Consider the following 88,828-nt stretch of genomic DNA (forward strand, 5'->3'; position numbering starts at 1 on the left):
CTGGGGACCCCCGTCACCGAGGGCAGCCCCGATCAGTGGCGGGCGGCCGGCGGTGACCTGCCGCTGTGGGAGACCCCGGAGGGCATCGGGGTCAAGCCGCTCTACACCGGCCGCGACCTGGAGGGCCTGGACTTCCTCGGCACCTACCCGGGCATCGCGCCGTACCTGCGCGGCCCCTACCCGACGATGTACGTCAACCAGCCCTGGACCATCCGCCAGTACGCGGGCTTCTCCACCGCCGAGGAGTCCAACGCGTTCTACCGGCGCAACCTGGCGGCCGGCCAGAAGGGCCTCTCGGTCGCCTTCGACCTGCCCACCCACCGGGGCTACGACAGCGACCACCCGCGGGTGACCGGCGACGTCGGCATGGCGGGCGTGGCCATCGACTCGATCTACGACATGCGCCAGCTCTTCGACGGCATCCCGCTGGACCGGATGACCGTGTCGATGACGATGAACGGCGCGGTGCTGCCCGTGCTGGCGCTGTACATCGTGGCGGCGGAGGAACAGGGCGTACCGCCCGAGAAGCTGGCCGGGACCATCCAGAACGACATCCTCAAGGAGTTCATGGTCCGCAACACCTACATCTATCCGCCGAAGCCGTCGATGCGGATCATCTCCGACATCTTCGCCTTCACCTCCCAGCGGATGCCCCGCTACAACTCGATCTCCATCTCCGGTTACCACATCCAGGAGGCCGGAGCCACGGCCGACCTGGAGCTGGCGTACACGCTCGCGGACGGCGTCGAGTACATCCGGGCGGGCCGGGAGGCGGGCCTGGACGTGGACGCGTTCGCGCCCCGGCTCTCCTTCTTCTGGGCGATCGGCATGAACTTCTTCATGGAGATCGCGAAGCTCAGGGCGGCCCGGCTGCTCTGGGCCAAGCTGGTCGACCAGTTCGAGCCGAAGAACACCAAGTCCCTCTCCCTGCGCACCCATTCGCAGACCTCGGGCTGGTCGCTGACCGCGCAGGACGTCTTCAACAACGTCACGCGTACGGCCGTGGAGGCGATGGCGGCGACCCAGGGCCACACCCAGTCGCTGCACACCAACGCCCTCGACGAGGCCCTGGCGCTGCCGACGGACTTCTCCGCGCGCATCGCCCGCAACACCCAGCTGCTCATCCAGCAGGAGTCGGGCACGACGAGGGTCATCGACCCGTGGGGCGGCAGCGCCTACGTGGAGCGGCTGACGTACGACCTCGCCCGCAAGGCCTGGGCGCACATCCAGGAGGTCGAGGCGGCGGGCGGCATGGCCAAGGCGATCGACGCCGGCATCCCCAAGCTGCGCATCGAGGAGGCGGCGGCCCGCACCCAGGCCCGGATCGACTCCGGACGGCAGCCGGTGATCGGTGTCAACAAGTACCGGGTCGAGAGCGACGAGGCCATCGAGGTCCTCAAGGTCGACAACTCCTCCGTCCGCGCCCAGCAGATCGAGAAGCTGCGGCGGCTGCGGGACGAGCGGGACGAGACGGCCTGCCGGGACGCGCTGGACGCGCTGACCCGGGCGGCGGACGGCGACGGCAACCTGCTGGAGCTGGCCGTGCGCGCGGCCCGCGCCAAGGCCACCGTCGGTGAGATCTCGGACGCCCTGGAGAAGGTGTACGGCCGGCACGCGAGCCAGATCCGTACGATCTCCGGTGTGTACCGCAACGAAGCAGGCGAGTCCCCGAACGTGGACCGCACCCGGGCCCTGGTCGACGCGTTCGACGAGGCCGAGGGGCGCCGCCCGCGCATCCTGGTCGCCAAGATGGGCCAGGACGGTCACGACCGGGGCCAGAAGGTGATCGCCACCGCCTTCGCCGACCTCGGCTTCGACGTCGACGTCGGCCCGCTGTTCCAGACCCCGGAGGAGGTCGCCCGCCAGGCGGTGGAGGCGGACGTCCACGTGGTCGGCGTGTCCTCGCTCGCGGCCGGCCACCTCACCCTCGTACCGGCACTGCGCGAGCAGCTCGCCGAGGAGGGCCGGGAGGACATCATGATCGTGGTCGGCGGTGTCATCCCGCCACAGGACGTGCCGACCCTCCTGGAGATGGGCGCCACGGCCGTGTTCCCGCCCGGGACGGTGATCCCGGACGCGGCCTACGACCTGGTCCAGCGGCTGTCGGCGGAACTCGGGCACGCCCTGTGATCGATGTCGACGCCTATGTGAAGGGTGTGCTCGACGGGAAGCGCGCGGTCATCGCCCGCGCCATCACCCTCGTCGAGTCCACCCGTCCACAGCACCGGGCGCTGGCACAGGAGTTGCTCACCGAGCTGCTTCCGCACAGCGGCCGGGCGCGGCGGATCGGCGTCAGCGGGGTGCCGGGCGTGGGCAAGTCGACGTTCATCGACGCGTTCGGCACGTTGCTGACGGGCTTGGGGCACCGGGTGGCCGTGCTCGCCGTGGACCCGTCGTCCACCCGGACCGGCGGCTCGATCCTCGGCGACAAGACCCGGATGGAGCGGCTGGCCGTCGACCCGAACGCCTTCGTCCGGCCCTCCCCGAGCGCGGGCACACTGGGCGGGGTCGCGAAGGCGACCCGGGAGTCGATGGTGGTCATGGAGGCCGCCGGGTACGACGTGATCCTGGTCGAGACCGTCGGCGTCGGGCAGTCCGAGACCGCGGTCGCCGACATGGTCGACTCCTTCCTGCTGCTCAGCCTGGCCCGCACCGGCGACCAGCTCCAGGGCATCAAGAAGGGCGTCCTGGAACTCGCCGACGTGATCGCCGTCAACAAGGCGGACGGCCCGCACGAGCGCGACGCCCGGTCGGCCGCCCGGGAGTTGGCGAGCGCGCTGCGGCTGATGCACGGCAAGGACGTGTTCTGGACTCCCCCGGTGCTGAGTTGCAGCGCGCGGGAGTCGACGGGCCTGGAGCTGGTCTGGGAACGGCTTGAGCAGCACCGGGCGTTGCTGGACTCCACCGGGCGGCTCACGGACAAGCGCCGTGAGCAGCAGGTGGGCTGGACCTGGTCGATGGTGCGGGACGAGCTGCTCGGGCGGCTGTCCGCCCACCCCGCGGTGCGCGCGGCCGCCCCCGACCTCGAACAGCAGGTCAGGGACGGCTCGTTGACGGCGACCCTGGCCGCCGAACGCATCCTGCGAGCGTTCGAAGGGCCTTCCGAAGGGCCTCTCGCGGGGTCTTCCGAAGGGCCTCAGGCCAGCTGATCCTGGAGCGCCTCGCGGGCCCGGGCCACCCGGGAGCGGACCGTGCCGACGGGACAGTCGCTGACCTCGGCGGCCTCCGCGTACGGCAACCCGACGAGCTGGGTGAGGACGAACGCCTCACGCCGTTCGTCGGGCAGCGCCGCGAGGAGGTCGAGCAGGACGACCCCCTCCTCGAAGCCCGGCAGCCCGTACGGCTGGGCGCGCTCGACGGCGAGCTGCCAGTCGGGGACGTCCGCCGGGCGCGGCCGGGCGGCGGCGTACCGGTGGCTGTCCACGACGGCCCGGCGGGCGATCGACAGCAGCCAGGAACGGGCCGAACCGTGTCCCTCGAAGCGGTGCAGGCTGCCCAGCGCGCGCAGGAACGTGTCCTGCGCGAGGTCGTCGACCGCCTGCGGGTCGGCGCAGAGATGGGCGACGTACCGCAGGACGTCGCGGTGCAGGGCCCGTACGAACGCGTCCACGGCGGCCGTGTCCCCGGACCGGGCGGCGAGGGCCCAGGCCGTGATCGACTCGTCGCGTTTCTCGTCCGGCGCAGGGCGTGCGGGCAGGACGGAAGTGATCACTCGGTGTCCTTGTGAGAAAGGTGAAGGGGGCGACGGCCCGGTGGCGCTCGCGGTGCTTGAGCGGGCGTACGGCCGTCGTGTTCGTCCGGGGCGCGCAGGGGCGGTCCCGGAACACCGGCTGTCGTCAGATGACAGCCGTCCGCACGGGCGGACCCCGGGAAGTGATCGCGTGGACGAGAAGAAGGAGCCGTGGTGCCCGGTCCGAGCGGCGGCGGTGCGGCCGGGGGCGCGGCCGCCCGGGGGCGACGGGCAGGGCGAGCAGCAGCCGCAGCGGGGCGGTGAGCGGTGCGGTGAGCCGGGCGGCCGCGGCCCGGCTGATGCGGAAGGCCGCGCGTTCGCCGTGTCCGAGCCAGAGTCCGCACAGCAGGGCGGCGAGGAGGTGGGCGGCGAGCATGCCGGTGGAGGCGGTGCCGCCGGTGCCGAGGCCGAGGTACTCGGCGGGGCTTATGTGGGCGGGGCCCATGTGCATGGCGGACATGTCGCCGGCCATGTCCATATGCATGGCGCCCATGGAGGTGGTGCCCACGGAGGTGGTGCTGGTGGTCCACACCTGGGCGGCCGAGAAGCCGGAGTGCAGGGCGGTCTGGGCGCCGACCGCGGCGGACGCGACGAGCGCGAGGCCGCGTTCGCGTGCCGACAGGGTCCAGCCGAGGGCAGTGGTGACCGCGGTGCCGGCGGCCAGCGCCCAGGCGGGGACCGGGCTGCCGGACATCAGGACGTGGCCGACGGCGGCGAGCAGCACGCAGACGGCCGCGAACACCGCGGACCGTACTGTGCGTGCGCACCAACCTGCCGTCATGGCGCATCATCCTCGCATCCGGCGAGGTCTCCTTCGGGGAGTGGTACGGGGATCCACAGGTGGTGTGCTCAACTCATAGGCGGGGTGGGGGGGTTCATAGCTCGGGTGGAACGGTCGGCGGTCGGGTGCGGGTTCGGTGGGGGCTGGTCGCGCAGTTCCCCGCGCCCCTGGCGGGGCGCTCCTCAGCCGTTTCTCTTCAGCCCCGTCCATGGTCCCTCCGGAACCGCTGGGTGGACCTTCTCACCCGTCACGTCGACGACGATCGTGCGGTCGTCGTCGAGGTCCGCTCGGACGCGGCGTAGGTGTCCGGTCCGGTCGATCCAGTACGTGAGGGGCGAGGGGCCGGACGGTTGGGTTGTCGGCGGGGGGCCGGAGAAGACGTCGTAGATCCGGCCGTTGATCCGGTCTTCGCGCAGATGGCGTGGCGCCGAGCGGGCGAGCAGCCGTGCGCTGTCCGGGCGGGCGGCGGCCAGGCTGAGGGTCAGGCGGAGGGCGGTGTCCAGCGAGGCGGGGCCGTAGGCGCGGCGGATCCAGGCCGCCGGGCTGACGCGGGCCGCGTCCCGTACCGCTTCCGCCAGGGACGCGGGTTTCGCGAGGGGGCCCGCGCTGCCGTCGATCCTGGGGCGGGCGATGGAGAGTCCGGTGCCGTCCCAGGCCAGCAGCCCCCGCTCGGCCGCGTCGCCCGTGTCGAACCAGCCCACCGCCCGGTGCCGGTGCTCGTCGACCACCGCGCGGACCACGGCCGTTCCGCCGGGCAGCGGCGCCCGTACCGTCACCTCGGCCGGGCTGTCCCGGTAGGCGCGGAACCGGGTGAGGGCCATGCGCCGGGCCTCGTCCGCCGAGAGCGGGCGGGGGGTGTCGCCGCCGGTCACGGTGAACGGGAGCGCCCCGCACACCGCCGTCACGACGGCGAGGGCCGCCCAGGTCCAGGGGGATCGCATCGGTGTCCGCATGATCACGTACCTACACGCGGACGGGCCGCGCCCGGTCGACACCGGTGCGCGGCCCGCGCTGCGTCACCCTTGCGGGGTGCGCCGTTTACTCCGTGCCGAGGGACAGCACGGCCGCGCGGATCACGTCCGCGACCTCCTGCGGGTGGGCGAGCATGACCAGGTGCGAGGAGTCGACCTCGACGGTCGTCATACCGGCCCGCTCGTAGCCGTAGCGCTCGACGTCCGGGTTGATGGTGCGGTCCGCGGACGACACCAGGCCCCAGGACGGCTTGGTCTTCCAGGCGGCGACCGGGGCCGCCTCGGCGAAGGCCGCACCCGCCAGGGGACGCTGGGAGACGGCCAGCACCCTGGCGAGGTCCGGGTCCACGTCGGCGGCGAAGATCTCCGGGAACCGGTCGGGGTCGACCGTCACGTCGGTGCCGGGCTCGTCGGAGCCCTCGACCGGGAACGGCGTGTACACGAGGGCCGAGGCCAGCTCGGAGTCCGGGAAGCGGCCCTGCAGCTCGCCGAGGCTCTCGCCCTCCTCCAGGGCGTAGCCGGCCAGGTAGACCAGGGCCTGGACGTTGGCCTCGGCGCCCGCGACGGTGATGACGGCACCGCCGTAGGAGTGGCCGACCAGGACGACGGGGCCGGGCACGGCGCGGACCACCGAGGCGAGGTAGGCGGCGTCTCCGGTGAGGCTGCGGTTGGGCACCGCGGGGACCAGCACCTTGAGGCCGTCGGCCTGCAGTTCCGGGACGACCCGGGCGAAGCTGGAGGCGTCCGCGAAGGCGCCGTGCACCAGGACGACGGTGGGCGTGGAGTCGGTCATGGGGATTCCTTGTCGGCGGAGCCGCGCTGCGGGTCAGGCGGTGTGCAGGGCCGTGTGCAGGGTGCGGACGGCGAGCGAGATGGCGGCCTCGGCGGCGTGGGTCCCGCGCAGGGCGTTGAGCATCACGAAGTCGTGGATGATGCCCTGGAAGCGGACGGCGGTGACGGGCACGCCGGCCTCGCGGAGCTTGTTGGCGTAGGCCTCGCCCTCGTCGCGCAGGACGTCGGCCTCGGCGACGACGACCAGGGCCGGGGGCAGGTCCTTGAGCTGCTCGGTGGTGGCGCGCAGCGGGCTGGCGGTGATCTGGGCGCGCTCGGCCTCGTCGGTCGTGTACTGGTCCCAGAACCAGAACATGCCGTCGCGGCGCAGGAAGTAGCCCTCGGCGAACTGGTGGTAGGAGTTGGTGTCGAAGCTCGCGTCGGTGACCGGGTAGAACAGCACCTGCTGGAGCAGCGGTACACCGCCGCGCTCCTTGGCCATCAGGGTCAGCGCGATCGTCATGTTGCCGCCGACCGAGTCACCGGCCACCGCGATCCGGCCGGCGTCCAGGCCCTTGGTCGCGCCCTGCTCCACGATCCACTGCGCGACGGTCCAGTTCTGCTCGATGGCGACCGGGTAGCGGACCTCGGGCGAGAGGTCGTACTCGGGGAAGACGACGGCCGCCTCGGCGCCGACGGCGAGTTCGCGGACCAGGCGGTCGTGGGTGTGGGCGTTGCCGAAGACCCAGCCGGCGCCGTGGATGTAGATGATCACGGGGAGGGGGCCGGTGGCACCGGCGGGCTTCACGATCCGCGCCCGGACGGTGCCGGTGGGGCCGCCGGAGACCGTGATCCACTCCTCGTCGACGGCCGGCTTGGCGATCTCGCCGGACTGCACCTCGTCCACCGCCTTGCGACCGTCCGCCGGGGCCAGGTCGAAGAGGTACGGCGGGTTCGCGGTGGCCTCGACGAACGCCTGGGCTGCGGGTTCGAGCACCGGCGTGACGGGCGTGAAGGCTTCGGACATACGAGTCTCCTGGGAATGCGTCGGGCACACCGGTCGTTCCGGCGCCCCGCGCGTCACGGTAGGAGCCGTGCGGGGCGGGCAGTTGTCCCGGAGCGCACAGTCGGCACCCCGGCAGCGCACAGGCGGGTGCGGCGGTCATCCGGTCATCTCCTGTCGAGATGACTGACATCCCGAACCATCGCCGCCTCGGGGGAAGCATCGTGGGCGGCGGAGCGCTGGTGCAGGGTGAGAGCCACACCTCCTGTGAAGAAGGTCCTTGTGTCCCAGTCGTCGCCAGAAGTCCGCTCCCCCCGCCGGAAGGCAGCCGCCGAGCCCGCGCACGGGGTGCCGGGCTGGCTGATCGCGCTGTTCGCCGTCGCCTCCGGCATGACGGTCGCCAACCTGTACTACGCCCAGCCGCTGCTCTCCGAGCTGCGCGGTGTCTTCCACATCGGCGAGGCCACCGCGGGCACGCTGATCACGCTCACCCAGGTCGGCTATGTGATCGGCATGATCTTCCTGGTCCCGCTGGGCGACCGGCTGGAGAAGCGGAGCCTGATCACCGCGCTGCTGACGGTGACCACGCTCGCCCTGGTGGCGGCCGGTCTCGCGACCGGGTTCCCGATGCTGCTGGCCGCCTCGCTGATCAGCGGTGCGACGTCGGTGGTGGCGCAGATACTCGTGCCGTTCGCGGCGAGCCTGGCGCCCGACCACGCCCGGGGCCGGGTGGTGGGCCGGGTGATGAGCGGTCTGCTCACCGGCATCCTGCTGTCCCGCACGCTCAGCAGCCTGGTCTCCAGCGTCGCCGGCTGGCGGGTCGTCTACCTCGGCTCGGCCGTGCTGATGGCCCTGCTGGCGGTGGCCCTGCGGGCGGCGCTGCCCCGGCACGCGCCGACCACGTCCGTGCCGTACCACCAGGTGCTGCGCTCCACGGTGGCGCTGGTGCGCACCCACCCCGCGCTGCTGCGCCGGGGTCTCTACCAGGCGGCGATGTTCGGTGCGTTCAGCGCCTTCTGGACCACCGTCTCGTATGTGCTGACCGGGCCGCGTTTCCACTACTCCGCCGTCGGTGTCGGTGTCTTCGCCCTGGTCGGGGCGGCCGGTGCGGCCGTCGCCCCGATGGCCGGGCGCTGGGCCGACCAGGGGCTGACCCGGCCGATGACCGGGGCCGCGTTCGCTCTCGCCGCGCTGGCCTTCGCCGCGGCGGGCTTCGGGCAGCACAGCGTCGTGCTGATCGCCCTCGCGGCCGTCGCCCTCGACATGGCCGTGCAGACCAGCCTGATCCTCGGCCAGCACACCGTCTACCAGCTGGACCCGCTCGCCCGGGCCCGTCTGAACAGCGCCTTCATCGCGATCTTCTTCATCGGCGGCGCCGTCGGCTCCCAGGCCGGCTCGGTCGCCTACCGCGCCGACGGCTGGACCGCCGTCAGCCTGTTCGGGGCCGCTCTGCCGGTGCTGGCCCTCCTGTACTGGCTCACCGAACGCCGTCGGGGCGGAGACGGCGAGGCGCGGTCGGCGTAATGGCCCGTGTCGTGCGCCGGGGGGCGCTGAGGGTGTCCCGTCGGTCTCGTCGACACTCCCCCGGTCCGGCGCCGGGGAACGCCGGCGCCTGCCTAGGATGCAGCGGTGATCGCCGCCCGGCCGAGGCGGGCGCGGGGTCGGTGGGAGCGGGCGATGGACCTACGGCAGATGGAAGTCGTCGTCGCGGTGGCGGACGCGGGTGGGTTCACGGCGGCGGCGCGGCAGCTGCACGTCGTCCAGTCCGCGGTCTCCGGAGCGGTCCGCACGCTGGAACGCGAGCTGGGCACCGCGCTGTTCGTCCGGACCACCCACCGGGTCGGGCTCACCCCGGCCGGTGAGGCGTTCGTGCCGGCGGCGCGGCAGGCGTTGCGCGCGGCCGAGCTGGCCCGCGAGGCGGTCGACGCGGCCAAGGGCGAGCTGCGCGGCCGGGTGACGGTCGGCACGATGCAGGGGGCCATGGCGAACCTGCCGCGCGCGCTGGCCTCGCTGCGGGCCGAACACCCGCGGGTGGTGGTCCGGTTGCGGCAGGCCGCGGTCGTCGACATCCGGCAGGCGCTGCGCGAGGGCACGGTGGATCTGGCGGTGGTGGCGCTGGACCGCCGGCAGCAGCGCGGGCTGGTCACCAAGCTGCTGTCACGGGAGGAGATGGTCCTGGTGACCTCGCCCCGGCGGAGCCTCATCCCGCGCGGCCCGGAGGGCACGGTCGACCTGGCCGACATCGCGGAGCTGCCGCAGGTGGAGTTCACCCCGGGCTGGGCGATCCGCGACGCGGCGGACCGCTCGTTCCGCGCGGCCGGCGTCGAGCGTGCCACGACCTTCGAGGTCAACGACATCGTGGCCGCGTCGGAACTGGTCCGCAACGACCTCGGCGTCTGCATCATGCCGCCGACCATCGCCGGCCGTTTCCCGGACCTGACGACCTACCGGTTCGGCCGGCACGCGCCGAACTGGAAGGTGATGGTGGTACGGCCGCCGGGCGAGCCCCCGGCGGCGGTCGCGGCGCTGTTGCGCCACATCGTCTGACCGCCGCCGGGGGCTCGCCGAGGCGCTCCCGCCGACGCGTCAGTAGGTGTCGGAGTCCGGGATCACATGCATCGCGGCCTCCTCCGCCGAGGCCCCGGCGCCGTCCAGGCCCCGGTCGGAGGCGACCAGGTCGGAGTCGGTGACCTCGTGCGCGCCCTCGTCCGGTGCGAGCAGCCGTCCGGCGCGGTCGTCGCCCACCTCGTCGTCGAGGAGTTCGCCGTCCGTGTCCCAGGTGTCGCCGAGGTCGTCGCCCTCCGGGACGGCGAGGTCCGGCACCTCCTCGGCGAGCCGCTCGTCCAGGGTCTCCCCGCGCTGTGCCTCGGCCGCGGTGACGCCGGTGTGCTCCACGGCCCAGGGCCGCTCCGGCGGCGAGTACCCCTCGTCCAGTGCCTCCTCGCCGGCCCGGTAGTCCAGGGTGTCGGAGGCGTCCAGCAGACCCGCGTCGTCCTGCACCTCCGAACCGTCCGGCTGGTAGACCTCGTCACCCATCGCCTCGTCGGTCATGCGCGCTCCATCGTCACTCGGGCCATCGGTTCGATCCGGCCGTCAACCGGAAAGCGTAGGAGGTCATGGCCGGTCGGACGGTGCGATCGGCGAAGCGGGCCCGAGGGCGCCGGGGAGGGTGCCAGTCGGCGGGGGCCGGTGGGCGGAGGGCGTGGCTCACGGCGCGGCCTGGGGGCGCCGGTGGAGTCGGGCGGCGGGGTCTGGCGGGGCCACCGGTGCTGTCGTGGTCCCGGCAGATCCCGCCGTCCTGCGCCACTGGGCCGGTGACATGCCGTAGGTCTCGCGGAAGGCGCGGCTGAAGTGGGAGGGGCTGGTGAACCCCCAGCGGGCGGCCACCGTGGCGATGGACCGGTGGGCGGCGGGCCGGGCGAGTTCCTGGTGGGCCGCCTCCAGCCGGCGGGCGCGCAGCCAGGCGCCCACGGTGGTGCCCTGGCGCTGGAAGAGGCGGTGGAGATAGCGCGGCGAGATGGCGTGCTGGTCGGCGATGTCCTGCGGGGTGAGTCCGGGCTCGCCCAGCCGGGAGCCGAGCGACGCGGTGATCCGCTCCCACAGGGCCGGCTCGGGCTGCCGGCCGCTCTGTTCGAGGGCCACGGTGGCCAGGATCTCCGCCGCGGTCCGGGCGAGTTGTTCGCGCCGCTCCCGCCCGGCCCGGGCGACCTCGTCGACGAGTCCGTCGAGGAGCGGCAGCAGCAGGGCCGCCGCGCCCCCCGCGGTCTCGTCCACCACCGTGGCGGTGAGGGCGGGCAGGTGCCGCTCCTCCAGGCGCAGCAGGGCCCGGGGCACCATGAGGACCCGGGCCCGCTGCGGCTCGGGCAGCACGAGGCGGAACGGGCGCCGGGCATCGTGGAACGCCAGGTCACCGGGGTGCAGTTCGGCGCTGCGGCCGTCCTGGAGCAGCAGGGCGGTGCCCTCCAGCTGGCGGCGGACCAGGATGTGGCCGCGGGGGTCGGCGGCGACCGCGGCGGCGCCGCGCAGGATCGTCCCGGGGCCGAACTCCTCGGTGGCGATCTGCAGGGCGCCGAGGCGTTCGGCGGTCAGGGTGCCGGTCCACGGGCGGTCGGGCGCGACGCTGACCTCGACGTCCACGAAGGTCCGGGACAGGGCGCGCCGCCAGGCGGTGAGGCGCTCGCCGGGCGCCGGTTCCGGGGCGGCGCAGGACACGGTCGTCAGCACGGCGGCCCGTCCGCCCGCGTCCGGTCCAGCCATTCCGTCGGTGACAGGCCGAAGGAGCCGCGGAAGGCCTTGCCGAACCCGGCGGAACCGGTGAAGCCCCAGCGCCGGGCGGTCTGGCCCAGGTCGACGGAGCCCGGTGGCCGCGCGGCGAGTTCCCTGCGGCAGGCGCGCAGGCGCTGCTCGCGGATCCACCGGCAGACGGTGCTGTCCTCGGCCGCGAACAGCCGGTGCAGATAGCGCACCGAGATGCCGTGCGCACCGGCGATGACGGCCGGGGTCAGCGCGGGGTCCGACAGCTGCCAGCGGATGTACGTCTTGATCCGCAGCAGCAGGACGCCGTCGGCGCCCGGCAGTTCGGCGGGCTCCTCGCCCAGCTGGTCGGCCGCCGTGGCCGCGACCAGGTCGATGACGTTCTCGGCCAGCCGCTCGGCCGTCGGGGTCGCGTACGACTCGGAGGTGTCCGCCAGCCGCTCCAGCAACGGCGCCAGCAGGGCGGGGAGCCCGCCGCCCGGGCGCACGGCCCGCGCGGTGAGCCGTCCCAGGTCGGCCTCCTCGATCTCCAGCAGCCGGCGCGGGACCGCGAAGATCTTCAGCCGGAAGCGTTCCGGGAAGGCGGTGCGGAAGGGGCGTACGGTCTCGAAGAAGCCGATGTCGCCCGTCCTCAACTCGGTGGTGCGGCCGTCCTGTTCGACCCGGGCCCGGCCGGTGCTCTGGACGGCCACGAAGATCTGCCGGCCGTCGCCGCGGGCGATGAAGCGCGGTGCCCGGTGGACCTCGCCGGGGTCGCACTCGACCGTGGTGATCTGCAGGCTGCCGAGGTGGTCGGTCCGCATGGTGGCGTCGTAGGTACGGCCCTCGGTGGCGATGTCCATCCCCACCAGGGTGTCGAGCACGGCGTCGTGCCAGTAGTCCAGGCTCTCCCCGGGCGGCACCGAGCGGGTGGTCAGCACGCGGGGCCGGGGCCGGGGAGTGCCGGGTTCGCGGGCCACGCGCGGCGGGATCCGCTCGGTCCCGGTGTCCCGGCCCGGCGCGGTGGCCTCATCGGGCCGGGAAGGCGCGGCGGCCTCGCCGGCGATCGTGGACCGCTGCGGTGGGTGGACCGTCATTCAGTGTGCTCCCCGTGGCGTTCTGCCTGGCCAGCGCCATTGTCTCGGAGAAGGGGGCGGGCCGCTTCTGTCATATGACCGGTCACCCTCCCGGCGGTCGTGCCGGTGGCCGCTGGCAGGATGGGCGGGCAGAGGATCGACGACGAAGGACCGTTCATGCACGCCGGCACCGACCATCCCTCCGCTCCGGGCATCCTGGGCCGGGCCACGGAGCTGGACCGCCTCGACCGGCTGCTCGGGGCGGTGGACGGCGGCGGACCGCAGGTGCTGGTGCTGACCGGGGAGCCGGGCGCCGGCAAGACCACCCTCGTCGAGTGGGCGGCCGAGCGGGGCCGGGCCCGGGGTCTCGGCCTCCTGCGGGTGCGCGGCAGCGAGGGCGAGTCGGGCCTCGGTCTGTCGGGGGTGCATCAGCTGCTGCATCCGCTGCTGCCCGGCGACGGTCTGCCCGGCGAGGGTCTGCCCGCGGCGCAGCGGGAGGCGCTGGACCGCGCCTTCGGCTCCGGGTCCGCGCACCACGAACCGCGACTCGACCAGCTCTCCCTGTGCGTGGGCGTACTGGGCCTCGTCACCCAGGCCGCCGCGCACAGGCCCCTGCTCCTGCTGGTCGACGACGCCCAGTGGCTGGACCTCGGCTCGGTGGACGTGCTGGCCTTCCTCGCCCGGCGGCTGGAGGGCAGACCGGTGGTGCTGTTGCTGGCCGCCCGCGAGGAGGGCGTACCGGCCCGCTTCGACCGCGACTTCCCCCAGGTGACCGTCGGCCCGCTGAGCCGCAGCGCGGCCGGACAGCTGCTGGACGCCCAGCCGGACCCGCCCCGCGGCAAGGCACGCACGGAGATCCTGCAGCAGGCGGCCGGCAATCCCCTCGCCCTGATCGAGCTCCCCCGCGCCCTGGCCCGGGGCCTGGCCCCGGGGAGCACCAGAACCCCCGAAGGCACCGGAGCTCCCGGAACCCCCGAGGCCGCCGCAGGTGCCGTCCTGCCGCTCACGGCGCGTCTGGAGGGGCTGTTCGCCGCCGATCTGGCCGGGTTGCCCGCGGCCACCCGGGAGGCGCTGCTCCTGGTGGCCGCGGCGGGCACGGCGGACCTGGCCGAACTCGTCCGGGCCGCTCCGGCGCTGGACGTCGTGCGGGCGCTGGACCCCGCCGAGCGGGCCGGTCTGGTCCGGGTGGTGGACGGCCGGGTGCTGCCGCGCCACCCGCTGGTCCGCTCGGCCGTGTACCACGCCGCTTCCTTCCTCGAACGCCGGCAGGCCCATCTCGCCCTGGCCGCCGCGCTGGCCGGCGAGCCGGACCGCCGGGCCTGGCAGCTGGCCGCCGCGGCGACCGGTCAGGACGCCGAGGTCGCGGACGCCCTGGCGGAGAGCGCGGAACGGGCCCGGGGCCGGGGCGGTTACGCGGCCGCCGCGACCGCGCTGGAACGCGCCGCCGAGCTGACCCCGGCGCCGGAGCCGCGCGCCCGGCGGCTGCTGACGGCCGCGCAGTCGGCCATGTTCGCCGGTCATCCGCAGTGGGTCGGCGAGATGAGCGGCCGGGTGGGCGCACTGACCGACGATCCCCGGCTGCGTGCCGAGGCCTCGCTGCTGGGCGGCTGGGCCCTCGGGGTCACGCTCCGCCACGAGGACGCGCTGGCCCTGCTGCTGGGCGTCGCCGAGGGCTGCGCCGGTCCGGCCCCGGAGCTGGCGATGGGTGCCCTGAGCACCGCGGCGACGTCCGTCTACAACTCGGGTGCGCCGTACCACCGCGCGGAACTGCGCCGGATCGGCGGCCTGATCGACGAGGACGGCGACCCCGCGGGCTGCGCCTGGGCCCGCGCGGTCATCGACCCCCATCACGAACGGCCGTTTCTCCTGGGGCACTTGAAGGAGGGGCTGGCCGCCCTGGACCGGGAGGAGTCGCTCGGGAACCTCACGGCGCTGGGCGGCACGACCTGGATCCTGGACGAGACCGAGCAGGCCGTGCGGATCCTCGGCCGGACCATCGACCTCCTGCGGCGGGCCGGCAGCGCGGGCACCAACGCGACCGTGACCCAGGCGCTCGCCCTGGCGCTGTTCGAGAACGGCTCCTGGACGGCGGCCGAGGAGGCGGCGGACGAGGCGTTCTGGATGGCGACGGAGGCGGGTGCCGACAACGTGACCGTGGGCGCCCGCCTGCTGCGGGCCACGCTGTGCGCGCTCCGGGGCGACCACGCGGCCGCGCGGACCCGGGCGATGGACGCGGTACGCGGTGTGGACCTGCGCAGGTCGCTGAGTCTCCAGGTCCGGCACCGGCACGCCGTGGGCATGGCCGCGTTCGCCGCCGGTGACCACACCGACGCCTACGAGCAGCTGCGCGCCGCCTTCACCCGCGATGTCCGGCCCGCCCCCGTTCACTACCACGCGTCCCTGTACTACCTCGGCGACCTGGCCGCGGCGGCGGTCCGCGCCGGGCGGGCGGACGACGCGCGCACGGTGGTCGACGCCGTCGGGCACGGTCTGGACTCCGACCCCTCGCCGCGCCTGGCCGCCGTACTCCACCGGGCCACCGCGCTGCTGACCGGCACCGGCACGGGTACGGACTCGGGCACGGACGACGACGCCGAGAGCAGCTTCCGGGCCGCCCTCGCCGACCCCGCCACCGACTGCTGGCCCTTCGAGAAGGCCCTCACCCGGCTGGACTTCGGCGAGTGGCTGCGCCGGCGCCGCCGCAGCGCGGAGGCCCGCCCGTACCTCAGCGAGGCGCTGGAGTGCTTCCAGCGCCTCGACGCCCGGCCCTGGGCCGAGCGCACGGCGGCGGAGCTGCGCGCGGCGGGGGCCACGACGGCCGCCGCACCGGCCGGCGAACTCACCTCCCAGGAACGCCAGATAGCCGAACTGGCCGCCCAGGGTCTGACCAACCGCGACATCGCGGCCCGCCTGCACCTCTCCCCCCGTACCGTCGGCTACCACCTGCACAAGGTCTTCCCCAAGCTCGGCGTCCGCGCCAGGGCCCAGCTCCGCGACGCCCTCTCCCGGGACGGGCAGCGGGGGCCGGCTTCCGGGGCGTGAGCGGGCGAAGCGTCAGGCCGGCTCGGCGGAGAGCGTCTTCATGGTGACGTAGCTGGTCACCGTGGCCCGGCTGGGCCGTCGTCCAGCCGGCCACGGCCGAGGAGGTGCTCGCTCCGACTTCGAGCTGCGTACGTTCGCGCCCCGCTGCGGGGTGCCCGAGGACCCCGCGTGCGGCAGCATGAACGCCTCCGTCGGGCAGTGGCTCACCGCCTCCGGCCGTGCGCCCGCCGCCTACCGCGTCTCCCAGGGCACGCGCCTGGGGCGGGCCGCGACCGTCGGGATCGGCGCCGATCCCGACGGTACGGTCTGGGTCACGGGCGAGGCGGTCGTGCTGGTCCGCGGGACCCTCACCCTGTGACCCGGCGCACCGGCGGGGTCCGGATGCACGTCGGCCGGACGGGTGACAGACTGAAGCCGAGTCTGCGGGCCTTTGCCCAGGTCAGCCGGGTTCCGCAGCGGCGGGCCCGGCGTCCGCGGAAGGATCGCGCGACACGCGGAGGTGAGCATGCGTGGCGACCGGAGACCCAGCCCCGCCCCGGAACCGGGGGAACGGTGTTCGGGCGGCGGTGACCTCCTGTGAGCGCGGCCGGCGGGGAGGCCCGTCCGGCGCGCGGAGGGCTGGCGGGGCAGACGGTCGTGGTGGTGGGAGGCAGCGCGGGGATCGGTCTGGAGACCGCCCGCCACGTGCGCGCGGCCGGCGGCGAGGTGGTGCTCACGGCTCGCGACGCCGACCGTCTGCGGCAGGCGGCGGAGGAACTGGACCCCGTAAGCACCGCGTCGTTCGACGCCCTGGACACCGAGCGCCTGGAGCGGTTTCTGCACGAGCTGCCGACGCGGGTCGACCATGTGCTGGTCACGGCGGGCAGCCCGTCGTACACCCCGCTCGACGAGCTCGACCTGACCGATGCCGGGCGCGACTTCGGCGGGCGGCTGGCGATGGTGCTGGCGACGGCGCGGGCGAGCCGGGAGAAGGTCAGGGCCGGAGGGACGCTGCTGTTCATCGGCGGCACCGGCGGCCGGCGGCCCGCTCCCGGGATGGCGGTGACGGGCGCCCTCACCGCGGCGCTGCCCGCGCTGATCGCCAACCTGGCGCTGGAGGTCGCCCCGGTCCGGGTCAACCTCATCGCCGCGGGGTTCGTGGACACCCCGCTGTCGGCCTCGCTGCTCGGCGACCGGCTGGAGGCGCGCCGGGAGCAGCTGAGGCAGACGCTGCCCATCGGCCGGGTGGTCGGTCCGGCGGACATCGCCGCCCTGGCACTGCACATCATGGCGAACGACGCCCTCACCGGCGCCACCTACGACATCGACGGCGGCCAGCAGCTCGTCGCGCGTTGATGCCGCCCCGGGGCGCGCGGCGTTCCGATCCGGTCCGCGGGCCGGCGCGCCTTGGAGACGGGAGACAGAGATGGACATGAAACTCGAGGTAGTCGTGGTGCCGGTGTCCGACGTCGACCGGGCCAAGGACTTCTACACGGCGCTGGGCTGGCGGCTGGACGCCGACCTCGCCCCCGAGGACGGCTTCCGGGTGGTGCAGGTGACCCCGCCGGGTTCACCGGCGTCGGTCATCTTCGGCACGTCCGTCACCGAGCAGGCGGCGGGCTCGGCCCGGGGCCTGCACCTGATCGTCGACGACATCGAGGCCGCCCACGACGAGTTGGCGAAGCACGGCGCCGAACCGAGCGAGGTGTTCCACGACGCCGGCGGGATCTTCCACCACGAGGGCACCGACGCCCGGGTGCCCGGACCCGAGCCGCAGCACGGCAGCTACGGCTCCTTCCTGTCGTTCAGCGACCCGGACGGCAACGGCTGGGTCCTTCAGGAGGTCACCACCCGGCTCCCGGGGCGGCTGGATCCCGCCGTCACCGGGTTCGCCTCGGCCGACGACCTGGCGAGCGCCCTCCGGCGGGCCGCGGCGGCACACGGTGAGCACGAGGCACGCACCGGCGCGGAGGACCCGGACTGGCCGGACTGGTACGCGCGCTACCTGGTCAGCGAGCAGGCCGGAACGGAACCGCCCTCGTGAGCCGGAGGAGCTGCCGGAGGAGCTGCCGGAGGAGCTGCCGGGGGAGCTGAGGAGGGGCACCTGGCGGGCGCCGGCGCCGGCACTTCCGGCACTTCCGGCCCTTCGGCGGGCAGGCCATCTGTGCTACCCATGAGATGTGCGGTGCGGGATCTCGGGGTCCGGCCGCATGGACTCGGGAACGTCGTCCGGCCGGTGCCGGAGTCAGCGAGCTGCGTGAGCCGCATGGATCCCAAACCCTCCCCTTCGTCCTCTCCCCCGTCTCCCTCCTCCTCGCCGTTCGACATGGTCAGCGGCGCCCTGGCGAGCTACCTGCCGAGGAGCGGGGCGGCGGGCGCGGAGCACGCGCGGCGGCCCGCGAGTGCGGACGGGGAGGGTGACGGCCGGGAGAGCGACAGGCAAGAGAGCGAAGGGCGGGAGAGCGAAGGGCGGGAGAGCAATCGGGAGGAGAGCGATCGGGAGGAGAGCGACGGCCGGGAGCAGATCCTCGGGGCGGTCAATCTCGACCGGGAGCTGCGGATCACCCGCTGCAATCTGGACGCCGCGCCGTTCGCGGGGGTGAGTGCTCCTGTGGGGTCCGCCTTCACCGATCTGCTGCCGCCCGGTGACGTGCCGACGGTGACCCAGCGGCTGCGGCGGGTTCTCGACACGCGGGAGGCGCATGTCGCCCGGGTCCAGCGGCTGCGCCGGGACGACGGGACGGAGCTGGTGGTCTCGATGAGCATCCTGCCGGCCGCCTCGCCGCAGGAGGGGCTGACGGTCTCCCTGATCGCCATGGCCAAGCGGCTGCACCTGTACGCCTCCGCCACCGCGATCGGGACCTCGCTGGACGTCGGGGAGACCGCGCAGTCCCTGGCCCAGTCGCTGCTGGCCTGGGGGGACGTGGCCGCCGTCGACCTCGACTACGCCGTGTGGACGGGCGAGGCGGTCACCGAACAGGCGCATGAGCGGATCCGGCTGCGGCGGGCGGCCCTGGCGCCGGACCGGGCCTGGCCCGAGGGGTATCTGACGCCCGGGGACAACCTTCCCCGGGAGGCGAGCGGGCTGCTGGCCGGCGCGGTCATGCGGGACGACGTGCCGCAGGCCATCGTCATCCCCGACCGGGGGACGATCGAGCGGGCGCTGGAGGATCCGCAGCTGGTGCGTGCCCTGGTGCCGGGCGAGCGGCCGGTGAGCGTCGCCTGCATCCCGCTGGTCGTGGAGGGGCCGCACGGCACACCGGGGCCGATCGTGCTGGGCGTGACGGAGGTCTGGCGGCGGCCGGAGCACCCCTTCCGCGACGGTGAGCTGCTCGATCTGCAGGAACTGGTGGCGAAGACCGCCCGGCACGTGGACCTGGCCCGCCAGCACCAGCGCGAGCACGCCCAGGTCCTGGCGCTGCAGCGCCGGCTGCTGCCCCGGGCCGGCAGCGACACCATCGAGGTGGCCAGCGTCTACCAGCCCACCACGCCCGACAGCGCGGGCGTCGGCGGTGACTGGGTGAACAGCTTTCCGCTGCCGGGGGACCGTACCGCGCTGGTGGTCGGTGATGTGGTGGGGCACGGTCTGGGGGCGGCGGCGGCCATGGGGCAGCTGAGCATGGAGGCCCGCGCGCTGCTCTCGGCGGGGCTGGGTCCCGGGGAGGTGCTGGCGCGGCTGGACGAGACGGTCACCCTGCTGGACGACACGGACGCGGGCCTGGCGGCCGGGTACAGCGCGCTGGGCTCGACCTGCTGCATCGCGGTCTACGATCCGGTCGACCACCGGGTGGTGCTCTCCAACGCCGGCCATCTGCCACCGGTCCTCGTCCGTCCCGACGGGTCCGCCAAGACCATCGCGACGCAGCCGCATCCGGCGCTGGGCGCGGAGTTCGTCGTACGGGAGCCGTTCGAGGTGCACCAGTTCGCGGCGCCGCCCGGCTCGCTGCTCGTCCTGTACACCGACGGCCTGGTGGAGGATCCGGCGGCCTCGATCGACGACGGCATCGGCCGGCTGACGGACGTGGTGCGCGAGGTGCATCCCTGGGACGACCTGCAGCAGGCCGCGCGCCGCGTGGTCGCGCGGCTCGCCCCGCAGGGCCGGCTGCGTGACGACGTGACCCTGTTGCTGGCCCGGATGGCCGGGCGCCGCGGCCGGGACACCGCCGCCTGGCGGCTGCCCGCCCGCGAGGACACCGCCGCCCGCGCCCGCGCCCTGGCCGCTCCGCTGCTGCGGCAGTGGCAGCTCGGCGGACCGGCCCGGGACAGCGTGCTGCTGGTGCTCAGTGAACTGGTCACCAACGCCGTCCGGTTCGGCACCGGGCCGGTCACGGTACGGCTGGTGAGCGCGGGCGACCGGCTGTCGTGCGAGGTCGGCGACACCGGCAGCGGCCGGCCGCGGCTGCGCCGCGGTGAGCTGCTCGACGACGGCGGGCGGGGGCTGCACGTCGTCCACAAGCTGACCACCCGCTGGGGGGTGCGCTGGACCGACACCGGCAAGGCCGTCTGGGCGGAGCTGGAGGTGTGACGCCCGTGCGGTGAGCGCGGCGGGGGGCTCCGGCTACAGCCACTCCCCCTCGACGGCCGTGGCGGTCAGCCCCGGCGCGGCCGCGTACAGGACCGTACGGCTGCCCGACTTCTGGCCGGCGTCGTACGCGCGCCGCAGGATGTCGAGGACGGCGGCACCGCCGCGGTTGCCCGTGGTGTAGCTGTCCCGGCTGTAGTCCAGCAGTCCCGCCGGCCACTCGTCGGGCATGGTCTGTTCCATGTACTCCAGCACCCGTGTGCCACCGGGATGGGCGAGCAGCAGATCGGGGTGCCAGGGGTGCCGGTCGTCCTGGTGGCGCAGGCGCAGCCACTCCCACATCGCGGCGACCGTCTCCTGCACGGCACGCGGTCCGCGGCGGTCCATCACGAAGTGCGTGCCGTCGGCCCGGGTCTCCAGCCGGTGCAGGTCGGTGGTGCCGGGCAGGGTGTGGTGCCAGACCGCGTCCAGCCGCAGGACCGACTCCGTCCTGGGGCGCCCGGTGACGACCACGGCGACGGCGGTGTCCGCGAACAGCAGCCGGACGATGAGCGATTCCAGGGTGTCGTCGCCGGGCTGGTAGGTGGTGCTCAGCGCCTCCGATATCACGACCAGCACCGCCCGGTCGGGATCGGCGGCGACCAGGTCGGCCGCCAGCGCCAGCGACCGGGTGCCGGCGATGCAGGCCCACTGGGTGGCCGGCAGCAGCAGCACGTCGTTGCGCAAGGGAAGGCGGTTGAGCAGGGACAGGTCCAGGCCCGGCAGGGCCGGGGTGGTGGAGTGACTGGTTATCAGACAGTCGATGTCGGCGGCCGTCAGTCCGGCGCTGTCCAGTGCCCCGCGCGCCGCGCGCTCCCCGTACGCCTGCACGGCCGCCCAGGCCGGCGCGGTCCGCTCCTGCACGGTCTGCGGCGCCGGTATCGCCTCCAGTTCGGCGATCACGCGGTTCACCTCGCCGTCGGTGAACCCGCCGCGGAGCAGCGCCGCACGGGCCTGACCTGCGCCGGGGGTGCGCAGGCCGCTCCCGCTGCCGGGTGCGACGGCCGTCTCCAGCGGCAGCATCCACCCGCGCGAGACGATCCCGGTGCTCTCGGCGATGCCGTCGATCCGTGACACCCACGGCGCCTGTGCGTGCCTGCCGCGCACCTCCTCCAGGATCCGGCCGGTCGTCACGTCATGTTCGCCGTGTATCACGACGGGAGGAGACAAGTAGGCACCCATAACACGCAGCTTTCTCGGCAGACCCGTGGATGGCATCCACTGTCTGAAACCTGCCTGATTCAGGCCACCGGGGTCAAGGCACCGTCATTGCAATCTACTTCACATTCGCCAACTCTCAGGCTTCCCCGACACACGTGCCACACCTGTACGCTGACACACTTTCAGGACAGGGCATTGACGCATAAACACCACGGAAAGGTACTAAAGCGGACCTAGTCGGGCAGATGGAGCCGGAGGCCGGGGCCTCTCACACCAGACGCCTGATCTCTCCGCGCACGCGGTAGAAGCCGCCCGAGGAGGAGTGCAGCGCGTCCACCACATAGCGTGCGCCGGGCTGGCGTATCGCACGCGGGAACTGGACGTTCCAGCCCGGCTCGTAGCCGTCGGAGACCACCCGCACGCGCACCCGGCCGCTCTGCTCGAAGCACTCCACGACGACCCCGCCGCCCGCCTCGGGCACGGCGCTGACCGTGGCGACGGAGGCGGCGGTGGTCAGCGGCGCGTACGTCGGCAGGGCGGCCGCCAGCTTGATGTCCGCGGCGACCGGGACGGTGCCCGACTGGGCGGCGTTGATCGCGGCCTCGCTCGCGTCGACGCAGGCGAGCGAGCCGTCGGTGGAGACGAGGTAGAGCCGTTCGTCGTGGTACTGCATGGAGAGCGCCGAGCCGCCGCCCGTGCCGAGCTTCCACAGCCGGGTGCCGTCGGCGGTGAAGCAGTAGACGGAGGAGGCGGAGTCCCCCGCGAAGACGTACCGGCCACCGGGGGACGTGGCGCACGAGTACACCGCGGCGTCGCACTGGTACGAGGCCTCGACGGCCCCCGAGGACTTGGCGAGCCGCTGGACGACCCGCCGCCCCGTCCCGGCGTAGACCGCGTCCTGCTCCTGCCAGCCGAAGAGCACGTTGCCGCTGGTCGCGGTGTGCCAGAGCTGCCTGGTGCCGTCGGCCGCGTACGCCGTCACACCGCTGCTGTGCCCGTGGTACACGGCCCGCTCGTCGGCGCGCACCATCCACCCCTGCTCCCCGGACGAGTTGCGCGACCACTGGAGCTCGTCCTCGTGGTCGATGACCGTCAGGCCGCCGTTGCGGTCGGAGACGTTCAGCACGCCCGCGTGGATGTCCAGCCAGAAGATGTCGACCTCGGCCGCGATCTCGTAGGCGGCGAACGGCACCTTCGCCGAGAGGTCGTACACCCGGCCGTCGTCACAGCCCGCGTAGATCCAGAAGTCGTCCGCCACCAGGCATTTCACACCGTCGGGCAGGGAGTAGTGGGCCAGCACCTCGCCGTCGTGGCTCAGGTTGTAGACGCTGCCCTGCTGGTTGCCGACCCAGCAGCGGTCCTCGTCCACATGGATGCCGAACGCGGAGGCACCCGTGCGGAACCGCCACAGCACCGGGGCGGTCGCCCGGGCCGTGGACGGGGCGGAGGTCACCTGACGGCGGGTCACGGGACGGGCCGCGCGCTGCCCCCGCACGGCGGGCGCGTACCCCTTGCGGACCTTCTCGGCGATCTTCTTCGCCGCCGCTGCCTGCGCCTTCTCGACGGTGGCGAAGGACGAGGTCTGGCGCTGCCCGTCCACGCCGATCCGTCCGTACCGTACGGAGACGACCAGGCCCTCCACGGTCACCTCGTAGAACTTGTGGGCACCGCCGCTCTCCTGGGACAGCTCCAGATACGTCGTGCTCCCCGACTGTCGTGCCTGCGCAGCGGACACCGCACACCCCTCCCCAAGGCCTGGCCGGCCGGTGCGGCCGATCTCCAGTGATCCCAAACTAATGGCCACCACTGACAGCGACCGCCCGGCGGACTCGGGGAGCCGGTCGTTCGCCGGTCAGTCGTTCCCGGCGGAGGCGACCGTGCCGGTGCTCGACCAGCTGGCGAGGAGGGCGAGCGCCTCCCACTCCCGCGAGTCCGGTTCGGGGGTGTAGAAGTTGAGCCGGAGGCCGGGGTCGGACGGCAGGTCCATCGCCTCGTAGGGCAGGGCGAGATCGCCGACCAGCGGATGGTGCAGGTTCTTCACACCGGAGCGGTGGAACTTCACGTCGTGGCGTGCCCACCGGCGGGCGAAGTCGTCGCTCCTCGTCGTCAGCTCTCCGATCAGGTCGGTCAGCGCCTTGTCGTGCGGCGCCCGGCCCGTCTCGGTCCGCAGGAAGGCCACCGAATCGTCGGCGCCCTTGTCCCAGTCGGCCCAGAAATCCCTGCTGGCGGGGTCCAGGAACATGAAGCGAGCGCTGTTGACCGGCCCGCGCCGGGCGAACAGCGGCGAGTCGAAGACGGGTGCGTACAGGGCCCGCCCCAGCGCGTTGGCGGCCAGCAGGTCGAAGCGGGCGTTGCGTACGTACGCCGGCACGCCGGTCATGGAGTCGAGCAGCCGCAGGATCGTGGGCCGCACCCGGGACGCGGTCACCGCGGACCGGCGGACCGACGGGGTCGCCGCCCGGGCGAGGTCGTAGAGGTGCGTGCGTTCGGCCTCGTCGAGCCGCAGCGCGTGGGCGAGGGATTCGAGCACCGAGTCGGAGGCGCCGCTGAGATTCCCGCGCTCCAGCCGGATGTAGTAGTCCACGCTCATGCCCGCCAGCAGGGCGACCTCTTCCCGGCGCAGACCCGCGACCCGGCGGTTGCCGCCGCCGTGGACCGGCAGCCCGGCCTGCTCCGGCGTGATGCGCGCCCGCCGGGTGCTCAGGAACTCGCGCACCTCGGCGGCCTGGTTCTTCTTGTCGCTGTCGGGCACGGGGGCTCCTCCTGATGGGGCGGCGTGGATCTGTACCGATCTCTGCCGGCCACTTCACGGTAGGTCCGTCGGCGAGCGCCTGCGAGGTACTGCCGTTACCTGGAAGAGCAGTGACTCCCACCCGCGCGCCGGGGCGCGGTTCTCTGGAGGAGGCCCGGGCCCGCGAGTCCGGAACCGGCCCGAACACGACACCGAACCGAAGGAACACCGTGCGCGCAGCACTCATGTACGAAGCCGGCGACGTCCGCGTCGGGCAGGTCGCCGATCCGTCCCTCAAGGAGGCCACCGACGCGGTGGTCCGCGTCACCACGGCCTGTGTGTGCGGCAGCGACCTGCACCCGTACCGGTCCATGCCCGGCTCCGACGGCCCCGTTCGCATGGGACACGAGTTCATCGGCGTGGTCGAGGAGACCGGCGGCGACGTCCGGACGGTGCGCAAGGGCGACCTCGTCGTCGCTCCGTTCGCCTACTCGGACGGCACCTGCGCCTACTGCCGGGCCGGGCTGCAGACCTCCTGCGAGCACGGCGGATTCTGGGCCCGCGACGGCGTCGACGGCGGTCAGGGCGAGGCGGTCCGCGTGCCGCTGGCCGACGGCACCCTGGTCCGGCTGCCGGTGGGCGCCGACGACGCGCTCGTCCCGTCCCTGCTCACCCTGTCCGACGTGCTCGGCACCGGCCACCACGCCGCCGTCCGCGGCGGGGTGCGGCCCGGCAGCACCGTCACGGTGATCGGGGACGGCGCCGTCGGCCTGCTCGCCGTGCTCGCCGCCCGGCGGCTCGGCGCCGAGCAGATCGTCCTCATGGGCCGGCACCGGGCCCGTACCGACCTCGGCCGGGCGTTCGGCGCGACCGACGTGGTCGCCGAGCGCGGCGGCGAAGGCATCGAGAAAGTGCGCGAGCTCACCGGCGGCGGCAGCCCGATCGTCCTCGAAGCGGTCGGCCACCGGCCCGCCTACGAGCAGGCGTACGGCGTGGTCGGCCCCGGCGGCACCATCAGCCGGGTGGGCGTCCCCCAGTACGAGGAGGCCCCGGTCGGTTTCGGCAGCCTCTTCGGTCCCAACATCACCCTGACCGGAGGCCCCGCCCCGGCCCGCGCCTACATCGACGAGCTGCTCCCCGACATCCTGGAGGGCCGTATCGAGCCGGGCCGGGTCTTCGACCGCACGGTCGGACTCGACGAGGTCGCCGAGGGATACCGGGCCATGGACGCGCGCGAGGCCCTCAAGGCGCTGGTACGACCGTGAACGGGCCGCGTGTGATCAGCACGGTGAACTCCCCGGCCGCGACGGAGCGGCCGGACGGTGCGCCGGTCCACGCGACGGTGATCCTCGCGATCATCTGCGTCAGCTACTTCATGGTCATCCTCGACAACTCGATCGTCTTCACCGGGCTGCCGCGGATCCGCTCCGACATGGGGTTCTCCGAGACCGGTCTGTCCTGGATCACCAATGCCTACGTCCTGGTCTTCGGCGGACTGCTGCTGTTGGGGGCCCGGGCAGGTGACCTGTTCGGACACCGCAGGGTGTTCCTGTTCTCGCTGGCCGTCTTCTCACTGACCTCGCTCCTGGTGGGCGCCGCGCAGACCCCGTGGTGGCTGATCGGCGCACGCGCCCTCCAGGGCGTCGGAGCCGCCGTGCTGGCCCCCTCCGCCCTGTCCCTGCTCACGCGCGGCTTCGCCGAGGGCAGGGCCCGTGACCGGGCGATGGCCGCCTACAGCGCCGTCGCCGGTCTCGGTGCCGCTCTCGGCCTGGTCGTCGGAGGGCTGGTCGCCGACCTCGTCTCATGGCGGGCCGGGTTCTTCCTGAACGTCCCGATCGGCGTCCTGATGATGGCTCCGGCGGCGCGGTTCCTGCCCGAGACCGAGCGCCGGCGAGGCCGCTTCGACGTGGCCGGGGCGCTGCTGGCGACGCTGGGCTCGACCGCGCTGGTCCTCGGCATCGTGGACGCGGCCGACTTCGGCTGGACCGCTCCCGCCACCCTGGTGCCGCTGGTGGCCGGCGTGGTGATGCTGGGTTCGTTCGTCGGGGTGGAGCGGCGGGCCGCGCAGCCGATCGTGCCGCTGCGGCTGTTCGCGAGCCGGGAGCGCAGCGGCGCGTACGTCACCCGGATGCTCTACATGGGCGCGATGATGGGCTTCTTCTTCTTCACCGCGCAGTTCGTGCAGAGCGTCTACCACTGGACGCCGCTGCAGGCCGGGCTCGCCTTCCTGCCGATGACGCTGGTCAACTTCGTACTCGCCGTGCAGGTGCCGCGGCTGCTGGAGAGGGCCGGCCGGCCCCTGGTGCTCCTGACCGGAGTCGTCCTGACCGCGGCGGGCATGGCCTGGCTCAGCCGCCTCGGCCTGCACACCCCCTTCCTGACGGGCGTGGCGCTGCCGATGGTGCTCATCGGCGCCGGCCAGGGCCTGACGCTGGCCCCGCTGACCTCCAGCGGCGTCGGCGGCATCGCCCCGGAGGACGCGGGGGCCGGCTCGGGCCTGGTCAACACCGTGCACCAGATCGGCAGCGCGCTGAGCCTGAGCATCCTGACCACCACCGTCGCCGCCGTCTCCACCGGCCACGCGCCCGCCGACATCGCGGCCCGTTCGGGAACGGCCCTGACCGGCTCCGCCGTGCTGCTCGCACTGGCGGTCCTGACCGTCCTCGTCCTCATCGTGCCCGCCCGGGCCACCCGCCACGAAAGGTCCCTGTGATGCAGACCCTCACCCTCAACAACGGCGTCGAGATGCCCGCGCTCGGGCTCGGTGTCTTCCAGACACCGCCCGACGAGACCATGGCCGCCGTCAGGTCCGCGCTCGACCTCGGCTACCGGCACATCGACACGGCCGCCGCCTACGGCAACGAACGCGAGGTGGGCCGGGCCGTACGCGACTCCGGCGTGCCCCGCGACGAGATCTTCCTCGAGACCAAGATCTGGATCAGCGACTACGGCTACGACGAGACCCTGCACGGCTTCGACAAGAGTGCCGCCAAGCTCGGTGTGGACCGGATCGACCTGCTGATCCTGCACCAGGCCCTGCCGTCCGACTTCGGGCGGACGCTCGCCGCGTACCGCGCCCTGGAGAAGCTGCTGGCCGACGGCAGGGTCCGCGCCATCGGCGTCAGCAACTTCATGGTCGGCCACCTGACCGCGCTGCTCGACGACGCCTCCGTCGTCCCCGCGGTCAACCAGCTGGAGATCCACCCCTACTTCCAGCAGCGGGCCGTGCTCGACCTCGACGCCGAACACGGCATCCTCGACCAGGCCTGGTCCCCCATCGGCGGGATCACCTTCTACCCGGGTTACGGCGAGGACCGCAGGAGCGTCCTCCAGGACCCCGCCGTCACCCGGATCGCCGAGGCGCACGGCAAGAGCCCGGCCCAGGTGCTGCTGCGCTGGGGTCTCCAGCAGGGCCGCTCGGTCATCCCCAAGTCGACCCGGCGCGCACGCATCGCGGAGAACATCGACGTCTTCGACTTCGAGCTCACCGCCGAGCAGCTCACCGCCCTCGACGCGCTGGAGACCGGCCGCCGCGGCGGCCCCGAACCCGAGAACGTCACCCTCGCGACCTACGGCCGCGCCATCCCCGAAGCCTGACCGGGCCGACGGGGCGACCTTCGCCGAAATGGAGGAGAAACCATGACGCACTGGAACGACGCGGACCTGGCCGAGGCCGGCGCCGCGGAGGAACTGGACCTGGAGTCCGAGCGCGCGGACGGCACCCTGCGCGCCCCCGTGACCATGTGGGTCGTCCGCTCCGGTGGCCAGCTCTACGTCCGCTCGGTCAAGGGCACCGCCGGCCCCTGGTACCGGGGCGTCCGGTCCCGTCACCAGGGCCGTGTCACCGCGGGCGGTGTACGCCGGGACGTGGCCTTCCGCCCGGCCGATCCCGGCGAGTACCCGGCCGTGGACGCCGCCTACCGCGAGAAGTACGGCCGGTACACGGCCGTCGTCGAACACGTCCTGACCGACACCGCCCGCGCCTCCACCCTCCGCCTCGAACCCCGCTGACTTCCCCCGCGGCTAGTGGACGTCCGTGCCTACCGGCCACGCCCGGTACTGGCGCTTGCCGTAGACGAGCGGCTGCCGATCCGCGAACGGGGTGACGCGCAGGACGCTGCCGAAGACCACGAGGTGGTCCCCGCTGCGGTGCTCGTCACTGACCTGGCAGTCCGCGACGGCGTGTGCGTCGTGGAGGAGATGGGGGCCCGCCGTGTACGGGTCGTCGGCGTCGTACTCCCAGCGCACGCGGTCGAACCGGTCGGGCGCGCCCGACGCGAACAGTTCGGCGACCGGCCGGGCGGCGCCGTGCAGCAGGTTCACCGCGAACCGGCCGGTGTCCAGGACCGAGCGCAGGGTGGGACTGCCGCCGCGGAGGCAGACCAGCAGGACGGGCGGGTCCAGCGTGACACTGCACACCGAGGAGATCGTCATCCCGCGGGGTGTGCCGTCGGGTTCGGTCGTGGTGAGGACGGCGACCCCGGTGGGGAAGCCGCTCATCATGGCGCGCTGGCCCTCGGCGACGGACGCCGGGGCCGCCGGCCGTGCGGATTCGTTGAGGCGGGTGAGTTCGGTCACGGGGGGTGGCTCCCTGGGGCGACGGACGCGGCGCCGCGACGGCCGGAGGGGCCGCCGCGGCGCCCGCGGGGTCAGCGGCGCATGTGCGTGAAGTACTCGTACTGCGTCGGAAGCCGGCCGATGAGAGCGGCGGCCTGGTCGTGCACCGACTGGAACTCCTTGAGCGCCGCGCCGCCGTCGGCGAGCGCGAGCGCCGGGGACGGCTTGAGGTCGATGCCGCCCATCCCGAGCAGGATGCACATGTAGGAGTACGGCGGCAGCCCGTGGTAGTAGGGGAAGACCGACTCGGAGTCCGGCAGCTGGTACTTCCAGTGCTCGATCCGCTCGGCCAGACCGTCGGGCAGCTCCCGGGTCTTGGTGTCCTTCCAGTACTGCGTGTCGTCGCGCGCGGCGGCCGCGTAGTGCAGGGCGAGGAACTCGCGGACGCCGTCCATCACATGGGCGACGGAGCTGTTGTAGCTGTCGCGCTGCACCGGGTTCCAGTCGGCCCCGGGGAAGTTCTTGACCAGCTGCTCGGCCGCGTGATGGATGAAGAAGATGCCGGTCGACTCCAACGGCTCGACGAAGCCGCTGGTCAGGCCGATGCCCACACAGTTGTTGACCCAGGAGCGGCTGCTGCGGCCGATGCGCATCTTGATGTGGTTGGCCTCGGCGTCGGCCGCGCCCGGACCCACGAACTCGCGCAGGGTGCGCTCGGCCTCGTCGGCGGACAGGTAGTCGCTCGCGTACACGTACCCGGTGCCGATACGGCCGTACAGCGGGATGGTCCAGATCCATCCCGCGTCCTGCGCGGTGGCGGTGGTACAGGGCCGGATGCCCCGCGCCTCCATGTCCTGCGGCACCTGGAGGGCGACGGCGCTGTCGTTGGGCAGGGTGTTCTGGAAGGAGACGAAGGGCTCTTCCAGGGCCTTGTTGAGCAGCAGTCCGCGGAAACCGGTGCAGTCGATGAACAGGTCGCCGGTCAGTTCGCCGTGCTCGGCGGTGACCACGCTGCTGATCCAGCCGCGCTCGTCGAGCTTGACGTCCTTGACGTCGTCGACGATGTGCTTCGCACCGCGCTCCACCGTGTAGGTGGTGAGGAACTTCGCCAGCAGCGCGGCCTCGAAGTGGTAGGCGTACGGGAACTGGGTCTTGCCCTGGTGCTCCGACATCGTCAGGCCCTGGGGCTCGTCGCCGTGCTCGTCGTACGGCTGCGACAGCATGGCGCCGCCGAGGTGCCGGGGGCTGCGCTCGGCGTCGCAGATGTTCGCCATCACGAAGCAGTCCGCGTCGAACCGGTCGGTGCGGCCGTTCTTGAGCCACCAGTCCGTCAGCGGGAAGCCGTCGACGGACCGCATCTGCTCGAACGGGTGGTAGAAGTGATGACCCGGCTTGCGCCAGTTCTCGAAACGCACCGCGAGCTTGTATGTGGCGTTGCACGCCGGCATCCAGTCCGATTCCTTGAGTCCGAGAAACTCGAAGAAATGCCGGATGTCGCTGAACGTGGCTTCGCCGACGCCGATGGTGCCGACCTTTCCGGATTCGACGAGGGTGAGGTCGATCCGGTCACCGAAGGCTGCCTTGAGGTACGACGCGGTCATCCAGCCGGCGGTACCACCACCCACGATCACTACTCTATTCAGCACCGAAATACTCCAATTCTGCGACGAGATGGATTCCGATGGGCTGCAACGCCATAAGAGCGAGCGTAGGTTTGACAAGGCTTCGTCCACCACGTTGTTAAGTGGTGGACGAAATACGCTGGTGGAAAAGGTGAGGCAGTCGGGGTTCAGTTCAATCGCGGCTGCCGATGGCCGACGAGAGCCGGGTGCGCAGCGCCAGCCGGGCGGTCAGCAGTGTCGTACCGACCGTCAGGACGAGTGCCGCGGCGAGGACCGCCAGCAGGATCGACGGCGGACCGGCGGGCGTCGACCGGGCGAGCACGGCCTGGCTCAGCGGAACCAGGGTCGCGACGGCGACCAGCATGCCGAGCCCCAGGCCGGCCAGCGCGGTCAGCAGTGCCTCCACCGTCATCATCCGCATCACCTGGCCCCGGGTCGCGCCGACGAGTCGCTGGAGGGTGAACTCCCGTCGTCGTTCGCCGGTCGCCATCACCAGCGAGTTCACCAGGGCGATGGCCGCGTATCCGACGACCAGGGCGACCAGGAGGTAGGCCACCCAGGTCTGGGTGTCGTTCTGCTCGGCCGAGGCGCTGACCAGGTCGGCGCGGTCGGCCGCGCGCAGCCCGGGCAAGGGTGCGGTGGAGCCGGTGAGTTCGGTGGCGAGCCGCGCGGTGTCGGAGCCGGCGTCGGCCGCGACCAGGATCTGCGGCACCGTGCCGTCGGTGGTGTGCGCGGCCACGGTGGCGGCCGGCATCAGGGCCGCGCCGTATCCGCGCTGGTCGCCGACGGTCGCCACCAGGCGGGGCTCGACCTTCGTGCCGTCGCCCAACCGCATGGGGATCCGCTCGCCGATGCGGTGTCCCCCGGCGGAGGACTCGGGCAGGGCCACGGTGTCCCCGGTCAGATCGGAGAGGCTGCCGCTCACCGCGCGGATCGCCGTGGTGCGCCCGATGCCGGTCGCGGACACTCCGGTGATCTGCACGGGGGTGCCCTTCGGTTTGCGGCCCTTGCCGTCGTACGCCGCCAGCGCGGCCTTGGACGGCTCCAGGAAGCCGGAGCTCGGCACATAGGCGGAGGCCGCCGCCACGCCGGGCTCCTTGTCGAGACGGGCGGCCAGGGACGCGGGCACCCCGCCGGTCACCGACGTGAGCACCAGGTCGGCGCGGAGGTTCTCCTCGAAGGCCTGCTGGGCGCCCTGGTTCTGGGTCGTCTGGAGGTAGATCAGGGCGGTGGCCATGCCGGTGGCGAGCATGACCGGCATGACCGCGCCGGCCAGCCGGGTCGCCCGGGCCTTGGCGTTGAGGACGGCCAGCTGCCCGGAGAGGCCGGTGACAGCGCGCAGCGGCCAGCGCAGCAGGGCCGTCATCAGCCGGGTCAGGACGGGACCCAGCAGACCGAAGCCGGCCGCCCACAGCATCGCGGCCGGGGTGGCCGTGCTGCCCGCCGTGGCGCCGTCGACGTTCATCGTGACCAGGGCGAGCGCGGTGCCGCCCGCCAGACAGAGCACGGCGAAGACCGCCCGGATCCAGTTGAGCCCGCGACGCTGCAGCGTGGCCTCGGCCAACGCCTCGGTCGGGCGGGTGCGGGCGGCGGCGCGGGCCGCGATCCAGGCGGCGCCCAGTGCGGTCAGCAGCGCCGCCCCGGCGCCGGCCACCATCGGGATCCATCCGCTGCGGTAGATCATCACGTCGGGCACCACGTCCGCGTCCACGAACCGGCCCAGCAGCCAGTGCCCGAGACGTGGTCCGGGCACGCAGGCCAGCGCGGTGGCGAGGACGGCGACGGTGAACGTCTCGGCGAGCACCATGCGGCGGACCTGGCCGGGTGTCGAGCCGATCGCGCGCAGCAGGGCCATCTGCCGCTGCCGCTGCTGCAGGGACAGTCCGAGTGTGCTGGCCACCACGAACACCGTGACCATCGCGGCCAGTCCGCCGAACACGGCCGACATGGAGACCAGGTTCTTGCCGTGGATCACCACGTCGGGGAACTCCGCACGGCCCCGCTGGTCGCCGGTCAGCACGGAGACCGGGTCGCCCGCGAACGCGTCGGCGAGCGCGGCCCGCACCCGGCTGTCGTCCGTGCCGGGGCGGGTGAGGACGCCGATGGAGTCGACCTTGCCCTGCTGCGGGGCCAGCCGTGCCGCGTCGGTGTCCGCGAGGAACAGCGTCCCGGCGGCACCGGGACCGCTGACCAGCCCGGTCACCCGGTACGTGGCCAGGGTGCCGTGCACGCCGAGGGTGACCTGGTCGCCCGCCTTGGCACCGGCCCGGGCGGCGAGCCGCGAGTCGAGCGCGATCTGGCCGGCGGCGCTCGGCGCGCTGCCCTGGACCAGGCGGTACGGTCCGAGCCGGACGGAGTCCCAGCCGTGGCCCGTGACGGTGACGCCGCCCTTGCCGCCGGCCGGGACGACCACGGCCGGGACGGAGATGTCCGGCACGGCCGCCCGGACACCGGACACCGCCTCGGCCTTGGACACCGCGGACGCGTCGAGCCGGACCCGCTCCCGGAAGACCTTGTTGGAACCGGGGTAGCCCTGGTCCCCGGTGAGGACGATCGGGGCGGCCTGGAGCCGCTGCGGCGCGGCCAGTTCGCGCACTCCGGTCTCCAGCAGCCCGCCGCAGGCGATCACGATGGCGGCGCCGAAGAACAGCGCGATGAAGGAGGCGACGAAGCCCCCCTTGTAGAACTTCAGGGAGCGCAGCGCGAGGCCGATCACTGGGCCGCTCCGTACTGCCGGTCGTGCGTGGTCCGTTCCTCGGCCCAGGCACCGAGGTGGGTCATGCGCTCGGCGACCACGTCGGCGGTCGGACGCTCCAGTGCGTCGACGATCCTGCCGTCGGCGAGGAAGAGGGTGCGGTCCGCGTGCGCGGCGGCCACGGGGTCGTGCGTGACCATCACGATGGTCTGCCCGGACCACTGGACGGCCTCGCGCAGCAGTCCGAGGACCTCGCGGGCGGTCCGGGTGTCCAGGGCTCCGGTCGGCTCGTCGCCGAAGACCACGGCGGGCCGGGTGACGAGCGCGCGGGCGATGGCCACCCGCTGCTGCTGGCCGCCGGAGAGTTCGCCGGGGCGGTGCTTCTGACGTGAAGCGAGGCCGACGCGTTCGATGACCTCGTCGACCTCGGCGGCTTTGGGGCGGCGTCCCGCCAGGCGTAAGGGCAGGGTGACGTTGTCCCGTACGTTCAGCGCGGGCATCAGGTTGAACGCCTGGAAGACGAAGCCGACGCGCTCGCGTCGCAGCTTGGTCAGCTCCTTCTCCTTGAGCGGGGACAGGTCCACGCCGTCGAGCCGGACCGAGCCGGACGTCGGCCGGTCCAGCCCGGCGGCGCAGTGCAGGAAGGTGCTCTTGCCCGATCCGGACGGGCCCATCACCGCGGTGAAGGTCCCCCTCCGCAGACTGATGGTGACTCCGTCGAGAGCGGTCACCTTGTTCTTGCCGCCGCCGTAGACCTTGTGCACGGAGTCCAGGTGGATGACCGTGTCAGAAGGCCCGGCCGGTGTTCGGTTCATGGGATTCCCCGTTTTCTGTCGGTTCTGTGGGGGTGTCGGCGCGAAGGCCACCAGCGACGACGGAGAGCGGACCAGGGCGGTCGAGCACGCCCTTGGCTTCCGCGAGCGGGTCGCCGGGCGGGCGGAGCACCGCCTGGGCGACGGTCAGGTGCAGCCGCGCGGTGGCCAGGAGAAGCCGGGCGGTGAAGGGAAGCAGGACGAGCGCGACGAGCGCGAGGGTCAGTGCCCCGGGGAGGGTGTGGACCCACGCGAGCGGGCCGTCCGCGTCGGAGAGCCCGCCGGGGATGTCCGTCGCCCGGTACCACAGGGGGAGCGTGAGACAGCCGAGGGACACCAGCCAGACGACCAGCGCGAAGAGGTCCAGGACCAGCAGCGGAGGGAAGAGGAGGATGAGGTAGGCGCAGTCGCGGGCGATCGCGGGATCCCCGCAGCGGATCCTGAGGCGGGCGGCCAGGCCGGGCTCGGTGACCTCGCTGTACCGGTACGGTATCGGCCGGTCGACGAGGGTGGCGCGGCCCCGCTCGACCTGCGCGCAGCCCCGGATCACCCATACCGAGCCGACGATCAGCGGCACGGTCACCGTGAACTGGCTGAACACCACGCCGCCCAGGAAGGCGGCCGTCGCCACGGCGAACAGGGCACCTCCGACCAGGGGATAGCTGGCGAGGTAGGCGGCGGCGAGCCAGGGGGCGGCGGACAGCGGAAGTCTGACCAGGGAGGCCGGCGGGCGCAGGCGCCCGGGTACCGCCCGGCTCACTCGATCCTCCGCAGCATGTCGTCGATCGAACTCACCCGGGCCTTCAGCTCGGCCAGTTCGGCCTGCAAGGCCTCCTGCCGGGCGACTGCCTCTTCGGCGAGCTTGCGGTACGAGGCCATGGCCACGGCGTCGGCGCGGTGGCGCTGCAGTCTGAAGTGCGAGACCACCGCCGCCGTGATACCTCCGACGACGATCAGGACGATGGCGATGGCGACAACAGCGCCGGTCATGTCAGGGTCCCCCTCATAACGTTCTAACCTTCCTCATCGGCAGGCCCGTCCGCCGCAGGTGACTGCGGCTCGTCCGCGCGCAGGGTCTCCAGAATCGTCTGCAGGTTGATGTGCAGATCGAACGGCACCAGCTCGAAGTACTTCAGGGCCTTGCCGTCGTCGGAGAGTTCGAGGTGGCCGGCGACCAGGCCGGCCTTCTCCAGACGCTCCAGATGCATGTACAGCAGGGGGCGGGACATGCCCAGCTGCCGGGCCAGTTCACTGACGTACATTCGGCCGTCGGCGAGGCCCGCGATGGCCCGGAGCCGCTGGACATGACCGACGGCGGACAGGAAGGCCAGAAGCTCCTCGCTGTTCAACACCCCACCTCCCGCCACCCCGAACCGCATGTGTAAGGCAAATCTTACACGTGGCAGAAACGCAGTCAATCAAGGGCCGGGGACACCACGCACGCCAGCAGAAGGCCGTCCCGTGCCAGCCATCGCCCGGTGAACTCCCGCGGTGCGGGCTCCTGTTGCGAGGGGGCCGGGGACAGGACACGCGCGTGCAGGGTGCCGTCGGGCGCGGGTGAGATCACCGCCCCGTCGAAGCCGAGCCAGCTGTGGGTCGCGGGGAACCATGCCTTGTACACGGCCTCCTTGGCGCAGAACAGCAGCCGGTCCCAGTGCACTTCGGGGTGGTGCCGGGCGAGCCGGGCGACCTCCGCCGCCTCCCGCGGCAGCGCGATGTACTCCAGTACGCGGTCCGGCAGGGGCCCGTGGGGCTCCGCGTCGATGCCGAGGGTGCGCACCTCGGACCGGCGCGCGGTGGCGGCGGCGCGGTATCCGGCGCAGTGGGTCATGCTGCCGACGACGCCCGCGGGCCAGCGCGGGGCCCCGCGCACGCCCGCCACCAGCGGCGCCGGCGCCAGGCCCAGCCCCTCCAGGGCCCGGCGGGCGCAGTGGCGTACCGTCGTGTACTCCCGGCGGCGCGCCTCGCCGACCTCGCCCAGCGCGGTCCGCTCCTCGGGGAACAGCCACGCGTCCGGCTCGTCCCCGAAGGACTCGGCGCTCATGACGGCCGCGGGAAGTATCTCGTCGATCATGTGAGCCGCCTGCGGCCGGTCCGCTAGCGGGACGGTGTGGAGCGCTCGGGCGCCCCCTTCGCGGACACCTCGTCCGGCTCGGGCCGGTGCGGCGCGGGTGCGGGCTCGACGCCGTCCGGACCGATCAGCCGGAGCAGCGGCCTCGTCAGGATCGTCGTGACCAGCGCGACAAGGGTGAGGATGCTGAGCAGGCGCTGGTCGATGACGCCCGCCTGGTAGCCGATCTGCAGGATGACGAGTTCGGTCAGGCCGCGGGCGTTGAGCAGCACTCCGAGGGTGAGGGCCGGCCGTGGGCGCATACCGGTGAGGACGGCGCTCAGCGCGGGGCCGCACACCTTGGTGACGACGGCCAGGAACAGCAGGGTGGCCATGGCCAGCACGGAGGAACGGTCGAAGCGCAGCGATCCGAGATCGATGGTGAGACCGAATCCGAAGAAGAAGAACGGCAGCAGCACGGTCTTGGACATGCTCGACAGCCGGTCCGCCACCCGCGTCATACGGGCGTTGCCGGCGGGCCAGGCCAGTCCGGCCAGCAGGGCCCCGATCAGCTGGTGCACGCCGACGACCGAGGTGAGGGTGGCCGTCGCGGCGATACCGCCCGCCAGCAGGAGCATCAGCGTGGCGTCGCCCTCGGCGCCCTCGGCGCCCTCGCCGGCCGCCTGCCGGGACCGGGCCCAGTGCGCCAGCCCCCGGCGCAGCGGGCCGAGGAAGACGAGGGTCAGGGCGGCGGCGAACAGGCCGTTCCAGAGCACTCCCATGGGGCTGCTGCCGTGCACGACCGCCAGGATCGCGGTGAGCACCAGCCACACCACGCCGTCCCCGAACGCGGAGGCGAACAGACTCAGCTGCCCCTGATGTGTGCGGGTGAGCCGCAGATCGGTGAGGATGCGGGCCAGCACGGGCAGCGCGGTGACGCTCAGCGCGCACCCCACGAACAGGACGAAGGCCATCGGATGGCCCGCCGGTCCCGCGAAGTCCTCGACCAGGGGCACGGCCGCCGCGGTGCCGGCCGCGAACGGGATCAGCAGCGAGGCCTGACTCACCATCAGCACCTGCGGTCCGACACCCCGCAACGTCATGCCGTTCAGTTCCCGGCCCACCCCGAACATGAAGAAGACCAGGCCGATCTGGGCCAGCCCGTCGAGCATCGGCAGGTTGTCCGCCGGGAACAGCCAGTCCTTGGCGTCGGGTGCGAACCGTCCCAGCAAGGTCGGCCCCATGGCCAGCCCCGCGCAGATCTCGCCGATCACCCGTGGCTGCGCCAGCCGGTCGGCCAGCCATCCGCCCGCGAGGACGGCGAGCAGGATGGCCGCGACCGCGAGGAAGAAATGACCGCTCCTGTCCAGCCGGGTCGCCTCGTGCACCGCCACCCCGGCCGACGACTTCGACGCGGCGACCGCGACCGCGGCCCACACGATCACCGCCAGTGGCAGCACGATCATCGCGATCATGGCAGCCCGTTGCCCGTTCCTGACCCGCACCTGTGTCCCCCAGTGGTCGCGCTTCGTCGCGTCGGTGCCGGCCGGATGACCGGCACCCGCCGTCCGGCTGCCGAACCGGTCTACCGGCTCGGTGTCTCACCCCGCTCGGCGCACACCTCCCGCACCAGCTCGTAGGGCGGCGAGTCCGCGAGGTAGAAGTGCCCGCCCGGCACCATCAACTGCCGGAACGGCCCCTCGGTCACCTGCGCCCACTGCGCCGCCTGTTCCGCCGTCACCCGGGGGTCGCTCATTCCCGCCACCGCCGTGACAGGACAGTCGAGCAGCGCGCCCGCGCGGTGTTCGTAGCCGCCCAGCATCCGGAAGTCGGCCTGGACGTACGGCAGGATCAGCTCACGGAACATCGGGTGGTCCAGCAGCTCGGTGTCGGTGCCGCCCAGTTCCTGGAGCGCGGCGATGACGGTCTCCTCGTTCTTCCCGGCCGCCCGGGCGTCCCGCCGTACCAGATGGCCGGCGCGGGCACCCGACACGAACAGGTGCGCCGGCCGGGACCCCGCGGCCTCCAGTGCCCTGGCCGTCTCGTACGCCACCACCGCGCCCATGCTGTGCCCGAAGAGCACGGTGGGCCGGTCCGTCAGCGGCCTGACGGCCTCGGCGATCTCGCCCGCCATCGCCACCAGGTCGGTGGCGGCCGGTTCCCCGAACCGGTCGGCCCGGCCCGGGTAGCAGACCGCGTGCACCTCGAACTCGGGCAGCCCCTTGCGCCAGTCCCGGAAGAAGTACGACGACCCGCCCGCGTACGGGAAGCAGATCAGCCGTGTCGCGGCGAACGGCCGGGGTTCGATGCATTCCGTCCAGGACATCAGGAGCCTCCTGCTCGCCGCCCGCGGGCCGCGTTCCGCGCCGCCGCCGATCCGGCCCCATTAGACCAACCGGCCACTGACAACCGGCTGACAACTCGCCCTGTCTGTCCCGGCAGCACATGGCGACGCGGTCCCGGGACGGGCGGCCGGCCGGCGCATCAGACCCCGGCCGAGGACGGCACGGGCCTGCGGCCGTGCGGGTGGCCCCAGGGGACGGTCATGCCGTCCAGCAGGGCCAGCCCGAGCGGGGTCACCGAGTGCAGCACGGTGTTGCGCACCCGCCGGGTGGTGATCAGCCCGGACTCGCGCAGCACGGAGGCGTGCTGGCTGGCGCAGGGCGCCGAGACGCCGAGCCGGTCGGCGAGCTGGCTGGTGGTGCGGGAGGCGCGCAGCTCGCGCAGGGCCGCCGCCCTGGTCTGGCCGACCAGGGCGGCCAGTGCCTGGGACGGGAGGCTGGTGTCGTCCCACAGCAGGGCGGACTGCTCGGCGGTCGGCGGCGCGGAGAAGACCAGGACGGCCTGGCCGCGCTGCTCGTCGGCGCCGTAGAGCCGGGCGGGGCGGTGGGCGAGGAACACGGACGGGCTGAGCACCAGGCCCTTCCCGTCGAGGCGTACATCGTTGTCAGGGCCGTCGGGCAGTTCCAGTACCTGGCCGTTCCAGAGCGCCCGCCGTCCCAGTCCGGCGAGCAGCTGTTCGACACCGCCGGCCATGACCATCCGCCCGCGGGCGTCGCACTCCGCCTCGTAGTGGGCCAGCAGCCGGCTCCAGTAGGGGGCCACCGCGGCCCGCCAGAAATCGCCCGGGGTCAGCGCGGACGCCGGCTCGGTGCCCGATTTGGCGCGGAGCCTCGCGTAGACCTGGCGTTGCCATCGCGCGTAGATGGTGCCGACGCCCCGCGTGAACAGCTCCCGGGCCAGTCTCGACTCCGTTTCCGGTCCGGCGGTGGACTGCAGTCGTGTCCGCGCCAGGTCGGCTGTCGTGAAATGAATCCGCTGCAAGGCAATACCCCCGTGTTGTGCACGACATTCAGCCAGGTGTGCGGTCGTGTGCGACCGAATCAGTGCGACTGTCCGGTGAGCCGGACGAACGCGTCGTCGAGTGTGGGGCGACGCACGGCGAAATCCAGGACGGTCACTCCGGCCTTCTCCAGTGCCGTCGCGGCGGCGGCGATCCCGCCCAGGCCGGCATCGAGCGGGAGGGAGATGACACCCTCGTCCCGGCCCACCACCGCGTCGTCGAACGCGCTGGTCCGCAGGGCCGCCAGGGCGTCGGCGACGGCGCCGTGGCCCGCCACCCGGATCTCCAGCCGATCCGGTCCGACGGATCGCTTCAGCTCGTCCGGGGTGCCCTCGGCGACGACACGTCCGCTGTCGACGACGGCGACACGGTCCGCGAGGAAGTCCGCCTCTTCCAGGTACTGGGTGGTCAGCAGGACCGTCATGCCGTCGGTCACCAGATCGCGCACGGCGGTCCACAGCGACATGCGGCTCACCGGGTCGAGGCCGGTGGTCGGCTCGTCGAGGAAGAGCACCGAGGGCGACGCGACCAGACAGGCCGCGAGGTCGAGCCGGCGCCGCATGCCGCCGGAGTAGGTCTGGACGGGCCGGTCGGCGGCGCCGGTCAGGTCGAACTGCTCCAGCAGCTGCCCGGCCCGGTGCCGGGCGCCGCGCCGGCCGAGGTGCAGCAGCACGCCGATGAGGGTGAGGTTCTCGCGGCCGGTGAGCAGCCCGTCCACGGCCGCGTACTGGCCGGCCAGGCCGATCCGGCGGCGGACCTCCGCGGGGCGGCGGACGACATCGAAGCCGGCCACCTCGGCATGGCCGCCGTCCGGTTCGAGCAGGGTGCCGAGGACCCGGACGGTGGTCGTCTTGCCCGCTCCGTTGGGGCCGAGGAGGCCGAGGACGGAGCCCTCCACGACGTCGAGGTCGACGCCGTCGAGTGCCTGATGGCTCTTGAATCGCTTGCGCAGGCCTTCGGCCCGGATCGCGGTCTTCACGGGTCTCGGCGGTGTCCGCGACGCCGGCTCAGGCGCCGAGACCCGCAGCGGGCTCGCGGACGCTTCTGGGCCGCAGGTCGGTCCAGTGCTCCTCCACATGGGCCAGGGCGGCCGCTCGGGTGCCCTCCCCCAGCGACACCGTCCACCCGTCGGGCACCGTGGCGAAGGCGGGCCACAGGCTGAACTGGCCCTCGTCGTTGACGAGTACGAGGAACGTGCCGTCCTGGTCGTCGAAGGGGTTCGTCACTTCGCGCTCTCCCAATCTGAGGAATTCGGGAAACTTCGGGGAACAGGGCCGTGGCGGGCCCCGATACGAACATCGTGTCGAGGCCCGCTGACACGGCACTGACCGCCACCTGAAACCGCGCGTCAGGCGGGAGTTGCCGCTTGGCGGGCGGCCACGAAACGCACGACGTGGTTCACCGTGCGGAAGTTCTCGATGTCGAGGTCGGCGGGGTGCACCGCGATGCCGAAGGTCCGCTCGACCCACATCACCAGCTGCACGGCGAACAGTGAACTGACGCTGCCCGTGGCGAAGATGTCGTGGTCGTCCCCGAGCTCGGTGTCCCGGACGTGCTCGCCGATGAAGCTGCGCACGGTCTTGGCGATGTCGTCTGTCATCAGGCCCTTGCCTTCTTTCCGGTGGTGACCGGCTCGTACGAATAGAAACCGTGACCGCTCTTGCGGCCCAGGCGGCCCGCGGCGACGAGCTTGCGCAGCAGCGGTGCCGGAGCGAACTTGGGGTCGTTGAAGTTGTCCAGCAGGACCTCCAGCGAGTACATGACGGTGTCCAGGCCGATCAGGTCCGCGGTCTCCAGCGGACCCATCTGGTGGCCGAGGCACTGCCGGAAGAGCCGGTCGATGTCGCCGGCCTGCGCCACGTTGTCCTGCAGCAGGAGGATCGCCTCGTTGACGCTGAGCATGGCGACGCGGTTCGTGACGAAGCCCGAGGAGTCCTCGACCACCACGATGTCCTGGCCGACGGCGCGGAACAGCCCGCGGGTGAGCTCGATCGTCTCCGGCGAGGTGTGGAAGCCGCGGATCACCTCGACGAGCTTCTTCAGCGGCACGGGGTTCATCAGGTGGGTGCCGACGACCCGGTCCGCGCGGCCGGTGACCGAGGCCATCCGGGTGATGGGGATGGCCGAGGTGTTCACGCCGAACACGCAGTGCTCCGGCGCGACCGCGTCCATCTCGCGGTACAGCCGCTCCTTGATGTCCCAGTTCTCCGTCACGTTCTCCACGACGAAGTCGGCGTCCGCGAGCCCGTCCAGATCGGTGCGGAACTCGATCCGGGAGAGCACCTCCTCGGGGGTGCTCCTGGCCAGCTCGCGGTCGAGCAACGCGTACAGCCGGGCGTTCTCCCCGATCAGGCCGCGGGCCCGGGCCAGGGCGGCGTCCGTGGTGTCCACGAGGACCACCGAGAGGCCCGCCGCGGCGAAGGCGTGGGCACCGCCGACGCCCATCGTGCCGGCGCCCAGGACGGCCACGCGCCGGATCTGGCTGGTATCAGTCATCGCTTTCCCTTGCCCGGTCGAGGTGTGGTGCGGCACCGCTCGGCAAGCGGGGCCGGCCAGTCGGCGACATCCCATCCGTACTGGCAGAGCACGGCGTAGGTGAACCGCTCCAGGCCGAAACCGACGCAGGCGGAGTACACCGTGGCGCCGTCGGGTCCCTTGATGCCGAAGGCGTCGCCGAAGTGCTTCTCATGCAGGTTGAAGGAGCCGATCGAGATGCTGTCCCCGGCGCCGACGTCCAGATGGAGTTCGTGTTTGAGTTCCAGCAGACGCTGCGAGGAGACCTGGGCCGCGGTCGCCGCCCCGGCGAAGAAGGGGTCGCTCGCCACCTCGACGCGGCCGGCCAGGTCGAGCTGTTCGACCAGTTCGACGGCGCGCCGGCGGAACCGGTCGCGGGCCTCGCGGACGAACCCGGCCGTGCCGAGGAAGACCGTCTCGCGGATGGTGAAGTCGGACAGCCGCTCCAGGGTCCGGTGGTAGCGGGACTCGTGCCGGAAGGAGCCGCCCTTGGCGGTCACCACCGTGTTCTCGTCGGGAAGGGTGTCCCCGGCGAACTGGTCGAAGGTGTGGTAGCACATCGTGGGCGGCAGGCACCTGTCCACCGGGGCGCAGCGGTGCAGCACCCGGTCCCCGATGGTGTCCCGCGCCCCGACCTCCTCGGCGAAGGCCCGGTAGGTGTCGACGTCCCCGTCGAGCCGGGCGGCGAACATCATGTGCTGCGGGAAGGAGGACAGGTATCCGCTGCGGTGCAGCGCGGTGACCGGCAGCAGCGTCGGGTAGCGGTACTCCCGGGCCCCGAACTCCTCGCGGATGATGTCCCGCAGGAGTCCGTCGAGCGCGTCGAGCGCGGCCAGTGCCGGGGCGCCGAGCGCCACCTGCCCGGGCCCGATCTCGTGCACCACGCCCTCGGCCAGCAGCCGCTCGAAGGTGTCGCCGGCCGGGGTGCGGTCCGTGGTGGAGCGCCACAGCACCTTGGGCGGGGTGGGCAGTTGGGGGCGTACCTCGGTGTCGACGACGTGCCGGAGCTTCTTGCCCAGGGCCTCCGCGTCGACCGGATGCCCGGTGGTCACCTCGATCTCGGCGACCGCGTCGCCGTCGCCGTCGCCGGGCACGAGCCGGAAGCCGGTGATGGCCTCCGAGATGTAGTAGACGCGCCGGCTGAGTTCGTCGAGGTGGGCCCCCGAGACCGGTTCGTCGAGGGTGAGTCGGTAGGAGTGCATGTCGGCCTCTCGTCCTTACGCCGTCGTCGGCAGGCCCATGAGGCCGGCGATGATGGACCGCTGGATGTCCGAGGTGCCGCCGTAGATCGTGCCCGCGAGCACGTCCCGCACCTCCCGCTCGACACCGAGTTCCTCGGTGTAACCGCGGGCGCCGTGGATCTGCATGGCGTCGAGCGCGGTGGCCTTCAGGCTCTCGCTGACGTAGAGCTTCAGCATGGACGCCTCCTGCATGGCGAGGCGGCCCTCGGAGCGCAGCCAGCCCACCTTGTAGAGCATCAGCCGGGCCAGCTCCAGACGGACCCGCATGTCGGCGATCCGGTGGGAGACGGACTGGAACGCTCCGATGGGGCGGCCGAACTGGCGGCGGCCGGCGGCGTACGCGGCACAGCGGTCCGTGAGCCGGCTCAGCACGCCGACCTGGCTGGCGAACATGAAGCCGCGCTCCCACTCCATGGTGGAGGTGAACAGCTGGTACCCGGCTCCCTCCGCGCCCAGCCGCTGGTCCTCCCCGACCACGCAGCCGTCGAAGGTGATCTCGCCCATCAGGGTGGAGCGCAGGCCCGCCTTGGGGATGTCGCGGGCGGTGAGTCCGGGGGTGTCCGCCGGGACGACGAAGGCGGACAGGGCGCGCTGGGGCGCGACGTCGTCGCCGCCGGTGCGGGCGAACACGATGAACAGGTCCGCGCGCGGGCCGTTGCTGATGAACTTCTTCGTGCCGTTCAGCACATAGCCGTCGCCGTCACGGACGGCGGTGGTGGTGAGGGAGAGCATGTCGGAGCCGGTCTCCGGCTCCGACAGGGCGTGCGCGCCGACCAGCGAGCCGTCGCAGAGCGAGGGCAGCCAGCGGCGGCGCTGCTCCTCGGTGCCGTGGTCGGCGATGTAGACGGCGCAGGCGAAGAGGTGGTTGTTGATCGCGAAGACCAGGCCGTTGTCGACGCAGCCTTCGCCGAGCGCCTCGTAGGCCATGATCGCGGTCAGCGGGTCGAGACCGCCGCCGCCGTACTCCTTCCTGATCGGCCAGCCCAGCACGCCGAAGTCGGCGCAGGCCTTCCAGCCGCTCTCGTCGAAGGTGGCCTCGCGGTCGTGCTCGGCCGCGTGGGCGCCGAGGCTGTCCCGGGCGAACCGGACGACCTTCTCGCGCAGCGCCCGCTGCTGTGGCGTGGGTGCGAAATCCATCAGTCTTCTCCGTGGTCGGGGAGCGAGGTCCGAAGCGGTGGGCGGCTCACACCTCCCACAGGGTCACCGCCCATGCGGCCACCTGGCTGTTGTTGAGGACGAGCACCAGGTCGCCCTGGTCCAGCTCGCCGCCGGCCAGCAGGGCGTCCATGTTCAGCACCACGTCGGCGGCGCCCAGATGGCCGTACTCGGCGAGGTGCCGGCCGCACACGGGGTGGATGGGCAGGCCGAGCAGCGAGGTGTAGAAGTCGTAGGCGGAGGCGGTGACGTTCTGCATCAGCGTGGCTTTGACCCGGTCCCGGTCCGCGCCGGCGTCCGCGAGCACCTGGTCCACCATCGCGCCGAGCCGGCGCGAGCTGAGCGTGGCGAGCTGGAAGCGGTAGCGCGACAGGTCCTGGCACACCTCGCGCCACTCGTACCAGGGGGTCTCCTTGTACTCGACGCGGAACAGGTCGTGGAAGCTGCCGTCCGCCTGCTCGCGGTGGGCCCGCAGCACCGGCCGCCCGCCGCGGACCATGGTCATGGCGAACGCGCCGTCGCCGACGACGGTGACGGGGAACCGGATCCGGTCGACGCCGGTGGGGCGGCTGGCGTGGGTGATGACGATCTGCTCGCGGCGCGGGTCCGCGACCAGCAGGTCCCTGGCGAGGGCCCAGGCGGTGCTGGATCCGGTGCAGCCCAGCCCCTCGACGGTGAGGGGGTACGCGGTGTTCAGCTTCGCCTCGCTCTGCACCCGGCAGACGTCCGAGCCCAGCAGGACGTCCGGTGCCCGCGGCGCCACCAGCAACAGGACGTCCGGGTCCCCCGGATGAGCCTCGAACAGTTCCCGGCAGGCCCGCGCGGCGAGCGGCGCCTGCTCGGTCTCGTCGAAGACCCCGACGGTCCGCACTCCGCTGCCCCGGGCGAAGTCCGCCGACGCGGTGTCCAGCATCGCGAACTCGGGGAGGTCCTCGACGGCCACCCTGCTGTCGGGCAGCAGGCAGTGGATCGCGCCGATGCCGATGTCCGTACCGCTGTTCATACGGCGCTCCCTTCGGCCGCCCGCTCGGCGGTCAGGGAGACCGGCAGGCCGCTGTAGCCGTTGACGAAGTTGGAGAAGAGCCGTTCGGGCGGGCCCTGGAGGCTGATGCCGGCCACCTGGGCGCGCAGCGCGTCGAGCATCGCGTTCACATGGACGCGACCGAGGAAGGCGCCGAGGCAGAAGTGCGGGCCGTGGCCGAAGGCGACGTGCTTGTTGGGGGTGCGGGCCAGGTCGAAGACGTCCGGGTCGGTGAAGACCGTCTCGTCGAGGTTGGCCGAGCTGTTCCACAGGCTGACCACGTCACCGGCCCGGACGGTCCGGTCGCGCAGCGGTACGTCCACCAGGGCGCGGCGGCCGAAGTGCATGGCGGGGGTGGTCCAGCGCAGCACCTCCTCGGTGGCGCTGTCGACACTCACCACGCCGGACTTCAGCGCGTGCCACTGCTCGGGGTGTTCGGCCAGGGCTATCAGACCGCCCACCGAGGACATCCGGCTGGACTCGTCGCCGCCCAGGATCAGGCTGTAGCAGTTGAAGACGATCTCGTCCTCGGTCAGCGGTTCGCCGTCGACGGTGGCCGTGGCGAGGGCGCTGATCACGTCGTCGCCGGGATGGCGCCGGCGCTTGGCGGCCAGCTCGGAGAAGTACATGAGGATCTCGTTGCGGGCGAGCCACTCCTCCATCTCGCTGTCGTCGGCGCTGTGCCGGGAGAGCGTGCGGGTGTTCCAGGCGACGAGTTGCTCACGGTCCTCCTGGGGGACGTCCATGAGGTCGCCGATGGTGTTGATGGGGATGTGGTCGGCCACGTCGGTGACGAAGTCCAGCTCACCGTGGGCGAGTGCCTCGGCGACGAGGGCCCGGGTGCGCCGGTGCACGCCCTCGACCACGGGCTCCAGCACCCGGGGCGAGAAGGACTTGAGCATCAGATTGCGGATCTCGCGGTGCCGCACGCCGTCGGTGACGGCGAGCATCTTGCGGGAGGCGGAGTCCTCGCCCTGGAGCAGGGTCGCCAGGACGTTGCCCCGCTCGGAGGTGAACTGCTTGTTGTCGCGGTAGAGGGTGACGACGTCGTCGTAGGTGGAGATCACCCAGAATCCGGGGCCGTGTCCGGTGGCCCGGTGCCAGAAGACGGGCTGCTCGGTGCGGAACCTGCGCCACATGTCCGGCAGGTCCACGTCGAGGAAGGTCTGCGGATCGGTGAGGTCCACCGTGGCCAGGTCGTCCACGGTCTGCCGGGGTGGGGTGGTCATGTGCTGTCTCTCCAGGGGTCAGGCGCCCGCGGTGCGGTAGCGGCGGAGGCTCACCAGTGAGCAGAGGGCGAGAAGCAGGCCCAGGGACACCGCGGCCACCGCCCAGGGGTGGTCGGCGGGGAAGGTGCCGCCGGTGCTCGCGGGGTTGCCCCAGAGCCGGCGGCAGCAGGCGATCACGGCGCTCACCGGATTCCACTCCGCGACCGGCCGGATCAGGGACGGGATGTTCCGCGCGGCCAGGAACGCGGTGGACAGGAAGGGCAGCACGATCACCACGAAGGGGGTGATCACGCTGATCGTCTCCACGTTGCGCAGGGTCAGCGCGAACAGCACGCCCAGCCAGAGCATCACGTAGATGAAGGCGCCGATCAGGGCGAAGCCGGCGAGCACGGACCACGGCCCGGTGTGCGGGCGCCAGCCGAGCAGCAGTCCGGCGCCGGTGACGACGGCCAGCCCCAGCAGGCCCACCAGGAGGTCGGCGAGGGTGTGTCCGAAGAGCACCGCGGAGCGGCTGATCGGCAGCGAGCGGAAGCGGTCGGTCATGCCGCCGTGCAGGTCCAGCGCCACGGAGACGGCGGTGGGCCCCACGCAGGCGAGGGCCACCTGGACGGCTCCGCCGGCGAAGACGTACTCCCCGTAGGTGCCTCCGTCCGGCAGGGTGATGGAGTCCCGGAACAGGTAGCCGAGCATCACCATGCTCACCAGCGGGCTGAGCGCCACGCCCAGCACCCGGGCGGGTGCCCGCCGCAGGTGCCGCAGGCGGCGGCCGGTCACGGCGGAGATCTCGGTGACCAGCGCCGCCAGGGGAGCGGGCCGGGTGGCGGCGGCCGTCATGACCGCCGCCCGTCGTTCTCGGCGTTCTCGGCGTTCTCGGCGTTCTCGGCGTGCTCGGCGTGCTCGGCGTGCCAGCGGGCCAGTTCGGCGGTGACGGCCGGGCCGATCTCCTGGAGCGGTCCGTGGCTCATCATCTCGTCGTGGGTGCAGGCCAGGTGGTGGACGTCCATCGGCCCGTCGAAGACCGGCTTCCACAGCCCCACCTTGTCGGCGCGCTCACCGTCGGAGAGCGGCGACTCGGAGACGAAGAGCTGCATCTTCCCCTCGTAACTCCCAGGGGCGTAGCGGGACTTCAGGGTCTGGTGATGGCTCATCAGGTCGACCATCGCCGCCATCCGCCGCTCCCCCATCCGCGCCAGCGGGCTGTCGTCGCGGCGCAGGGTCTCGAAGATGTCCTGGACGGTCAGGTCCCGGTCGCCGAACTCGGAGCGATGGTGTCCGATGCCCTCCAGCAGCCAGGCGTAGAGCGACTGTTCCTCGCGGTCGTCCGGCACCCCGGTGCGCGGATAGGCGTCGAGGACGGAGAGGACGCCGACCTCCTCGCCGGCGGCCCGCAGCTGGACGGCCATCTCGTAGCCGATGATGCCGCCGAAGGACCAGCCGAGCAGGTGGTACGGGCCCTCGGGCCGGACCTCCTTGATCATGCGGATGTAGTCGGCGGCGATCTCCTCGATCGACCCGGGCAGCGGCGCGAAGTCCACCACACAGGGCGCCTGGATGCCGTAGATCGGGTGCTCGGCACCGATGTGCCGGGCGAGCGGCAGATACGGCAGGCTGAAGCCGACGCCGCTGTGCACGCAGAACACCGGCGGCAGGCCGCCGGTCGGCCTGATGCACAGCATCGCGCTGAACGGATCGGCCATGTCGGGCTCCGCCGGGGCGGCCAGCGCCTGCGTCATCAGCTCCGCGCCGCTGCGGTGCGCCGGCCCGGTGGCGGCCTCGACCGGACCGCCCCGGCAGACCTCGGCGAGTTCGGCCACGCTCTGGTGCACGAACACATCGGCGACGGTGACGTCGAGCCCGGCCTTGCGGGCGCCGCTGACCAGCAGCAGCGACTTCATGCTGTCCATGCCCGCGTCGAAGACGCTCTGCTCGACCCCGATCCGGTCCAGCCCCAGCACCTCGGTGACGATGTCGTGCAGCACCGACTCGGTCGCGTCGCGCGGTGCGGTCCCCGCCGTGTCCCGGGCGGCTTCCGGGGCGGGCAGCGCGGCCCGGTCCACCCGGCCGTCCGCGGTGAGCGGCAGGGCGTCGAGCGCCACGAACGCGGACGGCACCATGTACGCGGCGAGCGCCGAACCCGCGGCCCCGGCAAGGGCGGCGGTGTCCACCACGGCCCCGTCGGCGGGCACGACGTACGCCACCAGCCGGACGTCGCCCGGACGGTCCGCACGGGCCACCACCGCGACCCGGTCCACCGCCGGCTGCGCCGCCAGCACCTCCTCGATCTCGCGGAGTCCGACCCGGAAGCCGCGCACCCGCACCTGGTCGTCCGAGCGGCCCACATGCCTCAGCTCGCCGTCCGTGTCCCACTTCACCAGGTCGCCGGTGCGGAACATCCGGGCGCCGGGCGGGCCGTAGGGGCAGGGCACGAAGCGTTCGGCGGTCGCCGCGGGGCTGCCGGCGTAGCCGCGGGCCAGTCCGTCGCCGGCTAGGTACAGCTCACCGGGCACTCCGGGACCGACCGGTCCCAGCCAGGGGTCCAGGACGTACGCCCGTACGTTGCCGATGGGCCGGCCCAGCGGCAGGACGCCGGTGCCGGTCTCCGCGCCGGGCTCGACGGTCCGGGAGAGCGCGCCGACCGTGGCCTCCGTCGGGCCGAACTCGGTCACCACCCGCACCCGCGGGTGGGCCGCGCGCCACTCGTCCAGCCGCTCGGCCCGCACGGGCTCGTCGGCGAGGACCAGTTCGCCGCTCGGCGAGCAGCTCGCGGGCAGCGCGCCCAGCAGCGCGAGGTGGCTCGGGGTGCCCTTGAGGAACGCGGCTCCGCCGCGCGCCGTGGCGTCGTCCTCGGCGAGCTCGGCCGGCCGCACCGTGCCGCCGGTGAGCAGCGGCAGGAACAGCCCCGTGACCGAGACGTCGAAGGACAGCGGGGTGGCCAGCAGCGCGTCGTCGCCGGCGCGGTGGTAGGTCTCCCCGGCCCACGTCAGGTAGTTGACCACCGCGCGGTGTTCGACGACGACGCCCCTGGGCCGGCCGCCCGCGCCGGCGGTGTGGACGACGTAGGCGGGATGGGCCGGGCGCAGCGGGTCCGGACGGTCGGTGTCGGTGACCGCCGCCGTCGACGCGGCCTTCACCGCCGGCCCGTCGACCACCACCGGGGTCGTCCCGGTGGCCAGCATCCGCCGGGCGAGGGCACCGGTGGTGACCACTCGGAGCGGCGCGGCCCCGGCGAACAGCCGCTTGATCCGCTCGACGGGTTCGTCGGCCTCGACGGGCAGGTAGGCCGCGCCGGACTTCAGGACCCCGAGCACCGCGACGACCGCCTCCGGCGACCGGGGCAGGGCGAGCGCCACCACCTTCTCCGGGCCGGCGCCGGCCTCGATCAGGTGCCGGGCCAGCTGGTTGGAGCGGGCGTCGAGCTCCGCGTAGGTGAGGGAGCCCGACTCGGCCCGCACCGCGACGGCGTCCGGGGTGCGTGCGGTCTGCGCGGCGAGCAGCTCGGGCAGGGTGGTGTCGGGCACCTCCCGGGCGGTGTCGTTCCACCCGGTGAGCACCTGGGCGCGTTCGTCCTCGCCGAGCACGTCGAGCCGGCTCAGCCGGACGTGCGGGTCGGCGGCCACCGCGCGCAGCAGCCGTACGAAGCCGGCCACGAGGCGCTCGGCGGTGGCCCGGGTGAACAGGTCGGAGCTGTAGCCGAGCAGGCCCCGCATGGAGCCGTCCTCGGGCCACTCCAGCAGCTGCAGGGCGAGGTCGACCTTGATCCGGCCGGACTCGACGAAGGTGGGGCGCACCGTCAGACCGGGCAGCACCAGCGGTGCGTCCTCGTTGTTCTGCAGCGTCAGCAGGACCTGGAACAGCGGGTGCCTGGCCAGCGAGCGCGGCGGGTTGAGCGCGTCCACGATCTGCTCGAAGGGCACGTCCTGGTGGGAGTACGCGGCCAGATCGGTCTCCCGGACCCGGGCCAGCAGTTCGGTGAAGGACGGATCGCCCGCGGTGTCGGTGCGCAGCACCAGGGAGTTGACGAAGAAGCCGACCAGGTCGCCGAGCGCGTCGTCGGTGCGGCCGGCCACCGAGGTGCCGACCGGGATGTCGGTCCCGGCGCCGAGCTTGGTGAGCAGGGCGGCGAAGGAGGCCTGGAGCACCATGAACTCGGTGGCGCCGGCCTGCCGGGCGATGGCCACCAGGGCGGCGTAGAGCTCGGCGTCGAGGGCGAACATGACCTCGCCGCCGGAGTTGCCGCTCACCGCCGGCCGCGGGAGGTCGGCGGGCAGGGCCAGTTCGTCGGGCAGCCCGGCCAGGGTCCGCTTCCAGTACGCCAGCTGCCGGGAGAGATGGCTTTCGGGGTCGTCCGCGGAGCCGAGCAGTCGCCGTTCCCAGACCGCGTAGTCCGTGTACTGCACCGGGAGCGGCGCCCAGTCGGGGGCCCCGCCGGCGCACCGCGCCCGGTAGGCGGCGGACAGGTCGGCCAGCAGCGGTGCCATCGACCAGCCGTCGAAGGCGATGTGGTGGAAGACCAGCAGCAGCACGTGCTCGGTCCTGCCGAGGCTGAACAGCCGTACCCGCAGGGGGGTTTCGCAGGTCAGGTCGAAGCCGAGGTCGTACTCGGCGGCGAGGGCGGCGGCCAGAGCGTCCTCGGACAGGGCCCGGACCTTCAGCTCCGGAGCACCGTCGTCGGCGTCCAGGACCCGCAGCGACGGCATGCCGTCGGTCTCCGGGATCACGGTGCGCAGCACCTCGTGCCGGGCCGCGACGTCCCGCAGCGCGGCGCGCAGCGCCTCGGCGTTCAGCCGCCCGGTGAGCCGGAAGGTCATCGGCGAGTTGTACGTGCCGGTGGAGCGCCCTTCACGGCGGTTGAGGAACCAGAGCCGCTGCTGGGCGAAGGACAGCGGCCGGCCGGCGTCCGCGGGGGCCGGTGCCAGGGCGGGGCGGGCCGTGTCGGCGGTGTCCAGCTGTCCGGCGAGGGCGGCCACCGTGCGCGCCTCGAACAGCGCGCGGATGGGCAGTTCCACGCCCAGGGCCGTACGGGCCCGGCTGACCAGCCGGGTCGCCAGCAGCGAGTGGCCCCCGATGTCGAAGAAGTCGTCGTCGATGGTGACCCGGTCCAGCCCGAGCACGTCGGCGTACAGGCTGCAGAGGATGTCCTCGACGGGGTTGCGGGGCTCGCGTCCCTGTGCCGCGGTGTGCGCGCTCGGCGCGGGCAGCGCCTTGCGGTCGAGCTTGCCCTGGGGGGTCAGCGGCAGCCGGGGCAGGGCCACGACCGCGGCGGGGACCATGTAGTCGGGCAGCTCGCCGGCCAGCCGCTCGCGCAGCCCGTCGGCGACGGCGTCCGCGTCGGTGAGGACGACGTACGCCACCAGCCGCCGGTCCCCGCTCTCGTCCTCGCGCACGGTGACCGCGGCCTGGGCCACGCCCTCCTGGGCCAGCAGCACCGAGGAGATCTCGCCGAGTTCGATGCGGAAGCCGCGCAGCTGGACCTGGTCGTCGGCCCGGCCCACGTAGTCCAGTTGGCCGTCGTCCAGCCGGCGCACCAGGTCGCCGGTGCGGTACATCCGCGCGCCGGGCGGCCCGTACGGGTCGGCGACGAACCGCTGTGCGGTGAGGTCCGGCCGGCCCAGATAGCCGCGGGCGAGTCCGCCGGAGACATACAGTTCGCCGGTCACGCCGACCGCGGTCGGTGCCAGGTCGCGGTCCAGGACGTAGACCCGGTGCGCGGAGGTCGGGCGGCCGATGGGCGGCCGGCCCGTGCCGGACAGCGGTCCGGCGACCGTCGAGCTGACCACGGCCTCGGTGGGGCCGTACCCGTTGTACAGCCGTACGCTGTCCGCCCAGCGTTCGACGACCTCGGCGGGCACGGCCTCGCCGGCGACCGCGAGGCGCAGATCGGCGGGCAGGGTGCTGCCCTCGGGCAGTCCGCCCACCACCACCGGCGGCAGACCGGCCAGGTTGACCCGGGCCTCGGCGATGAGGTCGACCAGGGGCCGGCCGGGGGTGCGGCACTCCTCGTCGGCGATCACCAGCGTGCCGCCGTTGAGCAGCGCCAGCATGATCTCCCAGACCGACGCGTCGAAGCTGAACGAGGCGAACTGGAGCACCCGGGTGTCGCTGTCCAGCCCGAAGCGCTCGACCAGGCTGGCGACCATCGCCAGCAGTCCCTGGTGCGTCACGGCGACGCCCTTGGGCCGCCCGGTGGAGCCGGAGGTGTAGATGACGTAGGCGAGATGGCGGGCGTCCAGCGGCTCGCGGCGCTCGGCGTCGACGACGACGTGGTCGTCGTGGCGGGCGAGGTCGCCGGGGGTTCCGTCGGTGCTGACGGTGACGACGGCCGCCGGGGTGCCGGGGAGCCCGGCGGCGATCTCCTCCGTGGTGAGCACGGCGACCGGGCGGGCGTCCTGGAGCATGTACCCGATGCGGTCGGCGGGGTAGGCGGAGTCGACCGGGAGATAGCCGGCGCCCGCCTTGAGGACCGCGAGCGCGGCCACCACCATCGTCGCCGAGCGCGGCAGGGCCACCGCTACCAGGTCCTCGGGGCCGACGCCGCGGTCGATCAGCAGTCGGGCCAGCCGGTTGGCGCGGGCGTCGAGTTCCGCGTAGGTGAGTTCGTCGTCGCCGTCGACGACCGCGACGGCCCGCGGCGTGCGGGCGGCGTGCTCCTCGAAGACCTCGGTCGCGGGGCGGGACGCGAGCGGCGCCGGGTGGCCGGCCCAGTCGCCCAGCAGGAGGCTGCGTTCCTCGTCGCCCAGTGCGTCGACGGTGCCCAGCCGGGCGCCGGGCGCGGCGACCAGCGCGCGGAGGACGTGCACGAAGCGGTCCACGATCGCCCCGACGCCCGGGGCGTCGAAGACGTCGGTGCGGTACTGGGCCTCCAGCCGCAGGCGGTCACCGGGGAACACGCCGAGCGCCAGCGGGTACTCGGCGATCACCCGGGCCTGCCAGTCGAGCATGGACAGTCCGGGGATGTGCTCGCCGATGCGGTCGAGCACGCCGGTCGGGTAGTTGTGGAAGCTCACCACGGTGTCGAAGAGCTCGCCCACTCCGGCGAGTTGCTGCACCTCGGCCAGGCCCAGGTGCTGGTGCGGTTCGAGGGCGAGCTGCCGGGACTGCAGGTCGGTCAGCATCTCCTCGAACGTGGTCCGCGGGGCCAGGGACACCCGCACGGGCAGGGTGTGCATGAACGAGCCCACCATCTGTTCCACGCCCGGCAGTTCGGCGGGGCGTCCGGAGACGACCGCGCCGAAGGTGACGTCCCGGCGCCCGGTCAGCCGGCCGAGGGCCACCGCCCAGGCGCCCTGCGCGACGGTGTTCATCGTCAGGCCGCGGACGTGGGCCCACGAGGTCAGCGCCCGCGTCAGGTCCTCGGGCAGCTCCACGCTCCAGGTCCCGGGCAGCGAGTCGACCCGGTCGCGGTCCGCGGGGCCGAGCCGGGTGGGTTCGGCCACTCCGGCCAGCTCCTGCCGCCACGCCGTCCGCGCGGCCTCCTTGTCCTGTGCGCCGGCCCACTCCAGATAGCCGCGCACCGGGGCGACCGGTGGCAGTGCCGAGGTGTCCGCGCCGTTGGACCAGAGCGTGACCAGTTCGTGGGCGAGGACGGCCGACAGGGACCAGCCGTCCACCAGGATGTGGTGGGCGGTCCACACCACCCGGTACCGGTCCGGCCCCAGGGTGTAGACGGTGAACCGGGTCAGCGGGGCCTCGGCCACGTCGAACCGGCGCAGCCACTCCTCGTCGGTCAGCCGGACCGTCTCGTCCTCCCGGCCGTCCGCCGCGACGCCGGTCAGGTCGACCTCGTACCAGGGCACCTCGACGGTTCCGGGGATCAGCTGCACGGGCTCACCGGCGTCCCGGTCGCGGAAGCAGGCCCGCAGGGCGTCGTTGCGCTCCAGCAGGGCCGACACCGCCCGGCGCAGCGCGGCCTTGTCCAGCGGCCCCCGGATGTCCATGAGGACCTGGAGCGTGTAGGCGTCCATCCCGTGCCGGTCGAACTCCGCCTGGAACAGCAGCCCGCGCTGCAGCGGCGACAGCGGCAGGATGTCCGTCAGTTCCTCGACCTCGCGCTCGTAGGCCTCGATCTCGTCCTGGCCGACGGTGACCAGCGGGAACTCGGACGGGGTACGACCGCCCGCCCCCGGGCGCCGGGAGTGTGCGGCGAGCAGGCGCAGCGAGCGGAACCAGCCCTCGGCGAGTTCCCGGACGTCCTCTTCCGCGAGCAGCCCGCCGGCGTACGTCCAGGTCGCCGAGAGCACCGGTCCCCCGGGGCGGTCCTCGGTGACCGCGACGAGCTCGACGGGGTGGCGCAGCGGGGTGTCCGGGTGGGCGCTCTGGCCGGAGGCCCCGGACTCCATCCGCCAGGCCTCTCCCGTGCCGGCGGTGAAGCGGCCCAGGTAGTTGAAGCCGATCTGCGGCACGGTCTGCCGGGAGAGCACGCGGGCGGTCTGCGGGTTGACGTGCCGCAGCAGGCCGTGGCCGAGGCCGTGCCCCGGGATCGCGCGCAGCTGTTCCTTGACGCGCTTGAGCGCCGTGCCGCAGCTCTCGCCGGCGTCCGCGATCTCGTGGTGGTCGAGGTCGCCGAGGTCCAGGGCGACCGGGTACACGCTGGTGAACCAGCCGACGGTGCGGGAGAGGTCGGGCTCGCCGGGGATCGGTTCGCGGCCGTGGCCCTCCAGTTCCACCACCGTCCGGGCGGCGGGGGCGCCGTGCCGTCGGCGCCGGTCGGCGATCGCCAGCGCCAGGCCGGTCAGCAGGACCTCGTCGACTTCGGCGTGGAAGGCCGCCGGGACGCTGGTGAGGAGTTCGGCGGTCTGTTCGGCGGACAGTTCGACCGTGACCTCGCCGGCGGTCGCGCGGGTGTCCAGGACCGGGTCGGGGGCGCGGGTGCCGAGCAGTGGCTCGTCGGGGCCCGACTGCGCGGTCCACCAGGCGAGTTCGGCCGCGCGCCGGGCGGTGCGGGACTCCTGCGAGAGGGCCTGGGCCCAGCTGCGGTAGGAGGTGGCGACCGGGTCGAGCCGCACCGGGCGGCCCTGTGCCAGCTGGTTCCACGCGGCCTCCAGGTCGGGCAGCAGGATGCGCCAGGAGACCCCGTCCACGGCCAGGTGGTGGATCACGATCAGCAGGCGGCCCGGCCGGTCCGGGCCCGGGTCGAGGAGCACGGCCTGCACCATCAGCCCGTCCTCGGGCCGCAACCGGGCGCGCGCGGCGGCGAGTTGCACGGGCAGCGGATCCTCGTCGGCGCCGGAGACGTCGACCCGGGTGACGGTGTCCGCGGCGGACACGGCGCCGACGGGGAGCGTCTCCAGGGACCAGAGCCCGGGGGCCGGGACGGACAGCCGCATCCGCAGCGTGTCGTGGGTGTCCAGCAGCGCCTGTACGGCGGCCGTGAGCCGTTCGGTGCCGGCTCCGGCCGGAACGGTGACCGTCACGTACTGGCTGAACTCCCGTGCGGCGGCCGGAGTCGCGGCGAGTTCCTCGCGGAGCTGGTCCACGATCGGGGTCGGCTCGATCTCGCCGATGCCGTCCCGGGCCGCCGTCGCGGCCCGGTCCTCGACGGGCCGCGCGGCCGCCGCGATGGCCGCCGGCGTGCGGTGCAGGAAGACGTCCCGGGAGGTGATGACCAGCCCTGCCCTGCGGGCCCGGCTGACCACCTGGATGGAGCTGATGCTGTCGCCGCCGAGGGCGAAGAAGCTGTCGTCGGGGCCGACCGAGGGCAGTCCGAGCACCTCGGCCAGCACCTGGCCGACGATCTGCTCCGTGCGGCCGCGCGGGGCCGCGGGCGCGGCGACGGCGGCGGTCGGTGCCGCGAACTCGGGGGCGGGCAGGGCCTTGCGGTCCACCTTGCCGTGCGCCGTCAGCGGCAGCCGGTCCAGGGCGACGAGGGCCGCGGGCACCATGTAGCCGGGCAGCACGCGGGCGAGGCCGTCACGGACCTCGTCGGCGCCCGGGGCGGGCCGCGGGTCGCCGTGCTCCGCGGACTGCTCGGGCACGTAGTAGCCGACGAGCCGTTTCTGCCCGGCCCGGTCGGCGTTCGCGGTGACCACCGCGTCCGAGACGCCGGGCAGGGCGCGCAGCGCGGCCTCGACCTCGCCCAGCTCGATCCGGTGGCCGCGGATCTTGACCTGGTGGTCGCGGCGCTCGATGAAGTCCAGCTGTCCGTCGGCGCGCAGCACCACCCGGTCGCCGGTGCGGTACATGCGCGCGCCCTCGCCCGCGAACGGGTCGGGCACGAAGGTGGTGGCCGTGCGGCCCGGGTCGGCGAGGTAGCCGCGGCCCACGCCGGCGCCGCCGATGAAGAGTTCGCCGGGCACCCCCTGCGGCACCGGCCGCAGTTCGTCGCCCAGCACGTACAGCCGGGTGTTGCGCAGCGGCCGGCCGATCGGGACGTACGCGCCGTCGAGGAGGTCGCCGCGGCGGACGTAGGCGTGCGTCACGTCGTCCGAGCACTCGGTCGGGCCGTACATGTTGACCAGCGGGATCGCCGGGTAGCGGGCGAACCAGCGGTCGCACAGCTCGGGGGCGAGCGCCTCTCCGTTGGAGATCATCCAGCGCAGGCCGGGCAGTTCGGGGGCGCTGCCGGTGGTGTCCCAGGCGTCGAGCGTGGCGCGCAGCAGGGAGGGGACCACCTCCAGGGTGGTCAGGCCCTCGTCGCCGATGACGCCGAACAGGGCGTCCGGGTCGGCCGCGGTCTCCCGGCTCACGACCCGGATCCGCCCGCCGACCAGCAGGGTGGTCAGGGTCTGCCACACCGTGATGTCGAAGGTCACCGGGGCGTTGTGCACCAGGCTGTCGGACCGGGTCAGGGAGAGTTCCTCGACCTTGGCGAGCAGGTGGTTGATCATGCCGCCGCGCTGCACCATCGCGCCCTTGGGCTTGCCCGTGGAGCCGGAGGTGAAGATGACGTACGCCAGGTCCTGGGGGCCGCCGAGGACGGGCGGGAGGTCCTCGGGCGCGTCCTCGGCGCCGTCCAGGACCAGCAGGCGGAGCCCGTGCCCGGCCTCCGCCACCAGTCGCTCCGCGAGCTCCCGGTTGGCGGTGTCGGCCACCAGGCAGGTGGCCGAGCTGTCGGCGAGCAGCGCGGTCAGCCGGGCGTGCGGCGATCGCGCGTCGAGCGGCAGGAAGGCGCGGCCGGAGCCCAGGACGCCCAGCTCGGCGACGACGAAGTCCCGTCCGGGCTCGACCAGCAGGGACACCGGGCCGGATCCGGTGAGCCGCCGGGAGAGCGCGCCCGCCCGGCCGGCCAGCCGGGCGTAGGTCAGGCTGCCCGCGTCGTCGGTCACGGCCACGGCGTCCGGGCGCTCGGCGGCCCGGGCGCGTACCCGCTCGACGACACCGAGGTACGGTTCGGGCCGTTCGGGGCCGGTGAGTACGCGCGTGAGCCGGGTCTGCTCGCCGGGCGCCAGCAGGTCCAGGGCGCCGAGCCGGTCGTCGGCGCCGGCGGTCACGAAGCGGTCGAGCCAGGCGATGAACCGCTGGAGGTGGTCGCGGGCCTCGTCGCGGTCGTAGCGGCTCTCGTTGGCGCTGAGGTCCACGCCGACACCGGCCGCGCCCTTGTCGGCGACGGTGAACTCCAGGTCGTCCACCAGTCCGGTCGAGGGGCTCTGCAGGACGGCCTCGCAGGGGCCGATGGTCAGCTTCTCGATCTGCGGCATCATGTTGAGGAACGGGCCGAACGGGCGCCGGTCGTCGCTGGCCAGGCCCATGCCGCGGCGTACCTTGCTGACGCGGTGGCGCTGGTGCCTGAGGGCGCCGGTGATCTCCCGGTGCGCGGCGGCGAGCAGTTCGCCGCGGGTCGTTCGGGGCCCGGTCCGCAGCCGCAGCGGCAGGTAGTTGACGACCATGCCGGGGATGTTCTGCAGGGTGCCGCCGACCCGGGCGGTGACCGGCAGCGACAGCATGACGTCGTCCGTCCCGGTCATCCGCTGGGTGTAGGAACCGAGCGCGGCGACCAGCACGGTCTGCCAGGTCACCCGGGCGTCCCAGGCGACGGACCGCAGCCGTTCGGCCAGGTCGTCCGCGAGGACGGTCCCCTCGCGCAGGAAGGACTGGGCCGGTTCGGCGTCCCGGCGGGCCAGGGTCACCGGTTCGGGGGCGTCGGCGAAGTGGTCCTGCCAGTAGGCCCGGTCGCGGTCCTGGCGCGGGGAGCCGGCATAGGCGGCCTCCGCCTCGATCAGCGTGCTCAGCGGGGCGAAGCGCCCCTCGTCGAGCGAGGTTCCCGCGGTCATCGCCTCGTAGATCGCGGACAGCCGCTGCCAGTAGATGACGTAGCTGAAGCCGTCGGACGCCAGGTGGTGGTTGAGCAGGCAGAAGATCGTGCGGTCCGCGGCGAGCGTGAACACGCTGAACCGGAACAGGGGGATCTCGCCGCCCACCGTGAAGGGCACCTTCAGGTCGGCCCGGATGGCCTCGTTGGCGGCGGCCTCGGGGTCGGCGGCGCCGCTGACGTCGGTGACGGTCAGCGGCAGTTCGGAGAGTTCCTCGACGACCTGGCGGGGCTCGCCGTCGACCTCGAAGAAACGGGCCCGCAGGCACTCCGACTCCTCGGCGAGCCGGGCCAGCGCCGCCGTGAACCGCTCCCGGTCCAGCGGGCCCTTGATGTCCCAGTAGATCGCGGTGTTGTACGTGGCACCGCCGCCGGTGAGCTTCTCGTCGAACCAGATGTCCTTCTGGCCAGCGGTGAGCGGCAGGCCGGCCGTCGGCACACGCGTCATTGCAATCCCCTCGGAAAGGTTCAGGTCCATGCGACCGTCCCGGCCGGCGCGGCGCGATCGGCGCTCGACGCTCAAGGGCTCGGGGCCCTGCATGAAGAGCTGCCCCGTCCGGCTGTCCGGAGCGGGCGGGGCAGCGTCGTGATCGATGGTGGTCGAGGGCGCTGACAGCGCACTGACCGAGAACTGACGGTTCGTGGCGGCCCGGTCAGCCGCAGCCGCCCGCGTGGCCGTCGTCGGCCGAGCGGCCCACGCCCACCGCGCCGGCGGTGGCGGGTGCCAGGGAGGCCGCGGAGGCGGCCCCGGTGCGCACGTGTTCCGCGAAGGCGTCGAGCCGGTCGAGCCCCCAGAAGCGGGTGAAGCCCTGGACGAAGAACGGCACTCCGAAGACGCCGTCCGTGCAGACCCGCAGCAGGATGTCCGCGCCCTGCTCCCGCAGCGCGGGGTCCTCGTGGGCGCGGGAGATCACCTCGGGGTGGATGCCCAGCTCGCGGCCGATGTCCGCGATGGTCGCCGGGTCGCAGACGTCACGCCCCGCGCCGAACCGGGCCCGGTAGACCGCGGCGATGTAGTCGTGCCCCCGGCCTTCCCGGGCCGCCACCAGGTAGCCCAGGTGCGGAACCTCCCAGACCGGGTCGACGTCGACGGGCCAGTTCACGGTGATGCCGCGGGCCTTGGTGATGCGGCCGACGTCCTGGAGGACGTACCGGTTCTTCTCCCGCGACATCTCCGAGTACGGGAACCGTCCGCCGCGTTCGCGCAGCATCCGCGCGCTGGTCTCGTCAGGTTCGAAGAAGGGCAGCCATTCCAGCCGCTCCACGAGATCCTTGTGATGTTCCGTCAGTTCCTGGTAGGCGAGCCAGGAGTAGGGACTGCGCAGGGAGAAGTAGAAGCGCGGTGTCCTGTTCTTGGGCATGCTGCTCCTTAAGCGGGTCAGACGACGAGGCCGCCGTCGACGCCGAAGACCTGTCCGGTGATGTAGGCGGCCCGGTCGGAGACCAGGAACGACACCAGGTCCGCCACCTCCCGGGGGTGGCCGAGGCGGCCGAGCGGAATGCGCTCGGTCATCTTCCGGGTGTGCTCGGGCGCCAGCCCGGAGAGCATGTCGGTGTCGATGAAGCCCGGCGCCACGGCGTTGACCCGCACGCCGTAGCGCCCGGACTCCTTGGCCAGCGCCTTGCTGAAGCCGATGATCCCGGCCTTGGACGCGGAGTAGTTGGTCTGGGTGGCGTTGCCGTACACCCCCGCCACGGACGACATCGTGACGACGGTGCCCGTCCGGCGCTTCATCATGGCGAAGACGGCGGCCTTGCACAGGTGGTAGGTGCCGTCCAGGTTGGTGCGCAGGACGGCGTCCCAGTCGTCCTCGGCCATCATCACCAGGGGGTTGTCCCGGACGATGCCGGCGCAGGAGACCGCCGCGTGCAGCGGGCCGAGCGTGTCCTCCGTGCCGCGGACGAAGTCCCGGACGGCGCGGGCGTCGGCGACGTCGACGCGGGCGGTGAACACGCCCGCGCCCTCCTTCTCGGCCTCCTGGGCGACCGACCGGGCCGCCTCCTCGTCGGACCGGTAGCAGAAGGCGACGTCGAAGCCGTCCCGGGCGAGTGCGGTGACCACGTGCCGTCCGATGCCCCGGGAACCCCCGGTCACCAGCGCCACCCTGCGGGCGTTCGTCTCCACTCAGCTCTCCTCGTTCGTCGCGGCGGCGAGCAGCGCGCAGCCGACCGTGCCGTCCCGGTCGACCGCCGTGACCAGGGCGAGCGCGCCGGGCGGGGTCTCCTCGTCGTCGAGCAGCGACAGCACCGCCGCGAGCTGCAGGCCGGCGGTCGCCGCGGAGGTGTCGCCCAGCAGCGCGCGGCTGCCGAGCGGGCGGGGCCCTGCCGGGCCGAGCACGTCCGCGATCGCGGCCTCCTCGACACCGGCCAGCCGCCCGCCCGTGTCGGCCGGGGCCACCACGCGCACGTCCCCGGCGCGCGCACCGGCCTGCTTCAGGGCGTCGCGTACGCACTCCGCCAGGGACGCGCGGGCGTCGGACGGTTCGGCGAAGGCGCGGAACCGGGTGGTCAGCAGGTGGGCTCGCACCCGCCGGCCGGCCGCCCGGGCGTCCGCCGCGCTCTCCAGGAGGAACACCGCGCCGCCCTCGCCCAGCGGGGACGTCCGGTCCTCGCCGTCCCGGCCGTGCCACTCCAGCCAGGCCCGCTGCTCGGAGTACTCCTCGGCCGTCCCGCACAGCACCCGCGCGCAGTGGCCGCCGCGGTGCAGCCGGGCGGCGTAGCTCAGCGCGGTCAGTCCGGTCAGGCGGCCGCCGGCGATGGTGGTGTTCGGCCCTTTGATGCCGTGCCAGATGGCGCTCTGCCCGGCGGCCCGGTTCATCACCGTGTTCGGGAAGCGGGCCGGGTCGACGTGGTAGGGGCGCTCCCCCACGAGTGAGTCGCGGGTGAAGTCCATGATGCTCTGCACGCTGCCCGAGCCGGTGCCGAGCACCAGCCCGGTCTCCTCGGGCCGGGACGTCAGCTCCGGTCCGCCGTCGGCCAGCAGCAGTCCGACGGCGGTCACGGCGATGCCGGTGACCCGGTCCATGGTGCGGGTGCCCTTGCGGCCGATGTGGTCGGCGGCGTCGAAGTCCGGTATGAGCGCGCCCTCGGTGAACGGCCCCGGGAAGGCCGTCCGGTCGAGGGTGCCGATCGCGCCGCGGCCGGCCCGGATGCCCGTGCGGAAGGGCTCGCCGCCCACACCGTACGGGGACACCGCCGACCAGGTGGAGAAGACCAGTGCGGACATCAGGCGGCCTCCCGGTGCCGGCCCAGGATGAGCACGGCGTTGTTGCCCGCGAAGGCGAGCGCGTTGTTCTGCACCACGGTCAGCTCGGCGGGACGCGCCTCGTTGGGCACGCAGTCCAGGCCGCAGTCCGGGTCGGTCTCCCGGTGGTTGATGGTGGGCGGGATGAAGCCCTCGGCGATGGCCAGGGCGCAGGCGGCCGAGCCGAGGGCGCTGGCCGCGCCCATGCTGTGCCCGACCATCGACTTGATGGAGACGGTGGGCGGCGGGGTGTCGAAGACCTGGCGGATGGCGCCCGCCTCGGTCACGTCGTTCGCCTTGGTGCCGGTGCCGTGGGCCGAGATGAAGTCGACGTCCGCCTCGGTGATCCCGGCGTTGCGGTGGGCCAGGGCCATGCAGCGGGCGAGGCTGTCCTGGTCGGGCGCGACGGGATGGTGGGCGTCGCAGGTGAGTCCGTATCCGAGGACCTCGGCGTAGATGCGGGCGCCGCGGGCCCGGGCGGACTCCAGGCTCTCCATCATGAGGATGCCCGCGCCCTCGCCGGTGAGGATGCCCTTGCGGTCCCGGTCGAAGGGCTGGCACACCTCGGGAGCGATGGTGCCCAGCCGGTAGAAGCCGGCGAAGGTCTTGCGGCACACCGCGTCGGCTCCGCCGCACAGCGCCACGTCGACGTCGCCGGCCCGGATCGCGTCGTAGCCGCTGCCGATCGCGTAGTTGCCGGCCGCGCAGGCGGTGGGGATGGTCAGGGCCTCGACGTCGGTCAGTCCGAGTTCGCGGACGATGCTCGTGGAGAGCCTGCTCGCGTGGGCCCGGCGGGCGATCCCCGGGGTGAGGTGCTCCGGGCCCCGGTCGAGCTGTTCACCGGCCAGCAGGTCCAGGTCGCGGGACTCCGCGTCCGTGGTGCCGACCGACACCATGGTCCGCCGGCCGCGGAGTTCCGCCGCGCCGATGCCCGCGTCGGCGACGGCCATGTTGGCCGCCGCCACGGAGAACTGGGTCGCCCGGCCCAGTTCCTCCGGCCGGAAGGTGCGGATCCACTCCGCCGGGTCGAAGTCCGCGACCTCGCACCCGTAGGAGTGGGCGAAACCGCTGGTGTCGAAGGCCGTGATGGGCTTGGCCCCGCTGCGGCCGGCCCGCAGGCCGGCCAGGAACTCCTCGGCCCCGAGGCCGATGCTGGTGACCAGGCCGAGTCCGGTGATCACCACCTGGCGCGGCCGCTGATCGTTGTCGTACACCCTGCACTCCAGTCCCTCACGCCCGACCCGGGCGGGCCCGGCCGGGCAGCACCCGCTACTTGGCGGCCACGGCCTCGTCGACGACGGTGACCACGGCGTCGAGATGGACCATGCGGGGCAGCACGCTCTGGTCGAGATCGATCCCGTACGTGCGTTCGAGGGTGGAGAGGATCTCGATGGCGCCCATCGAGTCGGCCTCGTGGTCCTCCTTGAACCGGCTGGTGCCGGTCATGTCGGACGGCTCGATCTCGAGGATGTCGCAGATGATGCCCTTGATCTGGGTACGCCGTTCGGCGCCGGTGGCTGCGGTAGTCATGGAGACGATGCTGGAGCAAGCGGCTGACAGCGCACTGACCGCGAACTGACGTGGTCGCGCGGGGAGTCGGGAGGGGGTCAGTCCGAACCGGGCGGGTCCTGCGGCGGGTTCGTCAGATAGCGCTCGACCTCGCGGAAGTCCTCGGGGTGGGCGACCATCCAGGACCAGAAGCGCGGGATGGTACGGGCGTACTCGCAGTAGTAGCGGCGTACGTTCTCCACCAGGGTCGCCACGGTCGCCCGGCCGAGCGACCCCGTACGCCACACCAGCAGCAGCTCGCAGACATGGGCGTCGGCGACCGGGACGAGACTGACGTCCTTGGTGGCACCGGTGGGGACGGTCAGCGCGGCCACGCCCGCCTCACGGACCCAGCTCATCGCCTCGTGGTGGCCGCGCACCCGGTGGGCCGGCACGGGCCGGCCCTCGACGAGGTCGGCGAACGCCGCGTCCTCGTGGTCGTGGAACCAGTGGCCGCGCGCGTAGCGCACCCACTTGAGGGACCGTACCTCGGCCGCGCCGACCGGTCCGGTCGCGGACAGCGGGTGGTCGGGCGGCACGGCCAGCCACACCGGCTCGCGGACCACGACCGCCGTGCTGAGCGGCAGTTTGCGGACGTCGGCCGGCTGCTGACGGTCCGGCGGGCTGGGCACCAGCGCCAGGGTGAGCAGCCCCTCGGCGACCGCGCTCATCGCGTCGGCCGGATCCACCGTCTCGGTCTGCACCTCGACGGAGGGCAGGCACGCGGCGATCGCGTCCTTCAGCGTGGGCGGCGTCCACTCCACGTTCCCGATGCGCAGGGTGTCGGTGCTCTGCGCGGCCACCTCGGCGATGACGGCGTCACCGCGCCGGGCCAGGTCCACGAGCATCGGGATCAGCCGTTCGCCGAGCGGGGTGGGCACCACTCCGCTGTGCGACCGGATGAACAATTCCCCTCCGAACTCACGCTCCAGTCGGCGCAGTTGGGAAGAGAGGGCGGGTTGCGGAAGATTGAGCTGGGTGGCGGCCGACGATATGCTCCCGGCGCTCGCGATGGCGGCTACGAGTCGGGCATGCCGTAACTCGACGCGCATTCGGTCCCAGCCCCCAGTTCCCGGACACATACGACGGCGCGTTCCGCCCCGTTGCAGGGGCACACGCCCCAACCGACGTTACACCAATGTAATTGGATCTCGCTGGTCAGGGAAGTTCGACGGAACTACCGCCTCCGGGGGACGGGGGCGGGGGCGGGTCAGCCGATGAGGCTCAGGGAGCCGCGGGGACGCCCCAGGGCGTCGTCCTGGTGGAGGATCGCCTGGTACACCGCGTGCAGGGAACGCCCCGGCTCCACCCCGAGGTCCTCGGCCAGGCGCCTGCGGGCCTGGTGGAACACGTCGAGCGCCTCGGTCTGCCGGCCGTCCCGGTACAGGGCCAGCATCAGCAGTTCACTGAGGCGTTCGCGGCCGGGATGCTCGGTGGCCAGCTGCCGCAGCTCCGGCACCGGCGCGCCTTCCATGCCGGCCGCCAGTTTCGCGGTGACCCAGTCTTCGTATGCAGTGAGCCGTCGCTCCTCCAGGCGTACGGACGCGGTCCGGCAACGGAAGCCCTCGCCGACGTCCAGCAGTGCCGCGCCCCGCCACCTGCCCAGCGCCCGTTCGAGCACATGTGCCGCTACCGCGGGATCGTGGCCCAGCAGGGCCGCGCCCTCGTCCGCGAGGGCCACGAAGTGGTGGGCGTCGATCGATTCGGGCCGGATGTCCAGCAGATAGCCGGTGCCGACGGTGCGCACGAGCTCCCGGCCCTCGCTCCCGGCCACGGACGCCAGGAGCTTGCGCAGCCGGGTCACGTTGGCCTGCAGAGCGTTCTTCGCGTTGGCGATACGGTCGTCGCCCCACAGCTCGTCGACGAGCTGGTCGAACGGAACAGCCTGCCCCGGAGTCAGGGCCAGCAGGGCGAGCACCGAGCTCACCCGTTTCGATGTCACGCCCCAGCTTTGCGTGCCTCGCGTGAGCAAAAGTGAGCCAAGTATATGGATCTCCACGATTCGACACCCCCGTCTTCGTTTGATCCACATCCTTGTCCGCCTCATCGCGGATGAGAAATATCAAACTTACGACTCCGCCATACCGGAAAGATATGACAGCGGAATAAGCCACTCCGGAATGCTTCTACCCCCTAGACGGTGCTGGGCCGCCCAGTCCATGAGCGGCCCAGCACCTGGCCCTCCCGGGGGATTGGAGGGCTGTTCAGTACGGCTGCCTGGAGCGACAGCCGTGGCTCAGATACGCCCCGACTCCTGCGGGCGGTACGAGACGACCGTCTCGGAACCAGCCGGTCCGGTCGGCTTCGACCGCGCCGACCGCACGCCTCGCGACGGCCACCAGCTCGCGTCGCCCAGCAGGGTCAGGATCGACGGAAGGATCATGATCCGCACGATGAAGGCGTCGAGCAGGACCGCGGCGGCGAGGACGAAGCCCATCTGCTTCATCTCGACCAGGGTGAGGAAGACGAAGCTGGCGAAGACGGTGACCATGACCACGGCCGCACTGGTCACCACGCCCGCGGAGCTGCCGATCCCCTCGATCACGGCCCTGCGGGTGTCCAGGCCGCGCAGGACGGCCTCCCTGATCCTGCTGACCACGAAGACCTGGTAGTCCATCGACAGCCCGAAGAGGATGACGAACAGGAACAGGGGCACCCGCGCCCCGATCGATCCGGTGGAGTGGAAGTCGAGGATGCCCTCCGCCCAGTGCCCCTGGAAGACCAGCACCAGCAGGCCGAAGGCGGATGCCGCGGACAGCAGGTTGAGCAGGGTGCCGATCACGCCGATGACCACCGACCGGAAGGCCAGCACCGTCACCGTGAACGTCACCAGCAGCAGCAGTCCGACGATCAGCGGGAGCTTGGAGTTCTGGTGGTCCAGGTAGTCGGAGTCGCGGGCGATGTCACCGGTGACATAGGCCTCGGCGCCGGGCACCTTGCCGACCGTGGCGGGCAGGTAGTCGTCGCGGACCCGGTCGAGCGACTGCAGCGCCTGGGGCGAGCTGGGCTTGAACGGCACGGACAGCGTCAGGCTGGTGATCCGGTGGTCGGCGGAGGAACTCAGCTTGAACGGGACGTCCTTGGCGAACAGCGGGTCCGCCTGGGCCCGTTCGCGCAGGTCCTCCATCGCCTTCAGCACCTGCGGCGCGCGGTCCGCGTCGTCCCGTACGACCACCTGGTGCTGGACGAGCATCTCCGGGAAGGCGGCGGTCAGCCGGTCGTAGGTCCGCACGGCCGCGATCTTGCGCGAGAAGGTGTCCTTCCCCAGCACGCTCAGCTTCAGGTCGAGGGCGGGCGCGGCCAGGCCCAGCATGATGAGCACCGAGACCAGCAGGGTGATCCGGGGGCGCCGGGTCGCCGGCCGCAGCAGCGCGGTCCACGCCCTGCTCGTCTCGCCGTGCGCCCGTGTCCGCTTGCCCCGGGCCGCGCGGCGGGCCGTACGGCGCTCGGCGCGGGCACCGAGCTTGGCCAGCAGGGCGGGCAGCACCGTCAGCGAACTGGCCACGGCGACCATGACGACGATGATGGCGCCGGTGGCGAGTGAGGAGAAGATGACGTCGGTCGCCAGGTACAGGGTCGCGGTCGAGACGATCACCGCGAACCCGGAGACCACGATGGCCCGGCCCGCGGTGGCCGCGGCGAGTTCCACGACGGCCTCGGAACCGAGACGGCCGCCGGCCCGGGCCCGTTCCTCGCGGTCCCGTTTCAGGTAGAAGAGCGAGTAGTCGACGCCGACGGCCAGGCCGATCAGCAGGATGACGTTGTTCCCGACGCCGGCGTCCGGCAGCACGTGCGAGGCGACGGCGGACAGTCCCATGGCGGCGGCGATGGAGGAGAGCGCCAGCAGGACCGGCACACCGGCGGCGATCACCGAGCCGAAGGCGATCATCAGGGTGATGACGGTGACCGGCAGGGTGAGCATCTCGGAGAACGCGAGGTCGTCGCTGCGCTGCTGGTCGAGGCCCTTGCTCATCGAGGGGCTGCCGGTCTCCTGCACCCGCACGCCGGGGTGGGCCCGCTGCACGGCCGCGGTCTGCTCGACCAGCGGGCCGACCTTCTTGCGGGCGGCGAGTTCCTCGCCCGCCATGACGACCTGGACCATGAGGACCTTGCCGTTCCGGGAGAGGACGGGCTTCTCGACCCGGTCGACCTCCTGGAGCTTCCGCATCCTCGTGGTGACGTCGGCGGCGGCCGCCCGGGCCGCGGACACGTCCAGCGTGCCGGACGGGGAGTCGATGACGATCTGCTCGACCGGCCGGCGCTGCAGCCCGCCCTCCGTCGCGATCGCCTCCGCCTTCCCGGCCTTGCCGACCCGGTAGTCCTCGGTGGTGGCGCTGTGGGTCCCGGCGGCGGCCGACGCTCCTAAGCACAGCGCGACGAAGACGAACCAGCCGACGATGGCGCGCCAGGGGTGAGCCGCGCTCCACCTCGCCACCCTGACGGTGACCGAGCGTTTCTCCACTGTCTCCAGCCCCTTACTCACGTCGCTTCCTGCTTCTACATGTAAGTCCGAGCTTACAGGCGTAAGAGTGGCCGTCAATCGTTCTTCACGCCATCCGCGCCTCCCCGGACGGCGGTTGGGCGGCATCCGGCCATTCAGCACGGTCCCCGCCTCCCGGACTCGGGGGCGGGGACCGTGGGGACAGCGGAAAGGCGGGGTCAGACGTCCCGCAGTTCGACGCTGAGCAGCGCCGTGGCCCGGTCCAGCGCCTCGACGACCGCTGCCCGGTTCGCGCCGACGGCGACGATGTGGCCGATCCGCCCGTACGCGTCCGTGGGCGGGGAGACCGGCGTGCCCGCCGCCGCGGTGACCGTCACCCGCTCCACTCCCGGGACCGCCCGGGCCTCCTCCAGTCCGGCCACCCGCTCCAGCACGCCCTGCGCGGCGGGCAGGATGAACTGGATGCCGGCGTGGAGCGCGAAGCCGTCGGGCAGCAGCGGTTCGCCTCCGCCGGCCTGGGTCACCTGGGCGGCGAGCAGGTCGACACCGGTGGCGAGACGGTAGAGCTCGGGGATGAGGCCGCCCGCGAGCCTCGGGTTGATCTCGACGACGGCGGTGCCGGCCGCCGTGCGCTTCACCTCGGTGTGGCTCGGGCCGCGGCCGAGACCGGTCGCGGCCAGCGCGGCCGACACCGCCTCGGCCGTCTCCCGCGCCTCCTCGTCGGTCAGCTCCGCGGGCACGAGGTGCCGGGACTCCACGAAGTGGGGTGCGCCGGTCACGGTCTTCTCGGTGATGCCGATCAGCCGGTGCGCGCCGTCGGCCCCGAACATCTCCACGCTGTACTCGGGCGCGTCCAGGTACTCCTCGACCAGGGCCCGGCCCGCCATGGCCTGCCCGCGTCCGTTGGTGGTCCGGGCGGTGATCTCCTCGGCCAGCTCGGCGGCCTGCCGCGGCGAGTCGCAGCGGCGCACCCGCGTCGAGCCGGAGTCGTCGACGGGCTTGACCACGCAGGGAGTTCCGATCCGCTCGGCGGCCGCGGCGGCGGACGGCCCGTCCTCGACCACCTCGAAGAGCGGCTGCCCGAGCCCGGCCCGCCGCAGGGTCTCCCGCAGCCGCCCCTTGTCCCGGCAGCCGGCTATCGCCTCGGGACGCTCCGCGGGCAGCCCCACCGCGGCGGCCAGCGTCGCCGCCGCCACCAGGTAGAACTCGCTGGTCGTGGACACTCCGGCGACGCAGCCGGGCTCGAAGGCCTTGGTCACCGCCCGGACCAGCGCGTCCGGATCGTCGGTGTCGCAGTCCACGACCGTCGCGCCGGTCTCGGCGAGCCCCCGGTACCGGGTGGAGTCGCCGGTCACGAGCACCGGCTCGTAGCCGGCCTCGGCCGCGATCCGCAGCGCCAGCATGCCGGTCCCGGTGGTGTTGGACTCCACGAAGACGAAGGCCGGCCGCGGCGCGTCCGCCCGGTTGCGGCGGAAGGACCAGCTGCGCGCCTCCGTGCCGTCGAGGATCTGCCGCGGCACCGTGGCGACCGGCAGCCGCCGCAGCTCCTGCTCGGCCCAGTGCGCGTCACTGTGCACGGTGTCGGCGTAGCGGTCCCCGCGGTCCGGGAAGATCCCGACGACGGTCGTGCCCGGAGTCGCCCGCCGCGCCATGGCGCCCAGCACCCGGTACACCGATCCGGAGGTGTTGCCGGCGAACAGCTTCTCCGCCCGGGCCAGTTCGCGGGTGGCGCCGAACGCCTCGTGGTCGTTGAGCCAGTGCACCTCGTCGATCAGCGAGTGGTCGAGGTTCTTCGGGTGCAGGCTGTTGCCCAGCCCGCTCTGCAGCCGCTGGGGCCGGTCGGGCTGGCCGAAAAGCACGCTGCCGACGCAGTCCACCCCGACCACGTACAGCTCCGGCAGGGACGCGCGCAGCACGCGTGAGGTGCCGCACAGCGAGCCGCCGCTGCCCACGGCGCCCACCACGACGTCCACCGTGTCGAGGTCGGCGAGCAGTTCCTCGGCCAGGTGCCGGTAGGCGGCCGGGTTCTGCGGGTTCTCGTACTGCCGCGGCCAGAACGCCCCCGGATTGCGGTCCATGATCTCCCGCAGCCGGGTCAGCCGGGCGCCCTGCCAGCCGTGGTCGTCCATCGCGGACACCACATGCACCTCGCAGCCCAGCGCCTCCAGCTTGGCCAGCGTCGTACGGTCGATCCGCGGGTCGGTGACGATGTGCACCGGATGGCCGAGCGCGGTGCCCACCAGGGCGACGCCGAGGGCCATGGTGCCCGAGGAGCTCTCCACGATCGGGGCGCCCTCGGCCAGGTCCCCCGTGCGGCGCGCTTCGGTGATGATCTGCTTGGCGACCCTGTCCTTCATCGCGAACAGGTTGTTCATCTCGAGTTTCGCGTAGACCCGGACGCCCCGGTCGGCCCCCAGCCGCAGACGTACCAGCGGGGTGTGGCCGATGGCCTCGATCACGTTCTGGCTCAGCATGTGCGCTCTCTCTTCCCATCCCTGCGCCGGACCGGCGAAACGCCGGAGTTCATCGGTCGAAGCTCAAGGTCCGGTACACCGTGACGTTGCCGACGAGTTCGGAGCACGCGCTCGCGGCGTCCACCAGCCGCTGCGGATACGAGGGGTCGGCCGTGTCCAGGAGCACCCCGAGACAGGTCCCGCTGTGGCCGACGACCACCCCGAGCCCGCCGACCTGCCGACAGATGCCGATCATGTCGTCGAGCGTCCGCTTGGGACGCAGTACCTGGTTCATCAGGGCGCTGCGCGTGGCCACCGCGCCCACCTCGGCGAGGTCCGCGCGGGCCACCGCCCCGGCCACCCGCTCCAGCAGCCGGGCGTACTCCGCCCGGTCCGCGGCGGAGAAGGGCTTGGGGATGCGGTTGAAGGCGATCGTGTCGATCTCGCCGCCCTCGTCGGCGCCCACCACGGTCATCGGCGGCAGGGACCCCAGTTCGGTGTGGAGTGCCACCCGGCGGTGGTAGAACGCCACGATGCCGGGGTACAGCACGCCGTCGGTGGGCTCGATCCGCGCCAGCAGCGACTCGATCCGCCGGGGCGGCATCGGCTCGCCCAGCGCGTTGGCGACCGCGCGTGCCGTCGCCACCAGGTCGGCGGACGAACTGGCCAGTCCCTTGCCCTCGGTCAGCGTGCTCTCGATGGCCAGCACCCCGCCCATCGGCGCGTCCGCGGACCGCATGATCATCTCGGTGAGCCGGAGCGCCTTGACCTTGTGGGCCGGCCGGACCTCCAGCTCGTCGGTTCCGGGTGTGCCGTGGAAGGTCACCCGGGCCCAGCGGGCGATGGGCAGGGTGACCAGGAAGTCGCTGTTCTCCTCGGGCAGCACGCCCTGGAGCAGCTCGCCGAACGTGCCGGACGCGGTGCTCATCCCCGTCACCGCGGTGAACGGCGCCGGGGCGCGCCCCTGGGCGTCCTGCCGCAGGACGGCGTCGGGGGACCTCACCACTCCTGCCGTCCCTCCGGTCCGGCGAGCAGCCGGTCGACCTCGGCCGCCGCCGCGTCGATGTGCGCCCGTCGCCCGTACCAGCGCTTGTCCCAGGCGTCGAACGCCGTCTCCTGGTCCGCGAGCAGGGCCCGTACGGCGTCCGGACGGGCCGAGCCGTCCGAACGCTTCGCCGTGAGTCCGCCCCGCACGTCCATCGCCTCGGCGAGCAGTCCCGCCGCGTGGTCGGCCGAATGCCCCTCGGCGGCCAGGATCGTGTCGAGCAGCGCTCCGTCCGGCTCCGCGGGAGACAGCCCGCGCTCGACGGCCTGGACGATGTACCGTCCGGCGACCACCTGGGCGGTGCGCCAGGGCACCCCGGCCCGCAGGGTCAGCAGGTTGGCGAGCGTGAACCCGCCCAGGTACTCGCTCTCGCAGGCCTCGCGCATCCGGTCCTCCCGGAACCGCAGGTTCTCCAGCACCGCGCCGAACAGCCGCAGCACGGACCCGAGGGTGTCGAAGGCGGCCGGTACCCCCGCTCCCGCCTCCTTGGAGATCTCGACGGAGTTGCTGTACGGGGTGGAGCGCTGCCCGGTGGCGATGGCCGTGTAGGCCGCGCCGAGATGCGCCGTACGGGCCCGGATCCGCTCCAGCACCGGGTAGTTCTTCTTCTGCGGCATCGCCGAGGAGATGCCCGACCACTGGTCCGGCAGGTCGATGAAGCCGTATCCCGCGCTGCCCCAGGTCATCAGGTCCGTGACGAAGCGGCTCAGCACGACGCCCAGCAGGGAGAACTCGGCGCAGGCCTCCAGTGCCCAGTCGCGCTGCGCCACCGCCCGCAGCGCGTGCGTACGGACCTCGGGGAAGCCCAGCAGCGCGGCCATCCGGGCCCGGTCCCAGGGCAGTTCCTGTCCCGCCATCGCGCCCGCGCCCAGCGGCGAGGCGGCAGCGGTCCGGTACACCGACTCCAGCCGGTCGAGGGTGTGCAGTACCTGGTCGCACAGGGCCGCGAAGTAGAAGCCGGGGCTGATCACCTGGGCCGGCTGCAGATGGGTGTACCCCGGCATCACCAGGTCGGCGCCGCGCCCGGCCAGCCGGTGCGCGGCGCGGCCGAACGCGATCAGCTCCTCGGCGCACCCCAGCAGCCGGGCCCGGCCCTGCATCAACTGGGCGGTGGCCTGGAGGTCGTTGCGGCTGCGGTCGACGTGCCACGCGGGCGGCACCGTGGTCAGCCGGCGGGCGACGTGCCGCTCCAGGGTGAAGGCGATGTCGCTCATGCTCTCCTCGGCCTCCCGGGCCACCGCCTCGGGCGTGACCCGGTCGAGCAGGTCGGCGACGGCGCCGACCTGGGCCCCGTCCAGCAGGCCGAGCCGGCGGTACTCCAGCAGGAGCACCTTCTCCAGTTGGACGTACCAGGGCAGCAGGGCGTCGATCTCGAAGCGGAGCTGCGGTTCGAGCACCTCGGCGCGCAGCAGCGCGTCGGGCCCGGCGGTGATCCGTCCGGTCAGCCCTCCCGCGCCGCCCGAACGGGCCGTCGTGTCATGGTCGTTGGGCATCGGTTTCCTCACGGGGAAGAAGGGGCGGTTCGGTTCAGCGCGGTCAGCACCGCGTCTTTCGCGTCGGTCGCCCGTGTGCGCGGGAAGTGGGCTCCGCCGCCCGGAAGCCGGCGGTGCGTCACCTCGTCGGAGAAGAGCCGCCAGTCCCAGTGGCCGCGGCCGTGCTCCCCGGCCGCCCCGTCCTCGGCGACGACGAGTTCGATGCCGGCCGTGACCCGGTGGGCCTCCGGGCGCTCCCGGGCGGCCAGCAGGAAGTCTCCGGCCGAGCGCACGTCGTGCCGGTAGGCGGGCCCGAGCAGCCGGGCCCGCTCCGGCTTGAGCCCGTCGAACTCCACGTACGCGCCCTCGCCCAGGAGGGTCGCGGCGACCTCCTGGTCGCTCAGGGCACGGGCCCGGTCCATGGCCGCCCGCACCCCGGCCGGCCAGTCCGCGCCGGCCCCGCCGACGACGACCCGGCGGACCGCCGAGGGGCCGTCCTCCAGCAGCCGGGCCAGGGCGAGCGCGGGTGCCGCGCCCTCCCGCTGGCCCCACAGCACGAGTGGTACGGGGGTCAGCCGCGCCAGCTCCGCCGCCACCCGGCGCGCCAGCTCGGGCACCTCCGCCAGATCCTGGGCGCCGGGCACGAAGTCGTGTCCGGGCGGCTCCACGCCGTACACCTCGATGCCGCTCGGGGCGAGTTCCCGGGCCAGGGCGAGGAAGTTGACGGCGTTCCCGCCCGCGCCGGGGAAGCAGACCAGGCGGCCCTCGACCTCCGTACGGCCGGGGAGCACCCCGGTGAGCGGGCGGAGCAGGACGGGCTCCGGGCCCCGCGCCGCCGCGCCCTCACCCGCGTCGACGGCGGCGGCGAGGTCGGAGAGCACGGGGTGGGCGACGATCTGCGTCAGCGACACGAGCCGGTCCAGCTTCACGACGAGCCAGGTCGCGGCGAGCGACGTACCGCCGAGCGCGAAGAAGTTGTCGGCCCGCCCGATGCCCTGCAACGGGACGTTGAGCGCCTCCGCCCAGGCCATCGCGAGGCGCTGCTCGGTGGGTGTGGTGGGTGCCGTGCTGGGCACCCCGGCGTGGCCGAGCGTGCCCGCCAGCTCGACGAGCGTCCTGCGGTCCACCTTGCCGTTGTCGTTGACCGGCAGGGCGTCGAGCCAGTGGCAGTGCGCGGGGATCATGTAGTCCGGCAGATGGCGGGCCAGACCGGCCCGGACGTCGGCCGTCCGACGACGGACGGCACCGACCAGGAAGGCGACCAGGACCCGGTGCCGGTCGCCCGCCCCGGAGGCGACGACCACCGCGTCCTTCACCTCGTCCAGGGCCATGAGCCGGTTCTCGATCTCACCGGTCTCGACCCGGAATCCGCGGATCCTGACCTGCTGGTCGCGGCGGCCGAGGAACTGGAGCCTGCCTCCGGGCAGCCAGCGTCCGAAGTCACCGGTGCGGTACATCCGCTGGCCCGGCCGGAACGGATCGGGCACGAACGCGGCCCGGGTCCGCTCGGGGTCGTTCACATAGCCGCGGCCGACCGCGACACCGGAGAAGACGATCTCCCCGGTCGCGCCGAGCGGCGCCAGCCCGCCCTGTTCGTCCAGCACATAGCCGTGCACGTTGCGCCGCATCCGGCCGAGCGTGACGGGCCCGTGCTCCGGCACCCGGTCGAGGAACTCGTGCATGGTGTCGTCCGAGACCTCGGTCGCGCCGTACGCGTTGACCACCCGGATGTCCGGACGGCACCCGAACCACCGCCGCAGCAGCGCCGGCTTCAGCTCCTCCCCCGTCACCGAGACGGCGCGCAGCACGCCGAGATCGCGGGGACCGCGCTCCAGGGCCGTGATCAGCGCGTCGAAGTAGGACGGGACGAACTGCGCGACGGAGACACGGGACGCGGTCAGCTCGGCGACGAGACGGTCGACGTCCAGGAGCACGTCGGTGTCGACGACGCGGGAGGCGCCGCCGGTGAGCAGCGGGGCGATCAGTTGCCACAGCGAGATGTCCAGGGACTGCGCGGCGGTCTGCGCCACCACGTCACCGGGGCCGAGTCCGAGGTCGGCGACCTTCATCAGCAGGTGGTTCAGCAGCCCCGCGTGCTCGCACATCACGCCCTTCGGCGTGCCGGTGGAGCCGGAGGTGAAGTAGATGTAGGCGAGGCGGCCGGGTGCGGGCGGCCGGCCCGGGTTGCCCGTCGCCGGCGTCCGCGGACCGTGGCCACCGGTCCCGGCGCACAGGGCCGCGACGTCCACCATGCGGCGCGCGTCGTCCCCGTCCGGCACGGGGGCGTACGGGCCCTCCCCCTCGCCGAGCACGAACCGGCAGTCCGCGTCGTCGAGCTGGGCGGCGATCCGGGCGGCCGGGAGGTCCGGCTGCACCGGCAGATAGCAGCCGCCCGCCTTGAGCACGCCTATCGTGGCCGCCGCCCACTCCAGGCCGCGGCGCATGACGACGGCCACCACGTCCTCGTCGCCGAGCCCGTCCGTCAGCAGCGCGTGGGCGATCCGGTTGGCGCTCGTGTTGAGCCGGTCGTACGTCCATGACCGGCTCCCGTGCGACACCGCGACCGCGTCGGGGGTGGACCGGACCTGCTCCTCGAACCGCTCGACGAACAGCCGCCCGTCGAAGGGCTCCGCCTCGCCGGCCAGCCCGTAGATCTGGTGGTGCCGTTCGTCCTCGGCGAGCAGGCTCCGCTCGCCCGCCGGTGCGTCGGGATGGGTGGCCAGCAGTTCCAGGGCCCGCCCGTGGTAGCCGACGACGCGGGTCAGCTGCTCCTCGGACATGACGTCCGAGCGGGACCGGGCGCGGACGGTGACCCGGTCCGCGTGCACGGCGATCCGCACCCACAGGGGCGGTGCGTCCAGCGGCCGCGGGTCCGTCGCGGACAGGTCCAGGACGGATTCGTGGTGCGCCGCGGCGGCCGCCTCCGGCGCCGGGGCACGGCGGCCCGCCTCCGCGGCCGCCTGGCGCACGAGTTCGCGCCAGCTCTCGCGCAGCACACCGCTGACGCCCAGCGAGCGGGGCGCGCCGGGGTCGCCGTCGGCCGGTACGAACCCGGTGACCGGGTTCCGGTCGGAGGTGAGCGCGGCGATCACCCGCAGGTGCGCGGCCAGGAGCACGGCGTCCAGCGGGGCCGCGCTCTCGGCGGCCACCCTGCGCAGCCGGGCGGTCGGTCCGGGAGGGAGAACGAGTTCGGCGGTCACTTCCCGCCGCTCGTCCGTCCCGTCGCCCGAGGTCCACCGCGGAACGCGTACGGCCGTCGTCCCGGCCGCGACCGAACAGCCCAAAGTCTTCGACACGTGATCGCCAACCTACGGAGGAGTGGACGGAGGAATGTGTTGCTCGGTATCGCCTTCGTGACCATGCTGTCGACCGGCACTGACAGGCCACTGACGACGGCTCCTCGCACCGTCCGCGCGCTCACGTGGACGTTTTCGCCGCTGCTTAAGGACGTGTTCCCGGCCCGCTCCGGACGCCTATCGTCCGGTCGGTCACAGCCCGCGGGTCAGGGAGGGGAAACACGGCGATGAGTGCTCTCGACGACATCGTCAGGGGCGTACGCGAGGACGTGGCGGCACGCCGGGCGCGCACGCCCGAGGCGGCCGTGCGGGAGCGGGCCCTGGCCCGGGGGGCGGGGCGGGACTGCGTGCCGCTGCTGCGCGGCGGGCCTGGCGTGCGGGTCATCGCGGAGGTGAAGCGGGCCAGCCCCTCCCGCGGTCCGCTCGCCGGCATCCCCGACCCGGCGGCCCTCGCCGCCGACTACGCGGCGGGCGGTGCGGCCGCCATCAGCGTCCTGACCGAAGGGCGCCGGTTCGGGGGCTCCCTGGCGGATCTGGCGGCGGTGAGCGCCCGGGTGGACGTGCCCGTGCTGCGCAAGGACTTCGTCGTGGAGCCCTACCAGGTGTGGGAGGCGCGTGCGTACGGCGCCGAGATGGTGCTCCTGATCGTCGCGGCCCTGGGCCGGGCCCAGCTGGCCGAGTTCGTCGCGCTGGCGCGCGAGGCGGGGCTGACGCCGCTGGTCGAGGTGCACGACGAGGCCGAGGCCGGGCGCGCGGTGGCCGCCGGCGCCACGGTGATCGGCGTCAACGCACGCGACCTGACGACGTTGGAGGTGGAGCGCGGCACGTTCGCGCGGGTCGCCCCGCACATCCCCGAGGGCCTGGTACGGATCGCCGAGTCCGGCGTCCGCGGCCCCGCCGACGTCGCGGCCCACGTCCGAGCGGGCGCGGACGCGGTCCTCGTCGGCGAGTCCCTGGTGACGCACGGCAGCCCCCGAACAGCGGTGACCGAACTCCTGTCCACACCCCACGCCCAGGATCCGGCCGCCGGATGACGCCGGGGCCATGGGCCGAGCGCGCGGCACCGCGTTTCGGGGCCGGTCGACGTGGGGCCGGTCGACGTGGGCCCGGCAGGTGTGGGCCCGGTCGACGCGGGCCCGGTCGGCGTGGGGCCGGTCGGCGTGGGGCCGGTCGGCGTGGGGCCGGTCGACGCAGGACCGGTCGGCATGGGCCCGACCGACATGGGACCGGTCGTCCCAGGGCCGGTCGGCATGGGACCGGTCGACGCGGAGCCGGTCGACGCGGGACCGGAGCCCGGGTTTCGCGGGGTGGGCCCGCTCGGGGCTCGTGGAACAGGGCGGCCGGCGGCGGCCACGGCTCACCGGGCCGGCGGTGCCGCCGACTGTGCTCGCTTGGTCGTGACGGTGGCCCATCGTTCCAGGACGGCTGCCGCGGCGCCCGAGTCCACCGCTTCGGCTGCCCGCTCCCGTCCCGCGGCCAGGCGGTCGCCGACCGGGCGGCCGTCGTGGGGGTCCAGCGCGGCGAGACCGGCCGCCGCCGACAGCAGTACGGCGTCGCGCACCGGACCCCGCGCACCGGCGAGGACCTCGCGTGCCACCCGGGCGTTGTGTGCCCGGTCGCCGCCGCGCAGGGCGTCGGGCGCGGCGAGTGAGATGCCGATGTCCCGCGGGTCGAAGGTCTCCTCGCGCACCCCGGATTCCGTGACCGCCCAGATCGTGGAGGTGGTGGTGACCGTCAGTTCGTCCATTCCGTCGTCGCCCCGGAACACCAGCCCACGTGACCCGCGCCGGGCGAGGACTTCCGCCAGCAGGGGCGCGAGCCGCGCGTCCGCCACTCCGATCGCCGTACCCGTGGGCGAGGCCGGATTGAGGAGCGGGCCCAGGGCGTTGAAGACGGTGCGTACCCCGAGTTCACGGCGCGGCGCCGCCGCGTGCCGCATGGCGGGATGGAACGCCGGCGCGAAGCAGAACGTGATGCCGACCTCCTCGGCGACGGCACCGACGTCCTCCGCGGGCAGCCCCAGAGCCACCCCCAGCTCCTCCAGGACGTCGGCCGATCCGCAGGAGGAGGACGCCGACCGGTTGCCGTGCTTGACCACCCGGGCCCCGGCTCCGGCCGCCACGACGGCCGAGATGGTGGAGATGTTGACGCTGTTCGAGCCGTCCCCGCCGGTGCCCACGATGTCCACCGTGGGGCCGGGCACGTGCAGCGGCACCGCGTGCCGCCGCATGGCGCTGACCAGACCCTCGATCTCCTCGACGGTCTCGCCCTTCGCCCGCAGCGCCACCAGCAGTCCGGCCAGCCGTACCGGCCCCGCGACGCCGGACATCACCTGGTCCATCGCCCAGTCGGCCTCCCGCGCGGAAAGGTCCTTCAGGTCGAGCAGTGAATTCAGCAATTCGGGCCAAGTAAAGGTCTGCGGTCCGGTGTTCACGTGAATTCTCCTCGGACATCTGCGGCACGGATCGGATGTCGATCGCCGATCCGGACGACCAGTTTCCCGTCCGGGCGCGCACCCCGGCCAGACCACTGCCGGGCGAGAAGCACAGGCCATTTCCGAAGGAGCGAGAAATTCATGTCCCTCCATATGGCGGTCGAAGTAGTCCGGGATTCCGAGATCTCCCTGACCGCACAGATACAGGGCTTCATCAAGAGCGAGATCGCGGCCGGCGGTCTGCACGCGGGAACCCGGCTGCCCTCCAGCCGGCGCCTCGCGGACGACCTGGACGTCTCACGCAGCGTGGTGGTGGAGGCGTACGGCCAACTCGTCGCCGAGGGCTACCTGGAAGCCGTCCAGGGCGCCGGTACCCGCGTCGTCGGACACCTGGCCGCCGAGTCGGTCGTACCGGCGCTTCCCGGGGCGGACCGGGTGCCGGGGGTGCGTTGGGACCTGCGGCCGGGCGGCGGCAGTCTGCCCGACTTTCCGCGCCGTGACTGGCTCGCCTGCTACGAGCGTGCGCTGCGGTCGGGCGCCCCCTCGGCGCACGCCTGTCCTCCATTGGCCGGAACCGACGCGCTGCGCCTCGAACTCGCCCAGTACCTGGGGCGGGCCCGCGGCGTGCGGACGACCGCCGAACGGCTGGCCGTGGTGGGAGGGTTCGCGCAGGGGCTGGGTCTGCTGTGCGGCGTGCTCCGCCGGCAGGGGGTCGGCGCGATCGGCGTGGAGGACCCCGGCCATCCCGGACAGCGGCGGTTCCTGCGGGAGTGCGGGGTGCGTCCGCTGCCCCTGCCCGTCGACGAGGCGGGTCTGGACGTGACGGCGCTGGCCGCGACGGACCTGCGCGCCGTCCTGGTCACCCCCACGCACCAGTACCCGACCGGCGTGACCCTGCGCGACGACCGGCGCGAGCAACTCGTGCGCTGGGCCCGGGAGACCGACGGCCTGATCATCGAGGACGACTACGACGGGGGCCTGTGGTACGAACGCGGCCGGCGTCCATCGGCGCTGCAACGCCTCGCCCCCGAACGTGTCGTGTACGCGGGCACGGCCAGCAAGTCCCTCGCCCCCGGGCTGCGGCTCGGCTGGCTGGCCGCACCGCCCGAGCTGCTGGACCGGCTGCTGCGCGAGCGGGCCCGGCACGACCTCGGCACCGAGACCCTCACCCAGCTGGCCTTCGCCGAGCTGCTGCGCGGCGGGCTGCTCGACCGTCATCTGCGCAGGCTCAACTCCCGGGCGGGCAGCCGCCGTCAGGCCCTGGTGGAGGCCGTCCGCCGGCAGCTGCCCGGCGCCGAGGTGCCCGGCCCGGCGGCGGGGCTGCACGCGTACCTCAGACTCCCCCCGCACACCGACGAGGAGGCCCTGGTCTCCGGGGCCCTGCGCCGCTCGGTCGCGGTGCGGGGCGGCGCGGCCTGCCACGCCCGGCCGCGCCGGGACGCGCCCGCGCTCGTCGTGGGCCACGCCCATCTGCCACGCTCGGGGATCACCGAGGCCGTCCGGGTCCTGGCGGAGGTCATGTCCCGCTGAGCGACCGCTTCCGGCCGCGCTCGTCCACCGCCATGGCCAGGAAGTTCTCCAGCAGGGTCAGGCCTCCGTCGGTCATCACGGACTCGGGGTGGAACTGGACGCCCTCGACGGGCAGGGTGCGATGGCGCAGGCCCATCACATAGCCGTGGTCGACGGCGACGGCCGTGGTCTCCAGCACCTCCGGAACCGGCCGGGCGACCACCAGGGAGTGGTAGCGGGTGGCCTGCAGGGTGTGGCCGAGACCGGCGAACAGGCCCGTGCCGTCGTGCCGCACGGTGCTGGTCCGCCCGTGCATCACCTGGTCGGCCACCTCGATCCGGCCGCCGTGGGCCAGGGCGATCGCCTGGTGGCCCAGGCACACGCCGAGCAGCGGCACCCGCCCGGCGAACTCGTGCACCAGCTCCACATGCCCCGACTCCGCCGGATGCCCGGGGCCCGGCCCGAGGACCACGGCGTCCGGTTCGCAGCCGGCGAGTTCCCCGGCGGAGCGGGTCAGCGAGCGCACGACGCGCGTCTGCGCGCCGAGGTGGCGCAGATACCGGTCGATGATGTGCACGAAGCTGTCGTACGCGTCGATCAGCAGCACCTTCATCGCAGTTCCTCCCCCGTGAGCGCCCAGTAGGCGGCACCCATCTTCGCCAGCGTCTCGCGCCACTCGGACTCCGGGTCCGACTGGGCCACCAGGCCCGCCGAACTCTGCGTGGAGTACGTGGTCCCGTCGTACTCGATCGAGCGGATGCACAGCGCGAGTTCGCTCCACCCGCGCACGTCCACCAGCCCCACGGCGCCCGCGTAGCTCCCCCGCCGCTCCCGTTCGAGACCGTCGATGATCTCCATGGCCCGCACCTTGGGGGCGCCGGTCATCGTCCCGGCAGGGAACGTGGCGCGGACCGCCTCCCAGGTGCCCATGCCCTCGTCGAGCCGTCCGGTGACGGTGGAGACGAGGTGGAAGACGTGCGAGTAGGACTCCACGGCCATCAGCCGGTCCACGGGCAGCGTGCCGGGGCGGCTGACCCGGCCGATGTCGTTGCGGCAGAGGTCGACCAGCATGATGTGTTCGGCACGTTCCTTCGTGCTCTCCCGCATCTCCTTGACGCGCCGGGCGTTCTCCTCGTCGTCCGGTCCCCGGCGCGCAGTGCCCGCGATCGGGCGCATCTCGATCTCGTCGCCCTCGATCCGGAAGTACAGCTCGGGGCTGGCGCCGATGAGCAGGTTGCCGGCGCGGGGCATCAGATACATGTACGGCGAGGGGTTGCGGCCGCGCAGCCGCCGGTACACCTCGACGGGGGTGAGTGCGGTGCGTACGTCGACCCGGTGGCCGATCTGGATCTGGTAGACGTCCCCGACCCGGATGTGCTCCAGGCACCGGTGGGCCCACGACAGGAACGTCTCACGGCTGACGGTGTCGCGCACGGACGAGGGGGCGGGCGCCGCGGGCACCGGGGCGACGCCCGTGGCGCCCGGCTCGCCGGCGGCCCGCGCGGCCGACTCCACCGACGGGGCGTCCGACGGGCGGTCCCCGAACGCCGCGCTCTCCGCGGCGAGATGACGCGCCGTGGCCGTGGTCAGGTCGTACCAGACGGCGTCCCGGAAGAGCGTGAGCGTGATGTCGGGCCCGTTCGCCTGCTTGGTCCGGGGCGGCAGCGTCTCCATGTGCCAGACGGACTCGTAGGCGAGCGAGGTCAGGAACCCGAAGGCGTACGAGGTCTCCGGCAGGTCGGTGTCCACCTCGAAGACGTGCTGGGCCAGGGGCAGGAACCGCCGGACGGCGGCCGGGTCGGGTATGCGCAGCCGCCGGGTGCCCGCGCCGCCGCACGGCGGCGACTCCCCGGGAAGGAGCCCCGCCTCCTCGGCGGCCCGGGCCAGTACCGACGCCACGCCCGGCACACCGTCGATCTCCACGTGCGCGGCGAAGACCCGGATCTCGGCGAGGCGGCCCAGACCGACGACGGCGGACCGGCGGTCGGGTGCGGCGCCGTCCCTGCTCTCGAAGAGAAAGACGTCCTCCGCCCGGCACGCGTCACGCAGACGCTCGTACAGTTCCAGAGGGTCGTGATGGGGAATTTCGGCGGCGGCGACCCGCACCTTGATGCGTTCCTGCAATGACACGATAAACACCCCGTGAATTCGGAATTGTCCGCTGCATTACATGTGCTCCGTCGGCCCTTTCCTACGACCCCTACGGCTCCTCCGACCCCGACAGGTCGATGGCGTGGACCGGGATGTCCGGGGTGGCGGCGGCCGTGCGCAGCAGCCGTGTGAAGCGGGCGCAGAGGGTCTCGACGGTGGACCGGTCGAACAGCTCGGTCCGGTACTCGACCACGCCGTCGAGTCCGCGGCAGGTGCCGTCGGCGTCCCGCCGCTCGGACAGGCCGAAGGTCAGGTCGAAGCCCGCGGAACCCCGGCCGGCCAGGTCCACCGTGGCCGACACGCCCGGTAGTTCCAGCCTCTCGGGGAGGGGCGGGGCGAGCACCAGCATCACCTGGAACAGGGCCCGGCCGAACACCGCGCGGCCGCCGGCCGCCCGCCGGGGTCCCTGCGCGGCGACGACCAGGTCGAAGGGCACGTCCTGGTGGGCGAAGGCCGCCAGATCGGCCTGCCGGACCCGGCCGAGCAGCTCACGGAAGGTCGGCTCCCCCGAGGTGTCGGTGCGCAGCACGAGCGTGTTCACGAAGAAGCCGACGAGGCCGTCGAGTTCCGCGTCCGCGCGGTCGGAGACCGCCGTGCCGATCGGGATGTCCGTCCCCGCGCCGAGGCGGGTGAGCAGCGCGGCCAGTCCGGCGTGCACCACCAGGAAGAGGCTGGCCTGCTCGTCCGCGGCCAGCTCCAGGAGCCGCGCGTGCACGTCCGCGGGGACGGTGAAGGCGACCGTGTCTCCGGCGGCGTGCGCCGGGCGCCCGGACGGCGTCTGTTCGCCGCGGTCGGTGGGGAGCGGGATGCGCTCCGGCAGACCGGCCAGGGTCTTGTCCCAGTGGGCGAGCTGACCGGCCCGCAGGGCGCTGGGCTCGCCGTCGGTGCCCAGCAGTTCGCGCTGCCACAGGGTGAAGTCGGCGTACTGCGTGGGCAGTGGCGGCCAGTCGGGGGCGGCACCGGTGACGCGCGCCCGGCAGGCGGTGGCGAGGTCCGCCAGGAGCCGGGGCAGCGAGGCGCGGTCGCAGGCGATGTGGTGGAGCAGCAGGAGCAGCGTCTGCCCGCGCGCGGGCTCGGTGGTGAAGAGAACGGTACGGAGGGGGAGTTCGCTCTCCAGGTGGAAGGGGCGGCCCGCCGCGGCGCTCAGCGCGTCCGGAAGCCGGTCCGGGGCGACGGGTTCGACGACGAACACCGGGCGCGCCGCCGTGACCGGCAGGATGTGCTGGACGGCTTGGCCGTCCCGCTGCCGGACAAGGGTCCGCAGCGGCTCGTGCCGGGCCGTGAGGTCGCCCAGGGCGGCACGGAGCGCTTCCTGGTCCAGCTCGCCGTCCCAGCGCAGCACCAGGGGGACGTTGTACGTGCTGTCGGGGCCGGCGAGCCTGTGCAGGAACCAGAAACGCCGTTGGCCGAAGGAGAGCGGGACCGGCTCGGCGCCCCGGTCCTCGGCGCGCGGAAGCGGGGGCCGGAGCCGGGGCCCCGATGCGGCGAAGGGGTCGTCCGGATGGCCTGTGCCGCCCAGACGAGCGGCGAGCCCGGCGACCGTCGGGTGGGCGAAGACGTCCCTGACATCCAGCTCCGCGCGGGTGCCGAGGCCGGCCCGGCGCACCAGGGTGACCAGCCGTGTCGCCCGCAGGCTGTCGCCGCCCAGATCGAAGAAGTCGTCGTCGGCGCCGACCTGTTCCACGGCCAGCAGGTCGGCGTACAGCCCGGCCAGCCCGACCTCCAGCGGCGTCCGCGGGGCGCGTGACGGCAGGTGCGCGCCGGCGCGGGGTGCGGGGAGCGCCGCCCGGTCCACCTTCCCGTTCGGGGTGAGCGGCAGACTGTCGAGCGGGACGAACAGGGACGGGACCAGATGCGCCGGAAGCCGCTCGCGCAGCCGCTCCCGCACCCGGGCGAGAGCCGCTGCGGGATCGTGCGCCGCCTCCCGGGTGAGGACGACATGGGCCACCAGCCGTGCGGCCCCGTCTGCCCCGTCGGCCCCGTCGGCTCCGTCGGCTCCCCGGCCGTCGTCCGTCCCGGAGTGGTCCGGCCCCCGCGGGACAGCGGAGGTCGCCAGCACGGCGCCGCCCGCCACGCCGGGGGCGGCCAGCAGCGCCGCCTCGACCTCGGCCGGCTCGATCCGGAAGCCACGGATCTTGACCTGGTCGTCCGCCCTGCCGAGGTACTCCAGTGAGCCGTCCCGACGGGCCCGCACGAGGTCGCCCGACCGGTACAGCCGGGACCCGGCGGGGCCGAAGGGGTCGGCCACGAAGCGCTGCGCCGTCAGTGCGGGGCGGTGGAGATAGCCCCTGGCCACACCGGCACCCCCGACATACAGCTCACCGGCCGCCCCGGGCGGCACCGGGCGCAGCCCGCTGTCCAGCACGTACAGCCGGGTGCCCGCGACGGCCTTGCCGATCGGCACCGTCGGTGCCCTGCCGTGGTGGTGGTCCAGGTCGAGCCGGGTGGAGAGGACCGCGGTCTCGGTGATGCCGTACATGTTGACCAGCACGGGCGCGGAGTCCTGGTGCCGCCCGTGCCAGGAACGCACGACGGCCGGAGAGAGCGCCTCACCGCAGAAGACGACCCAGCGCAGGGCCAGTTCCCGCCCCCGCTCCGGTTCTTCGGCGTCGGCCCGCTCCAGCGACCGGAAGGCGGACGGCGTCTGGTTGAGCACCGTCACCCGCTCCCGTACCAGCAGGTCGAGGAAGGCGCGGGGGGAGCGGCTCACCTCGCGGGGTACGACCACCAGTCGGCCGCCGTGGGTGAGGGCGCCCCACATCTCCCACACGGAGAAGTCGAAAGCACAGGAGTGGAACATCGTCCAGGTGTCGTCGGGTCCGAACCCGAACCCGGCGGCGCCGGCCCCCAGCAACGCCACCGGACCGCGGTGCGGGACCACCACGCCCTTGGGGCGGCCGGTGGATCCCGAGGTGTAGATGACGTAGGCGGCATGATCGGGCGTCAGCGGCGCGATGCGGTCCGCGTCGGTGATGTCGGCGTCGCTGCCCGCGGGGCCGGTGTCGCTGTCCGCGGGGCCGGTGTCGCTGTCCGGCCGGTCGGGGTCGGTCGTCGCGGGCGTGGTCACGTTCGGGTGTGGGTCCGGGGCGGCTCCGGTCGGGTCTGTCGTGGAGAGCACGCAGAGCGGCTGGGCGTCGGCGAGGATCCGCTCCGTGTGCTCGGCGGGCCAGCCCGTGTCCAGGGGGAGGTAGGCGGCGCCGGTCTTGGACACCGCCAGGATCGCGGTGACCATGTCCACGGAGCGGGGCAGCAGGACGGCGACGGTGCGTTCGGGTCCCGCGCCGCGCCGGATCAGTGTCCTGGCCAGCCGGTTGGCGCGCGCGTTGAGTTCGGCATAGGTGAGCTGCCGGTCACCGTGGCCGACCGCCGGGGCGTGCGGGGTGCGCGCGGCCCAGTGCTCGAACAGCTCGGGGAGGGTGCGGGGCGAGAGGGGTTCGGAGGTGCCGACGCCCGGTACGAGCAGCCTGCGCTCCTCCGGTGCCAGCAGATCCAGCTCTCCGACAGGGCGCCCGGGTGCGTCGATCAGCTGGTCGAGCAGACGTACACAGCGACCGGCCTCGGCCGCGACCTCCTCGGGCTCGTACCGCCCGGCCTCGGCATGCACCTCCACCATCAGGCCGGCCCGGCCGCGTTCCGGCCTGACCATGACGGAGAGGTCCTCCACCGCGCCGGTGTTGAGCTGTCTGAGGGTCATCGGCCGTCCGGCGAATCCGCGCCCGAAGCTGAAGGGGACGATGTTCGCGATCAGTCGGTACGGCGCGTGCGCGGACCCGGTGAGGCCGAGGTCACGGCGGAGGTCCTCGTACCGGTAGCGCTGGTGGTCGAGGGCGAGGGTGGTCGCCGCACCGACGGTCCGGACCAGTTCGGCGGCCGGCCGGCGCGGGTCGACCGGTACCCGCAACGGGAGCACGTTCGACGCCGCGCCGGTCACCGCGCCCGCCGTCTTGTAGGTGCGGCCGGCCACCGGGAACCCCACGACGACCTCGTCGCCCCCGCCGCCGCGGGCATGGTCCAGCAGGACCGCCGAGGCCGTCGCCACCACCGTCCAGGGGACGTCGAGTTCGCGGGCGCGGGCGCGGAGGGCGGCCACCCGGTCCTCGGGCAGCCGGGACTCCGCGCGCACCGGCGCCCCGCCCGTCCCTCCGGTGTCGCTCCGGCCAGGTGCGGTTGGCCGGGACCCACCCGGCCCGGCGGCTCCCGGCCAACCGGCCATCCGCGCCGTCCAGAACGCACGGTCGGTTTCGAAGTCCGGTGTGCGGCGGTAGGCCTGTTCCGCGTCGAGCAGGGTGTCCAACGGCATCCGGTGGCCGGGCTCCGGGGACTCGCCGCGCTCCAGCGCCGCGTAGATCTCGCCGAGCCGCCGGGCGAACAGCGCCAGGCCGAAGCCGTCCACCACCAGGTGATGGACGAGCAGGTACCAGCAGACCCGGTCCTCGGCGAGGCGCAGGAACGCGGTCCTGAACACCGGACCGTTCTCCAGGTCGAGCGGGCGGGGCAGGTCCGCCCGCATCCAGTCCAGCGCGGCGGCCATCGGCGCGGGTTCCCGCCGGAGGTCGACGACCGGCACATGCCAGGCGGGGAGCGGGCCGGCCCACTGCCTCGGCTCCCCGGAGGCCGTGACGGCGAACCGCGACCGGAACGGCTCGGTCTCCGCGACGGCGAACCGGAAAGCCGCCTCGTACAGCTCCGGATCGAGGTCTCCCGCGATCTCGAACGCACTCGCCAGCTGGTACCGGACCGGAGGCGCCAGCTGCCGCGCCCACCAGATCCCGGACTGCATCGTGGTGAGCGGCGCCGACCGGTGATCCGGCGCGTGCCCGTGCTCCGGCTCGTTGCTCACGGAGTGTTCACCGACCCCTTCTGTGGTGTCCTGACGGCCCACCGTTCGACGAGTACGCGGCCGATGTCGCCGAGTGCGGCGGGGCGGCCCAGCTCCGCGTGCGTGCGGTCGACCGGCAGGATCTCCAGCTCCCCCTTGACCAGCGGGCGCCACAGACCGAGCGCGGTCTCGCGCGCGTGGCCCCGCGCGGTGAACATCACGCCGTTCCCGCCGAACGGGCGGGGCCTGTGCAGGCCGGCGAGCCGTACGTTGTTGGCGCAGACCCGGGCCAGCGCGGCGATCCGCCGCTCGTCGAACGAGGCCAGCAGTCCCTCCCGCGCACGGATGACCTCCACGAACCGCGGATACGTCAGCGGTTCACCGGCCCACAGGGAAGGGTCGTAGCCGAAGAACTCCAGGAGCATCGCGAGGACGTCCCGGTCGGCGTCCGGACCCGGCGCGGCCTCGGGGTGGGCGTCGAGGATCGCCAGCGTCTCCACCGACGCGCCGCTCTCCTCCAGCTGCACCGCCATCTCGTGGGCGACCACTCCCCCGAAGGACCAGCCGAGGAGGTGGTAGGGGCCGGTGGGCCGGACGGACCTGACATGGTCCAGGTAGTCCGCCGCCATCTCCGCGACGGAGGCCGGCAGCGCCTCGGTGCCGTCCAGGCCCCGGGCCTGCAGGCCGTACACCGGCCGAGCGGTGCCGAGCGGCGAGGTGAGTCCCGCGTAGCCCCAGGAGAAGCCCGCCGCCGCGTGCACGCAGAACAGCGGCGCCTGGTCGCCCGACTCCCGCAGCGGCAGCAGGACTCCGATGTCGCTGTCGGACGTCTCCTGGACGCCGCCCCATCCGCTGCCCGCGGTGGCGGGCTCGGCGGCCGCCTCGGCCGACCGTGCGGTGGAGCGCCGCACGGGCCGGTTCGTCTCCCGCACGACCCGGGCCAGCGCTCCGGCCGTCTTGTGTTCGAGGACGTCCTGCGGGGTGAGGTGAAGACCCACCCGGCGCAGTCGGCTCACCACCTGGACCGACATCATGCTGTCGCCGCCGAGCTCGAAGAAGCTCGCGTCGGCGGCGACCTCGGGGAGCCGGAGCACCTCGCGGAACACCCGCGCCACCTGCTCCTGTCGCGCTCCGTCGGCGGCGGGCGCGGCGGGGCGGGGCTCTTCCCGGCCGAAGGCGGGGGAAGGGCCGTCCGCCAACGGCCTGACGCCTGCCGGCGGTTTCTCGCGGTCGAGCTTGCCGCTGCCCGTACGCGGCAGTGCGGAGGCGGCCGCCAGTTCGGCCGGGACCAGATGGGCCGGCAGCCGCTCGGCCACCCACTCCCGCAGCTCGCGGCGGCCGGGGACGCGGGCTCCCGCCGCGGGCACCAGGTAGGCCACGAGCCGGGCGTCGCCGCTCGCCCCCTTTCGGACACAGGCCATGGCCTCGGTGACGGCCGGGTGCCCGGCGATCACCGCCTCCACCTCGCCGGGTTCGACGCGGAAACCGTTGACCTTGACCTGGTCGTCCGCGCGGCCGAGGAAGTCGAGCTGCCCGTCGGGGCGCCGCCGGGCCAGGTCACCGGTCCGGTACATCCGCTCGCCGGACGGACCGAAGGGGTCGGCGACGAACCGCTCCGCGGTCAGCCCCGGCCGGCTCAGGTATCCCCGGGCGAGGCTCTCCCCCGCCAGATACAACTCGCCCTGGCGGCCTGCCTCCACCCGGCGGAGAGAGCCGTCGAGCACATAGGCGCGTACGTGGTCCAGCGGCCGTCCGATGGGCGGTGCACCCTCCGCCACGGGACCGCCGCCCACGCGGGCGGCGGCACGGGCGGGGGCCACGGCGGCATGAACGCCGGCCGCAGTGACATGAACGGGAGCCGCAGTCGCATGGCCGGGAGCCGCGGCCGTCTGGC

Annotated in this window: 64 protein-coding genes (1 of these 64 running past the window's edge); 15 read left to right on the forward strand and 49 right to left on the reverse strand. The window is 73.2% G+C overall.

What is annotated here, in order from left to right:
* Both scpA and meaB read left to right on the forward strand, forming a co-directional pair.
* Nucleotides 1–2,130, forward strand: the 3' portion of a protein-coding gene (gene scpA, locus ACIPSJ_RS35470; RefSeq protein ID WP_401351985.1) for a methylmalonyl-CoA mutase. It extends 30 nt beyond the left edge of the window; 2,130 of the gene's 2,160 nt are visible here — the last part of the coding sequence; the start codon falls outside the window, past its left edge; the stop codon is at nucleotides 2,128–2,130.
* Nucleotides 2,127–3,149: a methylmalonyl Co-A mutase-associated GTPase MeaB gene (gene meaB / locus ACIPSJ_RS35475; protein ID WP_401351988.1), complete on the forward strand. Its 1,023-nt coding sequence runs from the start codon at nucleotides 2,127–2,129 to the stop codon at nucleotides 3,147–3,149. Before scpA ends, meaB begins: the two co-directional genes overlap by 4 nt.
* Here meaB and ACIPSJ_RS35480 read toward each other — a convergent pair.
* From ACIPSJ_RS35480 to ACIPSJ_RS35500, 5 genes are all read right to left on the reverse strand, one after another.
* Nucleotides 3,137–3,712, reverse strand: a complete 576-nt coding sequence (locus ACIPSJ_RS35480) for a sigma-70 family RNA polymerase sigma factor (RefSeq protein ID WP_355710117.1) — start codon at nucleotides 3,710–3,712, stop codon at nucleotides 3,137–3,139. The two genes, meaB and ACIPSJ_RS35480, sit on opposite strands and share 13 nt — an antisense overlap.
* 124 nt (nucleotides 3,713–3,836) lie before the next feature.
* A complete protein-coding gene (locus ACIPSJ_RS35485) occupies nucleotides 3,837–4,511 on the reverse strand; it encodes a hypothetical protein (protein WP_401351991.1) in 675 nt (224 codons plus the stop codon).
* Nucleotides 4,512–4,693: 182 nt separating this feature from the next.
* A complete protein-coding gene (locus tag ACIPSJ_RS35490; RefSeq protein WP_401351993.1) occupies nucleotides 4,694–5,464 on the reverse strand; it encodes a hypothetical protein in 771 nt (256 codons plus the stop codon).
* Between the two features lie 85 nt (nucleotides 5,465–5,549).
* Nucleotides 5,550–6,275 (reverse strand): alpha/beta hydrolase, encoded by a 726-nt coding sequence (locus ACIPSJ_RS35495; protein ID WP_355710111.1) that lies wholly within the window; start codon nucleotides 6,273–6,275, stop codon nucleotides 5,550–5,552.
* 33 nt (nucleotides 6,276–6,308) lie between these two features.
* Complete coding sequence (locus ACIPSJ_RS35500; protein ID WP_359226275.1) at nucleotides 6,309–7,280, reverse strand: alpha/beta hydrolase; 972 nt, start codon at nucleotides 7,278–7,280, stop codon at nucleotides 6,309–6,311.
* Nucleotides 7,281–7,538: 258 nt separating this feature from the next.
* Here ACIPSJ_RS35500 and ACIPSJ_RS35505 point away from each other — a divergent pair, with 258 nt between their 5' ends.
* Together ACIPSJ_RS35505 and ACIPSJ_RS35510 are read left to right on the forward strand one after the other, a co-directional pair.
* Entirely contained in the window at nucleotides 7,539–8,780 is a 1,242-nt protein-coding gene (locus tag ACIPSJ_RS35505) for an MFS transporter (RefSeq protein WP_359226277.1), read from the forward strand.
* A gap of 153 nt (nucleotides 8,781–8,933) precedes the next feature.
* Nucleotides 8,934–9,803, forward strand: coding sequence for a LysR family transcriptional regulator (locus ACIPSJ_RS35510; RefSeq protein ID WP_401351995.1), 870 nt, complete (start codon nucleotides 8,934–8,936; stop codon nucleotides 9,801–9,803).
* 39 nt (nucleotides 9,804–9,842) lie between these two features.
* Here the strand turns inward: ACIPSJ_RS35510 and ACIPSJ_RS35515 are convergent, their stop codons facing one another.
* The 3 genes from ACIPSJ_RS35515 to ACIPSJ_RS35525 all read right to left on the reverse strand — a co-directional run bounded on the left by ACIPSJ_RS35515 (nucleotide 9,843) and on the right by ACIPSJ_RS35525 (nucleotide 12,586).
* The gene (locus ACIPSJ_RS35515; RefSeq protein WP_401351997.1) at nucleotides 9,843–10,307 is read right to left on the reverse strand and encodes a DUF5709 domain-containing protein; all 465 of its coding nucleotides are present in this window, start codon (nucleotides 10,305–10,307) and stop codon (nucleotides 9,843–9,845) included.
* Nucleotides 10,308–10,463: 156 nt separating this feature from the next.
* Nucleotides 10,464–11,513, reverse strand: a complete 1,050-nt coding sequence (locus ACIPSJ_RS35520) for a helix-turn-helix domain-containing protein (protein ID WP_401351999.1) — start codon at nucleotides 11,511–11,513, stop codon at nucleotides 10,464–10,466.
* Nucleotides 11,474–12,586 (reverse strand): helix-turn-helix domain-containing protein, encoded by a 1,113-nt coding sequence (locus ACIPSJ_RS35525; protein WP_401352001.1) that lies wholly within the window; start codon nucleotides 12,584–12,586, stop codon nucleotides 11,474–11,476. Before ACIPSJ_RS35525 ends, ACIPSJ_RS35520 begins: the two co-directional genes overlap by 40 nt.
* Before the next feature lie 156 nt (nucleotides 12,587–12,742).
* On the opposite strand from ACIPSJ_RS35525, the gene ACIPSJ_RS35530 reads away from it, so the two are divergent.
* The 5 genes from ACIPSJ_RS35530 to ACIPSJ_RS35550 all read left to right on the forward strand — a co-directional run bounded on the left by ACIPSJ_RS35530 (nucleotide 12,743) and on the right by ACIPSJ_RS35550 (nucleotide 20,111).
* Complete coding sequence (locus ACIPSJ_RS35530; RefSeq protein WP_401352003.1) at nucleotides 12,743–15,607, forward strand: helix-turn-helix transcriptional regulator; 2,865 nt, start codon at nucleotides 12,743–12,745, stop codon at nucleotides 15,605–15,607.
* 151 nt (nucleotides 15,608–15,758) lie between these two features.
* Nucleotides 15,759–15,965 carry a PhzF family phenazine biosynthesis protein gene (locus ACIPSJ_RS35535; RefSeq protein ID WP_401352006.1) on the forward strand — a complete coding sequence of 69 codons (207 nt, stop codon included), beginning with the start codon at nucleotides 15,759–15,761 and terminating at the stop codon, nucleotides 15,963–15,965.
* A gap of 218 nt (nucleotides 15,966–16,183) precedes the next feature.
* Nucleotides 16,184–16,942, forward strand: coding sequence for an SDR family oxidoreductase (locus ACIPSJ_RS35540; protein ID WP_401352008.1), 759 nt, complete (start codon nucleotides 16,184–16,186; stop codon nucleotides 16,940–16,942).
* Between the two features lie 76 nt (nucleotides 16,943–17,018).
* Nucleotides 17,019–17,630, forward strand: coding sequence for a VOC family protein (locus ACIPSJ_RS35545; protein ID WP_401352010.1), 612 nt, complete (start codon nucleotides 17,019–17,021; stop codon nucleotides 17,628–17,630).
* A gap of 222 nt (nucleotides 17,631–17,852) precedes the next feature.
* Nucleotides 17,853–20,111 (forward strand): SpoIIE family protein phosphatase, encoded by a 2,259-nt coding sequence (locus tag ACIPSJ_RS35550; protein WP_401352012.1) that lies wholly within the window; start codon nucleotides 17,853–17,855, stop codon nucleotides 20,109–20,111.
* Between the two features lie 33 nt (nucleotides 20,112–20,144).
* Here ACIPSJ_RS35550 and ACIPSJ_RS35555 read toward each other — a convergent pair whose 3' ends face one another.
* From ACIPSJ_RS35555 to ACIPSJ_RS35565, 3 genes are all read right to left on the reverse strand, one after another.
* Entirely contained in the window at nucleotides 20,145–21,329 is a 1,185-nt protein-coding gene (locus ACIPSJ_RS35555; RefSeq protein WP_359227205.1) for a type III polyketide synthase, read from the reverse strand.
* A gap of 247 nt (nucleotides 21,330–21,576) precedes the next feature.
* The gene (locus ACIPSJ_RS35560; protein ID WP_359227207.1) at nucleotides 21,577–23,043 is read right to left on the reverse strand and encodes a WGR domain-containing protein; all 1,467 of its coding nucleotides are present in this window, start codon (nucleotides 23,041–23,043) and stop codon (nucleotides 21,577–21,579) included.
* 117 nt (nucleotides 23,044–23,160) lie between these two features.
* A complete protein-coding gene (locus tag ACIPSJ_RS35565; RefSeq protein WP_359227209.1) occupies nucleotides 23,161–24,060 on the reverse strand; it encodes a helix-turn-helix transcriptional regulator in 900 nt (299 codons plus the stop codon).
* Nucleotides 24,061–24,269: 209 nt separating this feature from the next.
* Here ACIPSJ_RS35565 and ACIPSJ_RS35570 point away from each other — a divergent pair, with 209 nt between their 5' ends.
* The 4 genes from ACIPSJ_RS35570 to ACIPSJ_RS35585 are packed head-to-tail and all read left to right on the forward strand — an operon-like array spanning nucleotide 24,270 to nucleotide 28,050.
* On the forward strand, nucleotides 24,270–25,304 hold the full coding sequence (locus tag ACIPSJ_RS35570) for an alcohol dehydrogenase catalytic domain-containing protein (RefSeq protein WP_401352015.1): 1,035 nt from the start codon (nucleotides 24,270–24,272) through the stop codon (nucleotides 25,302–25,304).
* The gene (locus tag ACIPSJ_RS35575) at nucleotides 25,301–26,752 is read left to right on the forward strand and encodes an MFS transporter (RefSeq protein WP_401352017.1); all 1,452 of its coding nucleotides are present in this window, start codon (nucleotides 25,301–25,303) and stop codon (nucleotides 26,750–26,752) included. The genes ACIPSJ_RS35570 and ACIPSJ_RS35575 overlap by 4 nt, the downstream gene beginning before the upstream one ends.
* Nucleotides 26,752–27,636 carry an aldo/keto reductase gene (locus ACIPSJ_RS35580; protein ID WP_401352019.1) on the forward strand — a complete coding sequence of 295 codons (885 nt, stop codon included), beginning with the start codon at nucleotides 26,752–26,754 and terminating at the stop codon, nucleotides 27,634–27,636. Before ACIPSJ_RS35575 ends, ACIPSJ_RS35580 begins: the two co-directional genes overlap by 1 nt.
* Nucleotides 27,637–27,678: 42 nt before the next feature.
* Nucleotides 27,679–28,050, forward strand: coding sequence for a DUF2255 family protein (locus tag ACIPSJ_RS35585; protein WP_401352022.1), 372 nt, complete (start codon nucleotides 27,679–27,681; stop codon nucleotides 28,048–28,050).
* Between the two features lie 12 nt (nucleotides 28,051–28,062).
* On the opposite strand, the gene ACIPSJ_RS35590 is transcribed toward ACIPSJ_RS35585, so the two are convergent.
* The 33 genes from ACIPSJ_RS35590 to ACIPSJ_RS35750 form a co-directional block, all read right to left on the reverse strand.
* Complete coding sequence (locus tag ACIPSJ_RS35590) at nucleotides 28,063–28,617, reverse strand: flavin reductase family protein (RefSeq protein ID WP_401352024.1); 555 nt, start codon at nucleotides 28,615–28,617, stop codon at nucleotides 28,063–28,065.
* 71 nt (nucleotides 28,618–28,688) lie between these two features.
* On the reverse strand, nucleotides 28,689–30,197 hold the full coding sequence (locus tag ACIPSJ_RS35595) for a tryptophan halogenase family protein (protein WP_401352519.1): 1,509 nt from the start codon (nucleotides 30,195–30,197) through the stop codon (nucleotides 28,689–28,691).
* Between the two features lie 193 nt (nucleotides 30,198–30,390).
* Nucleotides 30,391–32,934: an ABC transporter permease gene (locus ACIPSJ_RS35600; RefSeq protein ID WP_401352026.1), complete on the reverse strand. Its 2,544-nt coding sequence runs from the start codon at nucleotides 32,932–32,934 to the stop codon at nucleotides 30,391–30,393.
* A complete protein-coding gene (locus ACIPSJ_RS35605; RefSeq protein WP_355710081.1) occupies nucleotides 32,931–33,728 on the reverse strand; it encodes an ABC transporter ATP-binding protein in 798 nt (265 codons plus the stop codon). Before ACIPSJ_RS35605 ends, ACIPSJ_RS35600 begins: the two co-directional genes overlap by 4 nt.
* Nucleotides 33,700–34,485 carry a sensor domain-containing protein gene (locus ACIPSJ_RS35610; protein ID WP_401352028.1) on the reverse strand — a complete coding sequence of 262 codons (786 nt, stop codon included), beginning with the start codon at nucleotides 34,483–34,485 and terminating at the stop codon, nucleotides 33,700–33,702. Before ACIPSJ_RS35610 ends, ACIPSJ_RS35605 begins: the two co-directional genes overlap by 29 nt.
* On the reverse strand, nucleotides 34,482–34,715 hold the full coding sequence (locus ACIPSJ_RS35615) for a hypothetical protein (protein WP_355710078.1): 234 nt from the start codon (nucleotides 34,713–34,715) through the stop codon (nucleotides 34,482–34,484). Before ACIPSJ_RS35615 ends, ACIPSJ_RS35610 begins: the two co-directional genes overlap by 4 nt.
* Before the next feature lie 23 nt (nucleotides 34,716–34,738).
* Nucleotides 34,739–35,074, reverse strand: coding sequence for a winged helix-turn-helix domain-containing protein (locus ACIPSJ_RS35620; RefSeq protein ID WP_359211081.1), 336 nt, complete (start codon nucleotides 35,072–35,074; stop codon nucleotides 34,739–34,741).
* A 65-nt stretch (nucleotides 35,075–35,139) separates the two neighbouring features.
* Nucleotides 35,140–35,799: a 4'-phosphopantetheinyl transferase gene (locus tag ACIPSJ_RS35625; protein WP_401352032.1), complete on the reverse strand. Its 660-nt coding sequence runs from the start codon at nucleotides 35,797–35,799 to the stop codon at nucleotides 35,140–35,142.
* A gap of 23 nt (nucleotides 35,800–35,822) precedes the next feature.
* Nucleotides 35,823–37,241, reverse strand: coding sequence for a cation:proton antiporter (locus tag ACIPSJ_RS35630; protein ID WP_401352035.1), 1,419 nt, complete (start codon nucleotides 37,239–37,241; stop codon nucleotides 35,823–35,825).
* 119 nt (nucleotides 37,242–37,360) lie between these two features.
* Nucleotides 37,361–38,101 carry an alpha/beta fold hydrolase gene (locus tag ACIPSJ_RS35635; protein WP_359211072.1) on the reverse strand — a complete coding sequence of 247 codons (741 nt, stop codon included), beginning with the start codon at nucleotides 38,099–38,101 and terminating at the stop codon, nucleotides 37,361–37,363.
* Between the two features lie 158 nt (nucleotides 38,102–38,259).
* Nucleotides 38,260–39,099 (reverse strand): ArsR/SmtB family transcription factor, encoded by an 840-nt coding sequence (locus ACIPSJ_RS35640; RefSeq protein WP_401352038.1) that lies wholly within the window; start codon nucleotides 39,097–39,099, stop codon nucleotides 38,260–38,262.
* A gap of 59 nt (nucleotides 39,100–39,158) precedes the next feature.
* Nucleotides 39,159–40,097, reverse strand: coding sequence for an ATP-binding cassette domain-containing protein (locus ACIPSJ_RS35645; protein ID WP_401352040.1), 939 nt, complete (start codon nucleotides 40,095–40,097; stop codon nucleotides 39,159–39,161).
* Nucleotides 40,098–40,125: 28 nt separating this feature from the next.
* A complete protein-coding gene (locus ACIPSJ_RS35650) occupies nucleotides 40,126–40,344 on the reverse strand; it encodes an MbtH family protein (protein ID WP_401352042.1) in 219 nt (72 codons plus the stop codon).
* A 122-nt stretch (nucleotides 40,345–40,466) separates the two neighbouring features.
* A complete protein-coding gene (locus ACIPSJ_RS35655) occupies nucleotides 40,467–40,718 on the reverse strand; it encodes an acyl carrier protein (protein ID WP_359211062.1) in 252 nt (83 codons plus the stop codon).
* Nucleotides 40,718–41,614 carry a 3-hydroxyacyl-CoA dehydrogenase family protein gene (locus tag ACIPSJ_RS35660; RefSeq protein ID WP_401352045.1) on the reverse strand — a complete coding sequence of 299 codons (897 nt, stop codon included), beginning with the start codon at nucleotides 41,612–41,614 and terminating at the stop codon, nucleotides 40,718–40,720. The genes ACIPSJ_RS35655 and ACIPSJ_RS35660 overlap by 1 nt, the downstream gene beginning before the upstream one ends.
* Nucleotides 41,611–42,834, reverse strand: a complete 1,224-nt coding sequence (locus tag ACIPSJ_RS35665; RefSeq protein WP_401352047.1) for a hypothetical protein — start codon at nucleotides 42,832–42,834, stop codon at nucleotides 41,611–41,613. The genes ACIPSJ_RS35660 and ACIPSJ_RS35665 overlap by 4 nt, the downstream gene beginning before the upstream one ends.
* Nucleotides 42,835–42,849: 15 nt before the next feature.
* Entirely contained in the window at nucleotides 42,850–44,010 is a 1,161-nt protein-coding gene (locus tag ACIPSJ_RS35670) for an acyl-CoA dehydrogenase family protein (RefSeq protein WP_359211053.1), read from the reverse strand.
* Between the two features lie 46 nt (nucleotides 44,011–44,056).
* Complete coding sequence (locus tag ACIPSJ_RS35675) at nucleotides 44,057–45,031, reverse strand: 3-oxoacyl-[acyl-carrier-protein] synthase III C-terminal domain-containing protein (protein ID WP_401352051.1); 975 nt, start codon at nucleotides 45,029–45,031, stop codon at nucleotides 44,057–44,059.
* Nucleotides 45,028–46,278: a cytochrome P450 gene (locus ACIPSJ_RS35680; RefSeq protein WP_401352053.1), complete on the reverse strand. Its 1,251-nt coding sequence runs from the start codon at nucleotides 46,276–46,278 to the stop codon at nucleotides 45,028–45,030. The genes ACIPSJ_RS35675 and ACIPSJ_RS35680 overlap by 4 nt, the downstream gene beginning before the upstream one ends.
* 18 nt (nucleotides 46,279–46,296) lie before the next feature.
* Entirely contained in the window at nucleotides 46,297–47,112 is an 816-nt protein-coding gene (locus ACIPSJ_RS35685) for an ABC transporter permease (protein WP_359211044.1), read from the reverse strand.
* A complete protein-coding gene (locus tag ACIPSJ_RS35690; protein WP_401352056.1) occupies nucleotides 47,109–58,970 on the reverse strand; it encodes an amino acid adenylation domain-containing protein in 11,862 nt (3,953 codons plus the stop codon). Before ACIPSJ_RS35690 ends, ACIPSJ_RS35685 begins: the two co-directional genes overlap by 4 nt.
* A gap of 205 nt (nucleotides 58,971–59,175) precedes the next feature.
* Nucleotides 59,176–59,883, reverse strand: coding sequence for a DsbA family protein (locus tag ACIPSJ_RS35695; RefSeq protein ID WP_359211038.1), 708 nt, complete (start codon nucleotides 59,881–59,883; stop codon nucleotides 59,176–59,178).
* Nucleotides 59,884–59,900: 17 nt separating this feature from the next.
* A complete protein-coding gene (gene fabG / locus ACIPSJ_RS35700) occupies nucleotides 59,901–60,647 on the reverse strand; it encodes a 3-oxoacyl-ACP reductase FabG (protein WP_401352060.1) in 747 nt (248 codons plus the stop codon).
* A complete protein-coding gene (locus ACIPSJ_RS35705; RefSeq protein WP_401352063.1) occupies nucleotides 60,648–61,748 on the reverse strand; it encodes a beta-ketoacyl synthase N-terminal-like domain-containing protein in 1,101 nt (366 codons plus the stop codon).
* The gene (locus tag ACIPSJ_RS35710; protein ID WP_401352065.1) at nucleotides 61,748–62,980 is read right to left on the reverse strand and encodes a beta-ketoacyl-[acyl-carrier-protein] synthase family protein; all 1,233 of its coding nucleotides are present in this window, start codon (nucleotides 62,978–62,980) and stop codon (nucleotides 61,748–61,750) included. The genes ACIPSJ_RS35705 and ACIPSJ_RS35710 overlap by 1 nt, the downstream gene beginning before the upstream one ends.
* Nucleotides 62,981–63,035: 55 nt before the next feature.
* A complete protein-coding gene (locus ACIPSJ_RS35715) occupies nucleotides 63,036–63,296 on the reverse strand; it encodes an acyl carrier protein (protein WP_355710039.1) in 261 nt (86 codons plus the stop codon).
* A 77-nt stretch (nucleotides 63,297–63,373) separates the two neighbouring features.
* On the reverse strand, nucleotides 63,374–64,396 hold the full coding sequence (locus tag ACIPSJ_RS35720; RefSeq protein ID WP_401352069.1) for a LysR family transcriptional regulator: 1,023 nt from the start codon (nucleotides 64,394–64,396) through the stop codon (nucleotides 63,374–63,376).
* Between the two features lie 128 nt (nucleotides 64,397–64,524).
* Complete coding sequence (locus tag ACIPSJ_RS35725) at nucleotides 64,525–65,256, reverse strand: AfsR/SARP family transcriptional regulator (RefSeq protein WP_355710035.1); 732 nt, start codon at nucleotides 65,254–65,256, stop codon at nucleotides 64,525–64,527.
* 294 nt (nucleotides 65,257–65,550) lie between these two features.
* A complete protein-coding gene (locus tag ACIPSJ_RS35730; protein ID WP_401352522.1) occupies nucleotides 65,551–67,749 on the reverse strand; it encodes an MMPL family transporter in 2,199 nt (732 codons plus the stop codon).
* A 224-nt stretch (nucleotides 67,750–67,973) separates the two neighbouring features.
* Nucleotides 67,974–70,229: a pyridoxal-phosphate dependent enzyme gene (locus ACIPSJ_RS35735; RefSeq protein WP_401352072.1), complete on the reverse strand. Its 2,256-nt coding sequence runs from the start codon at nucleotides 70,227–70,229 to the stop codon at nucleotides 67,974–67,976.
* A 49-nt stretch (nucleotides 70,230–70,278) separates the two neighbouring features.
* A complete protein-coding gene (locus tag ACIPSJ_RS35740; RefSeq protein ID WP_401352525.1) occupies nucleotides 70,279–71,136 on the reverse strand; it encodes a kinase in 858 nt (285 codons plus the stop codon).
* A gap of 71 nt (nucleotides 71,137–71,207) precedes the next feature.
* Complete coding sequence (locus tag ACIPSJ_RS35745) at nucleotides 71,208–72,746, reverse strand: argininosuccinate lyase (protein WP_401352075.1); 1,539 nt, start codon at nucleotides 72,744–72,746, stop codon at nucleotides 71,208–71,210.
* Nucleotides 72,747–72,754: 8 nt separating this feature from the next.
* Nucleotides 72,755–76,021 carry an amino acid adenylation domain-containing protein gene (locus tag ACIPSJ_RS35750; RefSeq protein ID WP_401352078.1) on the reverse strand — a complete coding sequence of 1,089 codons (3,267 nt, stop codon included), beginning with the start codon at nucleotides 76,019–76,021 and terminating at the stop codon, nucleotides 72,755–72,757.
* 227 nt (nucleotides 76,022–76,248) lie between these two features.
* Here ACIPSJ_RS35750 and trpC point away from each other — a divergent pair, with 227 nt between their 5' ends.
* Nucleotides 76,249–77,055 carry an indole-3-glycerol phosphate synthase TrpC gene (trpC, locus tag ACIPSJ_RS35755; protein ID WP_401352080.1) on the forward strand — a complete coding sequence of 269 codons (807 nt, stop codon included), beginning with the start codon at nucleotides 76,249–76,251 and terminating at the stop codon, nucleotides 77,053–77,055.
* A 323-nt stretch (nucleotides 77,056–77,378) separates the two neighbouring features.
* On the opposite strand, the gene trpD is transcribed toward trpC, so the two are convergent.
* Nucleotides 77,379–78,455, reverse strand: a complete 1,077-nt coding sequence (trpD, locus tag ACIPSJ_RS35760) for an anthranilate phosphoribosyltransferase (RefSeq protein ID WP_401352083.1) — start codon at nucleotides 78,453–78,455, stop codon at nucleotides 77,379–77,381.
* Between the two features lie 141 nt (nucleotides 78,456–78,596).
* Between trpD and ACIPSJ_RS35765 the strand changes: the two genes are divergently transcribed.
* Nucleotides 78,597–79,985, forward strand: coding sequence for a PLP-dependent aminotransferase family protein (locus ACIPSJ_RS35765; RefSeq protein ID WP_401352085.1), 1,389 nt, complete (start codon nucleotides 78,597–78,599; stop codon nucleotides 79,983–79,985).
* Here the strand turns inward: ACIPSJ_RS35765 and ACIPSJ_RS35770 are convergent.
* From ACIPSJ_RS35770 to ACIPSJ_RS35785, 4 genes are all read right to left on the reverse strand, one after another.
* Nucleotides 79,972–80,577, reverse strand: a complete 606-nt coding sequence (locus tag ACIPSJ_RS35770; protein ID WP_359210999.1) for an aminodeoxychorismate/anthranilate synthase component II — start codon at nucleotides 80,575–80,577, stop codon at nucleotides 79,972–79,974. The two genes, ACIPSJ_RS35765 and ACIPSJ_RS35770, sit on opposite strands and share 14 nt — an antisense overlap.
* Nucleotides 80,574–82,094, reverse strand: a complete 1,521-nt coding sequence (locus ACIPSJ_RS35775; RefSeq protein WP_401352088.1) for an anthranilate synthase component I family protein — start codon at nucleotides 82,092–82,094, stop codon at nucleotides 80,574–80,576. Before ACIPSJ_RS35775 ends, ACIPSJ_RS35770 begins: the two co-directional genes overlap by 4 nt.
* 70 nt (nucleotides 82,095–82,164) lie before the next feature.
* The gene (locus tag ACIPSJ_RS35780) at nucleotides 82,165–86,955 is read right to left on the reverse strand and encodes an amino acid adenylation domain-containing protein (protein ID WP_401352091.1); all 4,791 of its coding nucleotides are present in this window, start codon (nucleotides 86,953–86,955) and stop codon (nucleotides 82,165–82,167) included.
* Nucleotides 86,952–88,754 carry a thioesterase domain-containing protein gene (locus tag ACIPSJ_RS35785; protein WP_401352093.1) on the reverse strand — a complete coding sequence of 601 codons (1,803 nt, stop codon included), beginning with the start codon at nucleotides 88,752–88,754 and terminating at the stop codon, nucleotides 86,952–86,954. Before ACIPSJ_RS35785 ends, ACIPSJ_RS35780 begins: the two co-directional genes overlap by 4 nt.
* Nucleotides 88,755–88,828 lie beyond the last annotated feature (74 nt).

Origin of the sequence: Streptomyces sp. NPDC090088, assembly GCF_044747345.1 — a bacterium.
GTDB lineage: Bacteria > Actinomycetota > Actinomycetes > Streptomycetales > Streptomycetaceae > Streptomyces.

What these genes read in the sequence shown, in the direction of transcription:
- ACIPSJ_RS35635 (WP_359211072.1), bottom strand. Translation starts at nt 38,101, where the DNA reads ATGTCCTGGACGGAATGCATCGAACCCCGGCCGTTCGCCGCGACACGG.
- ACIPSJ_RS35705 (WP_401352063.1), bottom strand. Translation starts at nt 61,748, where the DNA reads ATGTCCGCACTGGTCTTCTCCACCTGGTCGGCGGTGTCCCCGTACGGT.
- ACIPSJ_RS35680 (WP_401352053.1), bottom strand. Translation starts at nt 46,278, where the DNA reads ATGACCACCCCACCCCGGCAGACCGTGGACGACCTGGCCACGGTGGAC.
- ACIPSJ_RS35485 (WP_401351991.1), bottom strand. Translation starts at nt 4,511, where the DNA reads ATGACGGCAGGTTGGTGCGCACGCACAGTACGGTCCGCGGTGTTCGCG.
- ACIPSJ_RS35555 (WP_359227205.1), bottom strand. Translation starts at nt 21,329, where the DNA reads ATGGGTGCCTACTTGTCTCCTCCCGTCGTGATACACGGCGAACATGAC.
- ACIPSJ_RS35740 (WP_401352525.1), bottom strand. Translation starts at nt 71,136, where the DNA reads ATGAGCACCGCGTCCGGCACGTTCGGCGAGCTGCTCCAGGGCGTGCTG.
- ACIPSJ_RS35545 (WP_401352010.1), top strand. Translation starts at nt 17,019, where the DNA reads ATGAAACTCGAGGTAGTCGTGGTGCCGGTGTCCGACGTCGACCGGGCC.
- ACIPSJ_RS35515 (WP_401351997.1), bottom strand. Translation starts at nt 10,307, where the DNA reads ATGACCGACGAGGCGATGGGTGACGAGGTCTACCAGCCGGACGGTTCG.
- ACIPSJ_RS35765 (WP_401352085.1), top strand. Translation starts at nt 78,597, where the DNA reads ATGTCCCTCCATATGGCGGTCGAAGTAGTCCGGGATTCCGAGATCTCC.
- ACIPSJ_RS35695 (WP_359211038.1), bottom strand. Translation starts at nt 59,883, where the DNA reads ATGCCCAAGAACAGGACACCGCGCTTCTACTTCTCCCTGCGCAGTCCC.
- ACIPSJ_RS35530 (WP_401352003.1), top strand. Translation starts at nt 12,743, where the DNA reads ATGCACGCCGGCACCGACCATCCCTCCGCTCCGGGCATCCTGGGCCGG.
- trpC (WP_401352080.1), top strand. Translation starts at nt 76,249, where the DNA reads ATGAGTGCTCTCGACGACATCGTCAGGGGCGTACGCGAGGACGTGGCG.
- ACIPSJ_RS35735 (WP_401352072.1), bottom strand. Translation starts at nt 70,229, where the DNA reads ATGCTGAGCCAGAACGTGATCGAGGCCATCGGCCACACCCCGCTGGTA.
- ACIPSJ_RS35520 (WP_401351999.1), bottom strand. Translation starts at nt 11,513, where the DNA reads ATGGCTGGACCGGACGCGGGCGGACGGGCCGCCGTGCTGACGACCGTG.
- ACIPSJ_RS35490 (WP_401351993.1), bottom strand. Translation starts at nt 5,464, where the DNA reads ATGCGGACACCGATGCGATCCCCCTGGACCTGGGCGGCCCTCGCCGTC.
- ACIPSJ_RS35675 (WP_401352051.1), bottom strand. Translation starts at nt 45,031, where the DNA reads ATGAACAGCGGTACGGACATCGGCATCGGCGCGATCCACTGCCTGCTG.
- ACIPSJ_RS35550 (WP_401352012.1), top strand. Translation starts at nt 17,853, where the DNA reads ATGGATCCCAAACCCTCCCCTTCGTCCTCTCCCCCGTCTCCCTCCTCC.
- ACIPSJ_RS35770 (WP_359210999.1), bottom strand. Translation starts at nt 80,577, where the DNA reads ATGAAGGTGCTGCTGATCGACGCGTACGACAGCTTCGTGCACATCATC.
- ACIPSJ_RS35630 (WP_401352035.1), bottom strand. Translation starts at nt 37,241, where the DNA reads ATGATCGTGCTGCCACTGGCGGTGATCGTGTGGGCCGCGGTCGCGGTC.
- ACIPSJ_RS35660 (WP_401352045.1), bottom strand. Translation starts at nt 41,614, where the DNA reads ATGACTGATACCAGCCAGATCCGGCGCGTGGCCGTCCTGGGCGCCGGC.
- ACIPSJ_RS35595 (WP_401352519.1), bottom strand. Translation starts at nt 30,197, where the DNA reads ATGACCGCGTCGTACCTCAAGGCAGCCTTCGGTGACCGGATCGACCTC.
- ACIPSJ_RS35615 (WP_355710078.1), bottom strand. Translation starts at nt 34,715, where the DNA reads ATGACCGGCGCTGTTGTCGCCATCGCCATCGTCCTGATCGTCGTCGGA.
- ACIPSJ_RS35625 (WP_401352032.1), bottom strand. Translation starts at nt 35,799, where the DNA reads ATGATCGACGAGATACTTCCCGCGGCCGTCATGAGCGCCGAGTCCTTC.
- ACIPSJ_RS35685 (WP_359211044.1), bottom strand. Translation starts at nt 47,112, where the DNA reads ATGACGGCCGCCGCCACCCGGCCCGCTCCCCTGGCGGCGCTGGTCACC.
- ACIPSJ_RS35670 (WP_359211053.1), bottom strand. Translation starts at nt 44,010, where the DNA reads ATGGATTTCGCACCCACGCCACAGCAGCGGGCGCTGCGCGAGAAGGTC.
- ACIPSJ_RS35585 (WP_401352022.1), top strand. Translation starts at nt 27,679, where the DNA reads ATGACGCACTGGAACGACGCGGACCTGGCCGAGGCCGGCGCCGCGGAG.
- ACIPSJ_RS35745 (WP_401352075.1), bottom strand. Translation starts at nt 72,746, where the DNA reads ATGCCCAACGACCATGACACGACGGCCCGTTCGGGCGGCGCGGGAGGG.
- ACIPSJ_RS35500 (WP_359226275.1), bottom strand. Translation starts at nt 7,280, where the DNA reads ATGTCCGAAGCCTTCACGCCCGTCACGCCGGTGCTCGAACCCGCAGCC.
- ACIPSJ_RS35580 (WP_401352019.1), top strand. Translation starts at nt 26,752, where the DNA reads ATGCAGACCCTCACCCTCAACAACGGCGTCGAGATGCCCGCGCTCGGG.
- ACIPSJ_RS35605 (WP_355710081.1), bottom strand. Translation starts at nt 33,728, where the DNA reads ATGAACCGAACACCGGCCGGGCCTTCTGACACGGTCATCCACCTGGAC.
- ACIPSJ_RS35510 (WP_401351995.1), top strand. Translation starts at nt 8,934, where the DNA reads ATGGACCTACGGCAGATGGAAGTCGTCGTCGCGGTGGCGGACGCGGGT.
- ACIPSJ_RS35655 (WP_359211062.1), bottom strand. Translation starts at nt 40,718, where the DNA reads ATGACAGACGACATCGCCAAGACCGTGCGCAGCTTCATCGGCGAGCAC.
- ACIPSJ_RS35665 (WP_401352047.1), bottom strand. Translation starts at nt 42,834, where the DNA reads ATGCACTCCTACCGACTCACCCTCGACGAACCGGTCTCGGGGGCCCAC.
- ACIPSJ_RS35690 (WP_401352056.1), bottom strand. Translation starts at nt 58,970, where the DNA reads ATGACGCGTGTGCCGACGGCCGGCCTGCCGCTCACCGCTGGCCAGAAG.
- ACIPSJ_RS35495 (WP_355710111.1), bottom strand. Translation starts at nt 6,275, where the DNA reads ATGACCGACTCCACGCCCACCGTCGTCCTGGTGCACGGCGCCTTCGCG.
- ACIPSJ_RS35715 (WP_355710039.1), bottom strand. Translation starts at nt 63,296, where the DNA reads ATGACTACCGCAGCCACCGGCGCCGAACGGCGTACCCAGATCAAGGGC.
- ACIPSJ_RS35720 (WP_401352069.1), bottom strand. Translation starts at nt 64,396, where the DNA reads ATGTGTCCGGGAACTGGGGGCTGGGACCGAATGCGCGTCGAGTTACGG.
- ACIPSJ_RS35525 (WP_401352001.1), bottom strand. Translation starts at nt 12,586, where the DNA reads ATGACGGTCCACCCACCGCAGCGGTCCACGATCGCCGGCGAGGCCGCC.